Annotated in this window: 112 protein-coding genes and 1 pseudogene (2 of these 113 running past the window's edge); 28 read left to right on the forward strand and 85 right to left on the reverse strand. The window is 33.1% G+C overall.

Annotated features, from left to right (window positions below):
* Positions 1-904: the 3' portion of an efflux RND transporter periplasmic adaptor subunit gene (locus tag FYJ81_RS08440; protein ID WP_107384660.1), read on the forward strand. It extends 20 nt beyond the left edge of the window; the window shows 904 of its 924 coding nt (coding positions 21-924); its start codon lies beyond the left edge, outside the window; its stop codon occupies positions 902-904.
* A 362-nt stretch (positions 905-1,266) separates the two neighbouring features.
* On the forward strand, positions 1,267-1,641 hold the full coding sequence (gene sarA / locus FYJ81_RS08445; RefSeq protein WP_019468421.1) for a global transcriptional regulator SarA: 375 nt from the start codon (positions 1,267-1,269) through the stop codon (positions 1,639-1,641).
* 214 nt (positions 1,642-1,855) lie between these two features.
* On the opposite strand, the gene FYJ81_RS08450 is transcribed toward sarA, so the two are convergent.
* From FYJ81_RS08450 to FYJ81_RS08525, 16 genes are all read right to left on the reverse strand, one after another.
* The gene (locus tag FYJ81_RS08450; protein ID WP_107383661.1) at positions 1,856-2,659 is read right to left on the reverse strand and encodes an alpha/beta fold hydrolase; all 804 of its coding nucleotides are present in this window, start codon (positions 2,657-2,659) and stop codon (positions 1,856-1,858) included.
* Positions 2,660-2,877: 218 nt separating this feature from the next.
* Positions 2,878-3,588 (reverse strand): hypothetical protein, encoded by a 711-nt coding sequence (locus FYJ81_RS08455; protein WP_019468423.1) that lies wholly within the window; start codon positions 3,586-3,588, stop codon positions 2,878-2,880.
* 139 nt (positions 3,589-3,727) lie between these two features.
* Positions 3,728-4,234, reverse strand: a complete 507-nt coding sequence (locus FYJ81_RS08460; RefSeq protein ID WP_107383660.1) for an SA0570 family protein — start codon at positions 4,232-4,234, stop codon at positions 3,728-3,730.
* A 148-nt stretch (positions 4,235-4,382) separates the two neighbouring features.
* Positions 4,383-5,180 carry an alpha/beta fold hydrolase gene (locus FYJ81_RS08465; protein WP_119517532.1) on the reverse strand — a complete coding sequence of 266 codons (798 nt, stop codon included), beginning with the start codon at positions 5,178-5,180 and terminating at the stop codon, positions 4,383-4,385.
* 3 nt (positions 5,181-5,183) lie between these two features.
* Entirely contained in the window at positions 5,184-5,882 is a 699-nt protein-coding gene (locus tag FYJ81_RS08470; RefSeq protein ID WP_107386216.1) for an HAD family hydrolase, read from the reverse strand.
* Positions 5,883-5,984: 102 nt separating this feature from the next.
* The gene (locus tag FYJ81_RS08475; RefSeq protein ID WP_107383657.1) at positions 5,985-6,935 is read right to left on the reverse strand and encodes a FecCD family ABC transporter permease; all 951 of its coding nucleotides are present in this window, start codon (positions 6,933-6,935) and stop codon (positions 5,985-5,987) included.
* Between the two features lie 224 nt (positions 6,936-7,159).
* Positions 7,160-8,041, reverse strand: coding sequence for an ABC transporter substrate-binding protein (locus tag FYJ81_RS08480; protein ID WP_107383656.1), 882 nt, complete (start codon positions 8,039-8,041; stop codon positions 7,160-7,162).
* Positions 8,042-8,117: 76 nt separating this feature from the next.
* Positions 8,118-8,753, reverse strand: a complete 636-nt coding sequence (locus FYJ81_RS08485) for an endonuclease III domain-containing protein (RefSeq protein ID WP_107383655.1) — start codon at positions 8,751-8,753, stop codon at positions 8,118-8,120.
* Positions 8,754-8,906: 153 nt separating this feature from the next.
* Complete coding sequence (gene argS / locus FYJ81_RS08490) at positions 8,907-10,574, reverse strand: arginine--tRNA ligase (protein ID WP_107383654.1); 1,668 nt, start codon at positions 10,572-10,574, stop codon at positions 8,907-8,909.
* Positions 10,575-10,988 carry a DUF1934 domain-containing protein gene (locus FYJ81_RS08495; RefSeq protein ID WP_019468431.1) on the reverse strand — a complete coding sequence of 138 codons (414 nt, stop codon included), beginning with the start codon at positions 10,986-10,988 and terminating at the stop codon, positions 10,575-10,577.
* Positions 10,989-11,288: 300 nt separating this feature from the next.
* Positions 11,289-11,801 carry a YwhD family protein gene (locus tag FYJ81_RS08500; protein ID WP_107383653.1) on the reverse strand — a complete coding sequence of 171 codons (513 nt, stop codon included), beginning with the start codon at positions 11,799-11,801 and terminating at the stop codon, positions 11,289-11,291.
* Positions 11,802-11,925: 124 nt separating this feature from the next.
* Positions 11,926-13,242, reverse strand: coding sequence for an HD domain-containing protein (locus FYJ81_RS08505; RefSeq protein WP_181187665.1), 1,317 nt, complete (start codon positions 13,240-13,242; stop codon positions 11,926-11,928).
* Between the two features lie 17 nt (positions 13,243-13,259).
* Complete coding sequence (locus FYJ81_RS08510; protein WP_107383651.1) at positions 13,260-13,739, reverse strand: GNAT family N-acetyltransferase; 480 nt, start codon at positions 13,737-13,739, stop codon at positions 13,260-13,262.
* A gap of 125 nt (positions 13,740-13,864) precedes the next feature.
* Complete coding sequence (locus tag FYJ81_RS08515; protein WP_107383650.1) at positions 13,865-14,407, reverse strand: flavodoxin family protein; 543 nt, start codon at positions 14,405-14,407, stop codon at positions 13,865-13,867.
* A gap of 651 nt (positions 14,408-15,058) precedes the next feature.
* The gene (locus FYJ81_RS08520) at positions 15,059-15,994 is read right to left on the reverse strand and encodes an aldo/keto reductase (RefSeq protein ID WP_107383649.1); all 936 of its coding nucleotides are present in this window, start codon (positions 15,992-15,994) and stop codon (positions 15,059-15,061) included.
* A gap of 606 nt (positions 15,995-16,600) precedes the next feature.
* Positions 16,601-17,581, reverse strand: a complete 981-nt coding sequence (locus FYJ81_RS08525; RefSeq protein WP_119517531.1) for a ketoacyl-ACP synthase III — start codon at positions 17,579-17,581, stop codon at positions 16,601-16,603.
* Positions 17,582-17,856: 275 nt separating this feature from the next.
* Between FYJ81_RS08525 and FYJ81_RS08530 the strand changes: the two genes are divergently transcribed.
* Genes FYJ81_RS08530 through FYJ81_RS08540 form a run of 3 tightly spaced genes read left to right on the forward strand, consistent with a single transcriptional unit; the run spans position 17,857 to position 21,551 of the window.
* The gene (locus tag FYJ81_RS08530; protein ID WP_119517530.1) at positions 17,857-19,452 is read left to right on the forward strand and encodes a xylulokinase; all 1,596 of its coding nucleotides are present in this window, start codon (positions 17,857-17,859) and stop codon (positions 19,450-19,452) included.
* A gap of 49 nt (positions 19,453-19,501) precedes the next feature.
* Positions 19,502-20,749, forward strand: coding sequence for an MFS transporter (locus tag FYJ81_RS08535; protein ID WP_107383646.1), 1,248 nt, complete (start codon positions 19,502-19,504; stop codon positions 20,747-20,749).
* Between the two features lie 19 nt (positions 20,750-20,768).
* Positions 20,769-21,551, forward strand: coding sequence for a glucose 1-dehydrogenase (locus FYJ81_RS08540; RefSeq protein ID WP_107383645.1), 783 nt, complete (start codon positions 20,769-20,771; stop codon positions 21,549-21,551).
* A 171-nt stretch (positions 21,552-21,722) separates the two neighbouring features.
* Here FYJ81_RS08540 and FYJ81_RS08545 read toward each other — a convergent pair whose 3' ends face one another.
* From FYJ81_RS08545 to pta, 6 genes are all read right to left on the reverse strand, one after another.
* Positions 21,723-22,061 (reverse strand): DUF1450 domain-containing protein, encoded by a 339-nt coding sequence (locus tag FYJ81_RS08545; RefSeq protein WP_107383644.1) that lies wholly within the window; start codon positions 22,059-22,061, stop codon positions 21,723-21,725.
* A 440-nt stretch (positions 22,062-22,501) separates the two neighbouring features.
* Positions 22,502-23,578, reverse strand: a complete 1,077-nt coding sequence (locus tag FYJ81_RS08550; protein WP_107383643.1) for a phosphomevalonate kinase — start codon at positions 23,576-23,578, stop codon at positions 22,502-22,504.
* Positions 23,579-23,590: 12 nt separating this feature from the next.
* Positions 23,591-24,574, reverse strand: coding sequence for a diphosphomevalonate decarboxylase (gene mvaD / locus FYJ81_RS08555; RefSeq protein ID WP_119517529.1), 984 nt, complete (start codon positions 24,572-24,574; stop codon positions 23,591-23,593).
* Between the two features lie 4 nt (positions 24,575-24,578).
* Entirely contained in the window at positions 24,579-25,502 is a 924-nt protein-coding gene (gene mvk, locus FYJ81_RS08560; protein WP_107383641.1) for a mevalonate kinase, read from the reverse strand.
* A 544-nt stretch (positions 25,503-26,046) separates the two neighbouring features.
* Positions 26,047-26,886, reverse strand: a complete 840-nt coding sequence (locus FYJ81_RS08565) for a lipoate--protein ligase family protein (protein WP_119535738.1) — start codon at positions 26,884-26,886, stop codon at positions 26,047-26,049.
* Positions 26,886-27,872 carry a phosphate acetyltransferase gene (gene pta, locus FYJ81_RS08570; protein WP_154409559.1) on the reverse strand — a complete coding sequence of 329 codons (987 nt, stop codon included), beginning with the start codon at positions 27,870-27,872 and terminating at the stop codon, positions 26,886-26,888. The genes FYJ81_RS08565 and pta overlap by 1 nt, the downstream gene beginning before the upstream one ends.
* A gap of 172 nt (positions 27,873-28,044) precedes the next feature.
* Between pta and hemQ the strand changes: the two genes are divergently transcribed.
* From hemQ to FYJ81_RS08585, 3 genes are all read left to right on the forward strand, one after another.
* On the forward strand, positions 28,045-28,794 hold the full coding sequence (hemQ, locus tag FYJ81_RS08575; protein WP_154409560.1) for a hydrogen peroxide-dependent heme synthase: 750 nt from the start codon (positions 28,045-28,047) through the stop codon (positions 28,792-28,794).
* 795 nt (positions 28,795-29,589) lie between these two features.
* Positions 29,590-30,357, forward strand: a complete 768-nt coding sequence (locus tag FYJ81_RS08580; RefSeq protein ID WP_394862813.1) for a threonine/serine exporter family protein — start codon at positions 29,590-29,592, stop codon at positions 30,355-30,357.
* Positions 30,358-30,368: 11 nt separating this feature from the next.
* Entirely contained in the window at positions 30,369-30,821 is a 453-nt protein-coding gene (locus FYJ81_RS08585; RefSeq protein WP_107383637.1) for a threonine/serine exporter family protein, read from the forward strand.
* Positions 30,822-31,023: 202 nt separating this feature from the next.
* Here FYJ81_RS08585 and FYJ81_RS08590 read toward each other — a convergent pair whose 3' ends face one another.
* From FYJ81_RS08590 to FYJ81_RS08605, 4 genes are all read right to left on the reverse strand, one after another.
* Positions 31,024-32,514 carry an APC family permease gene (locus tag FYJ81_RS08590; protein WP_107383636.1) on the reverse strand — a complete coding sequence of 497 codons (1,491 nt, stop codon included), beginning with the start codon at positions 32,512-32,514 and terminating at the stop codon, positions 31,024-31,026.
* A gap of 63 nt (positions 32,515-32,577) precedes the next feature.
* Positions 32,578-32,940 carry a DUF423 domain-containing protein gene (locus FYJ81_RS08595; RefSeq protein WP_046207271.1) on the reverse strand — a complete coding sequence of 121 codons (363 nt, stop codon included), beginning with the start codon at positions 32,938-32,940 and terminating at the stop codon, positions 32,578-32,580.
* A 24-nt stretch (positions 32,941-32,964) separates the two neighbouring features.
* Positions 32,965-33,336 carry a DUF5327 family protein gene (locus FYJ81_RS08600; protein ID WP_107386431.1) on the reverse strand — a complete coding sequence of 124 codons (372 nt, stop codon included), beginning with the start codon at positions 33,334-33,336 and terminating at the stop codon, positions 32,965-32,967.
* A gap of 5 nt (positions 33,337-33,341) precedes the next feature.
* Positions 33,342-33,998: a uracil-DNA glycosylase gene (locus FYJ81_RS08605; protein ID WP_107386430.1), complete on the reverse strand. Its 657-nt coding sequence runs from the start codon at positions 33,996-33,998 to the stop codon at positions 33,342-33,344.
* A 255-nt stretch (positions 33,999-34,253) separates the two neighbouring features.
* Between FYJ81_RS08605 and thiD the strand changes: the two genes are divergently transcribed.
* On the forward strand, positions 34,254-35,084 hold the full coding sequence (gene thiD, locus FYJ81_RS08610) for a bifunctional hydroxymethylpyrimidine kinase/phosphomethylpyrimidine kinase (protein WP_119537813.1): 831 nt from the start codon (positions 34,254-34,256) through the stop codon (positions 35,082-35,084).
* Positions 35,085-35,363: 279 nt separating this feature from the next.
* Positions 35,364-35,534, forward strand: a complete 171-nt coding sequence (vraX, locus tag FYJ81_RS13010; protein WP_157947957.1) for a C1q-binding complement inhibitor VraX — start codon at positions 35,364-35,366, stop codon at positions 35,532-35,534.
* Positions 35,535-35,781: 247 nt separating this feature from the next.
* Here vraX and FYJ81_RS08615 read toward each other — a convergent pair whose 3' ends face one another.
* The 9 genes and pseudogenes from FYJ81_RS08615 to nagB form a co-directional block, all read right to left on the reverse strand.
* Positions 35,782-36,222 (reverse strand): ASCH domain-containing protein, encoded by a 441-nt coding sequence (locus FYJ81_RS08615; protein ID WP_107505207.1) that lies wholly within the window; start codon positions 36,220-36,222, stop codon positions 35,782-35,784.
* Positions 36,223-36,532: 310 nt separating this feature from the next.
* Positions 36,533-37,944, reverse strand: a pseudogene (locus FYJ81_RS08620) (MFS transporter).
* 182 nt (positions 37,945-38,126) lie between these two features.
* Complete coding sequence (locus tag FYJ81_RS08625; protein ID WP_154409562.1) at positions 38,127-38,399, reverse strand: hypothetical protein; 273 nt, start codon at positions 38,397-38,399, stop codon at positions 38,127-38,129.
* Position 38,400: 1 nt separating this feature from the next.
* A complete protein-coding gene (locus FYJ81_RS08630) occupies positions 38,401-38,763 on the reverse strand; it encodes a hypothetical protein (RefSeq protein WP_107504838.1) in 363 nt (120 codons plus the stop codon).
* Positions 38,735-39,877, reverse strand: a complete 1,143-nt coding sequence (locus FYJ81_RS08635; RefSeq protein ID WP_154409563.1) for a thiolase family protein — start codon at positions 39,875-39,877, stop codon at positions 38,735-38,737. The genes FYJ81_RS08630 and FYJ81_RS08635 overlap by 29 nt, the downstream gene beginning before the upstream one ends.
* On the reverse strand, positions 39,878-41,236 hold the full coding sequence (locus FYJ81_RS08640) for an AMP-binding protein (protein WP_154409564.1): 1,359 nt from the start codon (positions 41,234-41,236) through the stop codon (positions 39,878-39,880).
* 625 nt (positions 41,237-41,861) lie between these two features.
* Entirely contained in the window at positions 41,862-42,410 is a 549-nt protein-coding gene (hxlB, locus tag FYJ81_RS08645) for a 6-phospho-3-hexuloisomerase (protein WP_107386570.1), read from the reverse strand.
* A gap of 1 nt (position 42,411) precedes the next feature.
* Positions 42,412-43,044, reverse strand: coding sequence for a 3-hexulose-6-phosphate synthase (gene hxlA, locus FYJ81_RS08650; protein ID WP_107386569.1), 633 nt, complete (start codon positions 43,042-43,044; stop codon positions 42,412-42,414).
* 115 nt (positions 43,045-43,159) lie between these two features.
* On the reverse strand, positions 43,160-43,888 hold the full coding sequence (gene nagB, locus FYJ81_RS08655) for a glucosamine-6-phosphate deaminase (RefSeq protein ID WP_154409565.1): 729 nt from the start codon (positions 43,886-43,888) through the stop codon (positions 43,160-43,162).
* 358 nt (positions 43,889-44,246) lie between these two features.
* Here nagB and FYJ81_RS08660 point away from each other — a divergent pair, with 358 nt between their 5' ends.
* The 5 genes from FYJ81_RS08660 (at position 44,247) to FYJ81_RS08680 (ending at position 47,744) form a co-directional block, all read left to right on the forward strand.
* The gene (locus FYJ81_RS08660; protein WP_107386567.1) at positions 44,247-44,606 is read left to right on the forward strand and encodes a YojF family protein; all 360 of its coding nucleotides are present in this window, start codon (positions 44,247-44,249) and stop codon (positions 44,604-44,606) included.
* Between the two features lie 12 nt (positions 44,607-44,618).
* Complete coding sequence (gene bshB2, locus FYJ81_RS08665) at positions 44,619-45,284, forward strand: bacillithiol biosynthesis deacetylase BshB2 (protein ID WP_019468220.1); 666 nt, start codon at positions 44,619-44,621, stop codon at positions 45,282-45,284.
* Positions 45,285-45,298: 14 nt separating this feature from the next.
* Positions 45,299-46,177 carry a GTP cyclohydrolase FolE2 gene (folE2, locus tag FYJ81_RS08670; RefSeq protein WP_107386566.1) on the forward strand — a complete coding sequence of 293 codons (879 nt, stop codon included), beginning with the start codon at positions 45,299-45,301 and terminating at the stop codon, positions 46,175-46,177.
* Positions 46,178-46,662: 485 nt separating this feature from the next.
* Complete coding sequence (locus tag FYJ81_RS08675) at positions 46,663-47,376, forward strand: transcriptional regulator (protein WP_133170539.1); 714 nt, start codon at positions 46,663-46,665, stop codon at positions 47,374-47,376.
* Positions 47,377-47,405: 29 nt separating this feature from the next.
* Complete coding sequence (locus FYJ81_RS08680) at positions 47,406-47,744, forward strand: transcriptional regulator, SarA/Rot family (protein WP_107385811.1); 339 nt, start codon at positions 47,406-47,408, stop codon at positions 47,742-47,744.
* Between the two features lie 136 nt (positions 47,745-47,880).
* On the opposite strand, the gene FYJ81_RS08685 is transcribed toward FYJ81_RS08680, so the two are convergent.
* The 3 genes from FYJ81_RS08685 to tadA all read right to left on the reverse strand — a co-directional run bounded on the left by FYJ81_RS08685 (position 47,881) and on the right by tadA (position 49,928).
* Positions 47,881-48,447 carry an NADPH-dependent FMN reductase gene (locus tag FYJ81_RS08685; RefSeq protein WP_103211207.1) on the reverse strand — a complete coding sequence of 189 codons (567 nt, stop codon included), beginning with the start codon at positions 48,445-48,447 and terminating at the stop codon, positions 47,881-47,883.
* 18 nt (positions 48,448-48,465) lie between these two features.
* Positions 48,466-49,338 (reverse strand): Cof-type HAD-IIB family hydrolase, encoded by an 873-nt coding sequence (locus FYJ81_RS08690; RefSeq protein WP_107384015.1) that lies wholly within the window; start codon positions 49,336-49,338, stop codon positions 48,466-48,468.
* 80 nt (positions 49,339-49,418) lie between these two features.
* Entirely contained in the window at positions 49,419-49,928 is a 510-nt protein-coding gene (tadA, locus tag FYJ81_RS08695; protein ID WP_154409566.1) for a tRNA adenosine(34) deaminase TadA, read from the reverse strand.
* 64 nt (positions 49,929-49,992) lie between these two features.
* On the opposite strand from tadA, the gene FYJ81_RS08700 reads away from it, so the two are divergent.
* On the forward strand, positions 49,993-50,610 hold the full coding sequence (locus tag FYJ81_RS08700) for a deoxynucleoside kinase (protein ID WP_107385814.1): 618 nt from the start codon (positions 49,993-49,995) through the stop codon (positions 50,608-50,610).
* Positions 50,603-51,265, forward strand: a complete 663-nt coding sequence (locus FYJ81_RS08705) for a deoxynucleoside kinase (protein ID WP_107384018.1) — start codon at positions 50,603-50,605, stop codon at positions 51,263-51,265. Before FYJ81_RS08700 ends, FYJ81_RS08705 begins: the two co-directional genes overlap by 8 nt.
* A gap of 329 nt (positions 51,266-51,594) precedes the next feature.
* On the opposite strand, the gene FYJ81_RS08710 is transcribed toward FYJ81_RS08705, so the two are convergent.
* Entirely contained in the window at positions 51,595-51,984 is a 390-nt protein-coding gene (locus FYJ81_RS08710; RefSeq protein WP_107385815.1) for a hypothetical protein, read from the reverse strand.
* Positions 51,985-52,201: 217 nt separating this feature from the next.
* The gene (locus FYJ81_RS08715) at positions 52,202-52,888 is read right to left on the reverse strand and encodes an HAD family hydrolase (protein ID WP_154409567.1); all 687 of its coding nucleotides are present in this window, start codon (positions 52,886-52,888) and stop codon (positions 52,202-52,204) included.
* Between the two features lie 165 nt (positions 52,889-53,053).
* On the opposite strand from FYJ81_RS08715, the gene FYJ81_RS08720 reads away from it, so the two are divergent.
* Positions 53,054-53,569, forward strand: a complete 516-nt coding sequence (locus FYJ81_RS08720) for a cupin domain-containing protein (protein ID WP_319016537.1) — start codon at positions 53,054-53,056, stop codon at positions 53,567-53,569.
* Positions 53,570-53,705: 136 nt separating this feature from the next.
* On the opposite strand, the gene FYJ81_RS08725 is transcribed toward FYJ81_RS08720, so the two are convergent.
* Together FYJ81_RS08725 and FYJ81_RS08730 are read right to left on the reverse strand one after the other, a co-directional pair.
* Entirely contained in the window at positions 53,706-54,782 is a 1,077-nt protein-coding gene (locus FYJ81_RS08725; protein WP_107384022.1) for a branched-chain amino acid aminotransferase, read from the reverse strand.
* A 549-nt stretch (positions 54,783-55,331) separates the two neighbouring features.
* Positions 55,332-56,288, reverse strand: a complete 957-nt coding sequence (locus tag FYJ81_RS08730) for an NAD-dependent epimerase/dehydratase family protein (RefSeq protein ID WP_107385818.1) — start codon at positions 56,286-56,288, stop codon at positions 55,332-55,334.
* Positions 56,289-56,694: 406 nt separating this feature from the next.
* On the opposite strand from FYJ81_RS08730, the gene fusF reads away from it, so the two are divergent.
* Positions 56,695-57,339 carry a fusidic acid resistance EF-G-binding protein FusF gene (gene fusF / locus FYJ81_RS08735; protein WP_107385819.1) on the forward strand — a complete coding sequence of 215 codons (645 nt, stop codon included), beginning with the start codon at positions 56,695-56,697 and terminating at the stop codon, positions 57,337-57,339.
* Between the two features lie 191 nt (positions 57,340-57,530).
* On the opposite strand, the gene FYJ81_RS08740 is transcribed toward fusF, so the two are convergent.
* Positions 57,531-58,421, reverse strand: coding sequence for a LysR family transcriptional regulator (locus FYJ81_RS08740; RefSeq protein WP_107504830.1), 891 nt, complete (start codon positions 58,419-58,421; stop codon positions 57,531-57,533).
* Positions 58,422-58,542: 121 nt separating this feature from the next.
* On the opposite strand from FYJ81_RS08740, the gene FYJ81_RS08745 reads away from it, so the two are divergent.
* A complete protein-coding gene (locus tag FYJ81_RS08745) occupies positions 58,543-59,724 on the forward strand; it encodes an MFS transporter (RefSeq protein WP_154409568.1) in 1,182 nt (393 codons plus the stop codon).
* 162 nt (positions 59,725-59,886) lie between these two features.
* On the opposite strand, the gene FYJ81_RS08750 is transcribed toward FYJ81_RS08745, so the two are convergent.
* Together FYJ81_RS08750 and FYJ81_RS08755 are read right to left on the reverse strand one after the other, a co-directional pair.
* Positions 59,887-60,363, reverse strand: a complete 477-nt coding sequence (locus FYJ81_RS08750) for an SRPBCC domain-containing protein (protein WP_154409569.1) — start codon at positions 60,361-60,363, stop codon at positions 59,887-59,889.
* A 77-nt stretch (positions 60,364-60,440) separates the two neighbouring features.
* A complete protein-coding gene (locus FYJ81_RS08755) occupies positions 60,441-61,823 on the reverse strand; it encodes an amino acid permease (RefSeq protein WP_154409570.1) in 1,383 nt (460 codons plus the stop codon).
* Between the two features lie 829 nt (positions 61,824-62,652).
* On the opposite strand from FYJ81_RS08755, the gene FYJ81_RS08760 reads away from it, so the two are divergent.
* The 3 genes from FYJ81_RS08760 to FYJ81_RS08770 all read left to right on the forward strand — a co-directional run bounded on the left by FYJ81_RS08760 (position 62,653) and on the right by FYJ81_RS08770 (position 66,299).
* Positions 62,653-63,897: a Glu/Leu/Phe/Val family dehydrogenase gene (locus tag FYJ81_RS08760; protein ID WP_107384029.1), complete on the forward strand. Its 1,245-nt coding sequence runs from the start codon at positions 62,653-62,655 to the stop codon at positions 63,895-63,897.
* 221 nt (positions 63,898-64,118) lie between these two features.
* On the forward strand, positions 64,119-65,063 hold the full coding sequence (locus tag FYJ81_RS08765) for an agmatinase family protein (RefSeq protein WP_119535613.1): 945 nt from the start codon (positions 64,119-64,121) through the stop codon (positions 65,061-65,063).
* 60 nt (positions 65,064-65,123) lie between these two features.
* Positions 65,124-66,299, forward strand: a complete 1,176-nt coding sequence (locus FYJ81_RS08770; protein WP_394859105.1) for an Nramp family divalent metal transporter — start codon at positions 65,124-65,126, stop codon at positions 66,297-66,299.
* 71 nt (positions 66,300-66,370) lie between these two features.
* Here FYJ81_RS08770 and FYJ81_RS08775 read toward each other — a convergent pair whose 3' ends face one another.
* The 5 genes from FYJ81_RS08775 to FYJ81_RS08795 form a co-directional block, all read right to left on the reverse strand.
* Positions 66,371-67,444: a YkvI family membrane protein gene (locus tag FYJ81_RS08775; RefSeq protein WP_107385826.1), complete on the reverse strand. Its 1,074-nt coding sequence runs from the start codon at positions 67,442-67,444 to the stop codon at positions 66,371-66,373.
* Between the two features lie 289 nt (positions 67,445-67,733).
* Entirely contained in the window at positions 67,734-69,053 is a 1,320-nt protein-coding gene (locus tag FYJ81_RS08780) for an MFS transporter (protein ID WP_107385827.1), read from the reverse strand.
* Between the two features lie 31 nt (positions 69,054-69,084).
* On the reverse strand, positions 69,085-70,455 hold the full coding sequence (locus FYJ81_RS08785; RefSeq protein ID WP_154409571.1) for a flavin monoamine oxidase family protein: 1,371 nt from the start codon (positions 70,453-70,455) through the stop codon (positions 69,085-69,087).
* 32 nt (positions 70,456-70,487) lie between these two features.
* On the reverse strand, positions 70,488-71,369 hold the full coding sequence (gene dapA / locus FYJ81_RS08790; protein WP_107385829.1) for a 4-hydroxy-tetrahydrodipicolinate synthase: 882 nt from the start codon (positions 71,367-71,369) through the stop codon (positions 70,488-70,490).
* A 28-nt stretch (positions 71,370-71,397) separates the two neighbouring features.
* Entirely contained in the window at positions 71,398-72,888 is a 1,491-nt protein-coding gene (locus FYJ81_RS08795) for an aldehyde dehydrogenase family protein (protein ID WP_154409572.1), read from the reverse strand.
* A gap of 177 nt (positions 72,889-73,065) precedes the next feature.
* Between FYJ81_RS08795 and FYJ81_RS08800 the strand changes: the two genes are divergently transcribed.
* Complete coding sequence (locus FYJ81_RS08800) at positions 73,066-73,926, forward strand: MurR/RpiR family transcriptional regulator (protein WP_107385831.1); 861 nt, start codon at positions 73,066-73,068, stop codon at positions 73,924-73,926.
* Between the two features lie 101 nt (positions 73,927-74,027).
* Here FYJ81_RS08800 and FYJ81_RS08805 read toward each other — a convergent pair whose 3' ends face one another.
* From FYJ81_RS08805 to eda, 8 genes are read right to left on the reverse strand one after another with little or no spacing between them, the layout of a single operon-like run.
* Positions 74,028-74,849: an SDR family oxidoreductase gene (locus FYJ81_RS08805; RefSeq protein WP_107385832.1), complete on the reverse strand. Its 822-nt coding sequence runs from the start codon at positions 74,847-74,849 to the stop codon at positions 74,028-74,030.
* Positions 74,849-75,880, reverse strand: a complete 1,032-nt coding sequence (locus FYJ81_RS08810; protein WP_154409573.1) for a mannonate dehydratase — start codon at positions 75,878-75,880, stop codon at positions 74,849-74,851. The genes FYJ81_RS08805 and FYJ81_RS08810 overlap by 1 nt, the downstream gene beginning before the upstream one ends.
* 2 nt (positions 75,881-75,882) lie before the next feature.
* Positions 75,883-77,289, reverse strand: coding sequence for a glucuronate isomerase (gene uxaC / locus FYJ81_RS08815; protein WP_154409574.1), 1,407 nt, complete (start codon positions 77,287-77,289; stop codon positions 75,883-75,885).
* A gap of 15 nt (positions 77,290-77,304) precedes the next feature.
* On the reverse strand, positions 77,305-78,600 hold the full coding sequence (locus FYJ81_RS08820) for a TRAP transporter large permease (RefSeq protein ID WP_154409575.1): 1,296 nt from the start codon (positions 78,598-78,600) through the stop codon (positions 77,305-77,307).
* The gene (locus FYJ81_RS08825; protein WP_154409576.1) at positions 78,597-79,106 is read right to left on the reverse strand and encodes a TRAP transporter small permease; all 510 of its coding nucleotides are present in this window, start codon (positions 79,104-79,106) and stop codon (positions 78,597-78,599) included. The genes FYJ81_RS08820 and FYJ81_RS08825 overlap by 4 nt, the downstream gene beginning before the upstream one ends.
* Complete coding sequence (locus FYJ81_RS08830; protein WP_154409577.1) at positions 79,081-80,118, reverse strand: TRAP transporter substrate-binding protein; 1,038 nt, start codon at positions 80,116-80,118, stop codon at positions 79,081-79,083. The genes FYJ81_RS08825 and FYJ81_RS08830 overlap by 26 nt, the downstream gene beginning before the upstream one ends.
* A gap of 28 nt (positions 80,119-80,146) precedes the next feature.
* Positions 80,147-81,118 (reverse strand): sugar kinase, encoded by a 972-nt coding sequence (locus FYJ81_RS08835; protein WP_119535619.1) that lies wholly within the window; start codon positions 81,116-81,118, stop codon positions 80,147-80,149.
* Positions 81,119-81,120: 2 nt separating this feature from the next.
* On the reverse strand, positions 81,121-81,738 hold the full coding sequence (gene eda / locus FYJ81_RS08840; protein ID WP_107384041.1) for a bifunctional 4-hydroxy-2-oxoglutarate aldolase/2-dehydro-3-deoxy-phosphogluconate aldolase: 618 nt from the start codon (positions 81,736-81,738) through the stop codon (positions 81,121-81,123).
* 145 nt (positions 81,739-81,883) lie between these two features.
* On the opposite strand from eda, the gene FYJ81_RS08845 reads away from it, so the two are divergent.
* On the forward strand, positions 81,884-82,828 hold the full coding sequence (locus tag FYJ81_RS08845) for a LacI family DNA-binding transcriptional regulator (protein ID WP_154409578.1): 945 nt from the start codon (positions 81,884-81,886) through the stop codon (positions 82,826-82,828).
* Positions 82,829-83,271: 443 nt separating this feature from the next.
* On the opposite strand, the gene cidR is transcribed toward FYJ81_RS08845, so the two are convergent.
* From cidR to isaB, 3 genes are all read right to left on the reverse strand, one after another.
* Positions 83,272-84,147 (reverse strand): cidABC operon transcriptional activator CidR, encoded by an 876-nt coding sequence (gene cidR, locus FYJ81_RS08850; RefSeq protein ID WP_154409579.1) that lies wholly within the window; start codon positions 84,145-84,147, stop codon positions 83,272-83,274.
* Positions 84,148-84,189: 42 nt separating this feature from the next.
* Complete coding sequence (bla, locus tag FYJ81_RS08855; protein WP_107385841.1) at positions 84,190-85,038, reverse strand: class A beta-lactamase; 849 nt, start codon at positions 85,036-85,038, stop codon at positions 84,190-84,192.
* Between the two features lie 373 nt (positions 85,039-85,411).
* Entirely contained in the window at positions 85,412-85,999 is a 588-nt protein-coding gene (gene isaB / locus FYJ81_RS08860) for an immunodominant staphylococcal antigen IsaB family protein (RefSeq protein ID WP_107385842.1), read from the reverse strand.
* A gap of 271 nt (positions 86,000-86,270) precedes the next feature.
* Between isaB and FYJ81_RS08865 the strand changes: the two genes are divergently transcribed.
* On the forward strand, positions 86,271-86,576 hold the full coding sequence (locus FYJ81_RS08865) for a monooxygenase (RefSeq protein ID WP_154409580.1): 306 nt from the start codon (positions 86,271-86,273) through the stop codon (positions 86,574-86,576).
* 132 nt (positions 86,577-86,708) lie between these two features.
* Here FYJ81_RS08865 and FYJ81_RS08870 read toward each other — a convergent pair whose 3' ends face one another.
* Entirely contained in the window at positions 86,709-87,548 is an 840-nt protein-coding gene (locus FYJ81_RS08870; RefSeq protein WP_154409581.1) for a sialate O-acetylesterase, read from the reverse strand.
* Between the two features lie 203 nt (positions 87,549-87,751).
* On the opposite strand from FYJ81_RS08870, the gene FYJ81_RS08875 reads away from it, so the two are divergent.
* Positions 87,752-88,819, forward strand: coding sequence for an acyltransferase family protein (locus FYJ81_RS08875; RefSeq protein WP_107385845.1), 1,068 nt, complete (start codon positions 87,752-87,754; stop codon positions 88,817-88,819).
* Between the two features lie 155 nt (positions 88,820-88,974).
* On the opposite strand, the gene FYJ81_RS08880 is transcribed toward FYJ81_RS08875, so the two are convergent.
* From FYJ81_RS08880 to FYJ81_RS08955, 16 genes are all read right to left on the reverse strand, one after another.
* Positions 88,975-91,491: a glycosyltransferase gene (locus FYJ81_RS08880; protein ID WP_107504782.1), complete on the reverse strand. Its 2,517-nt coding sequence runs from the start codon at positions 91,489-91,491 to the stop codon at positions 88,975-88,977.
* Between the two features lie 11 nt (positions 91,492-91,502).
* A complete protein-coding gene (locus tag FYJ81_RS08885; protein WP_119535622.1) occupies positions 91,503-92,444 on the reverse strand; it encodes an NAD-dependent epimerase/dehydratase family protein in 942 nt (313 codons plus the stop codon).
* 472 nt (positions 92,445-92,916) lie between these two features.
* Positions 92,917-93,882, reverse strand: a complete 966-nt coding sequence (locus FYJ81_RS08890) for an ornithine cyclodeaminase family protein (RefSeq protein WP_154409582.1) — start codon at positions 93,880-93,882, stop codon at positions 92,917-92,919.
* Positions 93,883-93,891: 9 nt separating this feature from the next.
* Positions 93,892-94,302 (reverse strand): hypothetical protein, encoded by a 411-nt coding sequence (locus FYJ81_RS08895; protein ID WP_107385849.1) that lies wholly within the window; start codon positions 94,300-94,302, stop codon positions 93,892-93,894.
* A gap of 146 nt (positions 94,303-94,448) precedes the next feature.
* Positions 94,449-95,099, reverse strand: coding sequence for a 3-oxoacid CoA-transferase subunit B (locus FYJ81_RS08900; RefSeq protein ID WP_154409583.1), 651 nt, complete (start codon positions 95,097-95,099; stop codon positions 94,449-94,451).
* Between the two features lies 1 nt (position 95,100).
* Positions 95,101-95,796: a CoA transferase subunit A gene (locus tag FYJ81_RS08905; protein WP_154409584.1), complete on the reverse strand. Its 696-nt coding sequence runs from the start codon at positions 95,794-95,796 to the stop codon at positions 95,101-95,103.
* A gap of 164 nt (positions 95,797-95,960) precedes the next feature.
* Positions 95,961-96,893, reverse strand: a complete 933-nt coding sequence (locus FYJ81_RS08910; protein WP_119517815.1) for an LCP family protein — start codon at positions 96,891-96,893, stop codon at positions 95,961-95,963.
* A 25-nt stretch (positions 96,894-96,918) separates the two neighbouring features.
* Positions 96,919-97,782, reverse strand: coding sequence for an NAD-dependent epimerase/dehydratase family protein (locus FYJ81_RS08915; RefSeq protein ID WP_119517814.1), 864 nt, complete (start codon positions 97,780-97,782; stop codon positions 96,919-96,921).
* Positions 97,782-98,339, reverse strand: coding sequence for a sugar transferase (locus FYJ81_RS08920; RefSeq protein WP_119517813.1), 558 nt, complete (start codon positions 98,337-98,339; stop codon positions 97,782-97,784). The genes FYJ81_RS08915 and FYJ81_RS08920 overlap by 1 nt, the downstream gene beginning before the upstream one ends.
* Before the next feature lie 11 nt (positions 98,340-98,350).
* The gene (locus tag FYJ81_RS08925) at positions 98,351-99,481 is read right to left on the reverse strand and encodes a glycosyltransferase family 4 protein (RefSeq protein ID WP_119517812.1); all 1,131 of its coding nucleotides are present in this window, start codon (positions 99,479-99,481) and stop codon (positions 98,351-98,353) included.
* Positions 99,482-99,497: 16 nt separating this feature from the next.
* Positions 99,498-100,031 carry an acyltransferase gene (locus tag FYJ81_RS08930; protein WP_220452257.1) on the reverse strand — a complete coding sequence of 178 codons (534 nt, stop codon included), beginning with the start codon at positions 100,029-100,031 and terminating at the stop codon, positions 99,498-99,500.
* Entirely contained in the window at positions 100,024-100,554 is a 531-nt protein-coding gene (locus FYJ81_RS08935) for a glycosyltransferase family 4 protein (protein WP_154409585.1), read from the reverse strand. The genes FYJ81_RS08930 and FYJ81_RS08935 overlap by 8 nt, the downstream gene beginning before the upstream one ends.
* A gap of 195 nt (positions 100,555-100,749) precedes the next feature.
* Positions 100,750-101,256: a GNAT family N-acetyltransferase gene (locus FYJ81_RS08940; RefSeq protein ID WP_107384241.1), complete on the reverse strand. Its 507-nt coding sequence runs from the start codon at positions 101,254-101,256 to the stop codon at positions 100,750-100,752.
* Between the two features lie 24 nt (positions 101,257-101,280).
* On the reverse strand, positions 101,281-101,850 hold the full coding sequence (locus tag FYJ81_RS08945; protein ID WP_119517573.1) for a GNAT family N-acetyltransferase: 570 nt from the start codon (positions 101,848-101,850) through the stop codon (positions 101,281-101,283).
* Positions 101,851-101,958: 108 nt separating this feature from the next.
* Positions 101,959-102,453: an AAA family ATPase gene (locus FYJ81_RS08950; protein ID WP_119517574.1), complete on the reverse strand. Its 495-nt coding sequence runs from the start codon at positions 102,451-102,453 to the stop codon at positions 101,959-101,961.
* 185 nt (positions 102,454-102,638) lie between these two features.
* Positions 102,639-103,826, reverse strand: a complete 1,188-nt coding sequence (locus tag FYJ81_RS08955; RefSeq protein WP_192942918.1) for a glycine C-acetyltransferase — start codon at positions 103,824-103,826, stop codon at positions 102,639-102,641.
* 190 nt (positions 103,827-104,016) lie between these two features.
* On the opposite strand from FYJ81_RS08955, the gene FYJ81_RS08960 reads away from it, so the two are divergent.
* Positions 104,017-105,189, forward strand: a complete 1,173-nt coding sequence (locus FYJ81_RS08960) for a M20 family metallopeptidase (RefSeq protein WP_119517575.1) — start codon at positions 104,017-104,019, stop codon at positions 105,187-105,189.
* 158 nt (positions 105,190-105,347) lie between these two features.
* Here FYJ81_RS08960 and tuf read toward each other — a convergent pair whose 3' ends face one another.
* The 7 genes from tuf to rpoB form a co-directional block, all read right to left on the reverse strand.
* A complete protein-coding gene (gene tuf, locus FYJ81_RS08965) occupies positions 105,348-106,535 on the reverse strand; it encodes an elongation factor Tu (protein ID WP_064264070.1) in 1,188 nt (395 codons plus the stop codon).
* 215 nt (positions 106,536-106,750) lie between these two features.
* Positions 106,751-108,844 (reverse strand): elongation factor G, encoded by a 2,094-nt coding sequence (gene fusA / locus FYJ81_RS08970; RefSeq protein ID WP_107385928.1) that lies wholly within the window; start codon positions 108,842-108,844, stop codon positions 106,751-106,753.
* A 118-nt stretch (positions 108,845-108,962) separates the two neighbouring features.
* Positions 108,963-109,433, reverse strand: a complete 471-nt coding sequence (rpsG, locus tag FYJ81_RS08975; protein WP_019468564.1) for a 30S ribosomal protein S7 — start codon at positions 109,431-109,433, stop codon at positions 108,963-108,965.
* Between the two features lie 71 nt (positions 109,434-109,504).
* Positions 109,505-109,918 carry a 30S ribosomal protein S12 gene (gene rpsL / locus FYJ81_RS08980; RefSeq protein WP_019468565.1) on the reverse strand — a complete coding sequence of 138 codons (414 nt, stop codon included), beginning with the start codon at positions 109,916-109,918 and terminating at the stop codon, positions 109,505-109,507.
* Between the two features lie 95 nt (positions 109,919-110,013).
* A complete protein-coding gene (locus tag FYJ81_RS08985) occupies positions 110,014-110,268 on the reverse strand; it encodes a ribosomal L7Ae/L30e/S12e/Gadd45 family protein (protein ID WP_107384245.1) in 255 nt (84 codons plus the stop codon).
* Between the two features lie 284 nt (positions 110,269-110,552).
* Positions 110,553-114,146 carry a DNA-directed RNA polymerase subunit beta' gene (gene rpoC, locus FYJ81_RS08990; protein WP_182467324.1) on the reverse strand — a complete coding sequence of 1,198 codons (3,594 nt, stop codon included), beginning with the start codon at positions 114,144-114,146 and terminating at the stop codon, positions 110,553-110,555.
* Between the two features lie 170 nt (positions 114,147-114,316).
* A protein-coding gene (gene rpoB, locus FYJ81_RS08995) for a DNA-directed RNA polymerase subunit beta (RefSeq protein ID WP_119517576.1) crosses the window boundary here: on the reverse strand, positions 114,317-115,343 show its 3' end. 2,525 nt of this gene lie beyond the right edge of the window; 1,027 of the gene's 3,552 nt are visible here — the last part of the coding sequence; its start codon lies off the right edge, out of view — the gene reads right to left on this strand; it ends in the stop codon at positions 114,317-114,319.

Below are 115,343 nucleotides of genomic sequence, written 5' to 3' on the forward strand. Positions count from 1 at the left end.
ATTAACCACGTTACTAACCCTTTTTAGCACAATCGCCCTATCCTTATGGTTTTATTTAAAAACACATAGTAATAACTTTGAAGAGCACATCGAAACAGTTAAAATTTCTTATAAAAAATCACCATTCTTTATAGGAAGACAAGAGCCTTCTCAGTTAGTATCGATCAATTATGATGCTTCTCAAGGTGCTATCCACGACTGGTTCGTACAAACCGAAACAAAAGTAACACAAAACCAACCACTTTTTGAGTATTATAATCCTCACATTGAACAACGCATCGCTCAAAAACAAAAGTTATTAGCTCAACTTATTAAAACTAATAAATCTACTTCAGCTGAACTTATTAACTTAAAAACTGAAATTTCCCACTTACAATCTAAACTACGTACTACAATTTTCTCACCCATTTCCGGTACCGTCATCATAAACCCCTCGCATATGCTTTCACAAAACCTACCCTTAATCCAAATCTATGATCCTAAGCCTGTCATAAGAGCAGAGATATCTGAGAAAGAAAAAAACGACTTACATATCAAGGACAAAGTAAAGATAAGTAGTGATATTACAAATAATAGTTTTGGTAAGATTACGCATATATCTAAACTTCCAATCAATCAAACAAATTTATCTAAACCATCTAAATATTTGCTTGAAATTTCACCAAACTCTGATCACATTTTTGGTGAACATGTAAAAATCGAAAAACCAACTACTCTGATAGAAATACCACGTACTGCAATAGATAATGGACAATTTGTTTATTTACTAAGAAATAAAAAATTTATTAAAAAGGTTATTAAATCAGAAAAATCGGGTAATAAAAAAACTATGCTTATCATTGAAGGTTTAAAACCTGGAGATATCATAGCTAGAAATGTTGACACTGTGCGGTCCAAAAATTAGATGTGCACAGTATAAATACAATAAATCTTTAAAATATAATTTGTTTTTTACAGTTTTTATCAAATAGTGGTAAATTGTAAATTTAGAGCAATTATTATAATTAAATGATTGGTGTTTAAATAATTGAATTAATAAATTTAAACATTACCATACCGTTTAATCAGTTTTATGTTTACTTGCTATTTTAATTTAGTTATAATAAACTAAATAATGCTAGTTTTAATATATTTTACCCAAATATATCAGAGCTGTAAATTATGATAAAAACTTTGTATTCAACTTTGAATTAAGACAAATTATTATACAAAAACATTTTTAATATGTATATTAGATTGGGCATATAAATTAGGGAGGAATTAAAAATGGCTATCACCAAAATAAATGACTGTTTTGAACTATTAGCAATGGTAACGTACGCTGATAAATTAAAAAGTATTATCAAAAAAGAGTTTTCAGTAAGTTTCGAAGAATTCGCTGTATTAACATATATTAGTGAACATGAAAGCGAAGAATATTATCTAAAAGATATTATCAATCATTTAAATTATAAACAACCGCAAGTTGTTAAAGCGGTTAAAAACTTATCTCAAGAAGATTATTTTGATAAAAAGCGTAATGAACATGATGAAAGAACAGTTTTAATATTAGTTGATTCTAAACAACGTAAAAAAATCAATGAATTATTATCACGTGTTAACAAGCGTATTCAAGAAGCAAATGATGAAAAAGAAGTATAACTAACTTTAGCTTCCCACATAAAATATCTATCAACATAAAAAACCACTTCGCCGAATTAATTTGGTGAAGTGGTTTTATATATATACCGAAAAAATTTTAATGTTTTATCTTACCTCGCTTTTGCATCTTTTATGTTTTTGAATGTATTCGTTCTTTTCATACTTAACACTTAGCATTTGAAATCAAAAATAAACATCACATATTTTAACAATTTTATCCTTCTGAGTATTCATTTGTTTTTATAAACGCTAAAAAAACGTCTAAAAAGTGGTTTGGTTCTTCAATATGAGGTGCGTGTCCTGATTGGTTAAAATCAACTATTTCTAAATTATGAAATACCTGATTGTATTCGCGCTTCATTTCTTTAGTAATTAATGGATCATAATTACCATTTACAATTAGTGTAGGAATGCTAGTTTGTTCAAGTACAATGTTTTGATTATATACAGGAAATTCCATTAATGCTCTTGTAGCTATCGCACTTTCTTCAGCTGATTGTCTATTATAAATCAACTGTGATTGAAACCATTTTTTAGCTTTTTCTTGGTCTTTATACATATAAGGTAATAATAAAATCAGAGATTCAGATTTATCAAATCCTTCTATTTCGTCGTCATGTTCAATCATTAATTTGTTTAACTCCAATACACTATCAATAAGATTACATGCGATTAAAGTTAATGACTCAACCATATATTCATATTTATCAACAAAATGTTTAGCAATAAGTCCGCCCATATCATGACCAATTAAATGCGCTTTTTCAATATTTAACTTTTTCATTAATAATTTCAAATCTTCTACGTGGTCTTTTAAATGATACGCATTAGGTTTTGAGGACTTACCATGTCCTCTAACGTCATAAGTAATGACATCATAATTATGTTTTAATTCATCTTTTAATCTACATAGGGAAGCTAGATTGCCATCTAAACCATGAATTAAAATTATAGGAAAGCCTAGACCCTCACGGATGTATGCCAATTTAGTGTTACAACTAATTTCTACTTTTTCCATTGTGGGCCACCTCCTTATATGGTTTATATACCCTCGATTTATGATGCATATGCTCAATTTTAAATATTTAACTGCAACATTTCTTTTTACTATGACCTTATAGTATTGGGCTTTAAAGATAAAAATACCCAACCTACACTTAATGTTTTTGCACATTAAATGTAAGTTGAGTATATGCAACTTATTGTGTTACAACACCACCAAGTAATTAAGAAACTTTAATTTCTTGAAGATATTCTAATTGTGTAATAAATTATGACAATTAATAATAATACCCAAATAACAATAGATGCAATTTGTGTAATCACTGGATTGCTAACCATCGCATCGATTGTTTTTTGGCAAAATAATAAGCCAATTCCGGTAAATTCTAATCTTTTAAAGTAGACACCTGAAATACTAAATATAATACCTACAAAAAAGATAAATTGATGCGCATATAATGATACAGCAACGATACCTAAATTAAACCCAAAAGCGTGCGCAAATACCAAGATAAGCGCTGCTGCTGCAACACTGAGCCCTATCACTCTTTCAAATTTATTACTATAGAGATAATTTTTCCAATCAATCCTCAAATAAATGAAGATTGAAATAGGTAAAATAATTAAACAATAAAAAATGGATAAGCCCGTCGCTGCTTGGAACGGCACATACTGTTTATCATACAAGTAAGATAATAAAATAAAATTGATAATAAAAAATACAATTGGATTTAATTGTAATGTAAATAAATTGCGTTGAATCGTTAAAATTATTTCAGCTGGTGATTTCTTTCTGTATTCTATATAATCCAAATCTTGTGCTTCTGATTTCTTTAACTCTTTTTTCAATTTTCCTTTAATATCATCTATAAGATTGGGAGAAAGACCTTTATGAGTGAAATAATCATTGATATTTTCTATTAATACTTTGTCATTGACTCTCATGATAGGCTCCTTTTTGTTAAATAAGTATTTTATTTATTAATAAAATTAGACTTTCACTTATTGTAACAATAAAATAACCGACAAGTATATAGCTTTAAACTTGTCGGTTATTATTCATTTTAATAATTACAAGTGAAGATTATTTACCAATATCAATGCGATAAAGTTTAATATTTTTATCACTAGGTGATGGAGAACTAAATTGATAAGATACTTGATTGTCTTGAACATATCCAAAGTTGCCTGTTACTTTATTATAATGTTCCCGAGCAACTGCATCGCTGCTTACAGCATTTTTCACTTCTTTATATGATGGTCCATTTGTGTCGTTGTAACTCATTGATACACGTATGATCTTACCATTATTTTTCTTGCCATCTGCAGTTACCACAAGGACACCATTATCTTTTTTAAATTCATAATAATGTTCTGAGCCATCAGGTTTATATGAATAAACTGGTTTTTTATTATTTTTTAATACTGATTGAATAGAACTTCCTAATTTCGCACCTTCTAATGATTGATCACCATGTTGTAATTCATTAACACTTTGGATAGAGTTCCCTGATGCTGCTTCAACACTTCCTGCAGAAATACCAGAAAATGCCAAACCTGTAACTAAAACTGCTGCACATATTTTTTTCATAAGCACTCTCTCCTTTATATTTAACTTACCTTCATTGTGCTTATTCACATTGTACTATAAACATTACTAAAATAACAGTGATGTTACAAAATGATTACAAAACAATGTGATATTGTAATATCTCAAGAAATCTATCACTCCGTTAAAATTAAGATGCTACTTGAAGATGTTGTTCTATAAATCTGCTCACATCGTTGATAAATTTATCTCTTTCTTCTACAAACGGATATAATCCAGATTCTTCGAAAACTTCAAATTGGGTATTTCCGATATAATCCGCAACTTCTTTTGCTTCAAATGTTGTTGTTCTTTCTCCATGTTGTCCAACAATAATTAATGTAGGTAAATCTAATGATTTTAAATAATGCATAACATTATTATCAATAAATGATTGTTTTACCGCTTCAATTTCTGATTTCGTAGACAAACTGTTCGTATTTTCAACTTGTTTTAAGAATTTTTTTGCTTTTCTTTTAGAATAATACAATTGTTTATCAAGAAATTTTTGTTGTGTTTCATCATCCCAATTTCTAATTTTATCCGAATATTTTCTATATAAACGCTCTTCAGGCGTGATGTCATTCAATAGTGTAGGATTCACCATCGTTAATGATGACACTGTTTCCGGATATTGTGTTGCAAATAATGCAGCAATTGAACCACCTAATTCGTGAGCTATGATAGAACATTCATGAATGTATAGATAATCTAATAATTCTTTAATGTCTTTTGCATATGTTCTGAAATTGATTTCATTCGGTTTATCGGAATAGCCATGACCTCTTAAATCGATAAGTACTACCTGATAATCTTTATTAAATTTAGTTTCTAAATCATTAAACACTGTAAAGTTATCAAAAGCAGTATGAATCATGACAATTGCTTTACCTTCGCCACTCGTCTTGTAATTTAATGCGATACCATCACTTGTTGTAAATAGGTTCATCCTTTATCTCCCTTTCTTATTAATTGATAAAATGGAAAGTAGTTCTTCCGTAGTTTTAATCGTAAAATCTACTTCTTCTGGTAAAGGTGTTAAATCATTTTCATTATCTTCGTTAAACCAAATGCTTATCATACCCATTGCTCTTGCAGGTGCTACATCATTGAGTGGATCATCACCAACATAAATTGTTTCTTCAGGTTTAGTTCCTAATTGTGACAGCATATCTTCAAAAATTTTAGGGTGTGGTTTGCGGTAGCCTACAGTTTCAGATGTAGATAAGTAATTGATACTATCTTCAATGCCTAGTGCGTGCAGTCGGAATTGCTTGATTTTCGACTTACCATTTGCAATAACACCAGTCAAATAACCATTTTCAGTTAATTTTTCTAAAGTATACTGTGTATCATAATAAGGGAATACATATCTGTAAAAATGCATTTCAAAATCACTAAACAAATCTTTCCAAGTTAGGCGGTCTACGTGAAAATCTTTAATGAGCGCCTTATATAATTCGGGTTTGTCATGATCTTCATCATCATCTAATGCTATAAACTTACGTTTGAAGTCTTCCAATTGTATGCGTACAAAATAGTCATGAAATCTTTCAAACTGCTCTTCTATAAATTTTTCTCTAGATTTTTTTCTATCTAATAATGTTCCTTCTAAATCAAACACAATTGCTTTTACTTGAGTTAAATCCATAATCATAACCTCTTCAATCTTAGGTTTACCTTTTACTTAACCTTAATTAATAAATATCATTATATAGTATAAACTGTTTCAAGACGATAGGGATTTTTAAGTTTATTCTATGCTCCGTGGTTGAGTAATCATGAGGTAAAATAATACCGGTATGCCTAATAATGCTAAGATAATACTAGCTGGAATTTCAAAGGGGCTTAATAATGTACTCCCTAACCAATCTGACATTACCATTACTATACCACCAATCAACATATTTAGTACCATTTGTTGTCCAAGATCGAAATGTTGACCCTGACGACGTACAAGTTGAGGAATGATCATGCCTATAAAGCCAATTATTCCCACATATGCAACAATAACTGCGGTAATCAATGATGCAATCAATAACACGCCATATGTTAAAAGTTGTACATTTAAACCTAGAGATGTGCCTTTCAAATAGCCTAGCTGTAATATCTTAATTTTTGATATTACACTACATAAAATAATGATACCAATTAATAACGTAATGCCTATATAGATTACCTCGTTATACTCTGCAGATGAAAAACCGCCAAACATATAATTCACAATATTATTCATCTTCTGTTGATTAAAAATAATCAATACATAAAGAAATGCGTTAAACAGCGCACCTATCATAATTCCAGATAAGATGAGCGTTCTTATCGGATAACCTTTAGACATAGCAGTAGTGAGTGAAATCACTGTGATTAATGTTATAACACTAAAAATGACAGAAAAGACCGGTAACCATAAAAATGATAACCCTAATACGACCGCTATACCAGACCCAAAAGTTGCCCCACTTGCTAAGCCCAATGTAAAACTATCAGCTAAAGGATTATTTAATAATGTTTGAAACATATGACCTGCTAATGTTAAACCTATCCCAGCTAATAATGCTTGTAGTGTTCTAGGCACTCTAACTTGAAATAAAATGGATTGTGACAATGTTTCGTTAATATTTCCGATATTCCAAAGCATGCTTAGCAACATACTGATAGTGAGTATGACGATACAAATAATGAGTGCTTTATTATATTTCATGTCTTTGCCACGCTTTCAATAAAATCGTTCAGAAATTATGAATTATAAAAATAATTATCGTTCATTACTAAAATGGTATATATTTTTAAGATAAAAGTAAATATTGCATTACAAATTATTCATAAAAAAACGTCAATTCTATATAATTTCTATAGTAATTGACGTTGAATTGTTAGCCAAAAATATTTAGAACTTAGGCTAATCTATCTCTGTATTTTAACGTATTATTGTTCATAAATAGCTTCTTTCAATTTTTTCAACCCATCATCGATACGGGGACCTGGTCTTGATATTTCATCACCATTAACAGCTTTAACTTTATTATGCTGTACAGCTTTAATTTGACTAAAACCACCGCGTTTGCGAATCATTTTTTGATATTCAGACGATGAAATGCCCATTGTCGATATCATCAAATCTGGATTTTGCTTAATAATATCTTCTTTACTGACTTTTTGCCAACCGTTTAAATTAGAAAAACTATTTTCTGCTTTTAATTGTGTCAACATATCATCAAAAAATGTTTGTTTTCCTGCAGTGTATATTTCAGGTTCAGATGAAATTTCCATGAAAACTTTTTGCCCTTTTGCATCATCGGGCACTGAATTTTTTACACGTTCGATATTTTGTTTTGTTTCTTTAACAAGTTTTTTAGATGCTTTTTCTTTATGCGTAACCTTACCAATTTGCATAAATGATTCATACATTTCATCAATAGATTGTGCATCTTTCACATAAACCACTTTCACACCGTTATCTTTTAATCCTTTAAGTACTTTATCATTCGTCGCTTTTTGAGATTCATGTGCCAAGATTAAATCTGGTTTGGCTTTCATTAATGATTCCTTATTAAGTTTCATCGCATCAAATTGTTTTTTATCTTTCACTTCTTTAGGGTAATCATCTACGGTTGAAACACCTATCACATCATCACCCAAACCGAGTTCATATAATATTTCAGTATTACTTGGCATTAGAGAAATAATACGTTTATAAGTGTGACCTTCAGATTGACTATCATGCTTCTGGTCTGACTTAGTGCCACAAGCACTTAAGATTACTATAAAAACAAGCAACAGACATAACAATTTAGTTCTTTTTTTCATACCTTAATCTCCTAATAGTTGTTTTATTCTATATTACCAAACTCTTATCTCAATCGTTAAGTCTATTTTATGAAATTTATTTTTCAAAATAAGTATCTAAAAATGTATATTTCTTTTCATTTTTCCCATTAAAGTAATTTTTTCCAAAGTTATCTAATAATGCATGAAATTCGTTAGCATCTGTATTCGTAAAAGTTTCAGGCAGTTGAATATGCTGTTTCAATTTTTCATAACTTTCTGTATTTGCATAACCTAATTTTTTATAAATCCTTCTAGTATAACTATCTGGAATAAAAGCTACTTCTTCAAAAATATATACTAATAAAACATCTGCCGTTTCACTACCAATACCCTTAACCTCTAATAAAGCATTACGCAACTGATGTTGATAATATGATCTTACAGCTTGATAATCAAAATCAAAACATTCCAGCCAAGCAAGTATATTCAAAATCGTTCGAGCTTTATTTTTATAAAACCCACTAGATTTTATAATCGTTTGTAAAGATTCTAACTTCAAATTTAAAATCTGCTCAGGATCAAATTCAGTCTTCACTTTTAATTGTTCGAGCGCATAAGCTGCATTTCTCCAATTGGTATTTTGTACTAAAATCGCCCCTAATATCACTTCGATTTTCGACTCAGCAGGCCACCAATGTTGCGAACCCATATGTGAAAATAATATTTTATATAACGACTGAGTATCTAACATGTAAGCACTACCCTCCCATTGGTCACAATGAAATAACAAATATCAAAAAAGAGCAAGTAAGATTTGGTGATAGTACTGATGAAATCACATCAAACTATGATTAACAAACCTAAACTTGCTCCTAAATAAACGTTTACTTTAATTAAATAATGATTACATCGACTCTGGCGCTGTTACGCCAACAAGGTTCAATGCATTATGTAGCGTAATTCTCACTGCATCAATTAATGCAATTAACGCTTTTGTTTTTTCTAAATCATCTGTTAAGACTTTTTCATCGTTGTAAAATTTATGGAAATGCGCCGCCAAATCTTGAATATAGTTTGTCATTCTATGTGGTGCTCTGTGTGCTGCAGCATTTTCAATCGTTGATTCAAATTCTGCAATTTTTTTCATGAGTTCAATCGCTTTGCCGTTTGTGATAAACGAATAATCTGCATCAGTTGAAGGTTCAACACCTTTTTCTTTAGCTTGTTTTAATATTGAACAAATACGTGCGTGTGCATATTGCGCATAATATACCGGATTATCTTGCGATTCTTGTTTTGCTAATTCCATGTCAAAATCAAAATGGGTATCAGGACTACGCATCGTTAAGAAATAACGCGCAGCATCCACGCCTACTTCATCCATGATTTCACGTAAAGTAATTGCATTTCCGGTACGTTTACTCATTTTTACTTCTTGGCCATCTTGCATTAAACGGACCATTTGCATAATTTGAATTTCAAGGCGTTCACTATCAACACCAAATGTTGCCATCGATGCTTTCAAACGCTGTATATAACCATGATGATCTGCACCAAATAAGTTTATTAATATATCATTACCACGTTCAATTTTATCAAAATGGTAAGCAATATCTGGTAAAAAGTAAGTATAATTGCCATCTTTTTTAATTAATACGCGGTCTTTATCGTCTGAGAAATCAGTGGTACGTAACCATGTTGCACCGTCTTCTTCATAAGTATAACCAAGTTCAGTCATTTTATTAAGTACTTGTTTGATTTCACCTGATTCATAAAGTGTTGTTTCGCTAAACCAACTATCATAGTGTGTATTAAAATCATCTAAGTCTTTTCTTAGTTTTTGCATTTCGTAATCAACACCAAGTTGTCTAAATGTTTTAATACGTTCTTCTTCGTCTAAATCTTTTATCTCAGGTTGTTTCTCTGCCAAATCTTTACCAATATTAATGATGTCTTTTCCATGATAACCGCCCTCTGGCATTTCAAAAGAATTATCACCAAGCGCTTCAAAATAACGCGCCTCTATTGAACGTGCTAAATTAGTAATTTGATTACCCGCATCATTAATATAATATTCTCTTGTTACATTATAACCAGCTGCTTCTAATATATTAGCCAACGTGTCGCCAACTGCCGCATTACGCGCATGGCCTATATGTAAATCCCCCGTAGGATTAGCAGATACATATTCTAATAAAATGTTTTCACCATTTTTTTCTGCTTTATGGCCAAATTGATTGCCTTTATTTATTGCTTCAGTAATAATCGCAGTCAAATAAGCACTATCTAAATAAAAATTGATAAAACCAGGCCCTGCAATATCAACTTTTTCAACTTGTGCAGCCGTTGTATCCAAATTATCAACAATTGCTGTTGCGATTTCGCGTGGATTACGTTTCGCTATTTTTGTTAAAACCATTGCTATATTTGTTGAATAATCACCATTTTTATTATCTTTTGGTATTTCAATTTTAATTTCAGGCATTTCGTTCATATCAGCAAGTTGTGCTTGTTGAATACTTTTCTTAATTTCTTCAACTAACGTTTGCTTGACTTGTTCGATTATGTTCATTTACGGCATCTCCTTGTAAGTAATTTCATATTGATAAGACCCCATCTTCTCTTCATCTTGAATTAAATCATAATGCACTTTCAATTTTCCACCGTTATCATTTACAAAATGTAAAATAGAATGTGTATAAACGGTAAGCGGTATGCGCCCGCCACTAATTTCATACAAAGTAATCGTATCCTCGCCCTCTACAAAATGAAGGTTTAACTTAATGTCACCATTGCGGATAATCTTTACTCCTGAAGTTTCAATTTTTACCGTCACGTTAACTGTTGCTCCGTCTATCTCTTCTTGATAACGAATAAAATCAGCTTTACGCTTTTGCCAAGATCCTGTAGTAGACAATGAGAATTTTTCTTTGTTATCGAATTGCTTAACAACTTGTTTCGTTTGGATTTCAACATTGTTTTCCAATGTAAGTTTCACCCTAATCTTTAAAATAATACAAACCATTATAGCATACTTGAAATATGCAAAACAGTTGCTAAAATTAATTTAAATACATTATCTATATTTTTATAGTTAATATTACAACACATTCACTTTATTCTAAAATCACACATAATAAAAGAGTAGAAAACAAAATCAAAATTTCAATTTGATTTCGTATTTCTACTCTTTTCAATTCACACAAATATCAAACCGTGTATTATAAGACCATTAAAACACCTTAAATCCACTTCATATCGTATAATCATTAAAAACTAAATGTTGTTACTCCGTCTCCAAAGATTCGCGTAATGAAGCGTCAGAGTTATTCCACATATCTATATCATGTGATTTAAGAAACGCTGCTAATATTTTTTTATTGTGGTCGCCAATTTGGTCAATTTCAATATAATGTTTCATTGATTTATCCATCATATTCACATGTTCTGGCATGCTTTTGTAACCTCTGCGAATACTTCTATTTACTAATAAATAGCAAGCTGTCAATCCAGCATAAAACGGTCCATTTTCGCCACGTTCTGTCGTAACCCAACACAACCAATATTCTTTTGCTTCTTCACCTTCAACGGTCGCTTTATCTTTAATCCATTTGACACCTTTTTCAACACTGGAACGTGCATGCATACCTGCAATATCAATAAATGCCTCTTCATTTGCAACATCGATAAACACAGGAGCTACGTTATCTAAACTTATAGAGCCAATATTGGTACCTTTGTGCCCATCCAGTGGATCATTTTTAATAATATTAAATTTAAATCCATTATTTTCAGCCATCAGTGTCCACCTCCATATTAAAACAAGTAGTTATGTAATCGTTATTTCTCATCATACATAAGTTGTCTATATTAAAATTTTGCCATATTTAACAATACGATAAAAGTAATCAATTTTTAATTGTTTAATTCAATTCATCTAATATACTATTAATAGCATTTCTAACTTGGTCATCTTCTATATCAGAAATAAATTCTTTTGGATAATATAATTTATAATCTTGTCTATTAATGCCTGTAATACTATGAATAACTAAGGATTGACTACTGATTTCTCTTATTTTACCATTACGTCTCAACAAATGAATCGGCTGTCTGTCTGATCCTGGACGATCATAATCATAAGGCAAGTCTGAAAATGATTCGCTTACAAAGTAATAATTCGGATCTATACCTGCTTGTATAAACAAATCGGTTAATTCTGTAATTGTAATGATAGAACCATCAAATGGCATATATTTAAACAAATCACGATTAATAAATCTGCGTGACAAATCACTCAATATAGCATCATCTTCATTAATCCATGCTTTTAAGTAATAAACTACAACCGCTTCATCTAAATCTACATATTGTTCAATCGTCATAGACTCTTCAAAGAAAGGAATAAAATCAGCAGGATATTTTTTAAATGTGTAGCCTTCATTATAAAGTTGCTTTGCTCGTTTCAAACAATTGTTAAGCAACACTTCTCCACCCCGACTAACTGGATGGAAGTATACTTGCCAATACATTTGATAACGGCTCATAATGAAGTTTTCTACTGCATGCATACCACTTTCCTTAATAAGCACTTCATCTTTTGAAGGTCTCATTAATCTCAAAATACGTTCCATGTCAAATTGTCCATAACTAACACCTGTAAAATAAGCATCACGTTGCAAATAATCCATTCTATCAGCATCTATTTGTGAAGAAATCATAGATATGACCAATTTATTTTCATGTGTTTTATTAATAACATCAGCTACTTGTTGCGGGAAATCTTCAGAAACACGTCGTAATACACTGTTTACTTCTGTCGGACCAGTAATGATTTTTTGCGTAAATTGCTCATGATCTGTATTAAAAATCTTCTCAAAGCTATGTGAAAATGGTCCATGACCTAAATCGTGTAATAATGCAGCACATAATGCAAGTGGACGATCATCATTATTCCATGCTTCACGACCGTCAAACGAATCATCAATTAATCTTCGAACAATCTCATATACACCTAAAGAATGTCCGAATCTACTGTGTTCAGCGGTATGAAATGATAAGTATAATGTACCCAATTGCTTTATACGTCGTAAACGCTGAAATTCCTTCGTTTTAATCAAGTCCCAAATCACTTGGTCTCTTACATGAATATACCTATGAATGGGGTCTTTAAATACTTTTTCTTCAGGTAACTTTTGTGTAGCATAAGTTGTAAAAGTCAATGTCGTCCTCCTATTCATACCTTGTTAATGTGCAATTATTTTAAAGTTTTTCGCATCAATGCCAAATCCATTTCTTCCCCATACATCACATGCATATATGAACGCACACGTTCAAACCCTTTTTGTTCATAAAAAGATACAGCTTCATCATTCTTATTATCAACTTCTAAAAATACTTCATTATATTCATCTTGGAAATACGCCAAGCCTTCTTTCAGTAAATCAGAACCATACCCATGATGTTGCCATGAGGGTCTCACATAATGGGCTGATAAGAATAATTCAGTGCCATATATAAAATTAGCGAAACCAATAATCTGATCATCTTCTTCAATGACTAAGAATAATTGTTCTTCTAATCTTTTAAGTAAATGTTGTTCATTATATGAAGCAGCTAATAATTCATTTACAGTTTTAGCTGCATAGATATTTAAATAAGTATTATACCAAGCTTTTGTTGCTACATCTCTGATGCCTACAACATCCTCTGGCGCTGCTTTTCTAACTTTGTGCATGTTGGTTCCCCCTATTTATAGTAGGTAATAATACTCTTATTATAACATAATTTTAGTGTTCCAAATACTTAATCTATTCAAATGAAAATAGCTTGGACAATAGATAACAATTGCCCAAACTATCTCTAAACATTATTTAATGTATCTTGCCATTCTTGTGCGCGGTTTAATGCGTATGAGTCTTTATCAATATCTCCTGGTTTTTCAGCAGTTCCAATTATATAACCAGATAGCGTAGCACCTAAAAATTCTAAGCTATATTTCATTTGGGTGATACATGGTTTGGCTTTTACTTTTGGAAAATCTCCACCGACAATAATGAGTCGAAAATCTTTCTCAGCCATTTTCGCTTTGAAATCTTTATAATTAGGATCCATTAAAGTTTCAGACCAATGATCAATGAAAGCTTTCAAAGAAGCAGATAAACTATACCAATAAACAGGTGATGCAAAGATAATTGTATCACTGGCTAACACTTGGTCTATAATTTTTTTATAATCATCTTCATAAGCATCTATTGTTGTCCCATCATGCCTTACATCTCTCACTGGATTCAATTGATACTGTGTTAAGTCAAACCATTTGTAGTCGTGTCCTGATAAAGCCATTTTAGTCAATCGAGCAGTATTCCCTTCCGGACGACTGCCCCCGAACAAAACTGTAATCATAATAATCTCCTTTTAATCCTTTTCATATATTAAAATATTTCATTAGAGACATCTTAATAATCTTACACAAAAGTTCATAAATATAACATGCGTTTACAATATTATATTATAGCATTAAATGATTTGCAGGAAAATTTATAAATTTATATATTTCAATTTAAATTTTAAAACTTTATAAAATGGGAGTAGGATAGCAATCTAATTTTCTTAAAAAGATTTCGTCATCCCACTCCCGACAAGGATGACTAGAATTGAAAACGCATAAAGGCATTACCTGAACTAGCTCATGCATAAGTCCCACTAACACAATAAATTGTGAAGTGATTCAAGGGTTACCTGAGCTAGCTCATGCATAAGTCCCACTAACACAATAAATTGTGAAGTGATTTAAGGATTACCTGAGCTAGCTCATGCATAAGTCCCACTAACACAATAAATTGTGAAGTGATTTAAGGATTACTTGAGCTAGCTCATGCATAAGTCCCACTAACCCAATAAATTGTGAAGTGATTCAAGGATTACCTGAGCTAGCTCATGCATAAGTCCCACTAACCCAATAAATTGTGAAGTGGGACTAAAATTTTCAATTAAGTCATCTACTGACAATTTGAAACAGTCTGGACATCATTGATTCGTCCTAGACACATTGTATTATTTTCTAGGAAATAATTCGTTTATTTTTTCAATTTCTTCTTTAGTTAAATTAACCTCTAACGTCGTTAAATTATCCACGACTTGATGTGGTTGTTTTGCACCAGGTATCACGACATCCAATGAAGGCTGGGTTAAATAGAATGCAAGTACAATATGTGCAACATCTACATTATGATTATCTGCAATATCTCTTAACTCATCAATTTTCGCTAAATTTTCTTTGAATTTTTCCCCTTGAAATTCTGGATTCTTAGCACGAATATCATCAAATTGTGTATTTTCAGTATACTTACCGGCTAAAAGACCTGATACTAAAGGAAAATATGGAATAAATGTAATTTGATTTTCTTTTGTATATTCAAACACATCTTCATTTTCACGATTTAGCAAATTATATTCCATTTGTACAACATCAACATAGCCATCTTTATTCGCTTCTTTTAGTTGATCTAATGTAAAGTTAGAAACGCCGATAGCTTTAATCTTGCCTTCATCTTTTAAATCTTTTAATGCGGCAACTGCTTGATCTTTAGGCGTAGTGTCGTCTGGAAAATGAATATAATACAAATCAATATAATCTACTTGAAGACGTTTTAAACTTTTTTCTACCTGATCTTTAAGAAATTCTGGGTCATTAGACATTTTCACATTACCATCTTCATCAAAATAATGTGCACCCTTTGTGGCAATAGCAAACTCGTCTCTAGCAAATTCTTTAACCGCTTCTCCAACCAATTCTTCAGAACGTTCTGGACCGTAGATATATGCTGTATCTAACAATGTAATACCATTTCTCACTGCAGTACGAACTGTTTCTTTACCTTTTTCTTCATCTAAATCATTATAAAAATTATGTCCACCAACAGCGTTTGTACCTAAAGCAATCGGTGATACTGTTACATTTGATTTTCCTAATTGAACTTTTTCCGTCAAAACAATCCAACTCCTTATATTTTAATTTTGAAATATTTATAGAATCTCTGGCTCAAAGTGTTTTTGTATACATTTGTTTGAAAGAGAGTAAGACCGTACAATCAACAAACGTATGAACTGCTGAATACTATAATATATCTCTACCCTTTTTCATTCAGTTTAATAACGTGGTTATCACATAGTATAAATGTACATAACCTAAATATTCAGATTCACTTCATAAGTCAGCGTGACGATTTATTGTGTTAACTAGTGACTCTAAATCATTTATCGTCTTGTAATTCAGTTATTTCAAATATCGCTAACATGACTCATTCTAAACATATATGATTTAACACGTCGTGGTGAAATAACTACATTAAGTTGTTGAATAACTTTTGAACCTCTACTCAAAATTTAGCATGTTTTCGATGAAACCTTGAAGTAAAATGCTTGAAAATTAAGTTGCAAAAATTTAAGCATTATTGAGATTGGACAGAAAGCTAATTTTATTAAAAAGATTTCATCGCTTCCCTAATAAGAATGATTACAATTGAAAAAAGCAGGATGCAATGTATGTACATCCTACTTTTGAATCATTGTTTATTTGATTGTTGTGATACATTTTTAAAGTGTCCATTTAATTAATGTAGACGCATATGACAATCCACCACCAAACCCAACTAATAACATGAGATCACCTTTTTTGAGTTGATGTGCTTGAACGGCTATGTCAATCGATAACGGTATCGTTGCCGATGACGTATTACCATAATATTTAAGACTCATTAACGCCTTATCTTTTGATAGATTTGCCTTTTCACATATTGATTCTATCATTCTGGCATTGGCACTGTGTGGTGCAAACCAATCTATATCTTCTTTTTTATAATTCGTATCACGCATTGTATCATCAATAATATTTGGGACATTGCCGACAGCCCATTTATATACCCCACGGCCATTTTGTACAATATGGCCAGGATTTTGTAAATCTTCGCCAAACATTGTATGAGAAAGTTCCGAACAATATAAATGATGTCCTTTGTCGCCATCCGAGCCAGCACTACTAGATATAAAGCTCGTTTCATCTTCACTGTATTCTACTAAAAATACTCCTGCACCATCTCCAAACAATATACACGTATTGCGGTCTGTGTAATCTGTAATTCGTGATAATGTTTCTGCGCCAATGACTAACACTTTTTTATTTTGGCCAGAAGTAATTAGACCATTAGCGATATTCAAGCCATAGGCAAAACCTGCACAAGCTGCATTAATATCAATAGCCCCTGCATTTTTTAATCCTAATTTCGCTTGCACATAAGATGCGACACTAGGTGTTTTATAGTCTGGTGTCAACGTAGCATTGATGATCATATCAACATCATTTAATTCCACTTGATATTTCTCTTGTAAATCCAACACTGCTTTATAACTGATATCACTCGTATATTCATCTTCAGCTACGATTCTTCTTTCAACAATCCCAGTTCTTTGTTGGATCCATGCATCAGAAGTATCAACAATCTTCTCGAAATCCTGATTATCCATTATTTTCTCTGGTACATAAGCACCTTGCGCAGTAATTTTTGCAAATGAATTCATATCATAACTCCTTTTATCAATCTGTAACCTTGAAATTTCAAAATCCTATTTTAATCATACTCATCTTACAACGAATGATAACACAATCAATCCAACACCTATATAAACTATAATAACTTCCAAAGTAAAATTAATATAAATAACATCTTAAATAATCATTTATAATTTATCATATGAACTAAAAATATAATAATCTTTAATTGACTTTTCATAATTTTTGAATTATTATTCATTTCTGTTAGCGTTTACATTATTTAAAATAAAGGAGCAACAAAATGGAAAGTGATGATATCAAGCACTTGGTTGAATCTGGTCAACTATCTGTAGGCATTGAATTAGGCTCTACGCGGATAAAAACAATTGCTATCGCACCTAATTGTGAAACAATTGCAACAGGTTCTTTTGAATGGGAGAACAAATATGAAAATGGCTATTGGACTTATTCCATTAATGATGTATGGGTAGGCATCCAAAAAAGTTATTCTGAAATGTCACAATCAATTAAAGACAACTATCATACTCAACTTAAATCCTTAGCTTCTCTAGGCATTAGTGGTATGATGCATGGTTACTTAGCTTTTGATGACAACGATGATTTGTTAGTACCTTTCAGAACTTGGCGTAATAACAATGCGAACAAAGCTGCACAACAATTACGCGAAGATTTTAAAGTTAATATACCAGAACGTTGGAGCATCGCTCAGCTATTCCAATCAGCAATAGATGGCGAAGCGCATGTCAAACAAGTTAGTTATCTAACTACCCTTGCTGGATATGTTCATTGGTATTTAACAGACAAAAAGGTATTAGGTATAGGAGATGCATCTGGCATGTTCCCAATTGATAGCGAACGTAAGTATTTTCGCCAAGATTTATTAAAACGCTTTAATTCATTATTTCAAAAATTAGGTTATACACAAGACATTAGCGATATGTTACCAAATGTTATTGTAGCTGGACAAATTGCCGGTTATTTAACAGAAACAGGCGCTAAACTCATCGATCCAAATGGTGAATTGGAGTCAGGATGTCCAATGTGTGCACCAGAATCAGATGCTGCCACAGGCATGGTAGCAACCAATAGTGTAGCACCAAAAACAGGAAATATTTCAGCCGGAACTAGCATATTTTCAATGATTGTACTAGAAAAACCGATTGTCAATGTATATCCCGAAGTTGATATTGTAACAACACCTGATGGTTATGATGTTGCAATGATACATGCTAATAACTGTACATCTGATATCAATGCTTGGGTTCATTTGTTTGAGGAAGTTTTTCAACTCATGAATGTAAAGTATGATAAAAATGAACTTTTCACTAAGTTATTTGAAAGCGCTTTTAGCGGAGATGAAGACTTAGGGAAACTATTATCCTATGGCTATATTTCTGGAGAATTCATAACAGATGTCAATCAAGGTTATCCGATGTTTCTACGTCATGTTGATAGTGCATTTAATATTGAAAACTTTATGAAGACACATATTTTCAGTGCCTTTAGCACTTTGAAAATTGGCATAGATTTATTAAAAGAAAAAGAGAATATTCAAATTGATAGCATGTTAGGGCATGGTGGTATTTTTAAAACAGACAAAATCGCACAATCCTTCTTAGCTGCAGCATTAGAATCGCCAGTAAGTGTTATGAAGACTGCTAGTGAAGGAGGCGCATGGGGTATCGCAATATTATCCCGTTATTTATTAGAAAACCAATATACAAATTTGGCCAATTACTTAAACGTTAAAGCTTTTGATAACACTGATCAAATCACTTTAAATCCCAAACCACAGGATATTGAAAGTTTTAGAAATTATATTCAAAGATTTAAAGCATTATTACCTCTCCAAAGACAGATAGATGAATATATTTAAACACGATTAACATTTTAGAAATCATATTTAAAGATTAGGAGAGATTTTTGTGAATACACTAAGTACAGATAACTCTAAGCAATTTTTAGGCTTACCGATAACTTTAATTTGGGGTTATATCGCAGTTGCTATTTTCATGACTGGCGATGGTATTGAACAAGCTTTTTTATCAAAATATATTGTTAGTATTGGATTTGAATCGCAGCAAGCATCTGCAGTCTTAACACTTTACGGTCTTATTGTTGCAGTTGCATCTTGGCTTTCTGGTATTTTAGCTGAAATATTTAGTCCGAGAAAAATAATGGCGCTTGCGTTTATCATTTGGATTGTTTTTCATGTAGGATTTTTAACTTTAGGACTAGAGCAACATAGTTATCCGATGATGTTAATTATGTATGGTATTAGAGGGTTTGCCTATCCGATGTTTATCTATAGCTTTGTCGTCTGGATTACATATTCAGCTCCAAAACATCGCCTAGCTTCAGCTATGGGTTGGTTCTGGGCAATGTATTCCGTAGGTATCGGGTTTTTAGGAACCTATCTACCTAGTTTTACAATACCTTGGATTGGATTTATGGGGACATTATGGTCATCCATAATATTCATTTTAATCGGTGGTTTAATGGCTATGTTCTTAGTTAAAGATAGGAAAGGTTCTGAGAAAGAAACTGATAAACTAACACCAAAAGAGATATTGTTTGAATTCGCTAAAGGTATAACAATTTTAAAAAACCCACAAGTTGCTATTGCTTGTGTGGTTAGAATCATTAACCAATTAGCATTGTTTGGACTTGTAGTCATCATGCCAATCGTATTCACTGATACTGTAGGATTCACTACATCAGAATGGTTGAGAATTTGGGGCTTAATGTATATCGTAACCATATTCACTAACCTATTTTGGGGTGTGGTTGGAGATAAAATTGGATGGGTACGCCAAGTTCGTTGGTTTGGTTGTATAGGAATGGTGATTTCTACATTAGCATTTTACTATTTACCAATATGGACTGGCCCCAACATTTGGGTTGCCGGTGCAGTGGCGATTGTATTCGGTTTTGCTGTCGCTGCATTTGTCCCGATGTCAGCCATTTTCCCTATTTTAGAACCAAATCATAAAGGCGCCGCCGTTTCTATTCATAACTTATCCGCTGGCTTAAGTAACTTTGTTGGTCCAGCAATCGCAACCTTAACAGTACCAATAGGAGGCCCTGTACTAACTATTTGGACTTATGCAATCATTTATTTTATAGGATTTATACTGACTTTCTTTATGAAAGTTAACCAACCAAATCATTAAAAAGGACAGGTGTTTGAACATGACAAATATATTAGAACAATTCAAATTAGATGGAAAAGTAGCAATTGTAACAGGAGGTGCTATGGGTTTAGGCAAAGCTATGGCTACCGCATTGGCTCAAGCTGGTGCTAATATCGTTATTGCAGATATTAATGAAGAGATAGCTGATAATACCGCTAAAGAAATTAGTGAAACTGAAAATGTAGAAGCGATTGCACTAAAAGTGGATGTCACAAATCCAGATGCTGTAAATCAAATGGTTGAAGAAGTTACAAAACAATTTAATAAAATTGATATTTTAGTTAATAACGCTGGCATGACAATTAACGCAAAAGCTGAAGAAATGTCATTTGAAGATTGGAATAAAGTCATTAATTTAAATCTAAATGGCATTTTCTTAGTTGCCCAATCTGTTGGTCGCGTAATGATTAAACAAGGCTATGGCTCTATCATTAATACATCCTCTATGTCAGGACTAATTGCTAATAAACCACAAGAACAATGTTCGTATAATGCTTCTAAAGCAGGTGTCATTATGTTGACGAAAAGTTTAGCTATGGAATGGTCAAAATATAATATTAAAGTCAATACAATAGCTCCAGGTTATATGAAAACAGAACTTACGAAACCATTCTTTGATCAAGGTGGAGAAATGATTGAAGACTGGATGGGATTCACACCTATGGGTAGACCAGGCACACCAAATGAACTCGGTGGCATCGTTGTATATCTTGCTTCAGACGCTTCTTCATTTGCCCAAGGTAGTGTCTTCACAATCGATGGTGGTTATACAGCACTTTAAAAATTAATAACATATATGATCCTGATTTCAATAAAATCAAAAAAACACTTTTGTTCAATACTCATATTTAATGGTGAAATGAACGAAAGTGTTTTTTATTCAGTAGTACAAAAAAAGATTGAACTACATCGCGCAGTTCAATCATTTCATATGTGACAATTTGAGTGTCTATCATTTGCTTTTCTTCTTAGCTAATTTTTCTTTCAGCTTACGATCTTGTTCTTCTTTACGTCTTTTACGTTCCTCATTGCGTTTTCTAAGACGCTCTTCCTCTTCCGGATCCCTTGGTTTTTGCAATTGTTTTTCAATTTTTTCCATAAGCTCATCTTCAGACAAGGCTGCTAATGGGCGATTATTAACAAATGCAAAAGTTTTACGTCGACCAGGTCCACAATACGATTGACAACCAATTTCTATTTCTGCATTAGGATCTAATTTTGTTAGTTTTTTCTCCAAAGATTTACAATTAACGCCCTGACAATCATCGCAGATTAAAAATTTATTTTGCAAAATCAATCATCCTCACCTTTCCATTCATAAATGATTAACACATTTTTTTATTATTCTATGTAAAATATGCGCTTAATTGCCTATCCAAAGCCACATTAATACGTTTATAATGATAAATACAACTTTAATTATTTTACTCTATTTAGGCATTTTTTCAAGTTCTTCCTCAAAAGTATATAACATGGTCATGAAAGCATATAATTAAACGTTTATGATACTTACTTTTGCTATATGCTTTTCTGTCATTTATTATAAAAATCAAACCAAAAAGAGGCTGGACAAATTAATTGTCACAGCCGTTGCACTTCTCAATTTATTGATTTAGTAAGTCTTGTACATGAGATTCAGCTCAGTAAAGCATCAACTCTAACTATCCATGTCCGTTAAGACAATGTAACCATTTAAAAATTGGGTTTCTGTCTTATCCCTTTCCTTCAAGCTTATTGCCCATGATAAATACTAAACTCTAACGGTTTCACTTCATTTTCTAACCATTCTTTATAAATTGATTGTTTATCTACTTCATTATTAATAATTGTGATACCGCAATCGCCGCCACCTGCACCTGATGTTTTAGCAGCACCACCATATTTTTCAGCTACAGAGCATAACACTTTCAAATGTGCAGTTTCAATATCGATTGTAGCCTCATTATCCATAGATTGAATAATTTCACGATTCATACGAATCATTTGCTGTACACCTTTGATATGATTGGTTTTAAAGGCATGAATCAATTTCTCTACACAAGCATGAGAACGTTCTAAAAATTTTCCGTAAAACGTAGGATCGGATTTCAAACGTTTTACTTCACTAACTAAATGATGCGAAGACGCAGGTGATCCTGTCCATCCAATTAAAACCTCCATATTTTCTGGTGGTTGTAGTGGTTCAATATGTAAACCTGGCCAGTTTTTATTTAATACTTCATTAACAGATGTATCTTCAATTTGCTGTGATACCCACTCATGATCAAATGTACTATAAGCAAGCCAGCCTGTGTATACACTGACAGCGATGTCCCCACAAGAACTCAAACTTTGTAATTTCATATTTGCAATCACTGCAAGTTTATAAATATAAAGATTTGATAAATGCATTTCATAAAATTCATTTAAAGCTTTTACTACAGATACTAGTACCGCTGCACTTGAACCCAAACCGTATTTATGACCATTAGCATCATCTAAATTACTATCTATCGTTAAATTAAAATGTTTTAAGTCAATGTGATTGCTGCTCACAAATTGCTCAAAAACTTCTATAGCTGTGATAACGTATTTTAATTGTTTTGCTGCATGTAAATCAGATACGACTATCTTATCTTCTTCTCTTTGAAAGGTAACTGGCTCATGATGTAACGTTTTTGAATGGATTGTACCTTCTGGAGCATTAGAATCCTCAATTGAAGCTGTTACAAATCTATTAACAGCTATTAATACAGATTTATATCCAGGTTCAGTAACAGCATATTCACCTGCAATATAGAGCTTACCTGGCGCTTTTACTTGAATCATGTTATCTCTTCCTTACTCAATAATTTCAACACCTGTACGTGTAATGTCACTTGCAATAATTTGATCATCATTAAATGATTTTTGTAGTGCATCAATAACTGCCTGTTGATTTTTCTTTTCTACTAAAATTTTAACATTGGGCCCTGCATCCATTGTAAAATAACAAGGATAACCAGCTTCACGACATTGATGTACAATATCCATAGCTAAATAACTATCTTCTACCATGTATGTAAAAGGAGGCTGTGAACCTAAATTTGTTGCATGCATCCTCAAACCATTCTCTTCGATAACTTCTCCTAAATACTTAAAATCTTTGTCATCAATCGCATGTTTAACTGACGCTATGTCTTCATCTACGTGATCTAACCAGTATTGGTAAAAACGAGATGTATCACGCGTATGTGACATACCGGCACGACTGGAAACTTTTTTTGTTTTATTATTGATTACTACAAATATCATAGATAAATCATCTTCCCAGTGATCTGCATCAATCGGGAAACTGTATGATGTTGTATCATCATAACCTTTTTCCCACTCTACAAAACCTCCATAAATACTTCTAGAGGCTGATCCTGATCCTCTTCGGGCAAGTCTAGATAATTCTTTACCCGTTAAACCAAGTTTTAAAGCTTCATTACATGCTGCTGCTAACGCGGCATAAGCACTTGCTGATGAGGCTAAACCTGCAGCTGTTGGTACGAAATTATCACTTTCGATATGTGCGTACATAGATGTTTTACCCAGATCTCTAACAATATCCATAAAACGACGTATTTTAGTTGCTTCAGAATCATCTACTGTTTGTCCATTTAAAATCAATATATCTTTCGTATATTGTTCAGAAAAAGTTACCTTAGTCTCTGTATAAAAACGATCTAATGTTACCGACAAGCTATTATTCATCGGAATAATATAGGCTTCATCAGCTTTCCCCCAATATTTAATCAGTGCAATATTTGTATGTGCACGTGCTTTGCCACTACTAACCACCTTACTAACCTCCTAAATATTCAATCCAAGTATGATGTGCACCCAATGATTGCGCACTTTCCACAATTTTTTCAGCCGTTTCTAAAGTAGAAGCGAGAACGATCATACTTCCGCCTCTACCTCCTCCAGTTAATTTACCAGCAATCGCGCCTTGTTTTTCACTAACTTCTAACAACTGTTCAATTTTTTCATGACTAACAGTGAGTGTTCTTAAATTTTCTTGGCACAAATTAAAGACAGTAGCAAGTTGTTCAAAGTTATGGTGTTCTATAGAATCTCGCGCTTCATGTACCAATTTGCCGATATGTTCGACAAAGCTAAGATACCCGCTATCTGCTTTACATAAATTATGTACATCTTCTACTGCTTGTTTCGTTGAACCACGAATACCAGTGTCTATTACAACCATATATCCATTTAAGTCTAATGGTTTCAAGGTAGTAACTTCACCTTTTTGAAACCAAACTGGCTTGTTAGATACTATGGTTTGTGTATCTATGCCACTTGGTTTGCCGTGCGCTATACGTTCTGCCCAATTTGCTTCCTCTATCAATACTGCATCTGTTAAAGGTTTATTTATATAATCAAAACTCGCACGTACAAATGCAACTGCCATTGCTGCACTAGATCCTAAACCTCTCGATGGTGGCAAGTTCGTATCTATAGAAACTTTTATGGGTGTTTCAATATCATATTTATCAATAAATCTCGTTATTACTGATTTTAAGTGTTCCGGTGCGTAAGCCAATTCACCGTCATAAACTTCACTTTTGATATAGGAAGATTCAGTCACATTTAAAGATTCAATTAATGCACTCACTCTTCCTGTCGTAAATGGAATCGCAATTGCAGGCTCTCCAAATGTCACCGCGTGCTCACCTATTAAAATCACCTTGCCATTCGCTTCCCCATAACCTTGTTGTGCCATATTTTCAATCACCTTTAGTATTTTCTTTAAATTTAAATAATATATGCTTTGCACCGCGATTTTTTTGTTAATCTTAATTTCATTCCTAGTTATCTTAACATTTCCCAGGAAATTCTGTGTTTAATAGTATTTAGCTAGCGTATTCATATCTTTTCATTTTTAATCAAGAAGAAATTACGTGCATTTTTTACACAACTCAATCAATTTTACACAAATCAAATTATATTATCTCACAAATTTCATATATTGACATACGACTCGAGCCATAGTTTTTTTAAAATTTGTATCAAAATTGAACAAAATGAGCAAAAAGTTAATACCTGCTACTAATTATAAACAATACTTTTTTATTATAAAACGCGATGAACTATTATTCAAAAACTTCACTTTATTTTATTAATTTATTTTTGATTTTTAACGTATACTTTCACTATATTACTTATTTAATTACTATAATTCAACAAATAATAGTAATATCTTCCATTATGTAATTATAAATAAAAAGACTAAAAACGAATACAATGTATCGTTTCTAGTCTTTGTCTCATTCGTCCATTTTTTGATTAACTTTAGCATTGCGTTCAATCATCTTGTCAAAATAACCTTCATATCGCTGCCACTCATCATCCGTAATATCATCCATTGTCAAATTAGCGCCTAAATCTTTTAACGCATATAACAACTGGAACATCACGTCTTGAACTGTTATCGTTCTGCCTAATAATTGCGATAAAGACGCCATACATTGAGGATCAATATCAGGGTATTCAAATTTAGTACTTTCACCTTGTAATGCGCGTTCATAAAATGCTCTCATTAATGCAGCACGTTCACTGCCATCTCCTTCAACGCATAGATATACTTGGACAGCTATGCCACCTCGAACACGTCTTTGTGAAATACCGGCAAATTTCTTCCTGTTAATACTTAAATCAAATTTCCCTGGACAATATGATTGTTCAATCTCGTAGGTCTCAATTTCAACATCATCATCTTCAAACATTTTTGCCACTAATAAGTACATGACTGAAAATGCTTCATCAATCGTAATGTCATGTTTGCCTTTAAAAATAAGTGATATATTGAGTACACCTTGGTCTAGTACGACACCTAGACCACCTGAGTTTCTCACAATCGCATTATACCCTCGTTCTTCAGTTAAATAGCGAATACCATCTTGCAAATGCGGTAACCTTGAGTCATGGATACCCAAAATGATTGTATGTTGGTGTATCCAAGTACGTACCACACTACTTGATAAGTCTTTTCCGACACTTTCTGACAAAGTATCATCAAATGCAAATGACTGCATCGGTGCTAATCCAGAAGAATGGTCTACATAACGCCAAGTGGCACTATTAAAATACTTACTTGCTAGATCCATTATTGTAATGTTTGCGCAGCAGTGATGATTGATAAATTATACACGTCTTCTATTGAGCAACCACGAGATAAATCATTTACTGGTGAATTAAGACCTTGTAATACTGGGCCTACTGCATCATAACCACCAAGACGTTGCGCAATTTTGTATCCAATATTACCTGCTTCTAAACTTGGGAAAATAAATACATTTGCATCGCCTTGAATTTGTGCATCTGGTGCCTTTTTCTTAGCAACTTCCGGTACAATTGCAGCATCAAATTGGAATTCTCCATCAATAACTACATCTTTAAGTTGATCAGTTTCAACTTTTTCTTGTGCTAACGTTACAGCATTTGAAACTTTTTCAACATCATCTGATTTTGCAGAACCTTTTGTTGAGAAACTTAACATTGCTACACGTGGTGACATGCCAAAACTTTGCGCAGATTTTGCACTTTCTACTGCAATCTCAGCTAAATCTTGTGCTTCTAATGTAGGGTTAATTGCACAATCACCAAAGATATATTGTTCTTCACCTTTAATCATAAAGAATATACCTGATGTTTTAGTTACACCTGGTTTTGTTTTAATAATTTGTAGTGCCGGACGAACTGTATCACCTGTAGAATGTGCAGCACCACTTACTAAACCTTCAGCCTTACCAGTATATACTAGCATCGTACCAAAGTAATTTACGTCTTTTAACATTTCTTGAGCTTGGGCTTCAGTTGCTTTCCCTTTACGACGTTCAACAAAAGCTGACACTAACTCTTGTTTCAACTCACTCGTTTCAGGATCGATAATTTCTAAGTTCGAAATATCTAAACCTTTGTCTTTAGCTAACGCATTAACATTTGTTTCATTACCTAATAATACCGGTGTTACATAATCCGTACTTTGTAATTGTGTTGCCGCAGTTAATACGCGTTCATCTTCTCCTTCAGGTAAAACAATTTTCACATTTTTTCCTGACAATTTCTCTTGTAATACATCTAATAAAGACATATGGGCCTCCTCAAATTTTTAATACTATTATTTTTTCCATTACTATTATACGTCATTTTTTTATAGAATTCCATGTCACCAATTTGTAATCATTTACTTATGTTTTATAGTTACCTTTATGATAGAATTTTCAGTGTAGATATAGAATTATTTCATAAAGGAGCGATTCAATATGCCACAAGCGCCAGAAACTTTAGATGGTTGGTATAGTTTACATTTATTATATGCTATAGATTGGGCTAGTTTACGTCTAGTCCCAGAAAACGAACGTCAAACGTTAGTTGAAGAGTTACAAGCATTTTTAGATAAACACGAAGAAGCGCGTACTAACCATGTAGGCGATCATGCATTTTATAATATTACTGGTCAAAAAGCAGATATTCTTTTATGGGCATTGCGTCCTGAATTAAAAGGTTTAAATGCTTTTGAAAATGAATTCAATAAATTGAGAATCACAGACTTTTTAATTCCGACATATTCGTTTGTTTCTATTATTGAATTAGGCAATTATTTAGCAGGAAAATCCGACGAAGATCCTTACGAAAATCCACATATCAAACCAAGATTGTACCCAGAATTACCACAATCCGAATATATTTGTTTCTATCCTATGGACAAACGTCGTAATGAAACTTATAACTGGTACATGTTATCACTAGAAGACCGACAAGAACTTATGTACAATCACGGTAAAATCGGTCGTCAATATGCTGGTAAAATCAAACAATTTATCACAGGTTCTATGGGCTTTGATGATTTCGAATGGGGTGTTACTCTATTTGCAGATGATCCACTTCAATTCAAAAAAATTGTTTCTGAAATGAGATTTGACGAAACGACAGCACGTTACGGTGATTTTGGTAGTTTCTATGTAGGTAACATTATTACAAAAGATAGTTTACCAACACTTTTTGAAATATAAATATCGTTATATTCTTTCCTCACACCCCTTCATTTAAAATGGAGGGGTGTTTATATATATCATTTTTTATTTTTCATCCATATATAAGTAGTATTGTGCCTCAAATCTAAGTTTTCCAATCATACAGCAATTTTGTTTTTCATGTTTAATACAATTACAATAGCTATATAATTCAATAACTACGTTTAAATTTGAAAAATGAGCTTCTGAAGACAAATGTTCCGATAATACGCATGCATAAGTCGCTCTAACTTTCTACTTCGTTTCACTTGGTTCGCCTGCGCTTCGCATGCATCAATCGCTCTAACTTTCTACTTCGTTTCACTTGGTTCGCCTGCGCTTCGCATGCATAAGTCGCTCTAACTTTCTACTTCGTTTCGCTTGGTTCGCCTGCGCTTCGCATGCATAAGTCGCTCTAACTTTCTACTTCGTAGAAAGAAGAGCGACTAAAAGGCACACTTGTTTTATTCCAAGTGTGCCTGTCTGAATGTAGTGTGTTTGGGAGAACTTTAATCACTACTTAATTTAAGGGTTAACTGTTAAACATTGTCGCTACTCAATATTTTGTAACAGTCAACTAATACTATTTTAACCTATTTGAAATATTTGAAACATATTTGCATTACTAAAGTTGTATAAAACTCAATTTTTTAAAATACAATATCCTTTTTTTTACCCAACATATTATTCGAATAAAATGTTACAATAAAAAATATTAACTTACTAAATATATCCCATGAAAATACAGTTACGAATGGTTTAGTTAAATAAAATATAATTGGTGATTAGATGACAATAAATGTTCAATACTCAGAAAATTATGAAGAAAAAATAGCAAAAGATGTCATAATTCTAGCTGGCAGAATTTTACTTGAATCTGGGGCAGAAGGGTCTCGTGTAGAAGATACAATGACTCGTATTGCTTTCACATTAGGTTATACAGAAAGTAATAGTTTTGTTACGAATACAGTCATTAATTTTATGTTACATAATGAATCTTATCCAAGAATTTATAGAATAAGAACAAGAGACACCAATCTACATCGTATATCAAGAACCAACCGTGTTTCTAGACAACTTTCCGATGGCACGCTCTCAGTTGAAGATGCATATCAAGAATTACAAAAAATATATCATGAACAAAGCATTAATCACGATCTATTTTTTAAATTTATTGCCGCTGCGATTATCTCTATCAGTTTTCTATATTTACAAGGTGGTTACTTAGTTGATGTATTCACTGCACTCGTTGCAGGCGCTTTAGGTTACCTCGTTGTAGAACTTTTAAATAGAAATTTACACACTAAATTCATTCCTGAATTTATGGGTGCACTCGTTATTGGTGCAGTGGCAGTATTGGGCAATACGCTTATACAGGGTGGTTCTATTTCCACAATTATTATTTCAGCAGTGATGCCAATTGTACCAGGTGTTTTAATCACGAATGCTATTCAAGATTTATTCAGTGGCCACATGTTAATGTTTACAACTAAATCATTAGAAGCATTAGTAACTGCCTTTGGCATCGGGGCAGGTGTCGGTACAATACTTATTATTTCTTAGGAGCAATGCTTATGTTTTGGATTTTAAATTTAATATTTAGTTATACCGCTTCACTATTCTTCGGTATTATATTTGATGTTCCAAAATATTTATATAATGCTGTTGGAATTGTTGGTGCGTGTGGTTGGATGGTCTATACATTATTTTATGATGGTTTCCAACTTCACACCATTTATTCAAGCTTCTTTGGAAGTTTAGCATTGGGTTTACTTAGTCATATAATGGCTCGCTTTAAAAAAGAACCAGTTATTCTATTTATGGTGCCAGGTATTATACCTTTGGTACCTGGAGGTTTAGCCTTTGACGCTACGAAAAATCTTATTTTGTTAGACTTTAGTAAAGCGATTAACACGATGCTAGAAGTAACGCTAATTGCAGGCGCAATCGCTTTAGGTTTATTATTTGCTGATCAAATATCTAAACTCATCGTTTCCGGTACAAAATTTAGCAAAAAGCACATTTAATAATTGAACATAAAAAATCTGAGGCTCATTAAAGACCTCAGATTTTTTGTATAAGACATGATAATTTTATTTTAAAAACTCCTATCAATATGCAGTTAAAATCCGTTGCTATTGATAGGAGTTTTTTCATACTCAAAATATTGTAAGAATTCCATATCTAATTATTTATATGTTTATCTCATAAATAATTAACGACTGTCATCTATTTATGCGTTTCGTTCGGCACTTTATTTTCATTAATAAGGTTCACGACTTCATCTTCCGAACGATTTAATATCAATTTACTTAATTTATCATTATCCATTTGTTTTAATTTAGGATAACGAATTACGAAAAAGACTAATCCTATAATTAACCAACCAAACAATGCAATATATGATGGCGTTGATAATCCAGCTGGTGAAGCAGGAATTAATAATAGTAATAAGAAAACAAACGATACTATTGTACCTATAATCGCAAATGTTTTATATACCGGACCGTATGTGTTACTTGTTTTGTCATAACTAAATAAACGAGCTGCTGATAAACATGTAATAAAGTATGCTATCGAAACACCCGTAGATGACATATCAACAATCCATGTCAATGCCGTACGACCTAACCAAGGTGCAATCAATGTGATAGCTACAAGGAATATGATTGCTACATACGGTGTTTTATATTTATTGTGCAATTTACTAAATACTGAAGGCATAATACCTGAGCGTCCCATTGAGAACAATAGACGACTTGAACTCATTAAAAATCCGTTTAAACCAGTAAATATGCCCATGATAATAGCAATCGCTAAAATTGCCAAACCTATATAGCCAAATGCACCACTTGTAACAGCACCTGTTAACCATAATTGACCGTTTAAATCAGTCTCTGAACTACTTAGCCAACCTGTATACAAAATCATTAGCACATACGTAAATGCTGCTGCTAATAAACTATATACAATAAGTTTAAACGTTTTATTTGGAGCAAAATCAAATTCTTCTGCAGTTTGTGGAATGTTGTCAAAACCTACATAAGCCCACGGTGCTACTGCAACTATCATTACAATTGATGTAAGCCAACCTTTTTCTTTGTTCGCTAATGGTTGTAAATTTTCTAATGAGAAATTACTACCAAAGAACGAACCGAAAAATAGCAATAAGATTGTAATGACCATTGCCACACAGAAATAAAATTGTAGCGAGCCTGAAACACTCGTACCTTTAATAGCTATAAACATAAATACAATCAATAACAATGATGCAATTAATATTTCAGTAATATAAACATCCCATCCTGCGATGGTATATAGTTTACCTGTTTCTAAAACATCAGGTAATAAAAATTTAATTAATAAACTAAATGCAGTTGCGTTTAAAGCCACTACACATATATAACCAAAAGTTAAAAACCAAGATGAGAAAAAACTTACGTATCTGCCAAAACCTAAAAAGCTAAACGCGAAAGCCCCACCAGAAACTGGGAACCGTTCAACAAGCGCGCCGTAGCTTACCGCAATTAAAATCATTAACAATGCGCCAATTACAATACCAATAGCTGCTGGAATAGGTCCAGATTGACCAATCCAATCACCTGGTAAAATAAATGCGCCCCAACCGATACACGAACCATAGGCAATTGCCCAAACAAATTTCTCAGATAAGTTTTGTTTTAAATCTCCTCTATCTACTTTCCTATCATTTTTTCCCATAAATAAAATTCACCTCATGAGATGTATTATACCCATAAGATGAATTCTATAACAATTATAAAATTATAATTTAATCGTACCAATCACTAACATTAACCAACCTATAATAAATAAAATACCTCCGATTGGTGTAATTGCACCAAGTATACGAATTTGTGTTAATGCTAAGATATAAAGCGAACCACTGAAAAATACAATGCCTAAGAATAAAAGCCATCCTGCCCAATTCACATTAATTGACGTTGTACCACTTATAATTCCAATTAATAGTAACCCAAGCCCGTGATACATTTGATAAGTGGTTGCTTTTTCCCATACAGATAAATATTTATCCGATAACTTACCTTCCAGACCATGTGCGCCAAATGCGCCAGTACCTACAGCCATTAAAGCATTTAAAGCACCGAGAATAATAAATAATTTCATAAAAATAAACCTCTCTTTCTTAAATTAAAAATCAAAAATCGAATCTCCATTACCAATTTCATCGTCTGTTACTAATTTATTAGAATTTAGCGAAGTATTAGTATTTGTATATTTTGCCGAAGAAGCAGGTATTTTCCCTCCCATTGCTTGAATTTCTTCAGGAGAGATACCTTGTTTCTCACTAGCTGTAGTGTGTTTTACATTTTGTGATGATTTGAATGAGGTAGACACTGAATACGTATTATCTTTAAAATGCTGTTTATCATTTGAACTATTTACTAATGACGTTAGTGTATGAATGGCATAAATATGCTTTTCAAACTCTGCATCATTCTTAGCTTCATCTGCTTGAACTAATTCTTGTTCAATAAGTTGAATAATTTTCTCTTTTTCCATTTATTTTATAACCCACTTTCACACCAATTTATAGGTTCAATACCATTTTTTTGTAAATATGCATTTGTTAAGGAATACGGTTTTGAACCAAAGAACCCGCGATATGCAGATAATGGACTTGGATGTGGTGATTTAATAACGTGATGTTTAGATGTGTCAATCAGTTTCATTTTTTGTTGTGCGGGTTTACCCCACAAAATAAATACAACATTACTCAAATTTTCGGAAACTGTTTTAATCACTTCATCAGTAAAAGTTTCCCACCCTATATCTCTGTGAGAATGAGCTTCTCCTTGTCGTACTGTCAAAACAGTATTTAACAATAAAACACCTTCTCTTGCCCAATCTTGTAAATGTGGTGATTTTCTTACACAACCGATATCGTCTTCAAGTTCTTTATACATATTTCTTAATGAAGGCGGAAACTTAGCATTCGGTTGCACAGAAAATGCTAAACCATGTGCTTGATTTGGTCCATGATAAGGATCTTGTCCCAAGATGACAACTTTCACTTTTTCAAAAGGTGTTAAATCAAAAGCTTGATAAATGTTTTCCCTATCTGGATAGATTACCTTTGTTGTATATTCATTTTCTAAAAAATTATGCATTTCAGTAAAATCATGCTCCGTAGTTATTTTATGAAAAACATCAGACCATTCCATACACGTTCACCTCGATTAATATAGTAACATAAAGCGCTACTTTCTCGCTTGAGAGATTTAGTAGTGTTAGCTTAATCATAAACACAATTATAATGAATATATTTAATTTCATTTTAATATGTATCAGTAATAGAATCAAAACGATATAATGATTTATTCATTATTGTAACCTTATTACATTGTAAACGTCATTATTTAGAATAGTCGACAAACGTGGTATGATATATACAAAAGAATATATAGGAGTGAAAATTCATGGCATTGAAAAAAACATTAACCATTGCCGGTTCAGATACAAGTGCTGGTGCAGGCATGCAGGCAGACTTAAAAACATTCCAAGAGTTAGGAACATACGGCATTGTTGCATTAACATCTATTGTAACAATGGATAAAGCATCTTGGTCTCATGATGTTACACCAATTCCATTCGATGTATTTGAAAAACAATTAGAAACAGCAATATCAATCGGTCCAGATGCAGTGAAAACAGGCATGCTAGGGACACAAGAAATTATTAAACGTGCCGGCGAAGCATATGTAGAATCAGGTGCAAATTACTTTGTGGTTGATCCAGTAATGGTATGTAAAGGAGAAAACGAAGTTTTAAATCCTGGCAATACTGATGCAATGATTGAATATTTGTTACCAAAAGCTACAGTCGTAACACCAAATTTATTTGAAGCTGGTCAACTTGCAAACCTCGGCACTTTAAAATCAATAGACGATATGAAAAAAGCAGCTGAAATTATTCACCAACAAGGTGCTAAGCACGTTATTATTAAAGGCGGTAAAGCATTAGATCAAGATAAATCTTATGACTTATACTATGATGGAAATAACTTCTACCAATTAACTACTGACATGTTCCAGCAAAGTTATAATCACGGTGCTGGTTGTACATTTGCTGCAGCAACGACTGCATATTTAGCAAATGGTAAATCTCCAAAAGAAGCCGTAATTGCTGCCAAAGCATTTGTTGCATCTGCAATTAAAAATGGCTGGAAAATGAACGACTTCGTTGGTCCTGTAGATCACGGTGCTTACAATCGTATTGAACATATAGATGTTGAAGTAACTGAAGTATAAATCATAAAAAAAGAAATCTGAAACATATTCATAACGAATAATGCTTCAGATTTCTTTTTTATTATATAATATTGTATTGATTAACAATCCTTAACTCAAACCTTATGCGTCTATTTTGAGCAAATAAAACATCTCCATATTTAATTAATAACTTCAAATTTTTCAAACTCAAAATATATCAGACATTAGTCTGATTCAAATTTGATACTACAGGCCCATGTTATTTTCTAGCATATCTATTATTATAATAAGTGTAGAGAGACAAGGAGGTATGACATCATGATTATCTACGAACAATCTTTTGAGAATGGTAACCCAATCTATGAAATTATCACCAAGACATTCAAAACGATTTCTGTTAAATGCGATGAAAATTTCAGCAAGAATGAATTATATACGTTACTCTCTCTACTTGAAAGTGATGTCGATAACTTAAATCTAAGTTATTAGCCACACTTCAATACATCGATGAAAAAACAGAAACGTAAGTTCCAAGACTAAAATTAGAAGAAACAGAACAAAGAATTCCCCTTTAGAAATATGTTCCATGTATATGTAACTGTCCCATTATATATACATGGTGTAACACATCCCTTATAAACACTCACCCTAAGTGGTACATAGTTAGGCAAAGATTGTCCCCTTTGTTTGCTTGGAGAGCACACTCGAAGCACCCCTAACTTATGTACCACTTTACTTATTTATATAAAACTTTAAATTCTTCACACACTACAATAATCGATTCGTTAAATGCCAATCCTAGAGATGTATAATAAGGTTCAAAGAAATCAATATGTGCTTTACGCCAGTAAGCGAGTGACTTATCGCCTTCACCTTCTAAATAAGCGTGATGTTCAGTGACCGCATTAAACGGTGTTTGATAGACGCGTGTTGTTTCTATCACACATTGTGGCTCCCCTTTTTTATTTAAAATCACGCTCACATCTCCCACTTGAGGTAGTGGTTCACGATCTACTTGATAAGTTTCATAACCACTTGTCGTAGCCGTTTTTTCACCTTGTTTCACTAGATCTGCTAATTCATCCTCATCTACACCAAACGACCATGCTTCATATGTTTTACTCTTATAAGATGGGCACAATTGTACAAATTTTTCCCAATATTGTTCTACTGTCATCGTTCTTCCTCCAAACTATGTATTTTGTTTTTTCTTCTTAAACATAACATAAATAAATTGTATGACTTCTTGCTTTCGCGTGTTATTCTTCTAAAAAAAACGAGATTATTAACGAAAATGAAAATATCAACACTATTGTAAATCATATATAATTACTTATTATAATAATAAAATTCACGAAAAAACTAGGCACCCATTTCCCAATTTTATAGGGAATGAATAACCTAGTTTTTAAATTACTTTTGTTAAATATTAGTATTGATAAGTATTCATACATTTTATTTTGATAGTGATTTGTATGCCATACCGTTTATACGCGTTTGTCGTCTGCCCACCATAAAGCTTTATCAGGATTTTTTGTATAATATTCATATTCTTCATCACTTTGAACATTTGGATATGAACCTTTCAGTGATTTACCTGCTGTACTTACATGTAACAATGAAATAACAATAATTCCTATGACACTCATTGCTGCTAAGTAATAAGCCGGTGAAAGTGGATCTCCTGTTTTAGCAACTAATGTAGATGCAATTAACGGTGTTGTGCCACCAAATAATGATACTGACACATTGAATGTTACTGCTAATGTTCTATAACGGATATGTGTATAAAACATCGTTGGTAACGAACCTGGCATCGTCGCTTCATAAGTAGATAAGAAAAATCCTAACGTAAATATACCCACAACTATTAAAACCAACGAGCCTGATTGGAATAACGCAAATGCCACTGTACTAAAGATAGCTGTACCACAAAGCCCTATTAAAAAGACTTTTTTCTCTCCGATACGATCTGCAACTCTACCAAACATTAATGCCAATGGAATCATTACTGCCATGACAATCGTTATAAGTACAGAAACCGTTGCGCTATCTAATTTAATTATTTGTTGTAAATAAGATGGCATATATGAAGTCACCATATAATTCGTACAATTAAAGAATGCTACAGCTACAAAACATACAATAATATCTTTGTAATAATATCGAACAATTGTGAAAAAGCCGATGTTATCTCGTTTTGGTTGTGTAGCTATTTCATTTTCAAACACTGGTGATTCCTCTAATTTTCTTCTTAAATAAAAACCAAATATGCCTAAGAATAGACCCAAAATAAATGGTATTCTCCATCCCCATGTAGCCATTTGTTCCTCATTTAAAAAGAAAAATAGTAAGCCGCTGATTACTGATGCAGCGATATAACCTGATAATGTACCAATTTCCAAACCTGAACTTAGACCATTTCTAGATTTATCTGGTGAGGATTCAGCAACATAAACCATCGCGCCTGCATACTCTCCACCGGTTGAAAAACCTTGAAGTACTCTACCTAATAATAGTAAAATTGGCGCCCATACACCTATTTGATCGTATGTAGGTAATAAACCAATTAACAAAGTAGAAAATGCCATCATGATAATGGTTGTCGTTAAAACGACTTTCCTTCCAAATTTATCACCAATAATACCAAAAATAATGCCACCTACTGGTCTTAATAAAAATGCAATTGCAAATGTTGCAAATGTAAATATCGTTTTCAGCTGGTCATTTTCTACCGAACTAAAAAGTTTTGCCCTAATATAACTGCTAAATAAGAATAAAGCCCAAAGTCGAACCATTCCATTGCATTACCAATACCGGTTGCAAATACAGTTTTTTTCGCAGTCCTAGGGTTCACCTTATTGATATTACGTTTATCAAAATCTTGTTCATAATCCACGATTTAAGTCACTCCCTTAACATGTTTACTTATTATACTGAGTTCGGAGTGTATGTCAAACTGATTCAAATTTTTTAATTTTCGTTTTTTAATTTTTATACAAAAAATGTATTTAATTTTAAATATGAAGAAACTCATTTTTCTTTTAAATTCATTATCTAATTACGGACAATTTTCATTGATTACCAACCTATTTTTTTCAAAATAGTAACTTTAACTTTATTGTGATTATTTTTCACAACTAATTTATGTTTACTTTCAAGATCAAATTGAAGAAATTCATATATATCAACTGGTTCAACATAATTAATTTTATAACTTTTCCAATTCAATTCATTGTATATCAATGCAAGTTGCACAATCATTTGTCCCGGTACAATCTGACGATGCAAAGGATTTTCATCTTTGACAAGACGCAAATATTGCTCTACATCGTTGGGTAATATCTGTATCATTTTACACCTTCTCTAAAAACGTTTGCATAATATATATACAATTAGTCCTATTTTTATTTATTTTCATTTCAAAGCTATATTTAATAAATTGACGAATTTTTTTCTGTTCAATCAATGTCAATTGTACTTGATATATAACATCAATTTTTAATGGATGATATTGTTCAATTTCTGTTGACTTTAATAGTAAATTACTAGAAATAAAAGGTTTGAACAATTCAAATTCAGGCCATAGACTCGCACAATAAAGCGGAGAAACATCAGTACTATTCGATTGTTCAAACAATTGATTATAAGCTTCTACATCTTTTTTATGGAATACCATTTCTTGTTGTTCATGTCCATCTTTCAAATAATGTGGCATTGCCCATACCTCCTCCAATACCCATGGTTGCGATTGTTCTATACTTATGCTCCATATAAAACAACCTTGTAACAAGTGCAGCACCACTTGCACCATAAGGGTGTCCAATAGCTATAGCGCCACCGTAAATATTTAATTTCTCTGCTGGTATGTTTAATGCTTGTTGACTTGCTAAAACTTGAGATGCAAATGCTTCATTTAACTCTACAGCATCGACATCATTTAAAGACAGTTGCTGTTTTGCTAATACCTTTTCAATAGCAGGCACAGGACCAATGCCAAGTATATTAGGATCTACACCTACGGTTACTTGATCAATGAATGATAATCCACTTTGTATGCCATATGCTTGAGCAACTGATTTTTCCATGACAAGTAGTAATACAGCACCATCATTTTTCATACAACAATTGCCAGCAGTGATGCTTCCATTTGGTAATAATGGCTTTAATCGCCCTAACGTTTGTTGCGTTAATTTAGTTTTAATACTTTCATCTTGTTCAAATATTTCTCCCTTAATCGTCAATGGCGTTATTTCTTGGGTAATATTATGATGTTGATAAGCATCAAGCGTTTTTTGATGGCTGTGCCATGCGAATTCATCTTGGTCAAATCTTGATATACCATATCTTTCAGCAACATTTTCAGCTGCTTGTATCATAGATGGATCTTGGTCATCAGGTGCAAACGAAGCTCTTTCATAAAATTCTGGTAAATGCGTATCATATACAGATTGCGGTCGTTTAATTTTCCATGGTGCTCTACTTGTACTTTCCACACCACCCGCGATATATATTGATCCAGCACCTGCTTGTATCATGCGACAAGCTTGGTTTACAGCTTCTAACCCTGAGCCACATTGACGATCAATCGTCACACCTGGCACTTGTTGATTAAATCCAGCTTCTAAAAGTGCTTTACGTGCAATATTACCACCATTTCCTACAACATTACCTAAAATTACGTCATCTATATTACTAACTATTGCTGCATAGTTATGTTTAAAATAATTGAATAATGGTTGTAATAATAATTCAGGTTCTAAATGGCGTAATTTCCCACCATATTTACCAAATGCAGTTCGTTTTGCTGCTACAATTACCGCTTCATTCATTTATAATTCTCCTTTTAAATAGCATTGCTTCATACGTTCTCGCGCAATTTTTCCACTCGAGGTATAGATCATATGTTTTACTTTAACTAATTTCGATGGTATTTGATAACGCGCTACATGATGTTTCATTATCGTTCTAAAATAGTTATAACTAACTATACGATCACTTGTATAAAGTAATATGGCAATTTCTCCAAATCTAGAATGTTTTTTACTGATAACGACTACTTCATTGAATAAATCAATATATTTTGCATTCTGTTCAATTTCGAAAGGATAAACATTACGTCCACCAATAATCATGCGGTCATGTTTTCTACCATGTAAAAATAAATGTCCCTGCGCATCACATGAAGCAAAATCCCCTGTTTCAATCCACCTATCCTTGCAGATATCTTCATCGACATAACCACTAAATGACATATCACTTCGTATTTTTAATAAACCTATCCCTGATTCGTCTGACTGTTCAATATTTACGTGCACGTTGTGAAACAATTTACCAACAGATTCTGGTGGCGCACTATTATTGAAGTTATAACTAATAAAGCTAGCCTCTGACGTCCCGAAGAATTCAATCAAATCACTTTCGGGAAAACATTGTTGAATACGTTGACGAACGTGTAAGGCAAGTTTATCTCCAGTACTTAAAATATAATGCTTTCCTTCTATTAAAATTCGAGTTGAAACGCATGCTTGTATCATTGTTGGCACCATAAAGCACGCTATGTTTACTTTATGGTGTTGGATTGTTTGCATTAACCGCTTTGCTTCAAAATATTGCTGTCCTATAAATGTTCTACCTGTATACAAAGCATAAATGCATGCATATAATGACAAAGAATGTGACATCGGACCTGGAGCAACGATTGTATTTATGGTCCTGTCAAATAATTGATCATTTTTTGAAAAAGACTTAATCCAAGATAATGCACCTCTATAATATGCTTTAGGTAACCCTGTTGTTCCAGATGTAAAAGCGATATGCAGCAAATCCCCATCGTTCTTGAATTTATCCTTTTTGACCACATTATGTATACTTAAATCATCTTCTTCTATTAGATATTGAACACCATATTTTTCGACTAAATTAAAGGTTTGCGCGCTCGACCATCTATCATCGAAAATACACGGTACACATTCATTTTTTAACAATGCTAAATATAAAATCATTGTCTTTTGTGGATGTCGTGTTACCACTCCTACAAAACTATGTTTAGGTATATTAGAAAACAAGCCGCTTTTAATGTTCAATTCTTTGATTAATTCACTATAAGTTAAATCTTGTTTATCAAAGCTCAAAGCAACTAGATGCGGTTGTTGTTTTGCGTGATTTTCTATTTCTTCTAAAATTTTCAAATTCCAGCCCCCTTTGTTAACTTTTATACAAAATATATTAACATTTAAAGTATAAAATAATGTAATGAAAACATTTGGTTTCTAATACCATAAACATCCCATGTTTTTAACTTAAATTGAGCAATTTTGAATTCCAATTCCTAAAAAAACAAAAAAATGAGCGATTCGTGGTAAATCGTCCCATTTTTAATATGATTTAATATATTTATTATTAAACAAATTTGTATACTGAATATTTTTATTTTGATTAATAATATCGTTAGTATTTACATTGATAAACTTTAAATTTCATCACTATTGATACAAAATTTTAGTATAAATTCACTTTTCATAAGAATCCAGCAGTATTTATTCCACTTAAACCACTACTTCATTCCATTAAAACTTATCATCTATTCGACAAACGGACATAAATTTCTTACAATAGTCAGAAATTTACAAGTGAGCAACAACAACTCGAATTTTGTAAATCATACGCCCTGATAAACATGCACGGCTAAAATCGCAAAATTTCAACCGTAAAAAAGAGAGCTAATCCATTTGGAATTAGCTCTCTTTTTATGAGAATGAGATGCATTTTTTAACATATAACATACTCAACGACAATATATTTTATTGTAATACACTATTCTAAATTAGCATGATTACTTTGCATCGTTTCTTCATCGACTTTAAGTTCGTTCATTAAATCTAATACTAGACTATCTAAAAAGACTTGCGCTGCTTGTTCAAACAAACTACCTAAAGGTTGTGCGGATCCTTCTGCATCATATTTTGTACCTGCAGGAAGTTCTATAACCGTATTAGCCAATGCACCAATTGCCGAATTCGGATTCGTTGATAATAACACGACTTCTGCATCGACAGATTTTGCTTTTTCAACTAATAATCTCAAATGTTCCGTTGAACCTGAACCTGAAATGACAATAAATAAATCATCTTCAGTAATTGAAGGTGTTGTTGATTCACCAACAACATAAGCAAATTTTCCAAGTTGATTTAAACGCATAGCAAAACTATTTGCTACAAATCCAGAACGTCCTTTACCCGCTACAAAAACATGATTTGCTTTAGTCACTTGTGATAAAAAAGCTTGTGTTTCACTATCTTTAACATGAGATAACGTATGATCTAACTCGTCTAAAATCAAACGATAATTTGTAATTTCACTCATCTTATCTACCTTCAATCGCGTCTCTACATTGTTTTGCTGCTTCAACTGGATCATCCGCGTTAGCAATACCACCGCCAACTACAACTAAATCAGGTTCCTCAGCTACGACTTCTTTAATTGTATCTGGTTTAATACCACCAATTACAGCAACTTTAGATTGGTTAATTACTGATTTAACTTGTCTTAAACTTTCTAATGGAGATTCACCTTCTGCTTGTAAATCATAACCAGTATGAACAGCGATATAATCTGCACCTAATTCGTCTAATTCTTTAGCACGTTTTTGTAAGTCTTGTACTGCAATCATATCTACAAGTAATTCTTTATTATTTTTATGTGCTTCGTCTACTGCAGCTTTAATAGAAGCATCTTCTGCGACACCTAAAATTGTTACTACATCTGCACCAAATTTAACAGCTTGGCTTACTTCATAATCTGCTGCATCCATAATTTTTAAATCTGCAAGTACTTTCACACCATCTATATTATTATCTAAATGTTGTACAGCCGGTAAACCTTCATTTATCACAATAGGTGTACCAATCTCTACAATATCAACATAGTCTTTAACTTTATTTGCAAGTTCTGCCGCTTCCTCTTTATTTAATAAATCAATTGCTAGTTGTAATTCCAAAATGATCATCCCTTCTTGATTTAATGATAGGCATGGAAATCATGACCTAACTTACTTTATTTAAAAACTTACGCATAAACTATTTACCCTTACAATGATGATTTAAACTGAGAGATTATAAGCGTGGTGCTGCAGCGTCATCAACGTAAATTTCGACATCTGGATGTGCGAGCAATATCGTAGCTGGCACTTGTTTATTTACTTCATGCTTAGCTAATTGTTCAATTGCCGCTCTCTTTTTCTCTCCAAATGCTAACAAAATGATTCTTTTCGCTTTTAAAATTGAAGCCAAACCCATAGACACAGCTTGTTTAGGTACTTCACTTTCATTGTCAAAATAACGACTATTGGCATTGATTGTACTAGCTGTTAAATCTACAACTTGAGTTTTGCTATTCATATCAGTACCTGGCTCATTAAAGCCGATATGACCATTTTCACCTATACCTAATATTTGTATATCCAGTGGCCCTTTTTGATTGATTAAATCTTCGTATCTTTTCGTTTCTGCCATTAAGTCATCTGCAGCTCCATCTGGAATGTGTATTAAAGATTTCGTGAAATGTGGATAACGATTAAATAGAATATCATTCATATATCGATGATAACTTTGTTCATGTGTCGCTGATAAGCCGACATATTCATCCAAGTTAAATGTTTCTATTTCAGATACATCTAGTTGATTCTTTTGCAGTAAACTAACTAGAAATTCATAAACTTCGACCATTGTCCCACCAGTAGCTAGCCCTAACTTACTATGTGGTTGTTGACTCATTTGTTTAAACAATTCACATGCAACATAAAATGAAGCATATTCACTAGAACCTAAATTTGTAACTTTCATATTATTGCCCTCCCCAATATGTTGAATTTGTTATTTGTTATAAACAAAATTTGATGATACTTCTATTATACGTTCTTTTGATATTTTTTACAGAAAATAGATATTTAATAAATTGCAAATATTATATAAAATGACTAAAGGTGTAATGAGCAGACTAATACATTTTCATCGCTGTTTTTAGTAAAATAAATAGATAATCAAATTTTATGTATAAATCTAAGTTGAAATTCACTTTTCAGGTAGAAAATGTTTCAAAGTCAGTTTACACTAAAGATTAGACTAATTATTTTTATTAACACTTGTATAGTACAATTTATTTCATAAAAGTATAGGGTTTTGGAATCAAGGAGGCAAAAGTTTGGAACCAATAATAGATGAAAAAGTACAAACATTACTTTCTTCATATGAAGATAAACCCGTGTATTTACATGTAGAGACAACGAATGGTGCATATGCTGCACATTTTGATCAACGTGTATTTAACGCGGGCACTTTTTTAAGAAATATTCAAGTCACTTTTGAGCATGCACAGCTTAAAGGTGGCAATAAAGATCCATATCGCGTAGGTTTGAAACTCAAAGATGGCGGTTGGGTCTATGTTCAAGGTTTAACACACTACGAAATAAATGAACATGGTGAGTTTCTATTAGCTGGTTTTAATTATGAAGGTCAATTAGCAGCTGCTTTAGAAATAAGCACTCAATCATTTAAAGCATAAGGAGGATAAATCATGACAGAGGAAAGCCATGTATTAGTTATATTTCCACATCCAGATGATGAATCATTCTCATCTGCAGGTACATTGGCGCGTTATATAGATAATGGTGTACCAGTCACATACGCTTGTTTAACATTAGGTCAAATGGGACGTAATTTAGGCAATCCACCATTTGCCACTCGTGAATCTTTGCCGGACATTCGTGAAAAAGAATTAGAAGCTGCGATGGCAGCCATTGGTATAACTGATTTGCGCAAAATGGGATTGCGTGATAAAACTGTAGAATTTGAACCTCACGACGAAATGGATGAGATGGTGCAATCATTAATTGATGAATTAAACCCATCCGTCATCATATCGTTCTATCCTCAATTTGCAGTACACCCAGACCATGAAGCTACAGCAGAAGCAGTTGTGAGAACTGTGGGACGCATGAAACCATCAGAAAGACCCCGTCTACAACTTGTTGCATTTAGCAATGACGCGCCTGAAAAATTAGGTGAACCTGACATTCTAAATGAGATCAGTGATTATAAAGAGGTAAAACTTCGCGCTTTTGAAGCACACGCATCTCAAACGGGACCATTCTTGAAACAACTTGCTACACCTGATGTTTCTGGAGAAGCGCAAAGCTTTTTAGAAGTTGAACCTTATTGGACTTATAACTTTGAATCTTAAGTGGAGGCAATATCATGACAGAATTTGATTTATCAACTCGAGAAGGTCGATGGAAGCATTTTGGTTCAGTTGATCCAATCGAAGGTACAAAACCAACCGTTAAAGAAGAAATGACAGATTTGCAAAGCACGAATAAAAACTACTTATTTGAAATTGAAGAAGTAGGCATTAAAAATCTTGTATACCCTGTATTAGTAGATCGTTTCCAAACAGCTGGAAACTTCAGTTTTTCAACTAGCCTTAATCAAGATGAAAAAGGTATAAACATGAGCCGCATTCTAGAAAGTGTTGAAAAACACTACGATAATGGCATTGAATTAGATTTTGATTCTTTATATCGACTTTTGCGTAGCTTACAAGAGCGCATGGAACAAAATGCTGCTGGTGTTGATGTTTCAGCTAAATGGTTCTTTGACCGTCACAGTCCGATCACGAATATTAAAGCAGTAGGTCATGCAGATGTGACATACGGTATGGCGATAGACAAAGAAAGTATTACACGCAAAGAAATTACACTACAAGCTGCAGTTACAACATTGTGCCCTTGTTCAAAGGAAATTAGTGAGTATTCGGCACATAACCAGCGCGGTATCATTACAGTTAAAGCTATTTTGAACAACGAAGCTATTTTAACAGACGATTACAAAGAAAAAATCTTAGATGCAATGGAAGCCAATGCAAGTTCTATACTTTATCCTATATTAAAACGACCAGATGAAAAAAGTGTCACGGAACGCGCTTATGAAAATCCGAGGTTTGTTGAAGATTTGATTCGCCTTATCGCAGCAGATTTAGTTGATTTTGATTGGATTGAAGGCTTTGATATTGAATGCAGAAACGAAGAATCTATTCACCAACATGATGCTTTTGCAAAAATAAAATATAGAAAATAGCACGCATAGCTACAAATCAATATAGCAAGTCATCAAAAATTAGGCTACTGAATTTCTAAATGATAATAGAAGTTTAGCAGCCTATTATTTTTGATTCTAACTTTGTTTTATTTTCAAAAAATTTTCCCAACAATTAAACTTTCTATAGTTACTAAATAATGTTATTTTTCTCCAAATTCATTACTTAAATTTGTAATAGTAAAATTTTAATGGTTCATTTAAAAATACCACCACTAAATATCCCCATCTGCAACTAATTATAAAATAATGTATATTAACTGTTAAATTTTATTAATGTTCTATATACAATTTTCATATTAAAATAATGACAGTAGTAGTTTATAATTAATTTTTATTTTGATGTAAGTGGTGAAATCAATAAAATGGATTATACTTTAAAAACATATCATGCGAAGCATGTCCCTATAAGTCAATTAAGCAGACCACATTTTCTGCATGTTTTTTTAATAACACAAGGAGAATTTATGGTTTTGAAAAACACTACTTTCCACCATTTTAAAGTAGGTGACGTATTTCATGTCCATGACTATGAATCCATTACACAAATCTCTTTTAACGGTAGTTTAATTTGTCTTTCACTAAATAATTTTTACTATTATCAATACTTTCAGAAACTAAATTTTGACGCTATTGAACATATATCGATTAAAAAAGAGAGACGCGTCCAATTTTTAGATATAGTTGATGCGATTCAACATCAATCTATAAGTAACTTAAACGAAGCCATTAAGCATTTGATTAAAAATATTCAATATTCTGAGTATCATAACTCGCAAAGTTCCGAAATACAATGCAGTTATAAAACAGCTTTAATTAAAGATGTGGTTCAATATGTAAACACACATTTAACTACTAAAATAACTTGCAAACAAATCGCTAATTATTTTTTTGTAAATAATAGCTTTCTATCAAGAGAATTTTCAACATTGATGAACTGTAAATTATCTCAATATATTACGTCATCTAAAATTCATGCTTCCGTATGTGATTTGCTTAACGGTGATCATTTAAATATCGTACAACAACGTTACGGTTTTCGTACTCAAAATGAATATTGCTATCTTTTCAACAATGTTATTGGTTGCCATCCTTCCGATATTCACCCCCATACAAAAAGTCGGTCAGAAATTCAACATTTAAAATTCGATTTTTATCAACAATTTCAATCTAACGCATAAAAGTAAAATATTAAAAGTGTGGTGACAACATGAATACTATTATTTATGAAGAAAAAAGAGGATTGATTAATAAAGTGGTGAAACAAAACTTGAATCTTACTATTTCCGAAGTAATCATTTTGGATAAATTACTCTATCTCAATAAAAATAAAATAAATGCTATTGAATTGAAAAAGTTATTACAAGTCCAAAATTCACCTGTTTCATCACAAATCAATCATTTTATCGAACTTAATCTTTTAAAAAAGTCTCGAGATCAAACTGATGAAAGATGTATTTATTTGCATGATATCAAGTTAGCAGAAATTAAACAGCTGATTGAACAGTATCATTTAATTGTTGATTCAATACTTCACAGTAGTGCTTAATTCATTACCAACAACATAAGAGCGCATATAAAATCAAATTAACGTTTGATTTTATATGCGCTCCAAAAACCTTTAGATTATGTACATCGTAAGATACAACTTCTATTGTAATCTTTTAATCAAAAATAACTTCACATTATTTCAAATGTTCATACGGACTATTTTTTACAAACGAAATAATTTGATCTACAAATAATCTCGAACGTAATTGAAACTCCTCATTATCCAAATAATAAGTACCATCATCCAATTTATTATAATCTGTATCATGTGTCGCAATCTGCGTTGGTACTGCGATACCGAGTAATGAACGTACAATCAAACGTAAATGAGACAATGGTTCAGAACTTACAATACCACCACTGTTGCCGATTAACCCCACTGGTTTCATTTTAAAATCATCCATCGTTAAATGATCTAATGCATTTTTTAAAATACCGGAATATGAACCATGGTAGTTTGGTGTTCCTAATACAAAGAAATCTGCATTTCGCGCTTTAGTTTGTAATAATGTTAAATTATTTTTATATACTTCACTTGGCGAAGATACGCCAGAAACATCCAATTGATGAATTGGATGTTCTGCTAAATCAAAGATTTCTACCTCAAAATATTGGTCTTCAAAATGACCTTTTAAATAATGGGCTAAGGCATTTGTATGCGAGCCCATTTTAGCACTCCCTATTATGATTAATCCTTTCATCTACACTTTCACCTCATGCTATGATTTGTTATTTTCTCTAAGTAGTTTCATTATCGCTTTACCCACACCGCTTTGTTCATTAGAATCTGTTTCATATTTTGCGATTGCTTTAACTTCTGGTGCCGCATTTTCCATAGCGACTGAATAGCCAACGCGTTCCAACATTGAAACATCATTCATATTATCACCGATTGCCATAACATTTTTCATATCAATATTTAGGCGCTCTGCAATCGTGTTTAAAGCAATACCTTTTTGTGCATCTGAATGCGTAATTTCTATATTTCCGCGTGATGAAGAAGAAACTGCCAAACTTTCTGATTTTGCTAATGTTTCACTAACTCGATCAATTTTTTCTAAATCACTATCAAAAGCTAATATTTTCATTACAATTTCACCAGGTGTATCTTGAATTTTGTCATAATTATCAACTACTTTTAACGTACCGTTATCAATACGTTTTTGAATACCACTTTTTATTTTTTCCACATCTGCTTCTTGTCCAGCACGTTGCGCAATATCAATATAAATCTCTAAGTCCCGTAATGGATTTTCAGTATAGATGCCTAAGTTCGTATACACTTGATAGAAAATATTTTCTTTATTTAATTCTTCTGTAATTCGATTTATGAGTTCTCTATTTAAATTTGAAGTGCTCATAATATTAAATGATTCATCTCTTACTTCTGCACCGTTCAAACAAATATATGGCACTTTTAAATCTGTTTGGTTGATTGGTGCATTCGCCTCATAAAATGCACGTCCTGTAGCAATTACTACTGTGATGCCTTGTGATTGTGCATATTTGATAGCTTGGATATTGTCTTCTGATATTTCATGTGCAGCGTTCAATAACGTACCATCCATATCTGTTGCAATTAAATTTATCATTGGCTTACCTCGTTTCTACTTTATCTCAATAACACCTATTTAATGACACATTTATCATTCGCCATAATTTTGTAACACATTCATATTTTACCAAAAGTTTCACTATTTGTATTATCCTCTGTTCGTATGATTTTCTTCTTTTGTCTAATGTCTTTAAAAAATGTCTTCAATAAATGGCTACATTCCTCTGCTAATACGCCTGTAGTAACTTTTGCGCGATGGTTAAATCTCGATTCTTGCAAGAGATTCATCAAGCTACCTGCACAACCACCTTTTAAGTCTTGTGCCCCATAAATCACTTCGGGAATACGACTCATGGCGATTGCGCCGGAACACATCACACAAGGCTCTAAAGTAACATAAAGTTTGCAGGATGCTAACCTCCAACTATTAAGCTGTTTGGCAGCCTTTTGAATCGCAATATGTTCAGCGTGTGCAGTAGGATCTTGGGTGGATTCTCGTAAATTGTGCGCCCGTGAAATGACTTCATTATCTTTCACGACAATGGCGCCTATTGGTACTTCTCCAATAGCACCAGCTTTTCGTGCTTCTTCTAGCGCAATTTCCATATAAAATTGGTCAGTATACATGTGTCTATCACCTCACATATGGTACAATATTTATTGTCTATTTTAACATTGGAGCGGTAAAAACATGAAAAAACAATTTATTGCTGTTGAAGGACCGATTGGTGTCGGTAAATCTTCACTAGCACATAAGCTTAGTCAAACTTTTAATTATTATGAAGAAAAAGAAATTGTAAATGAAAATCCTTTTTTATCCGATTTTTATGAAGACATTTCCAAATGGAGTTTCCAAACAGAAATGTTCTTTTTATGTAATCGTTACAAACAATTTCAAGATCTTGAAGCAATTCATACGGGCATCGTAAGTGATTACCATATTTATAAAAATAAAATATTTGCAAATAATACTTTAACACCTTCTGAATTCGATAAATTTTCTAGAATTTACGATATTTTAACTGAAGATTTGGAAATGCCAAATGTGATTATCTTTCTAGATGCAGATTTAGAAATATTGAAAAAGCGCATCGCATTACGCAATCGTAGCTTCGAACATCAGATAGAAGACGACTACTTACTTAATTTAAAACGTGATTATAATGCATATTATCGTTCATTAAAAGCAGATGGTGAAAGTGTGATTCGAATAGATACGACTGATTTAGATTTCATGAAGCAAGAAAATGATTATAATTATATTTTAAATTTAGTGCAACCATTGATTGGAGGAAAAGATGATGAATAAATACGGTATCCCTCAAGATGCTGTGATAACAATCGCTGGTACAGTCGGCGTTGGAAAATCAACATTAACGAAAGCTTTAGCACAAAGATTAAATTTCAAAACTTCTTTTGAAAATGTAGATCACAATCCTTATTTGGATAAGTTTTATAATGATTTTGAACGATGGAGCTTTCATTTGCAAATATATTTTTTAGCTGAGCGTTTCAAAGAACAAAAGCGTATGTTTGAATACGGTGGTGGTTTTATCCAAGACCGCTCAATATACGAAGATGTTGATATTTTTGCTAAGATGCATGAAGAACAAGGCACAATGAGTCCAGAAGATTTCAACACATATTCTGAACTATTTAATGCTATGGTCATGACACCTTACTTCCCAAAACCAGATGTACTTATTTATTTAGAATGTGATTATGATGAAGTGATTGATCGTATCAAACAACGTGGTCGCCAAATGGAAATTGAAACAGATCCAGAATATTGGCAAAAATTATTCAAACGTTATGAAGACTGGATTAGTGAATTCAATGCGTGTCCAGTTGTAAGGGTGAACATTAATGAATATGATTTACATGCAGATCCAGAATCCTTAAACCCTGTCATTGATAAAATCCGTCATATCATTGAAACTTATCGCAATGTAGATCAACGATAATATTTTCACTGTTTGAAAGTATTTAAAAAACAAAAATACGTACGCTATAAAACAGATTTTGTAGCGCACAATAAAGGGTCGGACAACGAAGTCATTTTAAATAAATTCATTCTGTCCCACTTCAACAAGATAACTCATTCACCTGAGTTAAAAGCCCATGCATAAGCCCCACTAACTCAATAAATTGAGAAGTGGAGTCAAGGATTACCTGAGTTGTCGCTCATGCATAAGTCCCACTAACCCAACAAGTTGGGAAGTGGGGTTAAGGATTACCTGAGCTGTTGCTCATGCATAAGTCCCACTAACCCAACAAGTTGGGAAGTGGGACTTTATTCAATATGTTTACGATATATAATCTTTTCTATCTCATCTTCATCAACATATTTACTATAATAATATTCATCTGTTTGGTCGAGATCAAATGTACTTGCTTTATCTTCATCTTCAGTTCCAATATACAATTGACCCTCTACGTCTTGATATAAATCAAAAATAGCACCACTATATCTCGCTTCTTGATATAATTCATAAAGTTCATCAACATCGTCTCTGGCTACATTTTTATAATATAACGTATGCGCAGCGTGGCGATATGTTTGTGCTTCAAAACCATGTTCTGTAGCTCGTTCATCTTCAGTGACTAACAATACCTCATTACTTACAATTTCTACCACTTTATATGTTTCCCCACGATAAGTTGCATATCTTCCATCAATCATTCAATCACCCCATATACGTTTTATACAAAAAGAGGCTGAGACATAATGGATTCGTACCAACCTCATTTCATATTGTCAGTAGATGACTGAACTGAAAATGCGCTTTAAATCAAGTTTTTTTCAATTCTAGTCATCCTTGCTAGGGTTGGACGACAAAATCTATTTAATATAATTAGATTTCTGTCCCACTCCCATATTTTGTGCATCATTTCTATTATTATAATATATCGACGACACTATTTGCAGTTTCAAAAATATAATCCGCTTGAGCAAAAGATTCTTTTAAACCAACACCAGTTAAAACTGCAACTTTCAACCCTAATTTAGCATTGATGCCAGTTTGGATATCATTCGCAGTATCCCCTATAATTGCTACATTTTCAGGTTCTACATTATATCTATAAAAAAGCGGATTCAACACTTCAGGATTTGGTTTTTCAACGGCATCCGCTTCAGTAGAAATTACAATATCGAAGTAATGGTCGAATTGTGTGTATTCCAAAAATTGCTCTACCCCTTTTTTAGAATCACTTGTCACAATACCTAATTTGTAACCTCTTTGTTTCAGCGTATCTAGTGTTTCGCTGATGCCTTCAACTAAAACATTTTCTGGCACCCTATTATCAACAAGTGTTTGACTTCTTTGTTGAGCCCAATTTGTTACATCTTGATTTGCAATTTTACAAAATGCCTCAATCATTTCATCTAATGCTCCTGACGCCATGATCGTACCTGGTTGAATTTCGCCATCTATGATACCTAAATACGCGTAACTTCCATCTATATCAGCAATCGAATCCTTATATGTTTCCATAAAGTCATCAACGAGTTGCAACCCTATTTTCATCCAACTGCGATCAAAATATATGATTGTGCCGTCTTTATCAAATAATATCCATTCCATGTTTTCAACAGCTCCTATGTTAAACAATATGTATCACTCAATTTACTACTTAATTTTAATATAAAAATCGTTCTTAAAACAAATAACTCAACTAACACACTGACTATGCACACCGTTTAAAAAACTAAAATTTAGGTTATGACGTATAGTAATACCACAAAAGAGGTGAATACATTGACGCCTAATCCTAATATTCAAATAGAAACCATTTCTTGCGACAGCGATGATTCGATTCCCAATAACTCCAGATATGCATTACTGCTATATAAAAATGTAATCAAGCAAAAAGAGAGCCCTCTAGATATTTTATCTAAGAACAATTGGTCAAATGCTTGGCGTGGTGGCATATTTCCAACACATCATTATCACAGCAATACACATGAAGTACTTATTGTTGTTTCAGGAAAGGCCACCGTACAACTAGGCGGTGAACTTGGCCCTCATGTAGATATACAACAGGGTGATGTCATTATCATACCAGCTGGTTTTGGCCATAAACTTGTTCATAGTCATCATGATTTTGCAGTAATTGGTGCTTACCCAAATGGTAATGATTATGATTTTTGTACAGGGAAACCTGATGAATGGCCACAAAATTTAGAGAACATCAAAAACATAAGTTTACCTGACACAGATCCAATATATGGCAAGGATGGCCCACTATATAAATATTGGCAATAAGTTGAAACATCGCTGCCTTAATGCTGATGGTTTTCAAACAAAAAAGAAGGAGCAAGACGCTGAAATCTTTGTTAAATTAGATTTCTGACTTGCTCCTTTTATTGTAATAACTATTGTTATCGATTTTTGAAAAAACTTAATATCTTGGTACAACTACTCTCCAGCCGTTCGGATCGTCAAGTTTACCACTTTGAATACCAACATAATTATCATATAAATTTTGAGTTACTTCTCCTGTTTCATTATTATTGATAACTATTTCAGTATCGCCGTATTTCAATTGACCAACTGGTGAAATAACCGCTGCTGTTCCAGTACCGAATACTTCAGTTAATGCACCATTATGGTGTGCTTCAATTAGCTCATCGATAGATACGCGACGTTCTTCTACCTCATAGCCTAGATTTTGCGCTAATTCAATGACTGTTTTTCGTGTAATACCTGGTAAAATACTACCATTTAATTCTGGTGTAACCACTTTGCCATTTTCTACAAAGAAGATATTCATACTGCCGACTTCTTCAACATATTTCTGCTCTACACCATCTAACCATAATACTTGATCATAGCCTTGTGCTGATGCATTTGTTTGTGCTAAAAGGCTAGCTGCATAGTTACCAGCAACTTTTGCATGACCAACACCGCCACGGACAGCACGCACATATTCATCTTCCACATAAATTTTTGTAGGATTTAAAGAGTCCCCACCGTAATATGAACCTGAAGGTGATAGAATGATTAATAATTTATATGAATATGAAGGTCGTACGCCTAAAATGCCTTCAGTAGCAAATACATAGGGTCTTATGTATAATGATTGACCTTCCCCCTCTGGCACCCAATCACGTTCGATATCTACTAATTGTTTTAAACCTTCTAACAAGGTATCTTCATCAACTTTAGGCATATCCAGACGTGCCAAAGAATTGTTAATACGTTTAAAATTTTCAGATGGTCGGAATAAATCTACCTCACCATCATGTTTGTAGGCTTTCAATCCTTCAAATACTGCTTGTCCATAATGTAATGCTTGGGCTGCTGGAGAAAGTTCAATTGGTCCATAAGGCACAATTTTCAAATCATGCCAACCTTGATCAATATCATAATCGAAACTGAGCATATAATCTGTGAAATATTCTCCAAATCCTAAATTACTTGGATCCGGTTTTTCTTTAAGGCTTTCACGCTGTATCAATTTAATTTTTTCTGACATGACTGTTTCCTCCAATGTTCTATTAATAGGTAATACATTAAATTATACCAATCAGAATAGTTTCGTTCAATAATTTTCAAAAAATTTAAAAAATAACACTATCTTTATGTTAGACTAATTAAATTTATTAAATCAAGCTTATCATTATATAAAAAAATAGTACATAAGTGGCTCTGATTAAAGTAAAAACATTCATATTTACTGATATACTTTAGAAATTCACATTTATATACCCAAATTTATTATTAGAAATTAAGCTTAAAGTTTTCATTGATCATATGTATTGAACAATGCGAAAAAAAGGCATATTTTTAGGGTTAAAACTTATCAATTGCATTAAATTGCCACAGTGCTACCGTTGACGTAAATAAGAGGAGTGACAGGCTTACGGGTGTGAAATATGTAACTCACATCCTAGACAAACATGTCCAATCAAAATTGTAAAAATTTAAATACAAAAGAACGCTAACCCACAATGGATTAGCGCTTTTATTTTGAAAAAAGATTATTATGTGTTAGTCACTGCTTCATCAATCATTGCAAAAATAATTATCTGACTTTATCTTTTCTTGAGATTTCTTTAAGCATCACTTCTGTCATTTTAGCCAAATCATATTTAGGGTTAAAGTCCCACTCTGCTCTAGCACAACTAGTGTCGATACTATTTGGCCAACTATCCGCAATTCCTTGTCTGTCTGGGTCAACTTCATAATTTAATTTAAAATCTGGGTAATGTTCTTGAATTGCCGCTTTGACCATTTCTGGTTCAATGCTCATTGCACTCAAATTATACGCATTACGATTAATTAATTTCACACCGTCTGCTTCCATTAGCTTGATAATTGCATCAACCGCATCTTCCATATACATCATATCCATAAATGTATCTTTGGCAATATAGCTTGTATACTGTCCTTCACGAACTGCTTTAAAATAGATATCTACTGCATAATCTGTTGTACCGCCACCAGGCTCTTTAATATGTGATATTAATCCAGGGAATCTAACACTTCTTGTATCTACACCAAATTTATCAAAGTAATATTGACATAATAACTCACCAGCAACCTTATTAACACCATACATAGAAGTTGGTCGTTGAATCGTAACTTGTGGTGTGTTTACTTTCGGTGTTGAAGGTCCAAATGCACCAATTGAACTTGGTGTAAAGAACTGTAAATCATATTCTCGAGCTACTTCTAAAGCATTTAAAAGACCACCCATATTTAAATCCCATGCAAATTGTGGATTTTTCTCAGCCGTTGCAGATAATAGTGCAGCCATATGCATTAAAGTATCTGGTTTAAAAGACTCAACGATTTCTGTCATTCTGTTTTTATCTGTAACATCTAAAATTTCAAATGGGCCATCAGCAATCGCTGAACCTGCTTCTGGCTCTCTAATATCTGTAGCAAGTACATTATCGTTTCCATATAACCCTCTACATTTTACTACAAGCTCCGTACCAATTTGACCTAAAGCACCTGTAATCATTATTTTTTTCATAATCAAAAACTCCCTTGTTTATTACAGAAAATGTAATGTATTTTTGTAGTGGACAAACACCTAGTATTTATAAATATTATACTATAAAAGCGCTTTTTTGTATACCACGAGTGTACATAAATCGATTTGTTATATTTTAATGATATTGTAGGCAAAAACTGAATATTGTTAAGTTTTTTATCTCAATTCACGAGAAAACTTTATCATATATTGCTTTTGACATTTCTTTATGAATTTGATATAAAACAAACAAATACATTACGTGGAGATGATGATATGTTGCATAACAATGCTTCATTATTAATACAAAGCAATTACTGTCTATAGTTTGATGCTTTGTTTAAAATTTCTTTTCACAAAGCATCTTTTGCTTTTAAGAATTATAATGTGAAAGGAATTTAAAAAATTGGAAAAACAACTTTATCCATATCAATTTAACTATATCAAAGAACGCATCGCACATTTACTTAATGCTTATAAATCTGTAAATGACTTAAATACAATTACTTCTATAAAAGAAACAACCAAAGAAGACATTTATCAACAGTTTCATCAAACAGACGATACGCTGATTGAAGCTATTGAAAAATTAATGAATATACGCATTTCTAAAGTTCAAGTAGATAAGATATTAGCAACTTTACAAACATATGTCATACCATTTGAACACCCTTCAAAGAAGCAAGTTGAAAAAACTTTTCGTAAAATTAAAAAGCTTAAATCGCCACTTATTAGTGATGAAATTCTTTTGGAAAGTACTTATATTGGATGGAACGATATCGCTTCAAACAGAAAATTCATCATCTATTATGACGAACAAGGATTACTAACTGGGTTTTATGGTGACATTGCTAACCAAACCGTTAAGGGTTATTGCGCAATTTGTAATAAGGAATCTAATGTCGCTCTATTTATGCGTAAAACGCGTACTTCTAGTGATGGACAATATACCAAAAAAGGTGACTATATTTGTTTTGACAGTATCAAATGTAACCAACAATTGTCAGACATTACACAATTTTATCAATTCGTCGATAAAATACAGTCATAAAATTTATATCTAAACTAACATGTTAGCCGTGCTAGGATATCAAGCACAAAATAAGGGGTAGTGAGACAGAAATCTAATTTTAATAATAAGATTTCGTCCTCCCACCCTTGTAGCGATGACTAAAATTGAAAAACGTAGCGCTCAAGCTCATGCATAAGTCCCACTTCTCAATTTATTGAGTTAGTGGGACTTTATTTTTTTAAATACTCAATAAAAGTACGAATTGTTTGTTCATTAACGCGATCAACATTTGTTAAAGCTGTAAAATAAATATAATAATCAAACGGTGAGCCAATGGGTAACATCTCAATTAAACCATTTAATATAAATGGATCATCTTCTAGCATCAAACTTGATACGATACTTACACCCAACCCTTCAGAAACTGTTTTAATCAATACACTTGGGTTATTCGTTCTAAACACAATTTTTAATGGCCCATTCTCATCTTCAAATGCTTTAAAATTATTATGATAAAAATTGCGATCATACAAGACAAAAGGAAACTGTTTAATCGATTCCATTTCAACCATGCTTTTTAAAGACAGTTTAGATTTTTTAGGTACAATTAGTTTAAAATCAGTAGATAAATTTAATGAATGTGGGACAATACGATGACTAAAAGTTTCATTTTCAGTTTTTCCTATAAGTCCGATGTCTATCTCATTATTTTCAATCATTTTTATAATCTCTTGTCTATCACTTTCAAATACTTCTACGTCAATATGCGCATAGTCCTTTTTAAAGTTTGATAAAGCTTTAGGTACAATTTTATTAAATAAAGTTGGTATGGTAGCTATTTTCAATGAACCTTTGATATTACTATGCAATGCTTCTACTTCAGATAATAAACCCGTCTGAGCTTCTAAAATATCTATAATCAAAGGTATAAGTCGTTTTCCAACTTCCGTCGGCAATGTCCCTTTGCGTGAACGATTAAATATTTTATATCCTAACTCTGACTCTAAATTAGCAATGGACTGACTCATTGCTGATTGGCTAATATGCATAGCTTCTGAAGCATGAACAATAGATTCTAACTCATAAATCTTTTTTACGTACGATAATTGTTCAAAATTCATTATATCCCCCTTACATTAGTAAAGCTTATGTAAACTTAAAAAATTCTAATTATACATTAGTATATATTATCTATTATAATAAATCATGGTTAAAAATTTATATTAAAGGACGGTATTAAATATGTACGATAAACTCTGGTCAAAAGATTTTATCTTCATTACAATGACAAACTTTTTAATGTATTTAATACATTATACATTAATCGTCACTGTCACTATATTTACGATTGATAAATACCACGCCTCGGAAAGCATGGGTGGTTTAGCAGCTGGTATATTCATCATCGGTATGTTATTTGGACGTTTAGTATCGGGAAGAATTATCGATAATCTGCAACCTAAAAAAGTGTTAATATACGGTATTATTTTCTCAATCATCACTGTTGCTTTATACTTCGCAATCAACAGTCTTCTTATATTAATGATAGTAAGATTATTACATGGCATTGCTTTTGGTCTATCTTCAACTGCAACTGGTACAATTTCATCTAGAATTATTCCAGATAAACGTAAGGGTGAAGGTATTGGTTATTATGCATTAAGTGTAACGACCGCTTCAGCAATCGGACCATTCACTGGTATCATATTAAATCAAAGATTTGGTTTCGAATCTATTTTTATCGTTAGCTTGGCAGTCATTATTTTCGCTTTTGTTATCTCATTATTCATCAAAGGGTTACCAAAACCAGAACCGTCAACAACGGACAATGAATCTAAGCAAAAAGGGCTTAGTGCTTATATCCAAAAAGAAGCATTACCAATATCCTTTGTTATCATATTCGTTGGTATCGCATATTCTAGTGTACTATCGTTTTTAACTGTTTATACAGAACAAATCAACCTTGCTACGGCATCTAGTTTCTTCTTTATTGTATATGCAGTAAGTACCTTTGTTACACGTCCGTTTACTGGAAAAATTTATGATCATTTCGGTGAAAATAAGGTAATGTATCCAGTATTAATTAGCTTCATGGTTGGACTCATACTTTTAAGTGCAACACATACAAGTTTATTATTACTTATTTCAGCAATTTTTATTGGTATCGGTTACGGTACAATCATTCCAAGTGCGCAAGCGATTGCTATACAACAGTCTCCAGTAGAAAAAATTGGACTCGCAACTTCTACTTTCTATATGTTTGCAGATTTCGGTGCTGGTATAGGGCCATTTATTTTAGGTGTGATTATCCCAATTATGGGTTATCGTAATTTATATATCACTATGGCTGCACTCGTTATTTTATCTATAGTACTTTATTTCATTCTACATGGAAAAAAAGTAGCTAAAAATACCAGTTATTAACGTTAAGCTTATGTAACCTAAACAAACCATTGATATACAAACGATTTCTTTAAATACAAAAGTTCAGTCACAATATATTTTGTCGCATTAATAAGGCAAGCAAACGAAATTCGTTTCCGTTTGCTTGCCTTATTTTTTGATAAATTTTTAATGCATTTCACTTTAAATCACCGCTAAACTGGCTTCAATTTCAGTTTTCTTCGCTTCAAAATCACAATTCTGTTGCTCTAACGGCTTACCTGTTTCGGCAATATTTTTGATACTTTCTATTTGAAATTGCCATCCAGCAAAATCTAGTGTAATATGTGGAAATTCAAAAGGTAAATACTCATAAAAGATGAGTTCTACATAGGATTGATGTTCATATAATTCAAATTTCACTTTCCCAATATCCCATGTAAAACCAATCCTTTTATTTGCTTCAAAATGTGTAATACGCATTTCTAAATCTTCACTATCATCTAAGTGAAACAACATTTTTCCACCTTCTACGCGTTCTTGAAATGACAATTGAGGAAACCATTGTTGTATCCCTTCCGTGGTACTTAAATAATCAAAAATACTATGTGCATCACTCTTGATTTTCAAATTTATTGTTTGATAAACACCTGATTGATCTTTAGCATACTGTATCGCCATTTTTATCCTCCTAAAAAAATAGGAATATAACCTATAAGTAATCATTACTTTGGTTATATTCCCTAAAATTTTTTTTATTATACTTTTTCTTTAGATTGTGATTGAAGCGCTTTTTCTTTTTTCGTGTAATTAAAATAGATGAGTCCCAATAATATAAACCATATTGGCGACAACACAACACCCATTCTTGTGTCAGGTACAATAAATAATATCAACAACACAAAGACAAAGAATAATTGTACAAACCTTGCAGTGTGAATACCACCTGGTAACTTGAACTGACTTTCTTTGTGGTGGTTAGGATTTGATTTCGCATATTTTGCATAAGCATGCATGATGAACATCCATACAACAACTAACAAAATAGTTGAAATTGCAGTTACGTAGAAAAATACTTGTGTCGCATTTGGAATAAAATAATTTAAAAGTACAGTTATAGATAACAACGCACAAGTGACAAGTATTGCGACAAAAGGTACACCTCTATGATTCGTTTTCATTAGCAAGTGGTGTGTTTGACCTTTTTCCGACAGTCCAAAGAGTATTCTACTATTTGCAAAAATACCACTATTACAAGCCGATGATGCTGCTGTAAGTACTACAAAATTGATTAAACCAGCTGCAAACGGTACACCAATTAATGCAAATAAGCTGACAAATGGACTGTTGTTCGGATCTATATCCTGCCAAGGAATAATTGACATCATAACGGCTAAAGCACCCACATAAAATAGTAAAATACGAATAGGTACACTATTGATCGCTTTAGGTATCGTTTTATGTGGATTTCTCGTTTCACCTGCTGTAATACCTAGAATTTCTATACCTGTAAATGAGAAAACAACCATTTGAAATGACATAAAGAATCCAGAAGCACCACGTGTAAATAATCCACCATTACTATAAATATTAGATATACTCGTTTTTCCAAATGGCGTTTGAATCGCAAATATAATCATCACTACACCCACAACTATGAGTGCCAATATCGTTACAACTTTAATAATGGCAAACCAAAATTCTAACTCACCAAACATTTTAGTACTCGTTAAGTTAAAAGTCATGAGTATCAAGATACAAGCTAATGATGTAATCCAATTTGGTAAATCTGGAACCCAATATTCTACATATTTCGCAACAGCTGTAATTTCTGCCATACCTGAAGTTATCCATGTTAACCAATACGTCCATCCTGTTACAAAACCAGCAAAAGGCCCAATTTGATCATGAGCAATATCTGCAAATGTTTTGTATTTCGTATTAGCAAGCAACATTTCCCCCATCGCGCGCATAAATAAAAATAAAACAAAACCTACAATAATGTAAGTGAGTAATATCGATGGTCCAGTCAAACTGATAGACTGACCTGCCCCTAAAAATAGGCCAGTACCAATAGCACCACCAATAGCAATAAGTTGAATGTGTCTATTGCTTAACTCTCTGTTTAATTTATTTGTCATAAATTTGCTCCAATTCCTTTGTTTTAAAACATAATCAACATATAGAACTTAAAATCATACCCCTTAACTTCAAGTTGCAAAATACTATAAATCAAAAATGTTTGATTGTATAATATTATTTATTTCTGAAAATTACAACTATTCCTCAAAATTATTTTAAATAAAATTGTGTTATTACACTATTATTTTATTTATACTATAAAGTTTATGAGTCATTTACTATATGATTTATTTCTATTTTCATTGTGCATTATGTTGATTTCATTCTATATCACTATTGCGAGGTAAAATCTATGTAAAATATAAATATTTAAGACGTATGTTTCTTCATTGTTCATAGCTATAGTAGAGAAGTCTAGTTATGACATAGTCCCAATATAGATGAGCAATACACAATGTAACGTGTCATAAAAAAATATAACTATTCTAATAAATATATGGTCTTTAATCATGGCTAGCCATTTTCGTACACCATTAAAAATCACTTTTAACTATCCCATGAGCACTTATATTTTAGTAACATTAAATATAACTATCTACAACATCATTCTCCTTTCAATATCTATTAAGATTTAAGTATAATTAACCAATTTTGTAATGTTGATTTTCACCACTGTAATGTGTTTTCTTGGCGTCCTCTGCAATATTTAATCACTATTTAAGCTTAAAATGAAATATTTGTTCACAAAAAAATTATACACCTTTATATTAATTGAATTTTCTAACTTTTATAAAAATTCAGTTTTTATGTATTGATTTTATATCTTATTATCGATAACATTTATATATAAGTAACTTATATATTGAAGTAATGATAGAGGAGATAAACATGACAGAAAATAATAACTTAGTAACTTCGACTCAAGAAATTATGAAGGAAGCCCTACATAAATTAGGTTTTGACGATGGTATGTATGAACTTGTCAAAGAACCTTTAAGATTTTTAGAAATTCGAATTCCTGTACGCATGGATGATGGCACTGTCAAAACGTTTAAAGGATATCGTGCGCAACACAATCAAGCTGTTGGCCCAACAAAAGGTGGTATCCGTTTCCACCCTGACGTGAATGTAGAAGAAGTCAAAGCATTATCGATGTGGATGACAATGAAATGCGGTATCACAAACTTACCTTTCGGTGGTGGTAAAGGTGGCGTTATATGTGATCCAAGAGAAATGAGTAATTTAGAACTAGAACGTTTATCACGTGGTTATGTCAAAGCTATCTCGCAATTTGTAGGACCTGCCAGTGATATTCCAGCACCAGATGTATATACAAACCCCCAAATTATGTCCTGGATGATGGATGAATATAGTAAAATCAACCGTTCAAATGCATTTGCGTTTATTACAGGTAAACCACTTTCTTTAGGTGGTTCGCAAGGCCGTAATCGTGCTACAGCGCTAGGTGCTGTAATCACAATTGAAGAAGCTGCAAAACGTCGAAATATTAATATTGCAGGTTCTCGTGTAGTGATTCAAGGTTTTGGTAATGCCGGAAGTTTCATTGCTAAAATTTTACATGATAAAGGTGCTAAAATTGTCGCAATATCGGAAAGTCGAGGCGCTTTATATGATCCTGAAGGTCTAGATATTGAACACCTTCTAGCATTGAAGGAACAACATGGTCGTGTAACACCATTGTTTGAAGAAGTCCTTCCTAATGAAAAATTATTTGAACTCGACTGTGATATTTTAATTCCTGCAGCATTATCTAATCAAATTACAGAAACAAACGCACATTTAATTAAAGCTAAAATTGTGGCAGAGGCAGCCAATGGCCCTACGACACAAGAAGCAACTAAAATATTAACGCACCGTGACGTTTTAATCATACCAGATGTACTTGCTAGTGCAGGTGGCGTAACGGTATCTTATTTCGAATGGGTTCAAAATAATCAAGGCTATTATTGGTCTGAAGAAGAAATTATCACGAAACTTGAAGAAAAGATGGTTGAAGCATTTAATAAAATTTATGATTTGGCAGAAAATAGAAAAATGGATATGCGCTTAGCAGCTTATGTTGTAGGTCTAAAACGTACAGCTGAAGCAACACGTTTCCGTGGCTGGGCATAATACTTACTTTCTATTTTATGGCGCAAAAAGCTGATTCAAATTTGAATCAGCTTATTTTTTTACCTTAGTATTCATGATTTAATCAAATTTCAAAATTAAAATACTTTCCTATTGATATATTTACATTTTTAAAAGGTTTAAAAATAGAATTTTCTGAATTTGTTTGAAATTAAAAATTATCCAATATATACTTATTTACAACAAAGGGGAGGTTATACATTATGAAAAACAATATTTATGGTAATGTACCATGTTTTTTAAATGGTAAAAATCTTACATCCACAGATAATTTAGATACAGATGTTATTGTTTATGGTGCACCTTTTGAAGGTGAAAGTACCTGGGGTGACTATACTGGTGTTGAATTAGGTCCAAAGCAAATTAGAGTTTGCTCAGCACGTTATAGTCAATATTTACCAGAGTTGAACCATATTGATATTAGCGAACATTTAACAATGGGCGATGTCGGTGATGTACCATTTGTTGCGCACAATAATCAACAAAGCTATGAAAACATTGAAAAATTCACTAAAAGGCTATGGGAAAGCGAGAAATTTTTAGTTGGTTTTGGTGGTGAACATGGTGTCACTTACCCTATTCTTAAGTCACTGACAGAAACGGGTAAAAAAGTGGGCATTATACATTTGGATGCGCATTATGACAACATGCCTGATTATGAAGGAGAAATTTACGCTCGTAATACCCCATTCATGAGATTATATGAAACAGATGGTATACGTAATGAAAGTATCATTCATACAGGTATTCATGGTCCTAGAAACAAACCAGAGACAGGCCGTTATGCTCAAGAAGCTGGTGCAGTAACACTTACGATTAATGATATTAGAGCAGCAAAAGATTTAAAACAATATGCTAGAGACATTTATGCTCAAGCGAGTAAAGATGTAGATGTCGTCTATTTAACAATTTGCAGTGATGTACTAGACTTTGCCTTTAATCCAGGCGGTCCTGTAGATGGCAATGGACTAAGTTCTTATGAACTATTAACAATGATATATGAGTTTGGTGCGTTAGGCTTATGCGGTATGGATTATGTAGAAGTTTATCCAATGCAAGACGCAAACCAGAACTCTGCACACTTCGTTTCAACAGCTGTATTATATGTACTTGCGGGTCATGTAAATTATTTAAATAAAACGAAATAATGAGGGGTGATGACATTGGTCAAAAATGTAAGGAAGATTATTAAATCTCTTGGTCCTGGTATGATTATCACCGCTTCATTTATTGGTCCTGGAACCGTAACAACAATGACACAAGGTGGCGCTGGTTTTGGTTATAGTCTATTATGGGCTGTTGTTTTCTCAATTGTTGCAACCATCGTACTCCAAGAAATGATTATTCGACTGTCACTCGTAACAAGAGAAGGTTTAGGGGAAGCAATACAAGAATTGTTTGCCCATAAAGTAGGTAAACTGATTATTGTATGGTTTACCTTAATAGCTGTAACCATTGGTTGTGCTGCTTATATTAGTGGCGATTTAATTGGAACTTCACTTGGTGCAGCATATCTATTAAATTTACCAGAAAATCTAGTAGCGCCTATCATCGGCTTTATTATTTTACTTATCGGGTTATTTGGTAATTATAAATTTTTGGAAAAAATAATGATTTTCCTTATGGTAATCATGGGCATCATCTTTATTACAACTATGGTTGTGATTAAGCCAGATATTTTTGGTATTTTAAAGGGTGTATTTGTACCTACGATTCCGAATGGCTCTATTATAACTGTCATAGCATTAATTGGAACAACAGTAGTCCCTTATAATTTCTTCATCCACTCTACAGCGGTACACGAACGTTTTAATGGTATAAAAGAACTCAAATTTGCGCGTTGGGATACTATTATTTCAATAACTGTTGGCGGTATTATTTCGGCAGCTATTCTTATTGCCGCTGCCACATTAATTCGAGGTGATGAAGTCAAAAGTATTATTCAACTTTCTGGACCACTTAAACCAGTTTTAGGCGATGCTGCACCCTTTGCAATTAGCATTGGTTTGTTTGCAGCTGGGCTTTCATCAGCGATTGCTTCCCCTACTGGTGCGGCAGCTACAATAAGTAGCTTATTAGGATGGAAAGGTGGCATGGAAAGTAAAAAATACAAGATTGTATTTACAGTCATTATCCTTATTGGTATTACAACATCCTCACTCGGATTTGAACCATTAGAAGTATTGTTAGTGGCACAAGCTTTAAATGGTATTATATTACCTATCGTTGCCATACTAATCTTTATTATCATCAACAAGAAAAATCTAATGGGCCGTTTCGTCAATAACATTTGGCTTAATATTATCGGTTTTATCGTTGTTTTAATCGTCACATTCTTAGGCCTTTATAGTCTAGTTGACGCAATTACAAGTTTCTTGTCTTAAATTAAAAAGACGTATAGTCCAATTGTCTACAAAATTGGTTACTATACGTCTTTTATTTACATTTTTAGCGATTACATTAAACGTTTTTCACTAAATTTATTATAAACCCATCTAATTAATAATGCAGCACTGATAAACAGACCAATATAGCCAAATGTTTTAAACACAAAGTTCACAAGATCTACAAAGCCAATAAAACTTAAGATAAAAGCTACAATTAAAGAAATTGCCAAAAGTGCAACGTAGCCTTTACTACTTGGTCGTGTAAATCTACTTAAAAATGGATACAACATACCAATACAGCTATTGAAAATAACACCAATCATTACTGCTGACATAAATACACCTATATAAGGATGTATATCATTGGCCAATAATAATGTAGGAATATCTACACTATTAGCATTTTGGATGTTAGCCATTAATCCACACGTCATAATTAATAACAATATACTAAATGACAGGCCACCGTAAAACGCTCCCCTACGCGCTGTTTTATGACTCATAGCATCACTACCAACGATGGTTAGGAAACTAAAGCTATTTCCAATAATTAATCCTCCATAAACAATTGCATCCCACCACCATATGGAACTAGACGTTTTAGATGGTTTTGTATATTGTGCTACCTCTGAAAATGGAATTGTAGGATTGATAATGTTATAGCCCGCAATCACTAAAACTGCGATTACTAAAAACGGCGTAACTACGCTTAATATTGTCATGATCTTATTAAATTTAAGTTGCAGTACAATAAAAAGTAAAATTACAATCGCTAATGAACCTGTCCACATCGGAAGTCCAAACCCTTGATAAAGTGCAGAGCCTCCACCAGCAATCATGACCACAGTTAAACCAAATAAAAAGAAAATTGTTAAATAATCAATTACCTTACCGACATATTTTCCGAAAATATGGTTCAATGAAATTTCATATGTATTCGCGTCCAAACGATAACCAATTTTTGAAATTTGTCTAGTTGCAAACGTTACAATAATACCTGTAAGAATTACTGCAATATATGCGTAATTTCCATGGTTAACAAAGAATTGTAATAGTTCTTGGCCCGTTGTAAATCCTGCGCCAACTATAAAACTAAGATAAGCGAGCGCAGTCTTAACTGCAGCCTTATTATCTTTACTCATTTATCATACATCCCCTTCAAAGTTAGTTACTATGTACTATTTATCAGGTTTTCAAAATAAATAATCGTTGTGCCAATAGATTAAAAACACAAAAATCGAAACAAACGGGAGCGAGACAAATATCATACTTTCATAGTAGTTGCTTTTGTCTCGCCCCAGCAAAAGTAACTAGGGTTAATAAACAATTTATCTAGTCAACTTTTTCACTTCATTCAGCCCATAACAACCGTATTCAATTAAATCAAAGCCATTCATTTATACCTAGACTCAAAAAACTTTAAAATTTAACCTAAATAGCTCCTGCCTCTTCTAAATTTTTCCCTTTCGTTTCCGGTGCCATATAGATTGACAGTATAAAACCAATAAATAATAGGGTTGATGAAATATACATTGTTATGCTCAACCCATAATTTTCTAAAATCATCGGAAAGAAAAATGTACTTAAAGCAGATGCTAATCGACTCACAGTAGTAGTAAATCCTCCACCTGTACCACGTACATAAGTTGGGAATAGTTCATATGGATAAATCCATTGGTGGCTTCCCATAGCTGTATTGAAAATACCGTAAATAATAAATAGTACAAGTATAATTAGAAATGGAGCGTTTCCTCCAGATACTATACCTAATGATAACAAAGCTAGTGCAGTAATCAAGAAGGGCCATATCAAAGTTGGTCTTCTTCCATACTTTTCAACTAAGTATAATGCTGGAAAAATACCTATTAAATAAAACATATTAATAACAGCAGATCCTAAATATTTTTGTGAGCCTTCATGGAATCCAAATTGTGAAAGAATCTCAGGGATATACGTTCCAATAGCAAATGTAGTCATCACTTGTAATGACCAAAATACAGAAACAAAAAATGTACGTCTGCCATAACCATTTTTAAAAATATCTGCCAAATTTGTTTTCTTATGCTCATGAATTGTATTTGAAACAACCACGTCGTCACCAAATATTTTTTTTACAATTTGTGCTGCTTCTACACTTTTCCCTTGTTTTGTTAACCAGTGTGGAGATTCTGGCATATTAAGTCGAGCTAATAATAAAAAGATAATTGGTAAAGCCCCGCTTAATAACATCCATCTCCAACTCTCTGTGCCTAATGGGAGCATAAAATAACCAACAAGATACGAAATAGCATAGCCAATAAACCAAAATGCATTAATGCCACCTAACAATGCTCCCCTATGCTTTCTGGGTGCAAATTCGCTCATAAGCGAACCAGCTATTGGATAATCTGTACCTAGTGCAATACCAATCAACAGTCTCAATACTACTAACTGCATTGGATCTGCAACAAAAAATTGTGCGGTGGTGAAAACACCTAATAACAACATATCAATAATAAACATTTTTTTCCGTCCTAATATGTCAGTAAAATAACCGCCAACTAACCCGCCAATGACCATACCTGCTAATGTCCCCATACCTAGTAAACCAATCATCGTCACAGACATTTCAAAATCATTTTGCATTACTGAAAGTGCGATGGCTATAATTCCTAAACTATAGCCATCAACAAAAGAACTGCCACTAGCATAAGAAAAAATTTTCATGTGAAACTTGCAAAAGGGCATATCCTCCATAGATTTATTTGTCATAAAATAGCCTCCACATCGTTTTTGTAAACGCTTACAAAACTTCTCGCAAATCTTCATTTTTGGTAAAACCTAATAAGCTATTAATATTTTGAGCAGCAGTATACCCAGTTTGAATTGCTGTTTCAGTATAAAACGTGCCTAAATAATCGCCTGCTAAAAACAAACGCCCTTCTGGTTCTATTAATGTTGATTGTATATCAGCACGTCCAGGATACACATACGCTGATCCATATGGAAATTTATTCACCTTAGCTTCTACGACATAATCTCTAAACCCAGGAAGAATCTCTTCTAAATCATTCAGGTATATTTCTAATATTTCGTCTTCAGATTTGTCAATTAATGCTTTACCTCTATTCGCAGGTGAAAATGTCATAAAGCTACTGCCCTGTTCACGATTTTTCTGTTGTGCATGAATGACATTTGAATTGTGTATTAAGATATCGAATGATCTCTTGGGAGTAGCAAATGCGTACACATCATCCCAAATTTGTTTACCTTGTTCATTTGTTAAAAATGATGCACTCACATGCGGGCCATATTTAATTTGGCTAAGTGCATAATCTAGCTTTGCACTTAAATTTTTTGTAATTTTACGTGTGATTGGTGCTGGTGTAGTTATGATGGCATACTTTGCAGTTTCCACAAACTCAGTTCCATTTTGTTGATATTTCACTGTTACAAAGTCTTGATTATGAATGATTTCCTGGACGTGTGCATTGATTTCAACTTTATTTTTTAAATGGTTGGCAATTGTGTTCGTTAATGTCGATGGACCTCCCATTATGTTTTGGGATAAACCGCCTTTTTTATTCCAAATCATATGAAAGTAACCGATGCCTGCACCAGCTGAAATTTGTTCAGGTTCACCTGTTGACCTACTTACTGTAGGTCTAAAAATAGCATCTGCGTCAACTGGTAATTTTCCTGTAAACTCCGAAAATGTTTTATTATTCATAAAATCTAAAATGCGTTGTTGTTGTACACTATAATCTTCAACTTCTTTCTTTTGAGCAACCTTCGCATATTTCATCACTGCAGCTCTTACTTTTGCACCTGCAGTCAACATTGCTAGTCTAGATTTCCATGAAATAGGCACTCTAAATGGGTACAATTCTACTCGTCCATCTAACAAAAGTTTTCCATTTAAATGCATAGCAGAAAGTTTTCCAGGCACTGGTAATGACTTAACACCTACAGATTTTAATAAATCATCTGTTGCTGATCCTTCGCCTGCATAAACATGCCCGCCCCAATTCATCCAATAGTTACCACGTCTTTCAGACATCACGCGTCCACCAACACGATTTTCTGATTCTAATAATAGTATATCGTGGTTACTTAATCTCCATGCCGCTGATAATCCTGCCAATCCACCACCGATAATAATGACATCTTTCATATTAGCACCTTCTTATTCTAATTTTCTTGCACTTAGTTATTTATTTCATTCAATAATTGTGTCATTTTCTTTTCAAAAGATTCAGATGCTGGTTGTAACGGCAAGCGGCACGCAGTTCCTGAGATACCTAATGCTTTCAAACCAGCTTTAACTGTTCCAGGTACAGTTTCTTCTTCTAACAAGTTAAATAAAGGTAGTAATTTCTTATTTAATTCAGCTGCTTCTTTTACATTATTTTCTTGAACTAACTCATACAGTTTTGCAATTTTATCCGGAACTAAATTATGTACAAGGCCTATTGCACCATTTGCTCCTATTGATAATGAAGGTAAAAATAGATCTTCAAAACCATTTAACAAAGCAAAATCTGTATTATCTTTCACTAAGTTAAGTAATTTAGATGTATGAATACCGTCTGCAGTATTTTTAATACCGATCACACCTTCAATTTGACTAATTTCATGTATTAATTCAGGTGAAAGTTCAACGCCTGTTGCATCTGGATAATGATAAATAACGATGCCAATGTCAGCATTTTTAGCCACAGCTTTATAATGATCTAATATCCCTTCGTCACTTGTAACCATATAATATGGATTGATGACTAATGCTGAGTCTGCACCAACATGTTCTGCATAATTCGTCAATTCAATTGTATCAAGCGTTCTATGACAACCAGTTCCTGCCATTACTTGGACTCTTTTATTCACTTGGGATGTTACAAATGCTATGATTTTTTTTCGCTCTTCGAAAGTCATCAGTGAGTATTCTCCAGTACTCCCCCCTACTAGCACGCCGTGAATTCCTCCTGCAATTACATGTTCGATTAATTTTTCAAACGATTCAAAATCAATATCTCCATTTTCTAACATTGGTGTTGGTAAAGCTGCTATCATTCCATATGGTTTATACATAATATTATGCTCCTTATCTTTTTTTATTTTAATCTATATTAATCATGACGCTTTTAACTGACGTATAGCTTTCTAATCCATACTCGCCGCCCATTTCTCTACCGATACCAGATTGTTTATATCCACCAAAAGGCATTGTTTCTATTTCAAGACCGACTGTGTTAATCCATACTGTGCCAGCTTCTAACTTTTTGGATATATAATGACCGTGTTTAATATTTTGTGTCCAAACACTTGAAGCTAAACCATACTGACTATCATTAGCTCTATCAATGACTTCATCAATATCATCAAATACAAAGACAGACATGACTGGACCAAATATTTCTTCTCTCGCAATGGTCATATCATCTTCCACATCTGCAAAAATAGTAGGTTCAACATAATACCCCTGTTCATATACTTGATTACCACCAAATATTAATCTGGCACCTTCTTTTTTTCCTTTCTCTATATAATCTATTACTTTGTCTTGTTGTCTCTTTGAAATCAACGGCCCCATATCATAACTGTCATCCATACTTGGACCTAATTTTATTGACGCTGCTTTTTCCTTTAATCCCTCTAAAACAGTTTCATAAATATCTCTATGCACATAAACACGCGTACAAGCGCTACAATTCTGTCCTTGGTTATACATTGTGCCACTAAATGCGCCTTCAATCGCTTCATCTAAGTCAGCATCTTTTAATAAAATAGCTGGAGATTTACCGCCTAATTCTAACGTGACATTTTTTATTTCATCTGCTGCACTTTTCATTACATTCTTACCTACATTTGTAGAACCAGTAAATGCGATTTTATCTATTTTCGAATGATTTACGATTGCCTCACCTGCTGTTTTACCTGGGCCAGGAACAATATTAACTACCCCATCAGGAAAGCCAGCCTGCTTAAATAACTGAGCTGCATATAATAACGATAATGGCGTTTCAGTCGCTGGTTTTATAACAATCGTACAACCCACGGCCAATGCAGCACCTAATTTCCAGGAAGCCATTAATAATGGAAAATTCCAAGGAATAATTTGTCCAACAACACCAATAGGTTCGTGAACCGTGTAACTGACCAAGTCATTTGAAATTTGAGTGGTTTTACCACTAATTTTTGTTGCAAATCCAGCATAATATTCAAATTGTTGAATTGTTCCATCTATATCATCCACTAATGCAACATCATATGGTTTGCCACTATCAATAGATTCAAGTTGAGCCAACTCTTCTCGATGTGCTTTTAACAACTGTGCAAAATCATAAATAATATTACTTCTTGTATGCGCTTCCATTTTTGTCCATTCACCATTATCAAAAGCTGCTCTTGCTGAATCAACTGCATAATCAATATCTACATGATCAGCTTCATGTACATTAGTTATGACCTTTTCAGTAGAAGGATCCAAAACTTCAAATACCTTTCCTTCATTAGCATTACAATAAGAGCCATTAATATAAAGTTGGATATCTTCTTTCAAAAATGATTGCACTTTTGGTTTTAAATCTTCAAATTTATAATTTAGCAATTTTATACCCCCTTGTTTTTATTAAATAGAATATTATCACTTAAATGAACAAATGTAAACCCTTACATTTGTAAAAGGAATATTTTTGTTCTTTTTCAGAATTTTTATTTGCTATAAACCTTTGTTATGATATAGATATAGTTATTTGAATGAACAGAAACGAGGCGCTTGGTTTTTATGAATCAAAATCCAGATTTAAAATCAAAAATTGTAAAAGTTAAAAAAAGTTTACCCAAAAAACAGCAAAAACTCTGCGACTTTATACTTAAACATTTTGAAGACTTAGGGTTAATAACGATTAAAGAATTGTCTCAACAAGCTGAAGTGGGAATTTCTACAGTTATGCGTACCATACACGCTTTAGATTATGAAAATTTCAATGATTTTCGTAAAGATATTTACAATGAAGCCTTGCCAAATGAAACTAAATTCTCTCTTAAAAATGCTTTTGGTGACATCAATCATGAACAAGGTTTTGCATTGACTGATGTTTGGGATAAAAGCGTCGATTTATTAAATCAATCATTAAAACCTGACTTAATAGAAAACTTTGCTACTGCTGTTGAATATATAGAAAATGCAACGAGTGTATGTATCCTTGGTACACGTCCTTATAGGGCGACTGCTTTATATTTTGAGCATTTACTAAACGAATTTTATTTAAATATTCATCAGCTTAGTAATGATACTGATGCTATTTTTGATAAAATTACCAAAATGACTAAAAATGATATATTGATTGTCTTCGCTTTTGAACCCTACACAAATTCAGTGATTCAAGCTGTAAAAGAAACAAAGCGTCAAGGCAACCGTGTTATTTTAATCACAGATTATGACTCTTCACCAGTTTTAGAATATGCAACTATTACTTTAAAACTTTCTGTTAGAAAGGATCATTTTTCAATCATTCCAATTATTGCGCTGATTGATGCATTAGTGTTGGAACTTGGCAGACGTACTTCAGATAATGCACTATCCAATTTAGAAAAATTAGAAGATGTATTATATCGCAACAATATTACTTATAATGACGAATAGAATCACTGCTATTTTAATCAACTAGTGATGCAACAAAAAAATCAACACTTTCATCTTATAAAAATGAAAGTGTTGATTTTTATTTGATTATTTTATTTAATTTATACGCCAGAATATGATGAGAAGCCACCATCAACTGGAACTACAATACCTGTGACAAAACCACTCATATCGTGATCCATTAACCAGTATAATGTACCTAAAATATCTTCAGGTACACCAAAACGATCCATTGGTGTTTGTGAAAGTATTTTTTGAGCACGTTCTGAATATGAACCGTCTTCATTTCTTAGCAATGCCTTATTTTGATTTGTTTCGAAAAATCCTGGTGCAATTGCATTAACACGAATTTGTCCTGCAAAGTAAGTGCTTAACCATTGTGTAAAGTTACTTACTGAAGCTTTTGCACCACTGTACGCTGGAATTTTTGTCAACGGTGTAAATGCGTTCATAGATGAAATATTGATAATTGTTCCTGTTTCAGACGCCACAACATCTTTGCCGAATACTTGTGATGGTAAAAATGTGCCAGTATAGTTTAATTTAAAAACTTTATCTACACCTTCTTCTGTAAGATCAAAGAACGTTTTGTCGCCTGCTTTGTCGTACATTTCATCATTCGTTGTCGCATCAGGATGATTGCCACCTGCGCCATTGATAAGTATCGTAATTGCGCCAAACTTATCATTGAATGTTTGTTTCGCTTGCTCTAAAGCTGATTTATCTAGCACATCTGCTACTAACCCTACCGTTTGCGCTCTGTCTTTATCAATTTCATCTTGCAATTCCACAATTTTGTCTTCGGAACGACCTAGTATTCCCACATTCGCGCCTTTCTCTACAAGTGCTTTGACAAAAGTAGAACCAATGACACCTGTCGCACCTGTAATAACGACATTAACATCTTTGAATTGTGTTGCCATTATTTACTCACTCCTTCTATTAAGCCATTAATATAAGTTGCACCTAAAGCTCTATCGAACAAGCCATAACCAGCTTTACCTGTTTCTCCCCAAATCATACGTCCATGGTCAGGTCTGATGGTACCTTTGTAATCAATGTCTCTCAGCGCTTCAGTAACGGCTTTCATATCTACTGAACCATGTTTAGATAAATGGCCTGTTTCTATAAATGAATATTCACCAATACGTTTAACATTTCTCATGTGTACAAAATGAATGTGATCACCAAATGTTCGAATCATGCTCGGTAAATCATTTTCTTCTAATGCGCCTAATGAACCAGTACAGAAACAAATGCCATTATGTGTATCATTGCTAATGGATAATAAACGTTCGTAACTTTCTTTATTTTTAATGATACGTGGTATACCAAATATCGACCAAGGTGGATCGTCCGGATGTATAGCCAGATCCACATCATGTTCGATAGCAGTTGGTAATACAGCATCTAAGAAGTATTTTAAGTTATCCCATAGTTGATCATCAGATGTTTCTCGATAAGATGCAATCAGTTGATTCATCTCTTCACGTGTGTAACTTTCATCCCAACCTGGTAGATTTAAATTCGTCGTTAGTGGATCAATATCTTTAATTTGATCATGATTATAGATCAGTGTATTGGAGCCATCTGATAAATCATAATCTAATTGCGAACGTGTCCAATCAAATACCGGCATAAAGTTATAAGTTACCGTTTTAACACCATTTTCAGCGAGATTAATCAGTGAAGTTTTATAGTTTTCAATGAGTTGATCTCGTTTATCTGTACCAAGCTTTATTTCCTCACTGACAGGTAAACTTTCTACAACTTCAAATTTCAAACCCGCATCTTCAATTGACTGTTTTAATGCTGCAATTCTTTCTTTAGTCCAAACTTCTCCAACAGGAATGTCATAAATAGCTGTAACAATTTGTTTCATATCTGGAATTTGTCTAATATTATTTAATGTTACTGGGTCATCTTCTCCATACCAACGAAATGATAATTCCATGGTTATACCTCCTCAACGCCTTCTATTTTGAATAATTTTACTGCATTGTTATAACAAATATCTTTCACTATTTTAGTGATGGTTTCTTCTGATAATTGAATCTCACCTTTTTCAATTCTATCTCCTAAGAAATTACATAATATTCTTCTAAAGTACTCATGACGTGTATACGAAATCATGCTACGTGAATCAGTAAGCATACCTACAAATTTAGATAATAAACCGACATTAGCATACTCTACTAAGTGTTGCTCCATACCTTCTTTTGTATCATTAAACCACCATGCAGCACCGAGTTGGACTTTGTGATTACTATTAGTAAAATTCCCTGCAGTTGCTTGTACCATTAAATGGTCATTACCATTATTTGGATAAATAATCGTATCTGATAACGCATGATTTTGTTCTAGATGATCTAGTAAGACATTTAATTTTTTAGCACTTAGCTGTTCGCCTACACTATCAAAGCCACTATCTGGTCCTGTAATTTTAAACATGCTTGAGTTATTATTTCTTGTTGGTCCAAGGTGGAATTGTACAACCCAACCTAATTCTTCATAAACCTTACTAATTTCAGTTAATATATAACCTGCTAATTCATATTGTTCAGTTTCTGTTACTTGTTCACCACGTTTTAGCGCATTATAAATTTCAGTTGCTTTTTCAACAGTTGCTGTTACTAACGGTGTCTTTTCAAAGCTTTGATCTGAACTACGTGCACCTTGTCTATCAAAATAATGTACACGCGCTTTTAACGCATCAATGTAAGTATTTAAATCTTGAACGTCACAATCCGTCGCTTGATTTAATTGGTCGATTTTTGTATGGATAGACTCATTATTTAAGAAAACATAACTATCTGGTCTAAACGTTGGGATGACTTTAAATGTAACGTTGCTATCTTCATTTAATAACTTATGATATTTCAAGTCATCACATGGATCATCCGTCGTACATACCACTTTAACATTACTTTGCTTAATTAAATTTTGTGGTGTGTGTGAAGGTTTTGCTAACTTTTTATTTAGTGATTTATATAATTTACTGATATTCACTTTATCTAAATCTGTATCTTCATTAAAATAGCGTTTTAATTCTAATGCACACCAATGATACATTGGATTCACAATAGCAAACGGTAACATATGCATAAATGCTTGGAATTTATCAAAATCATCAACACTGCCTGTAATAAAAGCTTCCTCAATGCCATAAGCTCTCATTAAACGCCATTTATAATGATCTCCACCTAACCATAATTGTGTAATATTGTCATAATTTTTATTTTCGTAAATTTCTTTTGGGTCTAAATGACAATGGAAATCATAAATTGGTAAATCTTTAACCTTTTGGTATAGCTTTACTGCTGTTTTACTATTTAATAAAAAATTATCATTAATTAAAGTCATATAATTGCTCCTTTTCTATAATCCTAGTAATTTCGGAAGGAATAGTGATAATTGTGGAATAAAAGTAATGATTAGCATTAAAATAATTAATGCCACAAAATATGGAATTAAATATTTAAATACTGATTCAACACGCACACCGCCTACACTTGCTCCCACAAACAACGCACTACCAACTGGTGGTGTGATATTACCAATACATAAGTTAAACGCGATAATGATACCAAAATGAATTGGATCAAGGCCTAATACTTCTGAAATCGGTAAAAAGATAGGTGTGAATATAAGTACTGCTGGTGTAATATCCATAAAAGTACCAATGACTAATAAAATAACGTTGATTAATAATAACAATGCAATTGGATTGTCAGTCATTGAGATAATGCCATTGGATATCGCTTCCGGTAAACCGGTATAACTCATCACAAGTGAAAATAATGCCGAAGCGGTGATTAAGAATAAAATCATTCCGCTAATTTCAGCTGTTTCTTTGATAACGTTGGATAATTGTTTGATTTTTAAACTTTTATAAATCAACGAAAGTACTACAGAATATAAAACCGCGACTGCTGCACCTTCTGTTGCTGTAAAGATACCTCCGACAATAGCGCCGATAACCACTACAATTAAAAACAAACTTGGTAATGCATCCAATGTTAAGAATAATCTATCTTTCCAACTTATTTTCTCTGATACTTTATAACCTTGTTTTTTCGCCATTACATAAGCAACGATCATACACGCAATACCCCATAAAATTCCTGGAATATAACCCGCGATAAATAGCGCTGCAATGGATGTCCCGCCGCTGACTAATGAATAAACAATCAATAGTGAACTCGGTGGGATAAGTAAACCTGAAGGTGCTGATGCGATATTTGCTGCTGCTGAGTATTCTTTTTTATAACCTTGTGTTTTTTCCATAGGTCCCATAATACGACCCATGGCAGCTGCTGCAGCTACACTAGAACCAGAAATAGAACCAAAAAGCATATTACCAACAATATTTGTATGAGCTAATGATCCTGGTAATCTGCCAACGAGCACCTTCGCAAAGTTAACTAATCTAAATGCAATACCGCCGTTGTTCATGATGATACCCGCTAGCACAAATAACGGAATCGCTAACATCGTAAAATCATCAATGCCGGTTACCATACGCTGCGCTGCAGTTACGATAGTGACATCAAATGGTAAAATCAATAACAGCGTAATAATAGAACTTAAAATAATCGCTAATGCAATAGGTAAGCCAATGATAAGAAAAATGAAGAAAGTGATAAATAATACTAATCCTGCAATCGTTGTCATAAGCCATCACCGCCTTCAAGCTCATCACGCTCTTGAACTGCAGTCATTTCCTTTGTATTTAATAAATTATAAAATGCATAGAATATAATAAATACTCCTGAAACAGGCAATGCGCCATACATCGCGGCCATTGATAAACCTGTTGACGGTGCGATTTGAGACCAAGTCAATTTCACAACTTCAAAACCGCCCCAAATCATGAGCACGAGTGCCACGATAATTAATATAATGTCCGAAATCTTTTCCAAGTATAGCTGTACTTTTTCAGGTAATTTTTCTCTGATAAATACAATGGCAATATGCTGTTTAATCCCAAAGACATAACTAGCACTCAATAGCCCAAACCATATCAACAAGAATCTAACAATTTCTTCACTCGTCGTACTTGGTGTGTTAAAAATAAAGCGTGTTGCGACTTGATAAATCGATAAGATAACCATTACAAAAAGCGTAATACCAGCTAGCGTTAACAACAATTTATCAATGATTTGTTTTGCTTTTTTCATAGCGCTGTTCCTCCTTCTCGATTAGTTTATAATCCTCTTTCGTATCAGGATTATTTTTAAATTCATCTTGAAGAGGTTTAGAAGTCGCTTTAAATGTAGACTTGTCTACATCATGAAACTTCACGCCCATTTTTTCTGTCGCTGTTTTTTTAGCATCGCTCACTGCTTTATCCCAAATAACTTCATGTTTTTTTGTGGAATAATCCGCAGTATCTTCTAACCATTTTTGTTGTTGTTTCGTCAAGCTGTCATAGGTTTCTTTGTTCATAATTAAAATATCGGGCACGGTTGCATGTTCTGTGTAGTAATAATTTTTAGCAACTTCACCATGGTTATTCGTTGTTAAAGAAGTTTCATTATTTTCTGCTGCATCAATAACACCTGATTGCATTGCAGTGTACACTTCACCATAATCCATCGGTGTTGGCGTACCACCTAACGATTTAATTAAATCTACGCTTGTTTTTCCTGGTTGAACACGAATCTTCAAGCCTTTCAAATCTTTGTTGTCTTTAATCTTCTTATCTTTCGTGTAGATATTACGCATACCAGCATCATAGTAAGTAATACCTAAAAATCCTTGGTCGTCTGTCGATTTAAAGAAAGCATCTTGTACGTTTTTACGTTTCATTACGTGTCGATAATTATCTTCAGACTCAAATAAATATGGCATATTAAATAATGAATACGTTGGCGAAAAACTTTCCAGTGCGCCAGCCGAAACTTTAGTCATTTGAATTGCATTCGTTTGTGTCATTTCTATCGCTTCACGCTCACTACCGAGCTGACCATTCGGATAAATATTCACCTTTATTTGACCATGTGATTCTTTTTCTAATCTATCTTTAAAAATTTTTAATGATTTATGAACAGGATGTTCTGTTGGCTGATTATGCGCTAACATGATTTCTTTGGTCTTTGTTTTAGCAATCGTCTCCTCATTTGTAAGCATCATCGATACCATCCCCATCGCAAAGAATGCGCTTACAAGAAGGAGTGTAAATTTCCTCATAAAGATTAATCCCCTTGTATTGCAGTTTTTATCGCTTCAGTTCTCCAAAATGCGTTGATAAATTAAAAACATCACTTTCTTGTACACTTAGTGCATCTTCATTTGTTGTATGTTGTAGAACAGAACATTTTGTTGCAAAATCTACTGTATCTTCTGGTTGCCATTCTTTATTCAGTCCATGTAATACCCCCGCCATAAATGCATCACCAGCACCAATTCTGTTTAAAACGGTGTAAGTATATGCTTGGCCTTCAATATATTTTTCTTTTGTCAGCATAATACCTTGTAATGTACTTTGTTCTATATTTCTATTACTTGATGCCATCAATTCGATGTCGTATTTGGATTGAATTGTTTTTGCACATGTCTGAATGTCATCTTCTAAATCGTTCGTTTCAAGTAGATGTGTAGCATCTTTTTTTCCAAAAAATAGAACATCGACAAATGGTAAAATAGACTTGATTATTGGTACTGCTGTTTCTTTTGACCATAAATTACTTCTAAAATTAATATCGAACACTATCTTAACGCCTTGTTGCTTTAGTTTCTTTAATACATCGACAATTTGATGACGAATCATTTTATTTACAGCTAACGTAATACCTGTAAATACAAAGAAATCACCGCTTTGAGCATTGATTCCTTCCATTACATCTTCACCATGATTAGCAAACGTTGAATGTTCACGATCATAAATGACTTTGCCACTACGAAATCCGAAACTTTCTTCCATATAATATGTGCCAATTCTGCCGTTATTATATTTCACTGAAGCAGTACCTACACGTGTTTGAAACATTTTTTGCAATGCTAAATGACCAAGCGCATGATTAGGTAATACCGTCAACATTTCAGTCTCGTGTCCAAATTGTGCTAGTGTCACAAGTGCGTTCAATTCTGCACCACCAACATTAACTTTAAACATATTGGCATCTTTCAACTGTTCATAATTTGGTGGTGTGTAACGTAATAATACTTCACCAAAACCATAGACCGTCATTGTTATACCTCGCTTTTTATTTCTGAAATATATCTTTCTAAAGCATCTTTTCCTTCTTGTTGATAAATTTTTGTGATTTCGCTTCCAATGCCAACTGCAAAACTACCAGCATCTAACCATTCTTTATGGTTTGCTTTACCAACACCACCGGTAGGCACAATTTCAATTTGTGGTAATGGCCCTTTGAAATCTTTAATTGATTTAGGTGTGAATTGTGTCGCTGGGAATAGTTTAAGGACTTTGCAACCATAACGTAATGACTCAACCATTTCTTTAACTGTCATACAGCCTGGAATATATGGCACATCATATAAGTTAGCAATTTTCGCTGTTTCTTTATCAAAGGATGGGCTAACGATAAATTTTGCACCATTTAAAATGGCAGTACGTGCAGAAATGCTATCTAATACTGTTCCTGCTCCAATCAATGCGTCCTCCCTTTTTGATAGTTCAGCTATAATTTCTATAGCGTTCGGCGTAGTTAAAGTTACCTCAATCGTATGAAGGCCCTTGTCAATAATGGTATGTGCAATATCTAAAAATGATTTTGCATCTTCTGTGCGCATGACAGCAATGTGTTTACCTTGTTGAATCTCTTTCATTGTATTCATTGAATCCATGTCTTCAACCCCTCAAATATGATATCAATTACAATACCTTTAAAAATAACAACGTTGTTATTTTTGTACAAAAAAATATTGTAATGCTTATCTCTATGGTATAATTAATTTGCATTTAAATCAATCAATTTCAAGGAGAAATTTTATGGCTGTAACTTTAAAAGATGTTGCTGAAGCCTGTGGTGTCAGCTATTCCACAGTTAGTAAAGCACTTAAAAATTCTCATCTCGTAAAACCAAAAACAAAAAATATGATTCAACAAAAAGCTCTAGAAATGAATTATATACCTAATCACTCCGCTAGAGCACTTGTCTCAAAGAAAAGCGGCACAATAGGATTAATCTGGCCTTCTGTAGATCGTGTAGCCGTGACACATCTTATTTCAGAAATCAATCATGCCATTAAAGATTTAGGTTATGTCATGTTTGTGTCTATCGACGATGTCGCTGCCGCTTCAAAAAAATTTGTTGAATTCGGCTGTGATGGTATCGTCATTTTTGATGAAGGTGATGCAACAAACTTATCTCCAGAAATTTATAATAACGTTCCTGTCGTTGCCTATGGTGTCAATCGTGATATTCCTTATCCGATCATAAATGTAAATCATTCAGAAGCGATGATTATGGCAATTAAAGCATTGGTTGATCAGGGCATAGACCATATTGATTATATTAGTGATATACATACAAACGATACACGACAAATCGCTAAAAAAGAGGCGATTGCTCAATATTGTAACGAACACAAAATAGATTATCGTATCATTGATTCTACAAGTTTGAATGCAATTGAAACAGAATCTTCCGTCAAACAATTTTTACAAGCACATGCACTTGCACCAGGGGTTATCTGTGGTAGCTATGATATTACAGTCGGCACCATTAATGCACTTGGACCACAAGATCACCCTACCCTATATTCATATGACAATATACCACAAATTAAAAAATTAGATTACCCTGTCAACGCGATTGGCGTGCCAACCGCTGAAATTGCTCAAACAATTGTAGCTACTTTAGACAAAGTTATTAAAAATGAAGTCACAGCGCCCGCATATCATCTTCACCCTAAAATTCAAAAAAACATTTAAAATAAACATGCCCAAACCTATTTCTAAGGCTTGGGCATGTTTATATGTTTGTTTGATGTTTGACAAGAGGTTCGTTTATATTAACTGTACTGATTTAGAAGATAAGCTTAGTTTTTTAATATCATTGCTCAATAATATAATAATGAATAAGAATAGGGTGTCCTTATTTTAGTGAATGAATGGGGAGAGTTATTATATTAGTTAAATTCTAGATAAATTTGTTATGAGCTTTAAATTATGAAACGCATATATAGTTAATATTTTGGCGCTAGGGATTATCATAAATGTTTTAACTTTTACTCTTCTATTAATAATCAGTACTTACTACCTCTATATCTCTATTATATTACGCACTGAAATATGATTAAAATACATAGTTGGAATATATAATATTCTGTTATGGAATACATATTTCACAACCATGAACACCTTGTTAACCACTATTACTGTGTATCTTTTAAAAATTTAATCCATTCGTGTGTTACATAATTCATATAGCTATCTTTTTTCCAAATAACTCCCAAATTCCACGATACATCTGCGCCAGAAATTTCTATACCTACGAGGTCATCATTTAAAATATCTACGATACTTTCTGGTAATATACTCACACCGATACCATCTCGAATCATATTTTCAATAAATGTAATTTGAGACATTTTTGCAACTGTTTTTGGATGAAAGCCAACTTTTCTACAACTTTCAATAATTTGATCTTTTAAATAATAATCATCATGAAACATAATAAAGCGCTCATTTTTTAAATCGCCTAGATAGACCGATGCTTGTTTAGCAAGCATCGCATCTCTGTTTACAACTAACAATAATTTCTCATTATATAATGGAATGGCATGGTAAATATCATTATCTACAGGCAACGTAGTAATACCCACGTCTATTTCATCATTATTCAAATAAGACTCTACAGCTTTCCCGCCACCTTCAATCACTTCGTAAGTTACTTTTGGATATTTACTATGAAAGTGATTTAAACTTTCTGTAAAAAGTCTCACATTCATAATCGCAGATATACCTACTCTAATATGACCTTTTTCTAAATTTGTTACATCTCCCATTTCTAATGATAAATCATCTAGAACCGCTAATGCTTCCACACATTTATCATAAAAAATCTGACCGATATCTGTTAAAATAATATGCTTTTTTCGTCTATCAAATAAAGTAATATTAAATTCGTCTTCAATACTTTTAATATTTTTACTTATTGTAGATTGCGCAATATATAAATGCTCGGATGCTTGTGTCATCCCACCATTTTTTACGACTTCTACAAAATATTTCATTTGCTTTATTTCCATGTTAAACCCCTCTGTACCAATCTATATTTCATTTGACTGAATCTATTTCAATGACTTAATAGCTTTTTCCGCTGCTGTTTGAATCACTTTATCATCAGGTTTCGCATCTTTATCTGTTTTTTTCGTGTAAATAGCAAGAATAATTGGCTTACTTTGGTTTTCTGGATAAACAAAAGCTAAATCATTTCGACTACCATATGTTAATCCCTGACCACTCTTATCACCTACAACATCATCTTTTGACGCACCTGCTTTAATTAATGTATCTCCAGTTTCATTATGGATCATTGTATGTTTTAGTAGCTCAAGGTTGGGTCTACTCATGTTCTCACTCGCTAAAAGGTGGTTCAACGTTGTTGCAGCCATTTTAGGTGTGGTTGTATCGGCTGTACTTTGCGGATCATATAAATTTAAGTCTGGTTCAAGTCTTTGCGGGTTTGAGATATTGTCTCCGCGTTGTTTTAGTGCTTGTTGAAATCCTTTAATACCACCTATTTCTTCGATGATTTTATTATTTGCTGTATTATCACTTTGCAACATAGAAGCTTTAATTAACGCTCTTAAGGTCATTTGCTTGCCGACATATTTTTCAGTAACAGGTGAATAAGCGACAATGTCATCTTTTGAAATAGTTATTTTTTTATTTAGTTCTGATGTTGGCGTATTTTGTAATAATATGCCACTTGAAATTGCTTTATATGTAGATGCAAATGCAAATCGTTCATCTGATCTGTGCTGTATCACTTTACCATTAGATGTATTGATGCCATAGACCCCTACAATTGTATCATTATCTTGTTCAATTTGATCAAAACTTTTTGCCGCAGCGACGTTCCCTGTGACTGCTAACAAAATAAGACCAACCAAAACACTTAAATATAATTTTTTCATATTTTTCCCCCTATTCATATGTGAACGAAACGCTCTATACTTACGTTTAACTATAATCATAAATATAACAAAACACAATTATCTTTATTAAACATACGCATTAAGTTATAGATATAATTCAAATTGACGGTATATCTTCAATAACAATAAGTCTAATAAAATACTACAATTAAGCATTTATTTAGCAAAAATGCTGATACATTTGCTAAATGAAAGCTATTTTTTAATGGCTATACCAACAAGATAAGCTGGGACATTTAATATGCCCCAGCCTAGAGTACACTTTCATTTAAATTAAATGTTACTACAATCAAAAACATACCATTTCAAAGCTTCTCTTAGTTGTATCCTATTTTTATAAACATCATTCTAATTACTGACCAATTGTTATTTCTACCAAATTATCATTTTGATCAAAGAATGCAGTATAAAAACCATTATTTGTCGCGTATTTTACATAAGTGCCATCTCCATTGCCTAATTTTCCATCTTCTATGATTTCATTTGAAGCATGTGCTTTCTTAAACGTTGCTTTAGATACAGAATCAGGTTTCGTGAAGAAAGTGAGTTGTACTACTTCATTGTCACTGTTAAATTCTACGCTTGTATCATAAACTTTCTTAGAATGATCAAATTCTTTTTTGGCATCAGTGTCAACTTTATAACCATCGATCGTGACATTATCATATTTCAAAGCGCGTACGAAGTTATAATCTTGTGTAAATGAAGGGTCATATGTTGTATAACCTTCGTAATTATACCAAGGTGTTGTTTGTGCTTGAGAACGAACACCATTTTCACTATTTGCACCGCTTGCGCCACCTTCACCGTGTCCCCATTTTTGGACTTGTTCTGCTGCTTGCGCTGTTGGACTACTCGTTGAGATATATGCTGCTGAAGAACCAACGACCAGTGTAGATACTACGACAGTTGCTGAAATTAACTTTCCGACTTTACGCATAATAAATCACTCCTTATTTGTAGTCTCCTATATGCAAAGTGTAATTATTCACTTTCATCATACACCTCTCTATTTTATTTGCAAGTAAATTTACACTTTCTTTACAAAATAATGGAAATTATATATGAAAATGCTTTATTGATATACCAATAAGATCATTCAAAAAGTTGTGATAATACCTATCAGAAAACGATTTGAGCCAAAAATTTATGCGATTTAACATAAATTGGTATAGTAAGCGTAATAAATAATTTAAAAGGGATGGTTTATCATGATTTATATTTTACAAGTTGATTTTCCAATCGATGGTCCTTTTGGCCAAGAAATGTCCACACAATTCGCTGATTTAGCGAAATCTATAAATGAAGAACCAGGTTTTTTATGGAAGATATGGACAGAAAATGCTGATGAAAAAGAAGCGGGTGGCATTTATGCATTTGATAGCTACGAAAATGCCGAAAACTATTTAAATATGCATAGTGAACGTCTTAAATCCATGGGTGTACCCAATGTAAATGCTAAAATATTTGCTACGAATGACACACTTACTAAAATCACACATGGAAGATTAACATAGCCGAACTTGAACGATAAAATACAACTAGCCTTTCAAATCCACACAAAAGAAGTGCGTTTTGAAAGGCTTTTTTAGGCGTTAATGAAGCGAATAAAATGAATACTTTAAAAATGATGACTTCTCAGGTGATTACTAGTTCAGTTGAGACATTTCATTGATAAAATCTTGATACGTTATTTTATTTTTAGATAACCTAGCAACAAGCATATATATTTGTTCATTTTTTGTGAATTCACTTTTATATAAATCTTTTTCAATTTCGCTCTCATTCTCTAAACGATTTACGACGTTCTTTGCGCTTGAAAATGCTTCATAATATCTAATTCCAAACAATCGTTGAGAGAAACCATCTATATGAATGCCATCTGGATTTGCTGTTAAGCCTACTGCTGTAACAAAGTAGCAATGATGCTCTTTCTGCGCTATATTTTTTATTATTTTATTAATTTCTTGATACTCTGTAGCACTAGCGCCAAATCCTTCTTTTCCTAAAAACGTTCCTAACAATCCAATGACAAAGGGAAGTTTAGGTAATTCCAGTTCTGTCCTAAAAAATTGAATTAAATGTGATAGTTTTGCTTCATATGTTTGATATTTATTATTTTGACTATCACTTTCACCTTGATGCCATAAAACACCTATCAATTCAGAAGTTTCCATGGCAAATCTAGCTTCACTTAAAGCATGCCGTGTCAACATGCTTTTATCCGACCATTCTTCAATGGAAGTACTCCCATCAGCACATGGAATTAATCCAATTGTTTCATCTGGATGATCATCTAGCCATCGCTTTGCAAACGATGCTGCTGGTCCAATACCTGCTACAGAACGATCACTATGTATCGGTTCTTCCATCATTTGCCATCTACCATTTCTAAGCATAAAAATACGTTCATCAATGATTGACTTTACACCATCTAAAAAACCTCGTCCTGCCATATTTGATTGACCAATAAGTAAAATTGATTTCATAAACTGATTCCTTTCACTATTTAAGGTTTTAAATGATTATTTTAAATATATGTAATCATATCATTCTTTATTAATCTTACTCAATTACTATATTATGAGTTGCCACGCTTTATATAAAATGATTATAAAACTAAATTCATATAAACTTTACTTTTAATACTAATTATCATATTATGGAATGGATTTTGAGAGGAGTTTTGATTTTGGAAAGGAAAATGGAACTCACCTATGCTAGGGCGATATTTTGTATCGCAATAGTCATCGTCCATTGTTTAACCGGTTTAGTAAACGATTATCATATTTCACAATTTGAAAAATCACTTTTTAGTTTTTTACAAGTTATTTTATTATTTGCAACACCGTGTTTTATTATTTTGTCGGAAACGTTATTAGGCATGCGGTATTCAAATAAAATTCCGCAAAACTTTTTACTTAAACGTATGAAATTTATTTTAATTCCTTATGCTTTATTTGGTTTATTTGTCACTTTCAGGCTATTTCTTGGTGATAGTTCAGATAAATCATTTTGGGAAATCTTTTTAAATATCGTCTTAGAAGGTAAATTTTTCGGTTGGTTTGTACTCGTTATTTTTCAGTTTTACATATTACATCGCTTATTTTATAAATTATTGAGTAAGGCCAATCCTATAGTTGTACTTGTCATTACTTTTATCATTAGTTTTGGACATTCTTATTTAATGTATTACAGTAATGATTATCTTGCATTCTGGGATTTTTATCCATTATTTAGTAGAACGATTATTTTATATTGGTTATTTTACTTTGTTGTCGGTTTCTATTTCGGTAAATATTATGACACTGTTATTCAATTTTTAAAACGTCATTTAGTTTGGTTGCTATTGATATGGCTATTGGCTTTATGTTATATGGCATTTAACTTTTCTTATTTAGATGTACATCTGAATGAATCTAATCGATTTGACTTAGTCTTATTTTCTGCAATCAGTTTTGTATTTATCGTCTATATATCGAAATTTTTAACTCGATTTAATTTAGTGTTTGTGTTTTTAATTAGTGAAATATCATTTTTCATTTATTTAGCACATCAGATTATTGTAGACTTTATTTCTAGATCGTTGGCATCATTTGTTACGTTCCCAACACTATTTTTAATTCTAAGTACTATTTTCACACTTGGATTTTGTATTGGATTAGCGATAATACTATCTTTTATTCCATATGTAAGAATTATTGTAGGAAGAAATACGCTACATCCTATGGTTGTTAATAACTATAAACATCATAGTTAATGTGCAAAAGTTGCTGTATAAACAAAGCATTTCAAATTAACAAGCCAGTATAAATCGAACGATTTTAAATATATAAAGGACGCATCCACTTCATATGGATGCGTCCTTTATTTTGGGCTTGAGCATTATTGCTCATCCCTTAGTTATTTGATATTTTAATCATCTAATAAATGATAAAATTGTTCAATTGCTTCTTTATTATATAACTCCGGATCAAATTTAGCATAAGCAGGTGTTTCCTTATTAATAAACTGTTGTATGCTTGTTTGTAATGATTCAGCATCGTTAAAACTCAACATACCGTATTTACCATAGTCAAGGACATATTGATTGGCTGGTATATCTGATGCCAAAATATCTATGCCTACAGTTAACGCTTCTAATAAGACCATTGATTGTCCTTCGTAATAAGATGGTAAAACAAATAAATCACAGTCTCTCATAATATTAAATGGGTTTCTTTTTTGCCCCATTAAAAATACATGTTCTGATAAATCTAATGAGTCAATTAACTTACTTAATTGGTTTTTGAGTGGACCATCTCCTAAAATATATAATTTCGCATTAGGATTTGCTTCCACGACACCGCTAAACGCTTGAATTAAATTATCAAATCCTTTTTCAGGTGATAATCTTCCCATAGTCATCACTTTAAAATCAGCTTTATGGAATGGCACGCTTGTAATTTGCTTATCCTGTTCTCTAACGATGACACGCTCACCATTTTTCATAAAGATATCATTATCTTCATCCACCAAATTATAAATTCTATCCAAATTAATTGTATTCATCGATGATTTAAATTTTTCTTTTGTTTTTCTATTTGCTATTTTTTTAACATTTTCTTGCTTGGTCACTTCAGAAACACTTACGAGCTTATCATAATAAGGATACAAGGACATTACACCTTTTAAATTGGCATAATGTGGTCTCACACCGTTCACTTTACGCTCCATATCCATTTTCATATCACTGTGTAAGTAGATTAATTTTCTTTTAGCATTACTTGCTAACAAGATTTCAGACCAAAACATCGCATAACCACTAAAATCCATAACTACATCAAACTCTGAATTACCAAACACTTTTCTAAATTCGCGTTGATACATTGCTTCAGGATAAATTTTTTCTTCAATTTTCGATTTGATGCCTCTATTGCGAACTAATAGATTACGATAGTATTCTGAAGTGTTGGCTAACAATGGGCCTCTTCTTAAAATAACTCTCACATTGTCATTTAAGCTATATAAATTATCTATGACGTCTTTATTTCTATTAAATCCAAGGTAAACTGTAATATCATATCTATCATAATCAACATTTTCTAATAAATTTAGAATCGACGTTGTTATGCCATTAGGTTTCATACCACCCGGATATATTAAAATACGCTCTTTTCTATTATTTTGATCACCTTTTTTGGGTGCGTCGTGATGAAACACTTGGTTGACGACTCTTTCCGTGACTTGACCATCATCATAATTCACAAATTTTTGTTTATATTTTTGATAGTTTCCTTGATATTGCGCTAACATATTTTGTGATTCTTTGACAGTAGCTACCAATGCTTCAATTGAGTGTACACTTGGCCCTGGGAGACTATCCACAGAAAGATAAAATCCTCTGTCTTCTTCATAGGCTTTATAATCAGGTGTATAAAAAATTATAGGTTTATCTGTAACTAAATAATCAAAAAAGATACTTGAATAATCAGTTACGAGCAAATCAACAATACTGAGTAATTCATTTGTATCAAATGTATCCTCTACTAAGTATTTCTTTAATTTTTTATTACCTACTGCTTTTTTATAAATAAACGGATGCACTTTTAATAATACTTGGTAACGTGTTTGTTTATTTAATGCTTCAATCAGCGCTTCAATTTCTTCAATATTATCTTCTGGTGAACTCACTGTTTGGCCACGCCACGTTGGTGAAAAGAGTAAAATCGGTGCATCTGTTAATTTAATGCCTTGCTTTTTTAATTTTTGTATAACTTCTTTTGACTGTGCATTTAATGTAGCATCTATTCTAGGATAACCAATTTCTAAAATTGCTTCATCGTTTAAACCGTCTAATTTAAATGCTTTTTTAAAAATATCTGTCGTATGTTGGTTAGGTGAAATGATATAATCAGAACTTAAAAAATTGCGAATTGTATTTTGTGATTCTAATAAATTTTGATTGATATCTAAACCCATTGCCTTTAATGGCGTACCATGCCAAGTGTTTACATATATCTGATTTGGCTTTTTCGTAAAATACGTTGGAAATGTCGCATTATTAATAAGATATTTACACTTTGTTAAATAATGTAAATAGTCTTCACTTTCTTTTACAATAAATTTTACATTTTTATATTTACTATATTTTTTAGAAAATGCTTTTTGCATTTTTTGAGATGCCACGACCCAAATATGTATATATTTTTGATAATCCGGATGGTTCATTAAATATTTAAATATCGCATAAGGACTATCCGTCATGCTTTGTCCGTCTCTAACTTGATACAAAATATGCTTGTTATCTACTTCAATCGTTTTATAAAGATTTGCGTAATGCATAATATTTTTTGTGTACTTACTTCTTAGTTGTAATTTCAATGGTTCAGAAATGAATTTTAATTTTCTTTTCGTTTGATTTAATACAAACTTTTTCGTTTTACCAATCATTCTTCCACCTCTTAGTTTATCTTATCTGTATTCGAGTATTTAATATATTCAGTTAAACCTGACACAATATCATATTGTGGCTTAAATCCTAGCGCTTCTAAACCTTTGATATCAGCACAAGAATGTTTGATATCCCCACTTCTTGATTCAGCAAACTGATAGTCTATAGATTTATTATAAACTATTTTGAATTTATCGAAAATTTCTAATAGTGATATTTGTTTACCAGTAGCTAAATTATATATTTGGCCATTCGTTGTTGCGTTATCCATCACGATTGAAACCGCTTGCACTAAGTCTTTTACGTACACAAAATCTCTTGTTTGTTCTCCATCCCCAAAAAATGTGAATGTTTCATTATTTTTAAATTTTTTATCTATAATGGATAACACACCAGAGTATGGTGAATGAGGATCTTGTCTCGGTCCATAAATATTAAAGAATCTTAAAGCAGTTGTTGGTAGGTTGTATAGCGTATTGTAAATTTTTGTATATTGTTCCCCAGCATATTTTTCGACAGCATAAGGTGATTCCGGATCGATAAATGTTTCAACTTGTTTTGGCAACCCCTCAGTATTGCCATATACAGCTGCTGATGAAGCAAAAATAAACTTCTTCAAATTATGGTTATATTGACGATTGGCTTCTAAGAGATTCAATGTACCATTTATATTGACAGATTGAGACTTTATAGGATCATTTATTGTTTCTACAACGCTAACTACTGCTGCTAAATGAATAACAATATCAAATTGTTCTTGCTCTACTAATGATGTCACAAAAGATGTATTAACCACATCATTTTCAATGAAATGTGCATCATCTATAAATTTAACATTCGAACGATGGCCTGTGCTTAAATTGTCTAATATAAACACCTCATTATCATTATTAAAATGTTCTGCTAAATGTGAGCCAATAAATCCAGCACCACCTGTAATTAGTATTTTCATTTTTTCTCCTCCTATATATTCAAGTCATAAGATATTTATCGTCAATGCTTTAATAAAATATATTACTTCATACAACTAACTTTTATTATAAAAAAACGCAATAGTATTACAACTAAAATTATAATTTTAGTTAATTAACATTTTCTATATATTAATACAAGTTTAACAATTTTGACGAACAAATCAAAAGAAATTGAGGTAAAAACTTAATAATAATTGAATAAAAACACCATGCCCTTTGCAAAAATTCTTTTGGTTCCCTAATAAATGAAATGAGTTATATTATGTTCTACTATTAGTGTAAATGGTGTTTAAAACGATCAACTTAGAAAAATATCATAAAAAGCGTTCCACCATAAGTTTCCTTTAAAGGATAAAATAATACCTACATTATACCATAAAGCGATATGGCGAAACGCTTAAGAATTTTACTATAACCTATCAAAATTTTACTCTGTCGACCTTATATAACTTAAAGTGCATCATTGTTTTCTTGTGCTTTTTGATAAAAATAATTAGCAACAATAATATCTACAATGGCTACACCTACAGATTTAAAAACGGTAATTTCATCATCACTTTCGCGTCCAGCTAAATTAGAACCGACGATCTCACCTAATTCTCCATATAAATCTTTTTCTCCAAATAAACCTTCATCCATAGGGGTAATTAAATCTCCTGTTTCTTCTAACGCCGCTTCCGATGCTTCTACAACTACTTTATCGGCATTGGCTATAGCGTGTGAAGGTAACTCTTGCATGTCTGGTTTAAAAGAGCCCACAGCATTCACATGCACCCCAGCATCTAATGGTTTATTAAAAACAGGTTGTGTGGCGTTGGTTGCTGTGACAATAACATCGGCATTAGATATAGCATCATCAACATTTTCCATCACTGTCACATCTACAAATTGATATTGCTGTTGTACTGTTTCTGCAAATGTCACAGCTTTACGATATGTTCTGTTATAAAGTTGAATACGCTTGATATCTCTAACAGCTAGTACAGCTTCAATTAATCCCTGTGCTTGGTCACCTGTGCCTATGACACATAATGTTTCTGCATTTTCACGGGCAAGGTATTTTGTAGCTACGCCAGAAATTGCACCTGTACGAATCTTGGTTAAGTATGAACCTTCTAATACAGCTAATGTTTCACCGGTTTCATAATCAGATAATATAACAGATCCGACGATAGTATTTTTACCTATCTTTGTATTGTTAGGTGCAACTGTTACTGTTTTAAGACCCACAACTTTCAATTCATCAGATAGGGCCGGCATAACCAGATAACGATTATCTTCATTAAAAGGAAGTACATAACGTAAAGGAGTATCCGTCTTTCCTTCAGAATAGGCCTTTAAAGATTCTGCGACCGCTTCAACGACTTCTTCCATGTTTAATAATTCTGCTTGTTCATGTGCATCAATAAATTGCATAAGCCACCTCTATTCTTCTACATTTTCTGACTCTAAAATGTTACTCTTCTTTTCCATTTTATTTTCAAATAGGATTAATCCTATAAATCCAACGATAAGTAAAGGGATGATAATCCAAGCCATATGATTATTGACATACACAGACACACAATATATCGCTAATAATAGCGTTATGGCCACCATATTTTTAATAAAAAGCAACCAATAATCCATTTTCACACTAAACCATGTTTGTTGCTGATTATCTTCTATTTTAATATGATATAACGTAAACTTTAAATGTGTAATCAACATATAAATAAATGCTAAAATGCCCATTAGCAACAATATTTTATGAAATATTCCATCAGGAACCACATCTGCAGCCGCTGCAAATATAATAGCAATAACAATACTTTTCAGTTCTGCATTTTGCTTCATATCAATCTTCGCACCTTTGTAATCAATTCAAGCTATAATGTTACAATAACATACTTAAACCGAATTTTAAGCTTGGCTAAAGATTAATTTTTTAATATAACAAATGGCCTATCTAGGAAAACATCGTATGGCATCTCGAAAAACACCTAACGATTCAAACAATTTTCAAAATAAGCAGCTGTATACTTTTGTACTTGTTCCAGTGTGGCGCCTTCTTGAAGTTCAACCAATTTCATAACTTTATCTTCAAATTTAAAAACAGCTAAATCTGTGATTAACGTGTTAACAGCACTTGCGCCAGTTAATGGCAAGTCACATTTTGCTTTTATTTTAGATTCACCGTGCTTATTCATATGATCCATGATAACGACTACTTTCTGAGCACCAACCACTAAATCCATAGCGCCGCCCATACCTTTTACAAGCTTGCCTGGTATCATATAGTTCGCTAAATCTCCTGTTTCCGAAACTTCCATGCCTCCAAGAATTGCTAAATCAATATGCCCCCCGCGTATCATGGCAAATGATTCTGCGTTGTCAAAATAGGATGCACCTTTAGCAGCAGTAACCGTTTCTTTACCTGCATTTATTAAGTCAGGATCAACCTCATCTTCAGTAGGATATGGACCAATACCAAGTAAACCATTTTCAGATTGAAAAAAAACATTTTCCACATGATCATTGAGCTCATTTGCTACAAGCGTTGGCATACCAATACCTAAATTAATTACCATATCACTTTGAATTTCTTGTGCTGCACGTTGAATAATCTTCTTACGCTGTGTTTGTTTATCCATGTTATACCTCCTTCACTGTACGTTTTTCTATACGTTTTTCAAAATGCTTGCCTAGATAGATATAATCCACATATACACCTGATAGATGTACATCATCTGGATCAATTTCACCTAATTCAACAATTTCTTCTACTTCAACGACAGTAGTCTTAGCAGCCATAGCACATAAAGGATTAAAATTACGCGCTGTTTTTTCAAATACTAAATTACCAAATGTATCCGCTTTTTGAGCTTTCACAATACCAAAATCACCTGTAATGGCACGTTCCATAATGTACGTTTCACCGTCAAATTCACGTGTTTCTTTACCTTCAGCAATTAAAGTACCCACACCTGTTTTTGTGTAAAATGCTGGAATACCCGCACCTCCTGCACGTAGTTTTTCAGCTAACGTACCTTGTGGTGTAAGTGCTACATCTAACTCACCATTAATCAGCTGTTGTTCAAATATTTTATTTTCACCAACATATGAGCTGACCATTTTATCTATTTGTTTTTTCTCTAGTAAGCGACCTAGTCCAAAATCATCAACACCACAGTTATTACTCACTACGGTTAACCCTTTTGTACCTTTTGTCCGAATTGCTTCAATAGCATGCTCTGGTATCCCGCATAGTCCAAAACCACCGGCGAGCACTGTCATGCCATCATCTAAATGCTCAAACGCTGTATGTATATCTTGAATGACCTTTGACATGTTATAACCTCACTTCTTTTTTAAAATTAATACCTAGTATTAAAAACAATTATACTTGAAATTTTTTGCGAAGTCTTTTATTTCATGTTGGCGTTTTCATAAATAAATATTCATATAATAAAACCGCCAACTACTTTTTTAGTGTTGACGGTTTTAAGTATTAGTTATTTTAAATTCAAATTATCTTTATAATCTTTAACTATTTGGTCATTATTACTTGGATAAAAATAGTATAATCCATCATCACCTAATGTATTTTCACCATTTAAAGTATGACGATTCACATTTTTTTGTGCACTCTTATAATCTGATCGAATACCGTTTAAATCAGTTAAACTCAAATCAGTTTTGACGTTATCCTCTACCGCGTTAAATATTGAATTGATTTTCGGTATTGAACTTGGATTCATTGATTTCTTAGCTACTGCTTCGATAACAAGTTGTTGTCGCGCTTGTCTTCCTTCATCTCCACCAGCACCTGCTTCTTTCCTACTCCGCATAAACGCCAATGCTTCTTTACCATCCATGTGATATTTCTTACCTTTTTCAAAGGTATAGTCTCTAACATTGAAAGTTGCATTACTAACAACATCTACACCATTAACTTCATCTATAAGTGTAGAAACACCATCCATATTTATGGCTGCATAATGATCAATAGGTACATCCATTAGCTTTTCTACAGATTTCACTGCCATATCTGGACCACCATAGGCATAGGCGTGATTAATTTTTTCTTCTGTATCTTTACCAACAATTTCAGCATGTGTATCACGAGGCACACTAATCATTTCTGTTTTTTTATCTTTTGGATTAATTGACAGAAGTACGATTGAATCTGATCTTTGCCCACCGTGTTCTGAATCCCTTATTTCATCAGAGTCTATACCAAAAAGCGCTATTGAAATTGGCTCTCCTTTTTTTATTGGCCCATCTCTAAGTTCAGAATGTTTTCTATCAAGTGGATCATTAATTGAACTATTTAATGACGTAAGTTTATAGAATATAAATGCTACAGCTATAATAATTAGCAGTGCTAACGCAATAACTATTGTGACGACAATTTTCTTTGTTAATGATTTTCTCTTTTTTTTCATCACATTACTCCTTGTCGATTTGTACTTATTTTAATGTCTTTTCTATTGTTTGTTCAAAATTATCATATTGCTTACTATTAATTTTTCTTAAATCAATTTCTTTAGAATAAGTTAAACTCCCATAAACTTTATTGATAATTCCTACTTTACCTAATAGCGATTTCATTATTCTTGGAACTGGTAATTCTATTATTCTCTCTCTTTTTCCCTGATGCTTTCTAATTAATGATAATGCATTATTTGTATTCATATACTCTGGGTTTTGAGGATGAATAGTGCCTGACATAGGATTTTCTACTAAGCTTAAAAGGTCTTTATATAGATTATCAATATGTATGACACTTCTTTCATTTTTAAATCTGGGGTAAATTCTACTTATATTCGCTATTTTTATAAGTTTTGAAAAATTACCTGGCGACTCTTTCCCATATATCATAGGTGGTCTAACTATATTAACGACAAATGCATCATTTTCAAGCTTGCGAATTTCTTTTTCCGCTAAAAGTTTAGATTGACCATATGCAGTAATGGGGTTATATGGTGTGAATTGATTTATCTCACATTTCTCCAACAATGAACCATTTAAACCAAAAATACTCATCGTACTAAAAAATATAAATTGATTAACACCATCTTTTTTTGCTTTTTCCGCTAATTCTTTAGTTAAATGAAAATTCACATTCATATAGTCTATAATTTTAGCATTAGCATTATTATTATGAACTAAAGCTGCTAAATGGATAATCACATCATATTTTCTTAAAGACTGGTGTTTCCAATCATTATTTCTCAGACTTGTTCTTTCAACCTTAAAGCCATCTTTTTCCAATAAATATTGAAATTGATTCCCTACATACCCATTTTCCCCTGTAATTAAGATATTTTTCATTAATGGCTAACTCCTTCAGAAGAAATAGTGTTTTTTATAGTTTTATAAATAATATACATATCTAATTTAAAAGATTGATTTTCAATATAAAACTTATCATATTGCACCTTTTGATCATCGCTATTGTCGTCTCTCCCCATAACTTGTGCTAATCCTGTTAAACCAGGTTTAACTAAATGAACATTTACATTCGTTCTTTTTTCAATAAGCTCATACTGGTTATATAAAGCAGGTCGAGGTCCAACTACAGCCATATCACCTTTCAAAATATTAAATAACTGCGGCAATTCATCTATTGATGTTTTTCTGATGAATTTTCCTGTTTTCGTAATGTAATCTGTAGGATCTAACTTATCAGTTGCTACATTTGGTGTATCTTGTCTCATTGACCTAAATTTATAAATTTTAAATAGTTTATTCTTTAAGCCTGGTCGATTTTGCTTGAATACAACGGGACCTTGGGATTCTATTTTAATTGCAATTGATACTAAAAGAAGTATCGGTGAAAATATGATAATTGCATATATAGAACTTAAAATATCAAATAGTCTTTTCAATAGAACTCTCCTCATCTATCAAGATAATTTTTATACATCTTTTCCATATCGTTCCAGATAATTTCATTAGAAAATTTGTTTTTAGCATGAATCCTACCATTTTCTCCTAGCTTACTTCTTAATTTTTCATTATTAATTAATTTTTCAATTTTATTTGCGATAGCTTCTACACTCCCCTTTTCAACTATAAAACCAGTTTTTCCGTCTACAACCGTGTCTATTGCCCCCGTTACATTTGTAGTAATAACTGGTACTTTAAGAGCCTGTGCTTCTATACTTACGTTACCGAACCCTTCTCTGTGTGTCGGAAATACAAATAAATCCATGTTGTTGTAATATGAAATAGGATTAGAAACATGATCTATGAGTAATACATTAGGATTATTTTTTAAAAACAGATAATCTTTATCGCTAATTGCATTTCCTTTTTCTACACTACCAATAACCATTAATTTAACATTATATGACTTACCCAAAATTATTTTAAATGCTTCAATCAACTCTTCTATTCCTTTATCTTTAACAATTCTTCCAACATAGCCAATAATAAAATTATTTTCTAATTGCTTTTTATATTCTTCACTTATTTTATTATCTTTCATTATAAATTTTTCTATCTGTATACCATTTGAACTGCCATAACCTAAAACTTTAATTTTTTCCTCGTTAGCTAGATTTAAAAATATTATTTTCTCTTTAAGACTTTGTGAGATTGCAATTATGTCTGTCGCACAATGCATCGCTAATTTTTCCATAAAGTATAATATTTTATATTTCAAACCACTTACGGTTTCTAATCTCAATCCCCTCACTGTATATATCCTAATCGGTCTTCTAGTTATGAAGGCAGCTAATGTGCCAATCAATCCTGCTTTTGGTGTTCCTGAATTTACAATATATGGTTTTTCTTTTAAAAAAAGTTTGATCATTTGTAGTAATGATTTAATATCACTTAGTAAAGAAATGTCTCGCTTCATAGAGACACTATGAAAAACTCCTTCTTCATAACTTCTTAGTTCTTTGCCATCATCTGAAACAATGTGAACATCCAGCCCTTTATTACGTAAAAATTCTATTTGACCTTTCATTAATGGGATACTTTTTGAAACTGTAACTAAGTGAAATATTTTATTTTTACCCATAAATAATCTCCCTCATTTAGTAATCATTATTCTCATTGATTTTGATGTGTTTTGCAGGCACTCCACCAGATACACTGAAATCATCCACATTTTTTATTACAGATGAATTAGCCGCAATTAAGCATCCACAACCAATTTGAACACCTTGTTTTATATGAACATGTGAAGCTATCCAACTCCCTTTACCAATTGTTACTTTACCCTCAAGTGATTTTCCAAACCTTGCTGAATTATTTTTAAATGTATGTTGCATAGTACTGATTATTACATATGGGGAAATCAAAACTTCATCTTCTAGTTTCATTCCGCCTTTTGCATTAATCCACGTACCTTTAGCTATATAAACGTTATTACCTATTTCAATATTATTTGAATTTAGTATAGTAACATCTCTGCCTATTTGAAAGTTTTTACCACATTTAAATATAAACGGTTTTAAAATTTTACCTCTTATTTTTATGCTATATCGATTATCTGGTAAAAACGAAGTTAAAAAAGACAAAAATGAAAATGGCAAATTAAACCTTAATTGATTAAATATTTTATTCATTAGCATTACCTTCTTTTAATTTTTTATAAAATTCAAATCTTTTTTTCTTTAAAATTGAAAAGTCATATTCTTTAGCCTTTTCAAAATTTTTAATAGCTGTAAGATTATATAAATTTGCATCGGACAGTATTTTCTTTATTAGATGTGATAAATTTTTATAATCACCTTTGTTTATTATATATTTATTTTCTATTAACTCTGGAATACCTCCAGCGTTAGTACCAACAGCTGGTATTGATCTACTCATTGCTTCAATTAGTCCTCGAGGCAAACCTTCTGTTTTACTAGGTTGAATATATATATCTAAAGTGTCCAACCATTTTATTACAGGGGAACCAGCCGGCAATGTTTTTATTTCGACATATTCGTTAACACCAAATTGTTCTGCTAATTTGTAATATTTAATTTTATCTCCAGTCCCCAAAATTGAAAGAATATATTTATGATCCTTTGATTTATTTAGAATATGGAGCGCCTTGATTGCTACATCTATGCCTTTATATTCGGATAAAAAACCTATCAAACCTATTTTATAACATTTCTTTTACAATTAATTTAATAAAACTTAATATTGATTTCATTATTTAAATATTTCCCTATTAAAATGAAATGTTATGTAATATTCCATGCATTTAAATATCAATCACTATATAAAAAACTGCCGACAAAGTGAATAGTTTGTCGGCAGTTTGTGTAATATAGTAAAATATTTGCTCTTTTATGCGATTTCTATCTGGAAGCGACGGACAATTGTGCCATCATCTAATGTTGAAGATTCTATTTCTTCTCCACCATTGTGTAAGATGACAGCTGCAGAGGCTTCATTATCTTTTTCACAGGTAATCAATGCTTCTTGTACACCAATGCGTGATAAATAATCTAATGACTTTTTCAAGATTTTGTTACCAAAGCCTTTACCTCGGTAGCTCTTACGAATACCGTAGCCAACATGGCCGCCAATGATTTTTAGCTTTTCATTCAAATTATGACGAATATTGGCAGCACCAATAATCTTATCATCGTCAATTAAAAACAATGTCGTATTATCTACTGTTTCATCATTAGATTTGTTGTCTGCTAATGCATGAACAATTTCTTCAAAATTATTATACTTGGTAATATTCGTAATCTCAGGCACTACCTTTTCATCGTGATCTATCCATTCTTTCATATAATCACAATATAATGTTTCGTCAGCCATTGTTAACTCTCTAAATTCAACCATGTTGACACTCCTTCCTTTTATTTACTATCCCATTGGTTCGTCATGTGTATTGAGATAATACACGTAGTTGTCAGTCCATTGTCCTTGTTCGAAAATAAATCCTTTTCGAATACATTCAAACTCAAAGCCTAATTTTTCAATTAACTGAATAGAAGGTTGATTATCCAAATTGATATGTGCTTCTATTCTATGAAACTTTAATGTTTCTTTCGTTTGTTTCACAAGTTCTGTTAGAGCTTCATAAGCATACCCTTGATGCCAGTATTGATTATGGATAAAATAACCGATTTCAGCCCATTGAAATTGGTCTCGGCTTAAGTTTTTAATGTTAAGCATACCAAGATGACGTCCTGTTTTATCAAAGATGCCGAATATATACAAATCATCATCTTTAATAGCTTGTTGATGCTTTGAAACCATTGCTGCAAACCATGGTTCTGTGGCATCTGACATATCAACTTGGCCCTTATCATACTTGTATTGCGCAGGATGACGATTAACAAATCCTGACAACCATGACTCATAATCATTTTCTTCTAACGGTCTAATGATAAGCCGTTGTGTGGTGAATTGCAACCCTAAATTATTTTTCATTCAAAAACCCCTTAACATAAGGCGTCAGCACCCAAAACTATAACATCATTTGGCATAAAATCAACCTTTTAATTTATTAAAAATATGAACTGATTCTAATGACGATTTTCACTCATTATTTAGGTCATTCAAGATCATCGTGAGTATATCATTTTGTGTCATCGTTTCAGGAATCAATTTCTCATTTTTTACATTTAATGTATCTTTTTCAACAAACCAGCTTGCAAGTTTTTCTGCACTAAAATCGGTATATACTTTTGAGTGATGTCTTCTCACAGTTTCTGCATAAGGTAAGTCAAAATAATAAATATAACTTTTAATATGAGCACTTGAAATGATGCTCTGTAACATATTACCATATTTTTCTTTATTGAAAATACCTTCTAAAATAACATATTCACAATGCGCTATACCATATGCAGTAATGTGTTTTATTAGCTCAATTGACAAATTCCCTGGGCTATCAGAAACATTTAACATATGGCGTCTTATTTCATCTTGACCCACGAGCATGACACCATTGCCTAACGTGTTTTGCAATTTATGGGCAATGGTCGTTTTACCACTGCCAGAGTTTCCCCTTAATAATATCAGTTTTGTCATTGTATCACCCTAGACCCAAGAAAAATTGTAATTTATGTATATGCTTTCATAAGTGTTAAACCTATACCCTATTAATATGATTAAAATCAAAAAAGCTAGACAACTCATGCCCATACAAATAGGACATAAGCAGTCTAGCAGTTTGTTGCTTCATTTATATTCGTTTAATATCTAGCTAGTTAGCGCTAAATTGTACCTAGTTCCTTACCTACTTTTTCATATGCCGCTAATGCTTGATCAAGCATTTCTTTTGTATGTGCAGCAGTAGGCATATTACGAACACGCCCTGTACCTTTTGGCACTGTCGGAAAGACGATAGATTTCACATATATACCTTCATCTTTTAAGCGACTACTAAATGCTTGTGTTTCTTTTTCGCCACCTATGATTACTGGTGTAATTGGTGATTCAGAATTACCAATGTCAAAACCTAATTTTTTCAGTCCATCTTTTAAGTAATTACCATTTTCCCAAAGTTTATCGTGTAATTCTGTTGATGCCATTAATTTCTTAACAGCTTCAGTGATGGCTTTTGTATCACCAGGCGCTAGTGATGTCGAGAATAAGAATGGTCTTGATTGTGCTTTCAACCAATCGATCAATGATTGTGTACCAGCTACATAACCACCTACAACACCAATCGCTTTAGATAATGTACCGATTTGGAAATCAATTTTGTCTTGAAGGCCAAAATGTTTCACTGTACCTGCACCGTTGCCCATGACACCAGAGCCATGTGCGTCATCAACATATGTGATTAAACCAAACTCTTCTGCAATTTCTACGATTTCTGGTAATTTGGCAACATCGCCGTCCATACTAAATACACCGTCAGTAATATACATTACTTTATTGTATTGTCCAGATTCAACAGCTTCTTTTGCCTTAGCACGTAAATCATCCATATCTGAATGATTGACACGAATGATTTTCGCTTTAGATAAGCGACATCCATCAATAATTGATGCGTGGTTTAATTCGTCTGATAGAATAGCATCATTTTTATTCATAACAGCTGAAATTGCTGCCATATTACAATTAAAACCTGATTGGTATGCAATTGCAGCTTCTGTACCTTTAAATTTCGCAAGTGTTTCTTCCAATTCATCATGAAGGTCTAATGTACCATTAATAGATCTTACTGCACCTGCACCTACACCATGTGTATCAATAGCATCCTTAGCAGCTTGTTTTAAATCTTCATCTGTTGCAAGTCCTAAATAGTTATTTGAAGATAAATTGACATAATTTTTCCCGTTAATCTTAATCTCTGGTCCATTCGCACCTTCAATTGTATCAATTTCGTTATAAAGTCCATTATCTTTCAAATACTGAATATTTTCATCTAAAAAGCCATGTAATGACTGTACCACTGAAAATCCCCCTTTGAGTTATCTACTATTTAATCTTATCATAACCCATTTTCTTGTATCAGGAAAGTAGAATCCCACGAATCGTTAAAGCGTTTTCTGCAACTTAATTAAAGTCATAATAATTGTCTCTACAGTAAAGTCATTTAAAATGATATAATAGAATAATCATTTTAAGGAAGAAGGGTTGAAGTTGTTTGATTGGTTTCAACTAGCAAGAGAAAAGGAAAACAGAATGATTCAAATTCGTCGCTATTTGCATCAATATCCTGAATTATCATTTGAGGAGTATCACACACGTGACTACATCCTAAATCAACTCAGCCAACTATCATGTGAAGTACGTTCACCCGTCGGACGAAATGGCATCGTCGCAACATTTAGCGGACAAGGAGACGGTCCAACGATTGCATTGCGTGCTGATTTTGATGCTTTACCGATCAATGAATTAACAGAGGTGGATTACAAGTCTAAAAATCCTGGTGCGATGCATGCATGTGGACATGATGGCCATACCGCAACATTATTAGCGGTTGCTGAAATAATTGAAGCACATAAAAACAAATTAAATGGTGATGTCGTACTGATTTTCCAATATGGTGAGGAAATTATGCCGGGTGGCTCACAAGAAATGATTGATGATGGTTGCTTACAAAATGTAGATAGAGTATATGGAAACCATTTGTGGAGTGGCTATCCTACGGGCACAATTTATTCTCGTCCTGGTGCAATGATGGCTTCTCCTGATGAATTCAATGTAACAATTCATGGCCAAGGTGGGCACGGTGCAAAACCACACGAAACAATCGATCCAGTGGTTATTATGGCTGAATTTATCATTAGTGCACAAAAGATTGTTTCTAGAACAATAGATCCCGTAAAACAAGCCGTTATTAGCTTCGGTATGGTACAGTCTGGTTCAGCAGATAATGTCATTCCAGATGCAGCATTTTGTAAAGGCACCGTGCGTACTTTCGATACAGAAGTACAAGCACATGTAATGCACAAAATGGATAAGCTCTTACAAGGCTTAGCTGTTGCGAACGACATCACTTATGATTTTGATTATATCAAAGGCTATTTACCTGTCCATAATAATCCAAAATGTTTTGATATTGTTAAACAAGCTACAAATGATATGAATTTAAGATTTAACGAATCAGAATTAATGATGATTGGCGAAGACTTTTCACATTATCAAAAAGTACGTCCTGGCGCATTCTTTTTAACAGGTTGCGGCAATCCTGAAAAAGGTACCACACACCCACATCATAGTCCGTATTTTAATCTTGATGAAAAAGCATTAAAATATAGTGCCAGCCAGTTTTTAAAAATATTAGAGTTAGAAAATGTAATAACGCCTTAGGCTTTTAATGCCTAAGGCGTTTTCTATAACCAAAGATTTCAATTTTTGAACGGTGACCTCATTTGTTCTAATAAATAGTTAAAAAAGATTTAACACGAATATAAAAAAGAGCCTCCAAAAATTGGAGACTCTTCAAATCTATATCAAGATAAAATATCTTATTTGTAGATTTCAGTTACAACGCCTGATCCAACAGTACGTCCACCTTCACGGATAGAGAAACGTGTACCGTCTTCGATAGCGATTGGAGAAATTAATTCAACTTCCATTTCTACGTTGTCACCAGGCATAACCATTTCAGTACCTTCTGGTAAAGTAACAACACCTGTTACGTCAGTAGTACGGAAATAGAATTGTGGGCGGTAGTTACTGAAGAACGGCGTATGACGGCCACCTTCATCTTTTGATAAAACGTAAACTTCCGCTTTAAAGTTTGTATGTGGTGTAATTGAACCAGGAGCAGCTAAAACTTGACCACGTTGGATGTCTTCACGTGCAACACCACGTAATAACGCACCAATGTTGTCACCAGCTTCAGCGTAGTCTAATAATTTACGGAACATTTCTACACCAGTAACAGTTGTTTTGCTTGAATCTTCTTGCATACCGATGATTTCAACTTCTTCACCGACTTTGATTTGACCACGTTCAACACGGCCTGTAGCAACAGTACCACGACCAGTGATTGAGAATACGTCCTCAACTGGCATCATGAATGGTTTGTCAGAATCACGTTCTGGTGTTGGAATGAAGTCATCAACAGCTTGCATTAAGTCTAAGATTTTTTGCTCATAGTCAGCGTCCCCTTCAAGTGCTTTTAATGCTGAACCAGAGATTACAGGTACATCGTCACCTGGGAAGTCATATTCGCTTAATAAGTCACGAACTTCCATTTCTACTAATTCTAATAATTCTTCATCGTCAACCATGTCAACTTTGTTTAAGAATACAACTAATGCTGGAACACCAACGTTACGTGATAAAAGGATATGTTCACGAGTTTGTGGCATTGGGCCATCAGCAGCAGATACTACTAAGATAGCTCCGTCCATTTGAGCAGCACCAGTGATCATGTTTTTAACATAGTCAGCGTGTCCTGGGCAGTCAACGTGAGCATAGTGACGTTTTTCAGTTGTATACTCGATGTGTGAAGTATTGATTGTGATACCACGTTCTTTTTCTTCTGGAGCGTTATCAATCATGTCGTATGATTGTGCAACAGAGTCACCATTTTTTGCTAAAACAGTTGCGATAGCAGCTGTTAAAGTAGTTTTACCATGGTCAACGTGTCCGATTGTACCAATATTGGCATGTTCTTTTGAGCGATCGAATTTTTCTTTAGCCATTATAAAATCTCTCCTATTCGTTAGAAAATTAATTGTTAAATTTATCTCTCATGACAGTTTCTCACCATCATGAGAAGATGATTTATTTAGGTTAAAAGTACCATACAGTACCTTTATAATGCATTTTCCCTAAAAAATCAATCAATAAAACTGTAAGCCATATAATTATGCTTTACATGTATTGTACAGACTGTCACTGCACAATACAAGTTTAATTATTCAGCTGATTTATTACCAGTGTTTTTCTTGATAATTTCTTCAGAAATTGATTTTGGAACTTCTGCATAGTGATCGAAGTACATAGTGTATGTTCCACGACCTTGTGTATTAGAACGTAATGATGTTGCATAACCGAACATTTCTGAAAGTGGTACAAAGGCATTTACAACTTGTGCATTACCACGAGGTTCCATACCATCAACACGTCCACGACGAGATGTTACGTCACCCATGATGTCACCCATGTATTCTTCAGGCATTTCAATTGTTACTTTCATCATTGGTTCTAAGATAACAGGTTCACATTTTTTAGCAGCTTCTTTAAGTGCTAATGATGCAGCAATTTTGAAGGCCATTTCTGATGAATCGACATCATGGTATGAACCATCAAATAATTTAGCTTTAACATCAATTAATGGATAACCAGCTAATACACCGTTTTCCATAGCATCTTTAAGTCCAGCTTCAACTGATGGAATGTATTCACGAGGAACTACACCACCAACGATAGCGTTTTCGAATTCGAAACCGCCACCTGTTTCGTTTGGTTCGAATTCAATTTTAACGTCACCATATTGTCCACGACCACCAGATTGACGCGCGAATTTACCTTGAACTTGTGCTGATTGCTTAAATGTTTCACGGTATGAAACCATTGGCGCACCAACATTACATTCAACGTTAAATTCTTTTTTCATACGGTCAACTAAGATGTCTAAGTGAAGCTCACCCATACCACCGATGATAACTTGTCCAGTTTCTTCGTCAGTGTGTGCATGGAATGTTGGGTCTTCTTCTTGTAACTTAACTAAAGCTGTAGTCATTTTGTCTTGGTCAGCTTTAGATTTTGGTTCAACTGATAGGTGAATAACAGGTTCTGGGAAGTCCATTGATTCCAAGATAATGTCATTTTTCTCACCACATAAAGTATCACCAGTACCAGTTTCTTTCAGACCTACCGCAGCAGCGATATCTCCTGAGTAAACTGTGTTAAGCTCTTGACGAGAGTTAGCGTGCATTTGTAGTAAACGACCTACACGTTCACGTTTATTCTTCGTAGAGTTTTTAACATAAGAACCTGATGTTAATGTACCTGAGTACACACGGAAGAATGTTAATTTACCAACATAAGGGTCAGTCATTACTTTGAACGCTAACGCAGCGAACTCAGCACTGTCATCTGCTTTTGCGATAACTTCTTCTTCTGGATCATCAGCACGGTGGCCGACGATTGGTTTAACATCTAATGGTGATGGTAAATAATCAATTACTGCGTTAAGCATTAATTGAACACCTTTGTTTTTGAAGGCAGTACCAACAAGAACTGGGTAGAATTCAATATTATTAGTTGCTTCACGAATAGCGTCTTTTAATTCAGCTACAGTAATTTCTTCGTCACCAAGATATTTTTCCATTAATTCATCACTTGTTTCAGCTACTGCTTCAATAAGTGTTGCGCGAGCTTCTTCAGCTCTTTCTTTTTGATCTTCAGGAATTTCAATTTCTTCAATTTCAGTTCCTAAGTCATTGTTGTATTTGAAACATTTCATTTCAACTAAGTCGATGATTGCTTCAAATTCATCTTCCGCACCAATTGGTAATTGGATTGGTTGTGCATTCGCTTGTAGGCGATCATGAATTGTGCTTACAGCATATTCAAAGTTAGCACCTAATTTGTCCATTTTGTTTACGAAAACAATACGAGGAACGCTGTAAGTTGTTGCTTGACGCCAAACTGTTTCAGTTTGAGGTTCAACACCTGATTGCGCATCAAGTACTGTTACCGCACCATCAAGTACACGTAATGAACGTTCAACTTCAACAGTGAAGTCTACGTGTCCTGGTGTATCGATGATATTTACACGGTGATCATCCCATGAAGCTGTTGTTGCAGCTGATGTGATTGTGATACCGCGGTCTTGCTCCTGTTCCATCCAGTCCATTTGTGAAGCTCCTTCATGAGTTTCACCAATTTTATGGATACGTCCAGTATAGTAAAGAATACGTTCAGTCGTAGTTGTTTTACCAGCATCGATGTGAGCCATGATACCGATATTACGAGTTCTTTCTAAACTAAAATCTCTAGCCATGTATTTTTCTCCTTCCAGTATAACTGCGAATAAATACTATAAATATGGCGATGCCCTAAGCATGCACCTAGATAGTAAACTATCAGTATGGAACATGCTCAGGGAAAAACCTACTATCCTACCAACGATAGTGAGCGAAGGCTTTGTTAGCTTCAGCCATTTTATGAACGTCTTCACGTTTCTTAACTGCACCACCAGTGTTGTTTGCAGCATCTAAAATTTCGTTAGCTAAACGTTCTTCCATCGTTTTTTCACCACGAAGACGTGAATAGTTAACTAACCAACGAAGGCCTAAAGTAGTACGACGTTCTGGACGAACTTCTACAGGTACTTGATAGTTAGAGCCACCTACACGACGAGCTTTAACTTCTAATACTGGCATGATGTTGTCGATAGCTTCTTCGAAAACTTCGATAGCTTCACGACCACTGCGTTCTTGAACTAATTCAAATGCAGAATAAAGAATTTTTTGAGCTGTTCCACGTTTACCATCTAACATAATTTTGTTAATCAATTTAGTAACTAATTTTGAGTTATGAATTGGATCTGGTAATACGTCTCTTTTTGGTACTGATCCTTTACGAGGCATAATATAAATCCTCCCTTCCTAATTATAATATATTTCCATTATTTATAACGAAAATTTACGCAATCTTAACCTTATTTTTTAGGTTTTTTAGTTCCGTATAATGAACGACCTTGTCTACGACCGTCAACACCTGAAGTATCAAGTGCACCACGTACGATGTGGTAACGCACACCAGGTAAGTCTTTTACACGTCCACCACGTACAAGTACAACACTGTGTTCTTGTAAGTTGTGTCCGATACCAGGAATATAAGCGTTGATTTCGATGTTGTTAGACAAACGCACACGAGCATATTTACGTAACGCAGAGTTAGGTTTTTTAGGTGTCATTGTACCTACACGTGTACAAACACCACGTTTTTGTGGTGAGTTTAAGCTAGTGTACTTTTTCTTTTTACTGTTGTAGTTTCTGTTCAATGCTGGTGAATCATAGTTTTTTGATTTGCTTTGTCTTGGTTTACGTACTAATTGATTAATAGTTGGCATGAAATATGTCCTCCTCTCTTCTTTTATAATCCCACACATCCAGGTGGTTCATTTTAAAGGTAAATAAAATTTAGTAAGAAAGAATCTTACTAATCTCATTTCAATAATGCAACAACAGTCGCATTAACGTTTATACCTACATACTTTCCTAAAGCTTGTTTGCTCTCGAAAAATGAGATAGATATGTTTTTGTGATTGATTTGACTTAACACGCGAGTCATCAGATGAACTTCAACGTCTTTAGCGATAATCAATGATGTCACTTGATCTTTATTCAAAGCTTTCAGCGTTTGTTTAAGACCAATAACATAGTGTTGTTTGTTAAAGCGTGCAACTTTTTCATTAGACATCTAAATATCCTCCAAAGTTCTGCTTGCATCAACCTTAATAATAATAACATCAAAATTACTGCGGAGTCAACTTTAATTAATATTTTTTGCAGAAAATATACAAAAAAATAAGAGAGCGAAATAAAGATTAAATGTTTCCATCAAATCTTTTATTTCGCCCGAGATCAAATGGTCAGTCGCTTAAAACATATGACATGTGATGGGGCCTTACAACCTCAACACATGTCTCTATATTTATACAACTTCAAATGAATGATAAACCATTTTACATTTCAAAAGCTATACTAGATTTCAGTTGGTTGAATCTCTTCAACGACTTCTTCAGGTGTCGCTTTATCATACTGTACATCACTGTAACGTCTCATACCTGTACCAGCTGGGATAAGCTTACCGATAATAACGTTCTCTTTAAGTCCAAGTAAGTTATCACGTTTACCTTTGATAGCTGCATCTGTAAGAACACGTGTTGTTTCTTGGAATGATGCTGCTGATAAGAAGCTTTCTGTTTCAAGAGAAGCTTTTGTTATACCTAGTAATACAGGTTTAGATGTTGCTGGACGTTTACGTTCTTTGAACGCTTCACGGTTAGCATCTGTAAAGTTATGAATATCTACAAGTGCACCTGGAAGTAATTTCGTATCTCCAGCTTCAATGATACGTACTTTACGTAACATTTGTCTTACCATAACTTCAACGTGTTTATCATCAATTTCAACACCTTGCATACGGTAAACTTTTTGAACTTCTTTTAATAAATAGCTTTCTGTAGCATTTAAACCAGATATAGATAAGAAGTTCTTAGGTTCAATAGAACCTTCTGTAAGTGCTTCACCACGTTCAACACTTTGGCCAACTTCAACTTTTAATCTTGAAGTACCTGAAGCCAAGTAAGATTTCGTTTCATTTGCACCTTTGATGACGATTTCTTGTTGACGGTCTTTGGCAACACTAATGTCATCTACGACACCTTCAATTTCGGTAACGACTGCTTGACCTTTAGGGTTACGCGCCTCGAAAATCTCTTGGATACGAGGAAGACCTTGCGTGATATCACTACCTGCTACACCACCTGTGTGGAATGTACGCATTGTAAGCTGTGTACCTGGTTCACCGATTGATTGGGCAGCAATTGTACCAACTGCTTCACCAACTTCAACTTTTTCACCAGTAGCAAGGTTTTTACCATAACATTTTTCACATACACCATGACGTGTGTTACATGTAAATGCTGAACGGATATACATTTCTTCTATACCAGCGTCTGTGATTTTCTTAGCAATTTCTGCTGTTACTAACTCATCTGGACGAACAATAACTTCATCTGTTTCTGGATGACGAATCGTTTCTTTAGAATAACGACCTTCAATACGTTCGCTAAATGGTTCGATCATTTCAGTACCTTCTTTAATATCAGATACTAGTAAACCACGGTCAGTACCACAGTCTTCTTCACGAACGATAACATCTTGAGCCACATCAACCAGACGACGAGTAAGATAACCAGAGTCCGCTGTTTTAAGTGCTGTATCGGCAAGACCTTTACGCGCACCATGTGTAGAGATAAAGTATTCTAATACTGTTAAACCTTCACGGAATGATGAAGTGATTGGTAATTCAATGATCTTACCTGATGGTGCAGCCATAAGTCCACGCATACCAGCTAACTGTGTAAAGTTAGATGCGTTACCACGGGCACCAGAGTCACTCATCATAAAGATTGGGTTTGTTTTTTCAAGTGAACCCATTAATTCGTTTTGAATTTGGTCTTTAGCATCAGTCCAAATTTCAACAACTGCATTGTAACGTTCAAATTCTGTAATTAAACCACGGTTGAATTGTTTTTGTACTTTATCAACTAGTTTTTCATGTTCATCTAAAATTTGTTGTTTATCTGGTAAAACCACAATGTCAGATACACCAACAGTGATACCAGCTTTAGAAGAGAATTTGAAGCCTAAGTCTTTCATTCTATCTAACATCATAGATGTATCTGTGATGCTGAATCGATTGAAGACTTCTGCAATGATATTTCCTAAGAAATTCTTGTTGAATGGTTCGCTAAGTGGTTGCTCATCAAAATATGCTTTTAATCCACCCTCACCTAATTCAGTAGCAGAAACAAAGTATTTGTCTGGCGTACTGTTTTCAAGGTTATATTTTGTTGGTTCGTTAATGTATGCAAATGAATCAGGAATGATTTCATTAAAGATAACTTTACCAACAGATGTTGTTAAGATTTTTTGATTTTGCGCTTCTGTAAATGTTGGGTTATTGAATGAACTTGCATGCACACCTATACGTGTGTGTAAATGTACATAACCATTTGCGTATGCTTTTAACACTTCGTTTGTATCATTATAAATTGTACCAGTATTTACAGCATCTTTACGTTCTAAAGTAAGGTAATAGTTACCTAATACCATATCTTGTGATGGTGTAACAACAGGTTTACCATCTTTAGGATTTAAGATGTTTTGTGCTGCAAGCATAAGCATGCGTGCTTCTGCTTGTGCTTCTTTAGATAATGGAACGTGAACAGCCATTTGGTCACCATCAAAGTCAGCGTTATAAGCTGTTGTAGCAAGTGGGTGTAGACGAATGGCACGGCCTTCTACAAGTGTAGGTTCAAATGCTTGAATACCTAATCTATGCAGCGTTGGTGCACGGTTTAAAAGAACTGGATGTTCTTTAATTACGTCTTCTAATACATCCCATACTTCATCATCCATACGTTCAATCTTGCTTTTAGCATTTTTAATGTTTGTCGCAATTTCACGTTGAACTAATTCTTTCATGATGAATGGTTTAAATAGTTCTAAAGCCATTTCTTTAGGTAAGCCACATTGATACATCTTCAAGCTAGGTCCAACAGCGATAACTGAACGACCTGAATAGTCAACACGTTTACCTAATAAGTTTTGACGGAAACGACCTTGTTTACCTTTAAGCATATGTGAAAGTGATTTTAATGGGCGGTTACCTGGTCCAGTTACTGGACGACCACGACGACCATTATCGATGAGTGCATCAACTGCTTCTTGTAACATACGTTTTTCGTTTTGTACGATGATGCCAGGCGCACCTAAATCTAATAAACGTTTTAAACGGTTGTTACGGTTGATAACACGACGATATAAGTCGTTTAAATCACTTGTTGCAAAACGTCCACCGTCTAATTGAACCATTGGTCTGATTTCTGGTGGAATAATTGGAAGTACGTCTAATACCATCCAAGCTGGATTGTTACCAGAATGTCTGAATGATTCAACTACTTCTAAACGTTTAATCGCACGTGTAAGTCTTTGTCCTGTTGCAGACTCTAACTCATCACGTAATTCTTTTAATTCTGTATCCAAATCAATTTCATCTAATAATTCTTTGATACCTTCAGCACCCATTTTAGCTGTAAATTGACCAGGGAATTTATCATAGTACTCTCTGAATTCTGCTTCAGATAGTAATGTCTTTTTCTCTAAACCAGTTGGTCCTGGATTTACAACAACATAAGAAGCAAAGTAAATCACTTCTTCTAATGCTCTTGGTGACATGTCTAATAATAGTCCCATGCGGCTTGGAATACCTTTGAAGTACCAAATATGTGAAACTGGCGCAGCTAATTCAATGTGTCCCATTCTTTCACGGCGCACTTTAGATTTAGTTACTTCTACTCCACATCTATCACAAACCATACCTTTATAGCGTACACGTTTGTATTTACCACAACTACATTCCCAGTCTTTTGTAGGTCCGAAAATTCTCTCACAGAATAGACCATCTTTTTCTGGTTTTAAAGTACGATAGTTAATTGTTTCTGGCTTTTTAACCTCACCAAAAGACCATGAACGGATTTTTTCAGGTGAAGCAAGTCCTATTTTCATATAATGGAAATTATTTACATCAATCAAGGAGCCTACCTCCTTCAATTTAGATTAGCTGTGCAAATTGATTGATTGCTCTTTATCAATATTAGATAAACCCATAATGAGGCAAGTACGACGACTTCACCTCAATATGGTATATCTCTTTATAAACTTAAATGCGATCTGTATTAGTCAGTAATTTCTTTTTGTGATTGTGGCGCTTCTTTTTGTTGAAGGTCCACTTTACGTTCTACTGCATCTTCATCTTCGTTATCTTGCATGTCAATTTCATTGTCATGCTCATCCATAATCTTAACATCTAATCCTAAACTTTGAAGTTCTTTCATCAATACTCTGAATGATTCAGGAACGCCAGGTTTAGTAATATTTTCACCTTTGACAATAGATTCGTATGTTTTAACACGACCTACTGTGTCATCAGATTTATAAGTTAAGATCTCTTGAAGTGTGTAGGCAGCACCATAAGCTTCAAGTGCCCATACCTCCATCTCACCGAAACGTTGTCCACCAAATTGTGCTTTACCACCTAGTGGTTGTTGCGTAACAAGTGAGTATGGTCCAGTTGAACGCGCATGTAATTTATCGTCAACCATGTGTGCAAGTTTCAGCATATACATAACGCCGACTGAGATTCTGTTATCGAATGGTTCACCCGTACGTCCATCATATAATACTGTCTTACCATCACGTGCCATACCTGCTTCTTCAATCGTTGACCATACATCTTCATCACTCGCACCATCAAATACTGGTGATGCAACATGAATACCTAAGTTTTTAGCAGCCATACCTAAATGTAACTCTAATACTTGTCCGATATTCATACGTGATGGAACACCTAATGGGTTCAACATGATGTCAATTGGTGTACCGTCTGGTAAATAAGGCATATCTTCTTCAGGAACTAACTTAGAAATAACGCCTTTGTTACCGTGACGACCACACATTTTGTCACCAACATGTATTTTACGTTTTTGAACGATATAAACACGTACTAATTGGTTTACACCTGGAGATAATGTGTCATCTCCTTCTTCACGGTTGAAGACTTTAACGTCTAGAACAATACCGCCTGCACCATGAGGAACACGTAATGATGTATCACGTACTTCACGTGCTTTTTCACCGAATATTGCATGTAATAAGCGTTCTTCTGCTGTTAATTCTGTTACACCTTTAGGCGTTACTTTACCT

It is taken from the genome of Staphylococcus sp. McC-251-APC-3A2 (genome assembly GCF_009695665.1).
Lineage (GTDB): Bacteria > Bacillota > Bacilli > Staphylococcales > Staphylococcaceae > Staphylococcus > Staphylococcus cohnii.

Bases quoted from the DNA above. Each gene is read 5' to 3' on its own strand.
- sarA (WP_019468421.1), top strand. From the start codon at position 1,267: ATGGCTATCACCAAAATAAATGACTGTTTTGAACTATTAGCAATGGTA.
- FYJ81_RS08450 (WP_107383661.1), bottom strand. From the start codon at position 2,659: ATGGAAAAAGTAGAAATTAGTTGTAACACTAAATTGGCATACATCCGT.
- FYJ81_RS08455 (WP_019468423.1), bottom strand. From the start codon at position 3,588: ATGAGAGTCAATGACAAAGTATTAATAGAAAATATCAATGATTATTTC.
- FYJ81_RS08460 (WP_107383660.1), bottom strand. From the start codon at position 4,234: ATGAAAAAAATATGTGCAGCAGTTTTAGTTACAGGTTTGGCATTTTCT.
- FYJ81_RS08465 (WP_119517532.1), bottom strand. From the start codon at position 5,180: ATGAACCTATTTACAACAAGTGATGGTATCGCATTAAATTACAAGACG.
- FYJ81_RS08470 (WP_107386216.1), bottom strand. From the start codon at position 5,882: ATGGATTTAACTCAAGTAAAAGCAATTGTGTTTGATTTAGAAGGAACA.
- FYJ81_RS08475 (WP_107383657.1), bottom strand. From the start codon at position 6,935: ATGAAATATAATAAAGCACTCATTATTTGTATCGTCATACTCACTATC.
- FYJ81_RS08480 (WP_107383656.1), bottom strand. From the start codon at position 8,041: ATGAAAAAAAGAACTAAATTGTTATGTCTGTTGCTTGTTTTTATAGTA.
- FYJ81_RS08485 (WP_107383655.1), bottom strand. From the start codon at position 8,753: ATGTTAGATACTCAGTCGTTATATAAAATATTATTTTCACATATGGGT.
- argS (WP_107383654.1), bottom strand. From the start codon at position 10,574: ATGAACATAATCGAACAAGTCAAGCAAACGTTAGTTGAAGAAATTAAG.
- FYJ81_RS08500 (WP_107383653.1), bottom strand. From the start codon at position 11,801: ATGGCTGAAAATAATGGATTTAAATTTAATATTATTAAAAATGATCCA.
- FYJ81_RS08505 (WP_181187665.1), bottom strand. From the start codon at position 13,242: ATGAATAGGAGGACGACATTGACTTTTACAACTTATGCTACACAAAAG.
- FYJ81_RS08510 (WP_107383651.1), bottom strand. From the start codon at position 13,739: ATGCACAAAGTTAGAAAAGCAGCGCCAGAGGATGTTGTAGGCATCAGA.
- FYJ81_RS08515 (WP_107383650.1), bottom strand. From the start codon at position 14,407: ATGATTACAGTTTTGTTCGGGGGCAGTCGTCCGGAAGGGAATACTGCT.
- FYJ81_RS08525 (WP_119517531.1), bottom strand. From the start codon at position 17,581: ATGAATTCATTTGCAAAAATTACTGCGCAAGGTGCTTATGTACCAGAG.
- FYJ81_RS08530 (WP_119517530.1), top strand. From the start codon at position 17,857: ATGGAAAGTGATGATATCAAGCACTTGGTTGAATCTGGTCAACTATCT.
- FYJ81_RS08540 (WP_107383645.1), top strand. From the start codon at position 20,769: ATGACAAATATATTAGAACAATTCAAATTAGATGGAAAAGTAGCAATT.
- FYJ81_RS08550 (WP_107383643.1), bottom strand. From the start codon at position 23,578: ATGATTCAAGTAAAAGCGCCAGGTAAGCTCTATATTGCAGGTGAATAT.
- mvk (WP_107383641.1), bottom strand. From the start codon at position 25,502: ATGGCACAACAAGGTTATGGGGAAGCGAATGGCAAGGTGATTTTAATA.
- FYJ81_RS08565 (WP_119535738.1), bottom strand. From the start codon at position 26,886: ATGGATCTAGCAAGTAAGTATTTTAATAGTGCCACTTGGCGTTATGTA.
- pta (WP_154409559.1), bottom strand. From the start codon at position 27,872: ATGTCTTTATTAGATGTATTACAAGAGAAATTGTCAGGAAAAAATGTG.
- hemQ (WP_154409560.1), top strand. From the start codon at position 28,045: ATGCCACAAGCGCCAGAAACTTTAGATGGTTGGTATAGTTTACATTTA.
- FYJ81_RS08585 (WP_107383637.1), top strand. From the start codon at position 30,369: ATGTTTTGGATTTTAAATTTAATATTTAGTTATACCGCTTCACTATTC.
- FYJ81_RS08590 (WP_107383636.1), bottom strand. From the start codon at position 32,514: ATGGGAAAAAATGATAGGAAAGTAGATAGAGGAGATTTAAAACAAAAC.
- FYJ81_RS08595 (WP_046207271.1), bottom strand. From the start codon at position 32,940: ATGAAATTATTTATTATTCTCGGTGCTTTAAATGCTTTAATGGCTGTA.
- FYJ81_RS08600 (WP_107386431.1), bottom strand. From the start codon at position 33,336: ATGGAAAAAGAGAAAATTATTCAACTTATTGAACAAGAATTAGTTCAA.
- FYJ81_RS08605 (WP_107386430.1), bottom strand. From the start codon at position 33,998: ATGGAATGGTCTGATGTTTTTCATAAAATAACTACGGAGCATGATTTT.
- thiD (WP_119537813.1), top strand. From the start codon at position 34,254: ATGGCATTGAAAAAAACATTAACCATTGCCGGTTCAGATACAAGTGCT.
- vraX (WP_157947957.1), top strand. From the start codon at position 35,364: ATGATTATCTACGAACAATCTTTTGAGAATGGTAACCCAATCTATGAA.
- FYJ81_RS08615 (WP_107505207.1), bottom strand. From the start codon at position 36,222: ATGACAGTAGAACAATATTGGGAAAAATTTGTACAATTGTGCCCATCT.
- FYJ81_RS08625 (WP_154409562.1), bottom strand. From the start codon at position 38,399: ATGATACAGATATTACCCAACGATGTAGAGCAATATTTGCGTCTTGTC.
- FYJ81_RS08630 (WP_107504838.1), bottom strand. From the start codon at position 38,763: ATGCCACATTATTTGAAAGATGGACATGAACAACAAGAAATGGTATTC.
- FYJ81_RS08635 (WP_154409563.1), bottom strand. From the start codon at position 39,877: ATGAATGAAGCGGTAATTGTAGCAGCAAAACGAACTGCATTTGGTAAA.
- hxlB (WP_107386570.1), bottom strand. From the start codon at position 42,410: ATGAGTGAAATTACAAATTATCGTTTGATTTTAGACGAGTTAGATCAT.
- nagB (WP_154409565.1), bottom strand. From the start codon at position 43,888: ATGAAAGTTACAAATTTAGGTTCTAGTGAATATGCTTCATTTTATGTT.
- bshB2 (WP_019468220.1), top strand. From the start codon at position 44,619: ATGACAGAGGAAAGCCATGTATTAGTTATATTTCCACATCCAGATGAT.
- folE2 (WP_107386566.1), top strand. From the start codon at position 45,299: ATGACAGAATTTGATTTATCAACTCGAGAAGGTCGATGGAAGCATTTT.
- FYJ81_RS08675 (WP_133170539.1), top strand. From the start codon at position 46,663: ATGGTTTTGAAAAACACTACTTTCCACCATTTTAAAGTAGGTGACGTA.
- FYJ81_RS08680 (WP_107385811.1), top strand. From the start codon at position 47,406: ATGAATACTATTATTTATGAAGAAAAAAGAGGATTGATTAATAAAGTG.
- FYJ81_RS08685 (WP_103211207.1), bottom strand. From the start codon at position 48,447: ATGAAAGGATTAATCATAATAGGGAGTGCTAAAATGGGCTCGCATACA.
- FYJ81_RS08690 (WP_107384015.1), bottom strand. From the start codon at position 49,338: ATGATAAATTTAATTGCAACAGATATGGATGGTACGTTATTGAACGCT.
- tadA (WP_154409566.1), bottom strand. From the start codon at position 49,928: ATGTATACTGACCAATTTTATATGGAAATTGCGCTAGAAGAAGCACGA.
- FYJ81_RS08700 (WP_107385814.1), top strand. From the start codon at position 49,993: ATGAAAAAACAATTTATTGCTGTTGAAGGACCGATTGGTGTCGGTAAA.
- FYJ81_RS08705 (WP_107384018.1), top strand. From the start codon at position 50,603: ATGAATAAATACGGTATCCCTCAAGATGCTGTGATAACAATCGCTGGT.
- FYJ81_RS08710 (WP_107385815.1), bottom strand. From the start codon at position 51,984: ATGATTGATGGAAGATATGCAACTTATCGTGGGGAAACATATAAAGTG.
- FYJ81_RS08715 (WP_154409567.1), bottom strand. From the start codon at position 52,888: ATGGAATGGATATTATTTGATAAAGACGGCACAATCATATATTTTGAT.
- FYJ81_RS08725 (WP_107384022.1), bottom strand. From the start codon at position 54,782: ATGTCAGAAAAAATTAAATTGATACAGCGTGAAAGCCTTAAAGAAAAA.
- FYJ81_RS08730 (WP_107385818.1), bottom strand. From the start codon at position 56,288: ATGAAAAAAATAATGATTACAGGTGCTTTAGGTCAAATTGGTACGGAG.
- FYJ81_RS08740 (WP_107504830.1), bottom strand. From the start codon at position 58,421: ATGAATTTTGAACAATTATCGTACGTAAAAAAGATTTATGAGTTAGAA.
- FYJ81_RS08745 (WP_154409568.1), top strand. From the start codon at position 58,543: ATGTACGATAAACTCTGGTCAAAAGATTTTATCTTCATTACAATGACA.
- FYJ81_RS08750 (WP_154409569.1), bottom strand. From the start codon at position 60,363: ATGGCGATACAGTATGCTAAAGATCAATCAGGTGTTTATCAAACAATA.
- FYJ81_RS08755 (WP_154409570.1), bottom strand. From the start codon at position 61,823: ATGACAAATAAATTAAACAGAGAGTTAAGCAATAGACACATTCAACTT.
- FYJ81_RS08760 (WP_107384029.1), top strand. From the start codon at position 62,653: ATGACAGAAAATAATAACTTAGTAACTTCGACTCAAGAAATTATGAAG.
- FYJ81_RS08765 (WP_119535613.1), top strand. From the start codon at position 64,119: ATGAAAAACAATATTTATGGTAATGTACCATGTTTTTTAAATGGTAAA.
- FYJ81_RS08770 (WP_394859105.1), top strand. From the start codon at position 65,124: ATGATTATCACCGCTTCATTTATTGGTCCTGGAACCGTAACAACAATG.
- FYJ81_RS08775 (WP_107385826.1), bottom strand. From the start codon at position 67,444: ATGAGTAAAGATAATAAGGCTGCAGTTAAGACTGCGCTCGCTTATCTT.
- FYJ81_RS08780 (WP_107385827.1), bottom strand. From the start codon at position 69,053: ATGACAAATAAATCTATGGAGGATATGCCCTTTTGCAAGTTTCACATG.
- FYJ81_RS08785 (WP_154409571.1), bottom strand. From the start codon at position 70,455: ATGAAAGATGTCATTATTATCGGTGGTGGATTGGCAGGATTATCAGCG.
- dapA (WP_107385829.1), bottom strand. From the start codon at position 71,369: ATGTATAAACCATATGGAATGATAGCAGCTTTACCAACACCAATGTTA.
- FYJ81_RS08800 (WP_107385831.1), top strand. From the start codon at position 73,066: ATGAATCAAAATCCAGATTTAAAATCAAAAATTGTAAAAGTTAAAAAA.
- FYJ81_RS08805 (WP_107385832.1), bottom strand. From the start codon at position 74,849: ATGGCAACACAATTCAAAGATGTTAATGTCGTTATTACAGGTGCGACA.
- FYJ81_RS08810 (WP_154409573.1), bottom strand. From the start codon at position 75,880: ATGGAATTATCATTTCGTTGGTATGGAGAAGATGACCCAGTAACATTA.
- uxaC (WP_154409574.1), bottom strand. From the start codon at position 77,289: ATGACTTTAATTAATGATAATTTTTTATTAAATAGTAAAACAGCAGTA.
- FYJ81_RS08820 (WP_154409575.1), bottom strand. From the start codon at position 78,600: ATGACAACGATTGCAGGATTAGTATTATTTATCACTTTCTTCATTTTT.
- FYJ81_RS08825 (WP_154409576.1), bottom strand. From the start codon at position 79,106: ATGAAAAAAGCAAAACAAATCATTGATAAATTGTTGTTAACGCTAGCT.
- FYJ81_RS08830 (WP_154409577.1), bottom strand. From the start codon at position 80,118: ATGAGGAAATTTACACTCCTTCTTGTAAGCGCATTCTTTGCGATGGGG.
- FYJ81_RS08835 (WP_119535619.1), bottom strand. From the start codon at position 81,118: ATGACGGTCTATGGTTTTGGTGAAGTATTATTACGTTACACACCACCA.
- eda (WP_107384041.1), bottom strand. From the start codon at position 81,738: ATGGATTCAATGAATACAATGAAAGAGATTCAACAAGGTAAACACATT.
- FYJ81_RS08845 (WP_154409578.1), top strand. From the start codon at position 81,884: ATGGCTGTAACTTTAAAAGATGTTGCTGAAGCCTGTGGTGTCAGCTAT.
- cidR (WP_154409579.1), bottom strand. From the start codon at position 84,147: ATGGAAATAAAGCAAATGAAATATTTTGTAGAAGTCGTAAAAAATGGT.
- bla (WP_107385841.1), bottom strand. From the start codon at position 85,038: ATGAAAAAATTATATTTAAGTGTTTTGGTTGGTCTTATTTTGTTAGCA.
- isaB (WP_107385842.1), bottom strand. From the start codon at position 85,999: ATGCGTAAAGTCGGAAAGTTAATTTCAGCAACTGTCGTAGTATCTACA.
- FYJ81_RS08865 (WP_154409580.1), top strand. From the start codon at position 86,271: ATGATTTATATTTTACAAGTTGATTTTCCAATCGATGGTCCTTTTGGC.
- FYJ81_RS08870 (WP_154409581.1), bottom strand. From the start codon at position 87,548: ATGAAATCAATTTTACTTATTGGTCAATCAAATATGGCAGGACGAGGT.
- FYJ81_RS08880 (WP_107504782.1), bottom strand. From the start codon at position 91,491: ATGATTGGTAAAACGAAAAAGTTTGTATTAAATCAAACGAAAAGAAAA.
- FYJ81_RS08885 (WP_119535622.1), bottom strand. From the start codon at position 92,444: ATGAAAATACTAATTACAGGTGGTGCTGGATTTATTGGCTCACATTTA.
- FYJ81_RS08890 (WP_154409582.1), bottom strand. From the start codon at position 93,882: ATGCAATTTATTGATGCACATGAACAAGCAGAATTATTAAACATGGAA.
- FYJ81_RS08895 (WP_107385849.1), bottom strand. From the start codon at position 94,302: ATGAAGCAAAATGCAGAACTGAAAAGTATTGTTATTGCTATTATATTT.
- FYJ81_RS08900 (WP_154409583.1), bottom strand. From the start codon at position 95,099: ATGGATAAACAAACACAGCGTAAGAAGATTATTCAACGTGCAGCACAA.
- FYJ81_RS08905 (WP_154409584.1), bottom strand. From the start codon at position 95,796: ATGTCAAAGGTCATTCAAGATATACATACAGCGTTTGAGCATTTAGAT.
- FYJ81_RS08910 (WP_119517815.1), bottom strand. From the start codon at position 96,893: ATGAAAAAAAAGAGAAAATCATTAACAAAGAAAATTGTCGTCACAATA.
- FYJ81_RS08915 (WP_119517814.1), bottom strand. From the start codon at position 97,782: ATGAAAAATATCTTAATTACAGGGGAAAATGGGTATGTAGGGAATCAA.
- FYJ81_RS08925 (WP_119517812.1), bottom strand. From the start codon at position 99,481: ATGGGTAAAAATAAAATATTTCACTTAGTTACAGTTTCAAAAAGTATC.
- FYJ81_RS08930 (WP_220452257.1), bottom strand. From the start codon at position 100,031: ATGAATAAAATATTTAATCAATTAAGGTTTAATTTGCCATTTTCATTT.
- FYJ81_RS08940 (WP_107384241.1), bottom strand. From the start codon at position 101,256: ATGGTTGAATTTAGAGAGTTAACAATGGCTGACGAAACATTATATTGT.
- FYJ81_RS08945 (WP_119517573.1), bottom strand. From the start codon at position 101,850: ATGAAAAATAATTTAGGGTTGCAATTCACCACACAACGGCTTATCATT.
- FYJ81_RS08950 (WP_119517574.1), bottom strand. From the start codon at position 102,453: ATGACAAAACTGATATTATTAAGGGGAAACTCTGGCAGTGGTAAAACG.
- tuf (WP_064264070.1), bottom strand. From the start codon at position 106,535: ATGGCTAAAGAAAAATTCGATCGCTCAAAAGAACATGCCAATATTGGT.
- fusA (WP_107385928.1), bottom strand. From the start codon at position 108,844: ATGGCTAGAGATTTTAGTTTAGAAAGAACTCGTAATATCGGTATCATG.
- rpsG (WP_019468564.1), bottom strand. From the start codon at position 109,433: ATGCCTCGTAAAGGATCAGTACCAAAAAGAGACGTATTACCAGATCCA.
- rpsL (WP_019468565.1), bottom strand. From the start codon at position 109,918: ATGCCAACTATTAATCAATTAGTACGTAAACCAAGACAAAGCAAATCA.
- FYJ81_RS08985 (WP_107384245.1), bottom strand. From the start codon at position 110,268: ATGTCTAATGAAAAAGTTGCACGCTTTAACAAACAACACTATGTTATT.
- rpoC (WP_182467324.1), bottom strand. From the start codon at position 114,146: ATGAAAATAGGACTTGCTTCACCTGAAAAAATCCGTTCATGGTCTTTT.